The sequence below is a fragment of the Streptomyces sp. NPDC027185 genome, assembly GCF_055567035.1.
Genome location: NZ_JBVHRF010000004.1, coordinates 673,356 through 784,995 on the forward strand (window position 1 = coordinate 673,356; position 111,640 = coordinate 784,995).

At 72.7% G+C, this 111,640-nt stretch carries 116 protein-coding genes (2 of these 116 only partly in view); 27 read left to right on the forward strand and 89 right to left on the reverse strand.

What is annotated here, in order from left to right:
* The 13 genes from ACZ4M8_RS16640 to ACZ4M8_RS16700 form a co-directional block, all read right to left on the reverse strand.
* On the reverse strand, positions 1-198 hold the 5' portion of the coding sequence (locus ACZ4M8_RS16640) for a hypothetical protein (protein ID WP_467607720.1). It extends 420 nt beyond the left edge of the window; 198 of the gene's 618 nt are visible here — the first part of the coding sequence; it begins with the start codon at positions 196-198; its stop codon lies off the left edge, out of view.
* Positions 199-263: 65 nt separating this feature from the next.
* Entirely contained in the window at positions 264-899 is a 636-nt protein-coding gene (locus tag ACZ4M8_RS16645; protein WP_467607723.1) for a hypothetical protein, read from the reverse strand.
* A complete protein-coding gene (locus tag ACZ4M8_RS16650) occupies positions 896-1,726 on the reverse strand; it encodes an endonuclease/exonuclease/phosphatase family protein (RefSeq protein WP_467607725.1) in 831 nt (276 codons plus the stop codon). The genes ACZ4M8_RS16645 and ACZ4M8_RS16650 overlap by 4 nt, the downstream gene beginning before the upstream one ends.
* A 35-nt stretch (positions 1,727-1,761) precedes the next feature.
* The gene (locus ACZ4M8_RS16655) at positions 1,762-1,968 is read right to left on the reverse strand and encodes a hypothetical protein (protein WP_467607727.1); all 207 of its coding nucleotides are present in this window, start codon (positions 1,966-1,968) and stop codon (positions 1,762-1,764) included.
* Positions 1,965-2,318 (reverse strand): hypothetical protein, encoded by a 354-nt coding sequence (locus ACZ4M8_RS16660; RefSeq protein WP_467607730.1) that lies wholly within the window; start codon positions 2,316-2,318, stop codon positions 1,965-1,967. Before ACZ4M8_RS16660 ends, ACZ4M8_RS16655 begins: the two co-directional genes overlap by 4 nt.
* Positions 2,319-2,464: 146 nt before the next feature.
* Positions 2,465-3,400 carry a Scr1 family TA system antitoxin-like transcriptional regulator gene (locus tag ACZ4M8_RS16665; RefSeq protein ID WP_467607733.1) on the reverse strand — a complete coding sequence of 312 codons (936 nt, stop codon included), beginning with the start codon at positions 3,398-3,400 and terminating at the stop codon, positions 2,465-2,467.
* 21 nt (positions 3,401-3,421) lie between these two features.
* Entirely contained in the window at positions 3,422-3,601 is a 180-nt protein-coding gene (locus ACZ4M8_RS16670; protein ID WP_467607734.1) for a hypothetical protein, read from the reverse strand.
* 53 nt (positions 3,602-3,654) lie between these two features.
* Complete coding sequence (locus ACZ4M8_RS16675) at positions 3,655-4,017, reverse strand: hypothetical protein (RefSeq protein ID WP_467607737.1); 363 nt, start codon at positions 4,015-4,017, stop codon at positions 3,655-3,657.
* A complete protein-coding gene (locus tag ACZ4M8_RS16680) occupies positions 4,014-4,625 on the reverse strand; it encodes a hypothetical protein (RefSeq protein ID WP_467607740.1) in 612 nt (203 codons plus the stop codon). The genes ACZ4M8_RS16675 and ACZ4M8_RS16680 overlap by 4 nt, the downstream gene beginning before the upstream one ends.
* A complete protein-coding gene (locus ACZ4M8_RS16685; RefSeq protein ID WP_467607742.1) occupies positions 4,622-4,822 on the reverse strand; it encodes a DUF5999 family protein in 201 nt (66 codons plus the stop codon). Before ACZ4M8_RS16685 ends, ACZ4M8_RS16680 begins: the two co-directional genes overlap by 4 nt.
* Before the next feature lie 29 nt (positions 4,823-4,851).
* Positions 4,852-5,415, reverse strand: coding sequence for a hypothetical protein (locus ACZ4M8_RS16690; protein WP_467607744.1), 564 nt, complete (start codon positions 5,413-5,415; stop codon positions 4,852-4,854).
* A gap of 30 nt (positions 5,416-5,445) precedes the next feature.
* Positions 5,446-5,865 (reverse strand): hypothetical protein, encoded by a 420-nt coding sequence (locus tag ACZ4M8_RS16695; RefSeq protein ID WP_467607746.1) that lies wholly within the window; start codon positions 5,863-5,865, stop codon positions 5,446-5,448.
* The gene (locus tag ACZ4M8_RS16700) at positions 5,862-6,413 is read right to left on the reverse strand and encodes a hypothetical protein (protein ID WP_467607748.1); all 552 of its coding nucleotides are present in this window, start codon (positions 6,411-6,413) and stop codon (positions 5,862-5,864) included. Before ACZ4M8_RS16700 ends, ACZ4M8_RS16695 begins: the two co-directional genes overlap by 4 nt.
* Positions 6,414-6,672: 259 nt before the next feature.
* Here ACZ4M8_RS16700 and ACZ4M8_RS16705 point away from each other — a divergent pair, with 259 nt between their 5' ends.
* From ACZ4M8_RS16705 to ACZ4M8_RS16740, 8 genes are all read left to right on the forward strand, one after another.
* Positions 6,673-8,022 carry a hypothetical protein gene (locus ACZ4M8_RS16705; RefSeq protein WP_467607751.1) on the forward strand — a complete coding sequence of 450 codons (1,350 nt, stop codon included), beginning with the start codon at positions 6,673-6,675 and terminating at the stop codon, positions 8,020-8,022.
* A gap of 21 nt (positions 8,023-8,043) precedes the next feature.
* Positions 8,044-8,604 (forward strand): GNAT family N-acetyltransferase, encoded by a 561-nt coding sequence (locus ACZ4M8_RS16710; RefSeq protein ID WP_467607753.1) that lies wholly within the window; start codon positions 8,044-8,046, stop codon positions 8,602-8,604.
* Between the two features lie 244 nt (positions 8,605-8,848).
* The gene (locus ACZ4M8_RS16715; protein ID WP_467607756.1) at positions 8,849-9,217 is read left to right on the forward strand and encodes a hypothetical protein; all 369 of its coding nucleotides are present in this window, start codon (positions 8,849-8,851) and stop codon (positions 9,215-9,217) included.
* Positions 9,207-9,638: a DUF6093 family protein gene (locus tag ACZ4M8_RS16720; RefSeq protein ID WP_467607758.1), complete on the forward strand. Its 432-nt coding sequence runs from the start codon at positions 9,207-9,209 to the stop codon at positions 9,636-9,638. The genes ACZ4M8_RS16715 and ACZ4M8_RS16720 overlap by 11 nt, the downstream gene beginning before the upstream one ends.
* Entirely contained in the window at positions 9,638-10,111 is a 474-nt protein-coding gene (locus ACZ4M8_RS16725) for an HK97 gp10 family phage protein (RefSeq protein WP_467607761.1), read from the forward strand. The genes ACZ4M8_RS16720 and ACZ4M8_RS16725 overlap by 1 nt, the downstream gene beginning before the upstream one ends.
* A gap of 963 nt (positions 10,112-11,074) precedes the next feature.
* Positions 11,075-12,127: a hypothetical protein gene (locus ACZ4M8_RS16730; RefSeq protein ID WP_467607763.1), complete on the forward strand. Its 1,053-nt coding sequence runs from the start codon at positions 11,075-11,077 to the stop codon at positions 12,125-12,127.
* Between the two features lie 17 nt (positions 12,128-12,144).
* A complete protein-coding gene (locus ACZ4M8_RS16735) occupies positions 12,145-12,603 on the forward strand; it encodes an RNA polymerase sigma factor sigma-70 region 4 domain-containing protein (RefSeq protein WP_467607765.1) in 459 nt (152 codons plus the stop codon).
* A gap of 117 nt (positions 12,604-12,720) precedes the next feature.
* Positions 12,721-13,548: an SAM-dependent methyltransferase gene (locus ACZ4M8_RS16740; RefSeq protein WP_467607767.1), complete on the forward strand. Its 828-nt coding sequence runs from the start codon at positions 12,721-12,723 to the stop codon at positions 13,546-13,548.
* A gap of 27 nt (positions 13,549-13,575) precedes the next feature.
* Here ACZ4M8_RS16740 and ACZ4M8_RS16745 read toward each other — a convergent pair whose 3' ends face one another.
* The 27 genes from ACZ4M8_RS16745 to ACZ4M8_RS16875 all read right to left on the reverse strand — a co-directional run bounded on the left by ACZ4M8_RS16745 (position 13,576) and on the right by ACZ4M8_RS16875 (position 37,247).
* A complete protein-coding gene (locus ACZ4M8_RS16745) occupies positions 13,576-14,496 on the reverse strand; it encodes a helix-turn-helix domain-containing protein (protein ID WP_467607769.1) in 921 nt (306 codons plus the stop codon).
* A 100-nt stretch (positions 14,497-14,596) separates the two neighbouring features.
* The gene (locus ACZ4M8_RS16750; protein WP_467607772.1) at positions 14,597-14,836 is read right to left on the reverse strand and encodes a DUF397 domain-containing protein; all 240 of its coding nucleotides are present in this window, start codon (positions 14,834-14,836) and stop codon (positions 14,597-14,599) included.
* Between the two features lie 928 nt (positions 14,837-15,764).
* Positions 15,765-16,727: a pirin family protein gene (locus ACZ4M8_RS16755; RefSeq protein ID WP_467607775.1), complete on the reverse strand. Its 963-nt coding sequence runs from the start codon at positions 16,725-16,727 to the stop codon at positions 15,765-15,767.
* Positions 16,728-16,806: 79 nt separating this feature from the next.
* Positions 16,807-17,199 (reverse strand): GntR family transcriptional regulator, encoded by a 393-nt coding sequence (locus ACZ4M8_RS16760; protein ID WP_467607778.1) that lies wholly within the window; start codon positions 17,197-17,199, stop codon positions 16,807-16,809.
* Between the two features lie 268 nt (positions 17,200-17,467).
* Positions 17,468-19,318 carry an asparagine synthase (glutamine-hydrolyzing) gene (asnB, locus tag ACZ4M8_RS16765; protein ID WP_467607780.1) on the reverse strand — a complete coding sequence of 617 codons (1,851 nt, stop codon included), beginning with the start codon at positions 19,316-19,318 and terminating at the stop codon, positions 17,468-17,470.
* 357 nt (positions 19,319-19,675) lie between these two features.
* On the reverse strand, positions 19,676-21,895 hold the full coding sequence (locus ACZ4M8_RS16770) for an NADP-dependent isocitrate dehydrogenase (protein WP_467607783.1): 2,220 nt from the start codon (positions 21,893-21,895) through the stop codon (positions 19,676-19,678).
* A 268-nt stretch (positions 21,896-22,163) separates the two neighbouring features.
* Positions 22,164-23,327 carry a tyrosine-type recombinase/integrase gene (locus ACZ4M8_RS16775; RefSeq protein ID WP_467607785.1) on the reverse strand — a complete coding sequence of 388 codons (1,164 nt, stop codon included), beginning with the start codon at positions 23,325-23,327 and terminating at the stop codon, positions 22,164-22,166.
* A 67-nt stretch (positions 23,328-23,394) separates the two neighbouring features.
* Complete coding sequence (locus tag ACZ4M8_RS16780) at positions 23,395-23,598, reverse strand: helix-turn-helix domain-containing protein (RefSeq protein WP_467607787.1); 204 nt, start codon at positions 23,596-23,598, stop codon at positions 23,395-23,397.
* 138 nt (positions 23,599-23,736) lie between these two features.
* A complete protein-coding gene (locus ACZ4M8_RS16785) occupies positions 23,737-24,969 on the reverse strand; it encodes a DUF3631 domain-containing protein (RefSeq protein WP_467607790.1) in 1,233 nt (410 codons plus the stop codon).
* Positions 24,966-25,310: a hypothetical protein gene (locus tag ACZ4M8_RS16790; RefSeq protein WP_467607792.1), complete on the reverse strand. Its 345-nt coding sequence runs from the start codon at positions 25,308-25,310 to the stop codon at positions 24,966-24,968. The genes ACZ4M8_RS16785 and ACZ4M8_RS16790 overlap by 4 nt, the downstream gene beginning before the upstream one ends.
* Entirely contained in the window at positions 25,307-26,185 is an 879-nt protein-coding gene (locus ACZ4M8_RS16795; RefSeq protein WP_467607794.1) for a bifunctional DNA primase/polymerase, read from the reverse strand. Before ACZ4M8_RS16795 ends, ACZ4M8_RS16790 begins: the two co-directional genes overlap by 4 nt.
* Positions 26,182-26,898, reverse strand: a complete 717-nt coding sequence (locus ACZ4M8_RS16800) for a class I SAM-dependent methyltransferase (protein ID WP_467607798.1) — start codon at positions 26,896-26,898, stop codon at positions 26,182-26,184. Before ACZ4M8_RS16800 ends, ACZ4M8_RS16795 begins: the two co-directional genes overlap by 4 nt.
* Before the next feature lie 102 nt (positions 26,899-27,000).
* Complete coding sequence (locus ACZ4M8_RS16805; protein WP_467607800.1) at positions 27,001-27,225, reverse strand: hypothetical protein; 225 nt, start codon at positions 27,223-27,225, stop codon at positions 27,001-27,003.
* Between the two features lie 21 nt (positions 27,226-27,246).
* The gene (locus ACZ4M8_RS16810) at positions 27,247-27,735 is read right to left on the reverse strand and encodes a hypothetical protein (protein ID WP_467607803.1); all 489 of its coding nucleotides are present in this window, start codon (positions 27,733-27,735) and stop codon (positions 27,247-27,249) included.
* 34 nt (positions 27,736-27,769) lie between these two features.
* Positions 27,770-27,964, reverse strand: coding sequence for a hypothetical protein (locus ACZ4M8_RS16815; RefSeq protein WP_467607806.1), 195 nt, complete (start codon positions 27,962-27,964; stop codon positions 27,770-27,772).
* Positions 27,965-28,187: 223 nt separating this feature from the next.
* On the reverse strand, positions 28,188-30,428 hold the full coding sequence (locus ACZ4M8_RS16820) for a P-loop NTPase family protein (RefSeq protein ID WP_467607808.1): 2,241 nt from the start codon (positions 30,426-30,428) through the stop codon (positions 28,188-28,190).
* A 78-nt stretch (positions 30,429-30,506) separates the two neighbouring features.
* Positions 30,507-32,351 (reverse strand): hypothetical protein, encoded by a 1,845-nt coding sequence (locus tag ACZ4M8_RS16825; RefSeq protein WP_467607811.1) that lies wholly within the window; start codon positions 32,349-32,351, stop codon positions 30,507-30,509.
* A gap of 76 nt (positions 32,352-32,427) precedes the next feature.
* Positions 32,428-32,871: a hypothetical protein gene (locus ACZ4M8_RS16830; RefSeq protein WP_467607813.1), complete on the reverse strand. Its 444-nt coding sequence runs from the start codon at positions 32,869-32,871 to the stop codon at positions 32,428-32,430.
* A 22-nt stretch (positions 32,872-32,893) separates the two neighbouring features.
* Positions 32,894-33,202, reverse strand: coding sequence for a hypothetical protein (locus ACZ4M8_RS16835; protein ID WP_467607816.1), 309 nt, complete (start codon positions 33,200-33,202; stop codon positions 32,894-32,896).
* Positions 33,203-33,215: 13 nt separating this feature from the next.
* Positions 33,216-33,608, reverse strand: coding sequence for a DUF3307 domain-containing protein (locus ACZ4M8_RS16840; protein ID WP_467607818.1), 393 nt, complete (start codon positions 33,606-33,608; stop codon positions 33,216-33,218).
* Between the two features lie 9 nt (positions 33,609-33,617).
* On the reverse strand, positions 33,618-33,992 hold the full coding sequence (locus tag ACZ4M8_RS16845; RefSeq protein ID WP_467607820.1) for an RRQRL motif-containing zinc-binding protein: 375 nt from the start codon (positions 33,990-33,992) through the stop codon (positions 33,618-33,620).
* Positions 33,989-35,422, reverse strand: a complete 1,434-nt coding sequence (locus ACZ4M8_RS16850; RefSeq protein WP_467607821.1) for a DUF2637 domain-containing protein — start codon at positions 35,420-35,422, stop codon at positions 33,989-33,991. Before ACZ4M8_RS16850 ends, ACZ4M8_RS16845 begins: the two co-directional genes overlap by 4 nt.
* Before the next feature lie 98 nt (positions 35,423-35,520).
* On the reverse strand, positions 35,521-36,018 hold the full coding sequence (locus ACZ4M8_RS16855; RefSeq protein WP_467607824.1) for a hypothetical protein: 498 nt from the start codon (positions 36,016-36,018) through the stop codon (positions 35,521-35,523).
* 8 nt (positions 36,019-36,026) lie between these two features.
* On the reverse strand, positions 36,027-36,341 hold the full coding sequence (locus ACZ4M8_RS16860; protein WP_467607826.1) for a hypothetical protein: 315 nt from the start codon (positions 36,339-36,341) through the stop codon (positions 36,027-36,029).
* A 67-nt stretch (positions 36,342-36,408) separates the two neighbouring features.
* A complete protein-coding gene (locus ACZ4M8_RS16865; RefSeq protein ID WP_467607827.1) occupies positions 36,409-36,534 on the reverse strand; it encodes a hypothetical protein in 126 nt (41 codons plus the stop codon).
* Positions 36,531-36,737, reverse strand: a complete 207-nt coding sequence (locus tag ACZ4M8_RS16870) for a hypothetical protein (protein ID WP_467607829.1) — start codon at positions 36,735-36,737, stop codon at positions 36,531-36,533. The genes ACZ4M8_RS16865 and ACZ4M8_RS16870 overlap by 4 nt, the downstream gene beginning before the upstream one ends.
* A 129-nt stretch (positions 36,738-36,866) precedes the next feature.
* A complete protein-coding gene (locus ACZ4M8_RS16875) occupies positions 36,867-37,247 on the reverse strand; it encodes a RapZ C-terminal domain-containing protein (protein WP_467607831.1) in 381 nt (126 codons plus the stop codon).
* 754 nt (positions 37,248-38,001) lie between these two features.
* Here ACZ4M8_RS16875 and ACZ4M8_RS16880 point away from each other — a divergent pair.
* The gene (locus ACZ4M8_RS16880) at positions 38,002-38,382 is read left to right on the forward strand and encodes a GntR family transcriptional regulator (RefSeq protein ID WP_467607833.1); all 381 of its coding nucleotides are present in this window, start codon (positions 38,002-38,004) and stop codon (positions 38,380-38,382) included.
* A gap of 219 nt (positions 38,383-38,601) precedes the next feature.
* On the opposite strand, the gene ACZ4M8_RS16885 is transcribed toward ACZ4M8_RS16880, so the two are convergent.
* Entirely contained in the window at positions 38,602-39,174 is a 573-nt protein-coding gene (locus ACZ4M8_RS16885) for a flavoprotein (RefSeq protein ID WP_467607835.1), read from the reverse strand.
* Positions 39,156-40,499 (reverse strand): helix-turn-helix domain-containing protein, encoded by a 1,344-nt coding sequence (locus ACZ4M8_RS16890; protein ID WP_467607837.1) that lies wholly within the window; start codon positions 40,497-40,499, stop codon positions 39,156-39,158. The genes ACZ4M8_RS16885 and ACZ4M8_RS16890 overlap by 19 nt, the downstream gene beginning before the upstream one ends.
* A 321-nt stretch (positions 40,500-40,820) precedes the next feature.
* Between ACZ4M8_RS16890 and ACZ4M8_RS16895 the strand changes: the two genes are divergently transcribed.
* Positions 40,821-41,195, forward strand: coding sequence for a hypothetical protein (locus ACZ4M8_RS16895; protein WP_467607839.1), 375 nt, complete (start codon positions 40,821-40,823; stop codon positions 41,193-41,195).
* 100 nt (positions 41,196-41,295) lie between these two features.
* Here the strand turns inward: ACZ4M8_RS16895 and ACZ4M8_RS16900 are convergent, their stop codons facing one another.
* Positions 41,296-41,943: a response regulator transcription factor gene (locus ACZ4M8_RS16900; protein WP_467607840.1), complete on the reverse strand. Its 648-nt coding sequence runs from the start codon at positions 41,941-41,943 to the stop codon at positions 41,296-41,298.
* A complete protein-coding gene (locus tag ACZ4M8_RS16905; RefSeq protein ID WP_467607842.1) occupies positions 41,928-43,187 on the reverse strand; it encodes a sensor histidine kinase in 1,260 nt (419 codons plus the stop codon). The genes ACZ4M8_RS16900 and ACZ4M8_RS16905 overlap by 16 nt, the downstream gene beginning before the upstream one ends.
* A 151-nt stretch (positions 43,188-43,338) precedes the next feature.
* Here ACZ4M8_RS16905 and ACZ4M8_RS16910 point away from each other — a divergent pair, with 151 nt between their 5' ends.
* Complete coding sequence (locus ACZ4M8_RS16910) at positions 43,339-43,776, forward strand: hypothetical protein (RefSeq protein ID WP_467607845.1); 438 nt, start codon at positions 43,339-43,341, stop codon at positions 43,774-43,776.
* A 199-nt stretch (positions 43,777-43,975) separates the two neighbouring features.
* Here ACZ4M8_RS16910 and ACZ4M8_RS16915 read toward each other — a convergent pair whose 3' ends face one another.
* Positions 43,976-44,449, reverse strand: a complete 474-nt coding sequence (locus ACZ4M8_RS16915; protein ID WP_467607848.1) for an NUDIX hydrolase — start codon at positions 44,447-44,449, stop codon at positions 43,976-43,978.
* 132 nt (positions 44,450-44,581) lie between these two features.
* Entirely contained in the window at positions 44,582-45,601 is a 1,020-nt protein-coding gene (locus tag ACZ4M8_RS16920; protein ID WP_467607851.1) for a GlxA family transcriptional regulator, read from the reverse strand.
* Between the two features lie 69 nt (positions 45,602-45,670).
* Here ACZ4M8_RS16920 and ACZ4M8_RS16925 point away from each other — a divergent pair, with 69 nt between their 5' ends.
* Positions 45,671-46,612, forward strand: coding sequence for an NADP-dependent oxidoreductase (locus ACZ4M8_RS16925; protein ID WP_467607853.1), 942 nt, complete (start codon positions 45,671-45,673; stop codon positions 46,610-46,612).
* A 132-nt stretch (positions 46,613-46,744) separates the two neighbouring features.
* Here ACZ4M8_RS16925 and ACZ4M8_RS16930 read toward each other — a convergent pair whose 3' ends face one another.
* The 4 genes from ACZ4M8_RS16930 to ACZ4M8_RS16945 form a co-directional block, all read right to left on the reverse strand.
* Positions 46,745-47,092 (reverse strand): YciI family protein, encoded by a 348-nt coding sequence (locus ACZ4M8_RS16930; RefSeq protein ID WP_467607855.1) that lies wholly within the window; start codon positions 47,090-47,092, stop codon positions 46,745-46,747.
* A 99-nt stretch (positions 47,093-47,191) separates the two neighbouring features.
* On the reverse strand, positions 47,192-48,100 hold the full coding sequence (locus ACZ4M8_RS16935; RefSeq protein WP_467607859.1) for a Vgb family protein: 909 nt from the start codon (positions 48,098-48,100) through the stop codon (positions 47,192-47,194).
* Positions 48,097-48,753, reverse strand: a complete 657-nt coding sequence (locus ACZ4M8_RS16940) for a CatB-related O-acetyltransferase (protein ID WP_467607860.1) — start codon at positions 48,751-48,753, stop codon at positions 48,097-48,099. Before ACZ4M8_RS16940 ends, ACZ4M8_RS16935 begins: the two co-directional genes overlap by 4 nt.
* A gap of 63 nt (positions 48,754-48,816) precedes the next feature.
* The gene (locus tag ACZ4M8_RS16945; protein WP_467607863.1) at positions 48,817-49,209 is read right to left on the reverse strand and encodes a VOC family protein; all 393 of its coding nucleotides are present in this window, start codon (positions 49,207-49,209) and stop codon (positions 48,817-48,819) included.
* A gap of 154 nt (positions 49,210-49,363) precedes the next feature.
* On the opposite strand from ACZ4M8_RS16945, the gene ACZ4M8_RS16950 reads away from it, so the two are divergent.
* From ACZ4M8_RS16950 to ACZ4M8_RS16960, 3 genes are all read left to right on the forward strand, one after another.
* Positions 49,364-50,017 carry a TetR/AcrR family transcriptional regulator gene (locus ACZ4M8_RS16950; protein WP_467607865.1) on the forward strand — a complete coding sequence of 218 codons (654 nt, stop codon included), beginning with the start codon at positions 49,364-49,366 and terminating at the stop codon, positions 50,015-50,017.
* A gap of 171 nt (positions 50,018-50,188) precedes the next feature.
* Positions 50,189-51,250, forward strand: coding sequence for a DUF3533 domain-containing protein (locus ACZ4M8_RS16955; protein ID WP_467607868.1), 1,062 nt, complete (start codon positions 50,189-50,191; stop codon positions 51,248-51,250).
* Positions 51,251-51,632: 382 nt separating this feature from the next.
* On the forward strand, positions 51,633-52,115 hold the full coding sequence (locus tag ACZ4M8_RS16960; protein ID WP_467607870.1) for a subtilase-type protease inhibitor: 483 nt from the start codon (positions 51,633-51,635) through the stop codon (positions 52,113-52,115).
* A 101-nt stretch (positions 52,116-52,216) separates the two neighbouring features.
* On the opposite strand, the gene ACZ4M8_RS16965 is transcribed toward ACZ4M8_RS16960, so the two are convergent.
* The 11 genes from ACZ4M8_RS16965 to ACZ4M8_RS17015 all read right to left on the reverse strand — a co-directional run bounded on the left by ACZ4M8_RS16965 (position 52,217) and on the right by ACZ4M8_RS17015 (position 65,005).
* The gene (locus ACZ4M8_RS16965) at positions 52,217-53,284 is read right to left on the reverse strand and encodes a S1 family peptidase (protein ID WP_467607872.1); all 1,068 of its coding nucleotides are present in this window, start codon (positions 53,282-53,284) and stop codon (positions 52,217-52,219) included.
* Positions 53,285-53,792: 508 nt separating this feature from the next.
* Positions 53,793-54,914 (reverse strand): slipin family protein, encoded by a 1,122-nt coding sequence (locus ACZ4M8_RS16970; protein ID WP_467608051.1) that lies wholly within the window; start codon positions 54,912-54,914, stop codon positions 53,793-53,795.
* Between the two features lie 243 nt (positions 54,915-55,157).
* Positions 55,158-56,063 (reverse strand): S1 family peptidase, encoded by a 906-nt coding sequence (locus ACZ4M8_RS16975; protein ID WP_467607874.1) that lies wholly within the window; start codon positions 56,061-56,063, stop codon positions 55,158-55,160.
* A gap of 291 nt (positions 56,064-56,354) precedes the next feature.
* Positions 56,355-57,140: a DUF1684 domain-containing protein gene (locus tag ACZ4M8_RS16980; protein WP_467607877.1), complete on the reverse strand. Its 786-nt coding sequence runs from the start codon at positions 57,138-57,140 to the stop codon at positions 56,355-56,357.
* Positions 57,137-58,507, reverse strand: a complete 1,371-nt coding sequence (locus tag ACZ4M8_RS16985) for an NtaA/DmoA family FMN-dependent monooxygenase (RefSeq protein ID WP_467607879.1) — start codon at positions 58,505-58,507, stop codon at positions 57,137-57,139. Before ACZ4M8_RS16985 ends, ACZ4M8_RS16980 begins: the two co-directional genes overlap by 4 nt.
* A complete protein-coding gene (locus ACZ4M8_RS16990) occupies positions 58,504-59,556 on the reverse strand; it encodes an LLM class flavin-dependent oxidoreductase (RefSeq protein ID WP_467607881.1) in 1,053 nt (350 codons plus the stop codon). Before ACZ4M8_RS16990 ends, ACZ4M8_RS16985 begins: the two co-directional genes overlap by 4 nt.
* A 34-nt stretch (positions 59,557-59,590) precedes the next feature.
* A complete protein-coding gene (locus ACZ4M8_RS16995) occupies positions 59,591-60,559 on the reverse strand; it encodes an ABC transporter substrate-binding protein (RefSeq protein WP_467607883.1) in 969 nt (322 codons plus the stop codon).
* Positions 60,560-60,599: 40 nt separating this feature from the next.
* Positions 60,600-61,370: an amino acid ABC transporter ATP-binding protein gene (locus ACZ4M8_RS17000; protein WP_467607885.1), complete on the reverse strand. Its 771-nt coding sequence runs from the start codon at positions 61,368-61,370 to the stop codon at positions 60,600-60,602.
* Entirely contained in the window at positions 61,367-62,248 is an 882-nt protein-coding gene (locus ACZ4M8_RS17005) for an amino acid ABC transporter permease (protein WP_467607887.1), read from the reverse strand. Before ACZ4M8_RS17005 ends, ACZ4M8_RS17000 begins: the two co-directional genes overlap by 4 nt.
* The gene (locus ACZ4M8_RS17010) at positions 62,232-64,130 is read right to left on the reverse strand and encodes an FAD/NAD(P)-binding protein (RefSeq protein WP_467607890.1); all 1,899 of its coding nucleotides are present in this window, start codon (positions 64,128-64,130) and stop codon (positions 62,232-62,234) included. The genes ACZ4M8_RS17005 and ACZ4M8_RS17010 overlap by 17 nt, the downstream gene beginning before the upstream one ends.
* Positions 64,127-65,005: an amino acid ABC transporter permease gene (locus ACZ4M8_RS17015; RefSeq protein WP_467607893.1), complete on the reverse strand. Its 879-nt coding sequence runs from the start codon at positions 65,003-65,005 to the stop codon at positions 64,127-64,129. The genes ACZ4M8_RS17010 and ACZ4M8_RS17015 overlap by 4 nt, the downstream gene beginning before the upstream one ends.
* 509 nt (positions 65,006-65,514) lie before the next feature.
* Here ACZ4M8_RS17015 and ACZ4M8_RS17020 point away from each other — a divergent pair.
* The 4 genes from ACZ4M8_RS17020 (at position 65,515) to ACZ4M8_RS17035 (ending at position 68,875) form a co-directional block, all read left to right on the forward strand.
* Positions 65,515-66,603, forward strand: a complete 1,089-nt coding sequence (locus tag ACZ4M8_RS17020; RefSeq protein ID WP_467607896.1) for an LLM class flavin-dependent oxidoreductase — start codon at positions 65,515-65,517, stop codon at positions 66,601-66,603.
* Entirely contained in the window at positions 66,600-67,097 is a 498-nt protein-coding gene (locus tag ACZ4M8_RS17025; protein ID WP_467607898.1) for a GNAT family N-acetyltransferase, read from the forward strand. Before ACZ4M8_RS17020 ends, ACZ4M8_RS17025 begins: the two co-directional genes overlap by 4 nt.
* A complete protein-coding gene (locus ACZ4M8_RS17030; RefSeq protein ID WP_467607899.1) occupies positions 67,094-68,041 on the forward strand; it encodes an ABC transporter substrate-binding protein in 948 nt (315 codons plus the stop codon). Before ACZ4M8_RS17025 ends, ACZ4M8_RS17030 begins: the two co-directional genes overlap by 4 nt.
* Positions 68,042-68,428: 387 nt before the next feature.
* The gene (locus ACZ4M8_RS17035; RefSeq protein ID WP_399093084.1) at positions 68,429-68,875 is read left to right on the forward strand and encodes a cell division protein SepF; all 447 of its coding nucleotides are present in this window, start codon (positions 68,429-68,431) and stop codon (positions 68,873-68,875) included.
* 120 nt (positions 68,876-68,995) lie between these two features.
* Here ACZ4M8_RS17035 and ACZ4M8_RS17040 read toward each other — a convergent pair whose 3' ends face one another.
* Positions 68,996-70,192: an acyl-CoA dehydrogenase family protein gene (locus ACZ4M8_RS17040; RefSeq protein WP_467607901.1), complete on the reverse strand. Its 1,197-nt coding sequence runs from the start codon at positions 70,190-70,192 to the stop codon at positions 68,996-68,998.
* A 131-nt stretch (positions 70,193-70,323) separates the two neighbouring features.
* A complete protein-coding gene (locus ACZ4M8_RS17045; RefSeq protein ID WP_467607902.1) occupies positions 70,324-71,946 on the reverse strand; it encodes an MFS transporter in 1,623 nt (540 codons plus the stop codon).
* 214 nt (positions 71,947-72,160) lie between these two features.
* On the opposite strand from ACZ4M8_RS17045, the gene ACZ4M8_RS17050 reads away from it, so the two are divergent.
* Positions 72,161-73,351 (forward strand): hypothetical protein, encoded by a 1,191-nt coding sequence (locus ACZ4M8_RS17050; RefSeq protein WP_467607905.1) that lies wholly within the window; start codon positions 72,161-72,163, stop codon positions 73,349-73,351.
* A gap of 337 nt (positions 73,352-73,688) precedes the next feature.
* Positions 73,689-74,714, forward strand: coding sequence for a phosphatase PAP2 family protein (locus ACZ4M8_RS17055; protein ID WP_467607908.1), 1,026 nt, complete (start codon positions 73,689-73,691; stop codon positions 74,712-74,714).
* A gap of 99 nt (positions 74,715-74,813) precedes the next feature.
* Here the strand turns inward: ACZ4M8_RS17055 and ACZ4M8_RS17060 are convergent, their stop codons facing one another.
* Positions 74,814-75,029, reverse strand: coding sequence for an I78 family peptidase inhibitor (locus tag ACZ4M8_RS17060; protein WP_467607911.1), 216 nt, complete (start codon positions 75,027-75,029; stop codon positions 74,814-74,816).
* 554 nt (positions 75,030-75,583) lie between these two features.
* On the opposite strand from ACZ4M8_RS17060, the gene ctaD reads away from it, so the two are divergent.
* Positions 75,584-77,266 (forward strand): aa3-type cytochrome oxidase subunit I, encoded by a 1,683-nt coding sequence (ctaD, locus tag ACZ4M8_RS17065; protein ID WP_467607914.1) that lies wholly within the window; start codon positions 75,584-75,586, stop codon positions 77,264-77,266.
* Between the two features lie 7 nt (positions 77,267-77,273).
* Here the strand turns inward: ctaD and ACZ4M8_RS17070 are convergent, their stop codons facing one another.
* The 3 genes from ACZ4M8_RS17070 to ACZ4M8_RS17080 form a co-directional block, all read right to left on the reverse strand.
* Positions 77,274-78,149, reverse strand: coding sequence for a hypothetical protein (locus tag ACZ4M8_RS17070; protein WP_467607915.1), 876 nt, complete (start codon positions 78,147-78,149; stop codon positions 77,274-77,276).
* Positions 78,146-79,402 carry a glycosyltransferase family 4 protein gene (locus tag ACZ4M8_RS17075; RefSeq protein WP_467607917.1) on the reverse strand — a complete coding sequence of 419 codons (1,257 nt, stop codon included), beginning with the start codon at positions 79,400-79,402 and terminating at the stop codon, positions 78,146-78,148. The genes ACZ4M8_RS17070 and ACZ4M8_RS17075 overlap by 4 nt, the downstream gene beginning before the upstream one ends.
* Before the next feature lie 296 nt (positions 79,403-79,698).
* Positions 79,699-80,238: a transglycosylase family protein gene (locus ACZ4M8_RS17080; protein WP_467607919.1), complete on the reverse strand. Its 540-nt coding sequence runs from the start codon at positions 80,236-80,238 to the stop codon at positions 79,699-79,701.
* A 417-nt stretch (positions 80,239-80,655) separates the two neighbouring features.
* Between ACZ4M8_RS17080 and ACZ4M8_RS17085 the strand changes: the two genes are divergently transcribed.
* Together ACZ4M8_RS17085 and ACZ4M8_RS17090 are read left to right on the forward strand one after the other, a co-directional pair.
* Complete coding sequence (locus ACZ4M8_RS17085; protein WP_467607922.1) at positions 80,656-81,447, forward strand: hypothetical protein; 792 nt, start codon at positions 80,656-80,658, stop codon at positions 81,445-81,447.
* 119 nt (positions 81,448-81,566) lie between these two features.
* On the forward strand, positions 81,567-81,902 hold the full coding sequence (locus ACZ4M8_RS17090) for a hypothetical protein (protein ID WP_467607923.1): 336 nt from the start codon (positions 81,567-81,569) through the stop codon (positions 81,900-81,902).
* Between the two features lie 58 nt (positions 81,903-81,960).
* Here ACZ4M8_RS17090 and der read toward each other — a convergent pair whose 3' ends face one another.
* From der to ACZ4M8_RS17165, 15 genes are all read right to left on the reverse strand, one after another.
* The gene (der, locus tag ACZ4M8_RS17095; RefSeq protein WP_467607926.1) at positions 81,961-83,424 is read right to left on the reverse strand and encodes a ribosome biogenesis GTPase Der; all 1,464 of its coding nucleotides are present in this window, start codon (positions 83,422-83,424) and stop codon (positions 81,961-81,963) included.
* An 88-nt stretch (positions 83,425-83,512) separates the two neighbouring features.
* Complete coding sequence (locus ACZ4M8_RS17100) at positions 83,513-84,169, reverse strand: lysophospholipid acyltransferase family protein (RefSeq protein WP_467607928.1); 657 nt, start codon at positions 84,167-84,169, stop codon at positions 83,513-83,515.
* The gene (gene cmk, locus ACZ4M8_RS17105; protein WP_467607931.1) at positions 84,166-84,900 is read right to left on the reverse strand and encodes a (d)CMP kinase; all 735 of its coding nucleotides are present in this window, start codon (positions 84,898-84,900) and stop codon (positions 84,166-84,168) included. Before cmk ends, ACZ4M8_RS17100 begins: the two co-directional genes overlap by 4 nt.
* An 87-nt stretch (positions 84,901-84,987) precedes the next feature.
* Positions 84,988-86,073: a prephenate dehydrogenase gene (locus tag ACZ4M8_RS17110; RefSeq protein ID WP_467607934.1), complete on the reverse strand. Its 1,086-nt coding sequence runs from the start codon at positions 86,071-86,073 to the stop codon at positions 84,988-84,990.
* A complete protein-coding gene (aroH, locus tag ACZ4M8_RS17115) occupies positions 86,070-86,432 on the reverse strand; it encodes a chorismate mutase (protein ID WP_467607936.1) in 363 nt (120 codons plus the stop codon). The genes ACZ4M8_RS17110 and aroH overlap by 4 nt, the downstream gene beginning before the upstream one ends.
* Positions 86,433-86,540: 108 nt before the next feature.
* Entirely contained in the window at positions 86,541-87,545 is a 1,005-nt protein-coding gene (locus ACZ4M8_RS17120) for an ADP-ribosylglycohydrolase family protein (protein WP_467607939.1), read from the reverse strand.
* A gap of 67 nt (positions 87,546-87,612) precedes the next feature.
* A complete protein-coding gene (locus ACZ4M8_RS17125; protein WP_467607941.1) occupies positions 87,613-88,728 on the reverse strand; it encodes a pseudouridine synthase in 1,116 nt (371 codons plus the stop codon).
* Positions 88,728-89,351, reverse strand: coding sequence for an SMC-Scp complex subunit ScpB (scpB, locus tag ACZ4M8_RS17130; protein WP_467608054.1), 624 nt, complete (start codon positions 89,349-89,351; stop codon positions 88,728-88,730). Before scpB ends, ACZ4M8_RS17125 begins: the two co-directional genes overlap by 1 nt.
* Before the next feature lie 53 nt (positions 89,352-89,404).
* On the reverse strand, positions 89,405-90,613 hold the full coding sequence (locus ACZ4M8_RS17135; protein WP_467607944.1) for a segregation and condensation protein A: 1,209 nt from the start codon (positions 90,611-90,613) through the stop codon (positions 89,405-89,407).
* Between the two features lie 117 nt (positions 90,614-90,730).
* Complete coding sequence (locus ACZ4M8_RS17140; protein WP_467607947.1) at positions 90,731-91,261, reverse strand: hypothetical protein; 531 nt, start codon at positions 91,259-91,261, stop codon at positions 90,731-90,733.
* Positions 91,246-92,262, reverse strand: a complete 1,017-nt coding sequence (locus ACZ4M8_RS17145) for a ParA family protein (protein ID WP_399093021.1) — start codon at positions 92,260-92,262, stop codon at positions 91,246-91,248. Before ACZ4M8_RS17145 ends, ACZ4M8_RS17140 begins: the two co-directional genes overlap by 16 nt.
* A gap of 499 nt (positions 92,263-92,761) precedes the next feature.
* Positions 92,762-93,877, reverse strand: a complete 1,116-nt coding sequence (gene ald / locus ACZ4M8_RS17150; RefSeq protein WP_467608057.1) for an alanine dehydrogenase — start codon at positions 93,875-93,877, stop codon at positions 92,762-92,764.
* 166 nt (positions 93,878-94,043) lie between these two features.
* Positions 94,044-96,230, reverse strand: coding sequence for a tetratricopeptide repeat protein (locus ACZ4M8_RS17155; RefSeq protein ID WP_467607949.1), 2,187 nt, complete (start codon positions 96,228-96,230; stop codon positions 94,044-94,046).
* Positions 96,231-96,930: 700 nt separating this feature from the next.
* Positions 96,931-97,557, reverse strand: coding sequence for an NUDIX domain-containing protein (locus tag ACZ4M8_RS17160; protein ID WP_467607952.1), 627 nt, complete (start codon positions 97,555-97,557; stop codon positions 96,931-96,933).
* Between the two features lie 94 nt (positions 97,558-97,651).
* A complete protein-coding gene (locus ACZ4M8_RS17165; protein WP_467608059.1) occupies positions 97,652-99,325 on the reverse strand; it encodes a CTP synthase in 1,674 nt (557 codons plus the stop codon).
* Between the two features lie 415 nt (positions 99,326-99,740).
* Between ACZ4M8_RS17165 and ACZ4M8_RS17170 the strand changes: the two genes are divergently transcribed.
* Positions 99,741-101,546, forward strand: a complete 1,806-nt coding sequence (locus ACZ4M8_RS17170; RefSeq protein WP_467607955.1) for a glycoside hydrolase family 15 protein — start codon at positions 99,741-99,743, stop codon at positions 101,544-101,546.
* 84 nt (positions 101,547-101,630) lie between these two features.
* On the opposite strand, the gene ACZ4M8_RS17175 is transcribed toward ACZ4M8_RS17170, so the two are convergent.
* From ACZ4M8_RS17175 to ACZ4M8_RS17185, 3 genes are all read right to left on the reverse strand, one after another.
* The gene (locus ACZ4M8_RS17175; RefSeq protein ID WP_467607958.1) at positions 101,631-103,154 is read right to left on the reverse strand and encodes an MFS transporter; all 1,524 of its coding nucleotides are present in this window, start codon (positions 103,152-103,154) and stop codon (positions 101,631-101,633) included.
* Positions 103,155-103,373: 219 nt separating this feature from the next.
* Positions 103,374-104,537 carry a beta-1,3-glucanase family protein gene (locus tag ACZ4M8_RS17180; protein ID WP_467607961.1) on the reverse strand — a complete coding sequence of 388 codons (1,164 nt, stop codon included), beginning with the start codon at positions 104,535-104,537 and terminating at the stop codon, positions 103,374-103,376.
* Positions 104,538-104,547: 10 nt separating this feature from the next.
* Entirely contained in the window at positions 104,548-105,489 is a 942-nt protein-coding gene (locus tag ACZ4M8_RS17185) for a glycoside hydrolase family 16 protein (RefSeq protein ID WP_467607964.1), read from the reverse strand.
* Between the two features lie 136 nt (positions 105,490-105,625).
* Here ACZ4M8_RS17185 and ACZ4M8_RS17190 point away from each other — a divergent pair, with 136 nt between their 5' ends.
* Positions 105,626-106,657: a LacI family DNA-binding transcriptional regulator gene (locus tag ACZ4M8_RS17190; RefSeq protein WP_467607967.1), complete on the forward strand. Its 1,032-nt coding sequence runs from the start codon at positions 105,626-105,628 to the stop codon at positions 106,655-106,657.
* A gap of 66 nt (positions 106,658-106,723) precedes the next feature.
* The gene (locus tag ACZ4M8_RS17195) at positions 106,724-108,355 is read left to right on the forward strand and encodes a PucR family transcriptional regulator (RefSeq protein WP_467607970.1); all 1,632 of its coding nucleotides are present in this window, start codon (positions 106,724-106,726) and stop codon (positions 108,353-108,355) included.
* Positions 108,356-108,454: 99 nt separating this feature from the next.
* On the opposite strand, the gene ACZ4M8_RS17200 is transcribed toward ACZ4M8_RS17195, so the two are convergent.
* The 4 genes from ACZ4M8_RS17200 to recN all read right to left on the reverse strand — a co-directional run.
* The gene (locus tag ACZ4M8_RS17200) at positions 108,455-109,111 is read right to left on the reverse strand and encodes a LysE family translocator (protein ID WP_467607973.1); all 657 of its coding nucleotides are present in this window, start codon (positions 109,109-109,111) and stop codon (positions 108,455-108,457) included.
* A gap of 78 nt (positions 109,112-109,189) precedes the next feature.
* A complete protein-coding gene (locus ACZ4M8_RS17205) occupies positions 109,190-110,329 on the reverse strand; it encodes a glycosyltransferase family 4 protein (protein WP_467607976.1) in 1,140 nt (379 codons plus the stop codon).
* 227 nt (positions 110,330-110,556) lie between these two features.
* A complete protein-coding gene (locus tag ACZ4M8_RS17210; RefSeq protein WP_467607979.1) occupies positions 110,557-111,390 on the reverse strand; it encodes a hypothetical protein in 834 nt (277 codons plus the stop codon).
* Between the two features lie 118 nt (positions 111,391-111,508).
* On the reverse strand, positions 111,509-111,640 hold the end of the coding sequence (gene recN / locus ACZ4M8_RS17215) for a DNA repair protein RecN (RefSeq protein ID WP_467608062.1). 1,596 nt of this gene lie beyond the right edge of the window; the window shows 132 of its 1,728 coding nt (coding positions 1,597-1,728); the start codon falls outside the window, past its right edge — the gene reads right to left on this strand; its stop codon occupies positions 111,509-111,511.

The following is a 111,640-nucleotide window of genomic DNA, read 5'->3' on the forward strand; positions in this document are numbered from 1 at the left end:
TTTCACTGTCAGGCCCGCGAGGGGCATCAGGTGCGGGCCTGAAGGAGATTGTGAGGGGGTGGGTTTCGGCTTATGGCGTTCGGGGCTGGGATTCTCAGAGAGGTGTTGAAGGGCGGCTGAGGTTCCGCACCCCGTCAGCAGGGCAATTCCTGCGGTAAGGACGGCCAGGGAAGGGATGGTGAAGGGTTTTACGGTCATGTCTTTTCTTCTCGAAGGTCGTAAACGTGGGGCGTTCGGCGCCTTGGACGTGCCCGCGTGGCCTGTTAGGCGGTGGGGCTGTGGAGCAGGAGGCGGACGGGGGTGATGCCGTGGAGGGAGACGAGGGCCTGGTGGGCGACGACCCAGCGGGCGTGGGTGCTGCGGTAGCGGACGGGGACGAGGCCGTCGTCGCCCGCGGGACGGAGCACCGGGTCGTAGAGGAGGCCGGCGACGCCCCACGGGCGGACCTCGTCGACAAGCACGGCGGTGTAGGGACGGCGCCGGCGGTGTCGGGCCCCGGCCGCGCGTGGGGCGCATCGGTGGCAGACCGGCGGGACGGCGGTGATGTGTCCCTCGCGCACTGCGGCGGAGCTGAGGAGGAACAGGGCCTGGGTGTCGGAGACGCGTGGCGGGCCGCCGCGGAGGAGGTGGCCGCCGAGGGCGGGGTGGGCGCATACGTGGCACAGCAGGTCGTCCATCGCGCGGCGCTGGCGGTGGGAGTGGACGTGGCCGGTGAGCTGGGGGCTGAGTGCGGTGGTCTGGCGGCGCCAGAGGATGTCGTGCCGGTCGCGGTCGTGCGGCAGCTCGCGGCGGAAGCCGATCCGCGGGTAACCGCGCGGGCATCGGCTGATGGTGACCGGCGGCGTGACGTCGCCTTCCTGGGCCCGCATCACGGTGTACGGGGCCTGCGCCGCGGTCACGGGAGGAGGTTCCGCAGGTCGAGGGCGGCGATGCCGGGGAGGTGGTCGCTCGATGCGCGGGCGATCGTGGTGTCGATGACGGTCCAGTTGGTCAGGGCGGGGGTGAGGGCTTCGGAGAGGAGGACGTAGTCGCTCCGGCGCATCCATTCCTCGGCGCCCGGCCAGTACCCGGTGGTCGGTGCGGTGGGTGTCCCGAGGTGGGCGTGCGGGTCGATGTATCCCGCTACCGACAGGGCGCGGATCGCGCGGCGGTCCGCCTCGCCGTACGCGCCGTCAGGCAGCATCAGACGGTGCCGGGAGTACAGGTGCCAGGGGACGTCGGACCAGTTGCCGGGGCCGGGGTCGTCCGGTCCGATGGTGTTGAGGTCGCCCAGGAGCAGGGTGCGGCGGCCTTCTTCCGCGTACTCCGTCAGCCACCCGGCCTCGGTCAACCGCGCTTCCGGGCTGAACGGGTTGAGGTGGGTGTGCAGGACGGTGATGCGGTGGCGGCCGTCGATTTCCACGAGGGTGCGGCTGGCGGCGTGGTGAAAGCCGCCGCCGATGTCCGGGGTGTGCTCGATGACCTGAACGCGGGGCGTCCGGACGAAGAGGACCAGGTGGCAGCCATGGTTGACCGACCCCGTGAGCAAGGGCTCCATTCCCAGGATGTGGGCCGCGCGGCGCAGCCGGCGTTGGCGGTCGCGGTCCCAGTGCTTCGCCTCCTGGACGCCCAGGATGTCCAGGCCGGCGACGAGGGCGATCTGCCGCTCGAAGCCCTCGTCCGGTGCGCCGCCGTCGCGGATGTTGTAGGTGCCCACGCGCAGAAGCTCGGGCGTGGTCGTCAGCATCATTTCTCCTGTAAGTCGTAGTGGTCGGTGCTGAGTTAGCGGGGAGTGATCCGGTTGCGGAAGGCGGATTCGCCGCGGCGGGCGATGGCCCACAGCCGTGCGGAGGGGCCGTCGTCGTCGGGGGCGTAGCGGCACAGGCGGCAGCGCGAGACGGCGCGTACGGGGCCGGAAACGGAGTCGACGTAGTAGTCCTCGACGGCCGGTTCGCCGCAGGAGCACCGGGGTTCGGACGGCGGTGTCATCGGCATGCACCGTCGTGTCCGGCGAAGAGGACGCATCCGAGAGGGCAGTCGGGCAGGACGAAGAGGCCGTGGTCGGTTCCGGTGGTGGTCCACCGCAGCCACACGCTGCGGTAGACGTCGAGGTAGCGCAGGAGGGAGTAGTGGTCGCCGTCGTGGTGGGGCCATCGCAGACACTGGGTGTGGCAGACGTCGAGGTCGGAGCCGGGGCCGCCCTCTATCGCCTGCGCTGCGGTCACCAGGTCGGCGGGGATAGCGGGGACGGTGTGGCAGCCCGGCATCTCGACCGGGTCGCCGGTCCGGGGAACGCCGTGGTCCTCGGTGGGGCCGTGGTCCACAAGGGTGCGCGCCATCGCCTCGAAAAACCGGGTCCGTGCAGGCCGTTGGGCGGGGCGTCGTCGGCCGGAGAGCACGGTGACCCGGGCCACGGCGGTCCGCAGCCGCGAGCCGGCCGTCGGTCGGCGCTGGGGAATCCAGGGCGGCGGCGGTGGGCGGCGGGTCATGCTCCCACCTCCCCGCCGTGGGCGGCTTCGGCGCGGAAGCGGTCTGCCGCTTCGGCGATGAGCTGGCGGCTCTCTTCTGCGGGGAGGGCTGCGGCCTGGGCCTCGTCCAGGACCGCGGCGAAGGGGCCGCCCTCGTCCGGGCCGGTGTGGTAGACGGCGCCGTGGGACTCTTCGACGAACAACCTCTGCCTGTAGATCACGAGTTCACTGGTGCCGCCCCATTCCCAGATGGGCGGGCCGTCGGGCGGCAGGACGCGCAACCGGGCGCCGTGGTCGATGAGGGCCAGCAGGTGGCGCATCTGCTCCGCCATGACCGCCGCATCCCCGACGGGGAGGGCGAGGGTCTGGTGATCGAGCAGCGTGGTCAGGGAGGCCGCGCGGCGGAGAGGGAGGCCGCGCGGCGCCCGGATGACGGTACTCGGACCGATCGAGACCCGGTCGGCGTAGGCAGAGGTCCGGACGACGGCGGGCAGGAGCCGGGTGGAGTAGGTACGGATGGCGTCGGCCGCCTGCTCGCACCAGGACAGCCGGACACACCACCTGGGGCCGAAGTCGCAGATCATCCGGCCCGTCCATTCGCCGCCGTCCTCGTCGCCTGCGAGGTGGGTGATCTCGCGGGCCTCGGCCGGGTCGACGCCGTAGGCGGCCAGCAGCTTTCGGATGACACGCGGTTCCAAGGGGTACTGCGCCCGCTCCAGCCGGGACACCGTGGAATTGCTCGGCCGACGGTCCGAGGAGGTGGTTCCGTGGGGTTGGGTGCGGGGGTGCAGTGGGGTCGGGCTCGCGGCGTGGAGTGCGGACGGTGCGGTCGCGGCGGCGTCCTTCTGTGTCCCGAACCCCCTGGTGCGGTGGTTGCGGAGCGCGACGGTGGCGACGATGCGGCCGGGGGGCGGTGCGCCGTCGAGAGACGGAGCGGGGGCGGGGGCGGGCACGAGATCTTCTCCAGGCGGGAGTTAGCAGGGGCAGCAGCGGTTGATCGCGACGGTGAGGTCGGACCCTCGGGAGACATCGCCGCGGGCGTGGGCGGCGGCCCGTTCGCGGTCGAGGACCTGGCACCGCGGGCACAGGTCGGCTGCCGGGCAGCGGGGCGGGAGCAGAACCTCGGGCGGCAGCAGGTGCGGGGCCGGGGACATGATCTTTTGCTGTGGTCCGGGGGGAGCAGGCGGGGAGGAGGGGATGCGACGGTTCACCAGGTCTCCGGGTGTTCGGCGGTTTCTACGTGGCCGCCTGGGTGGTCGAGGAACAGCAGGCACGGTTGGTCGGTGCCGGGGCTGGTGGTGGGGCAGTCGTTGTGGGGTTCGAGCCAGCAGGTCTGCTCGCGGCCTTCGCCGGTCCACCGGAGCCAGAGGCCGTCGTGGGCGTCGGGCAGCTCGGTCACGCAGTACGCGTGGGCGGTATCGGGCGGGTGGCCGACGGCCAGGAGGCAGAACCCGCTGGTCCACAGCGCCGCGCTCGACGTGACGTCCCTTCGGCTGAGGTACAGCTCGTCGTCCACGGCTTCGGCGGGCGGCCCGGCCGCCGAGCAGTAGACCACCGGCATCGTCGTCACCACGCCTCCGCGAGGCCGGTGCTGCCGCCCAGCTCCACGACGCTGTACCGGATCAGTTCGCGGACGAGCAGCCGCGCGAGAGTCCAGCGGGCTTCGTAGGTTCCGTAGGCCACGGGCTCGTCGGTCTCGTCGTTCGGCGGGAGCTGCTGGATGCGGTGTCCGGCCCAGCGGTAGCGGGTGCCGATGACGCCGTGGAGGTGGTGGCGGGTGACGAGAAGCGCGGTGTGGCCGTGCTGGAGGGCGGCGGACTCCCGCGCGGCGGTGGGAGCGTGGGCCAGGCACACCGGCGGCAGCACCGTCCGCACCGGCCCCCGCACGTCCACGCCGGCGGGGGCGAGGAACAGCGTCCCGGCCCCGAGCCGGGGGTGGTGGGTGCTGCGGACGGGCCGGGCGGGCATCGCGCACAGGGCGCACGTCAGGTAGAGCATCGACTGGCGCTGTCCGCCCGGGGCGGTGCGGTCCCACAGGACGTCGCGCAGATTCCGGTCGCCGGGGTGCTCGGTGACGTAGCTGAGGCGGAAGTGGCCCGCGGGTCCGCGGCGGACGCACAGCGGCGGTCCATCATGTTCCCCGGCCGTCGGAGCGAGAAGCAGCTCGGCGGTGGTCATGCGGCGACCGCCACTCCGGCCGGCGGGCGGCGAGGGCCGATGGCCTGGCCGTCCGGCAGCAGTTCGCCGGTGTCGTCGAAGAGGAGAACGCCGTTGCACAGCAGGCTCCACCCCTGTTCAAGGCGTACGGCGGTGGGGTGTGCGGCGTCGCGGTCGGTGGCGTCGGCGGAGGGGCACGGCGGAGTATGGGTGCACATGATCGATAACTCCGTGTAGGCGGGGTGGTTCAGGGGCGGGTGCTGTCCTGCGGCGTGCGGTGGTTCAGGGCGTCGGTGAGCCGACGGGCGGCCTCGGCAGGCATCGGGAGGAACTGGAGCCGGGCGTCCCGGTCGCAGGCGACGCAGTACGGGTGGAGATCGCCGTGGAGGCGGTGCCCGATCGCGGCCTGACTGGCTTCTTCGAGGGCGCGGCAGACCTTCTCGCTCCCCTCCCAGCCCGGCGTTTCGGCGCCGGACAGGTCGGGGTGCGGTGTGCCGCCCAGGGCGGCGGTCAGCGCGTCGACCTGTGGCATGGAGTAGGAGCCCAGGAGGATGCGGCCGTGCTCGGCGGTGGGTGTCACATGGATGCCGTGGGCCGCCAGCGCCTGACGCAGCTCGGTGACGACCGGGAGGAGGTCGGGGTGCAGCCGCTCCGCGATCGCCTCGATCTGGCCCCCGGAGAGGTGGCGCACGGTGAGGACGCCGGACGGGGTGATGGACACCTCCTGCGGATCGATGCCCGCGGCTCGCAGGCCGGCCATCAGGGCGTTCGCGGTGTAGGGCGGGTAAATCTCGTCGCGGTCTTCGGACATGTCAAAGTCCTTTCAAGGAAGGCAAGTTGGTCAGGGGTGGAGGAGGAGAAGGGAGGGCGCGGCTTCGGGGGCGCTGAGGTGTGGCCGCGGGAGGGGCGCGGGGTACTGGCAGGTCAGGGGCAGGAGGGCCCTGACGGGAGCGGCGCTCCAGGACCAGCGGCCCGACGGCGTCGTCACGGTGAAGACCACGGGGCTCCCCAGCCAGAGGCCGGCTGTGGCCCGGCGGGCGGCACGGTGATCACCCAGCCATGCCCACGCGACGCCGAACCCGGCGGTATCCAGGTCGAGGAGGCAGTCGCGGATGGAATCCCGCAGCCACTCCATCGCCACCTCGGGACCCGCCGCGATGACGCTGTGCGACACCGGCCCGTCGGCGCCGAGGACGACCGGCGCGCCGTTCGCGTCGGTGCGGTCCAGATGCGCCCAGTACCCGGACGGCGGCGGGGTCACGCACACCACAACTCTCGATCCCGGAGCTGCGGTTCGAACGTCGGCAACGGCCCGGTGTCGCCCGGATCGAGCCGGTCGATCAGCTCCTGGGCCGCCATCGCCATCCGACGCACCTGCACCGCATCCGCGCTCGCGGCAGCGGCAGGGCCGGTGCGCAGCCGGTCGGCACGGTCGATCGCCGTGACGAACTCCGGCGACGTGCAACGGTGCGCGGCGCGGGCCCGGTTTACGAGTTGCCCCAGCAGACGGTCCAGCCGCTCCGCACGTGGCCCCGGCTCCGAACCGAGGTCCGGCTCCTGAACGACAGGGATGCTCCGGCGACGCATCAGCCCCGGGGGTCGATGGCTCCCGGCGATCCCCTCCGGGCCAGCCGTCGCACCGAGTACGGCGTCGAGGTCGTCGTCAAACTCAGACAGGTACGAGTCGTGAACGCCAGCCAGGACTCGCCACATCATCGCCTCGCTGGCATCGAAATTCGCCCAGATTGCTGGAACGCAGGAAGGGGAGTCATGTGCAGCGGTGGATGATCGCTTGTTCTGGGGCGTCACTTCGGCTCCCTGGGTCCACGGACGGGGCTCGGCTGAGCACTCTCTGTCAGGAGTGCTACGAGCTTGCTGGCCCTGTGCGCGACGGATCCACCCCCATTCCCACCTCGGAGGTGTAGACACAGGGTGAACGGCTACATCGCGTTCTCCTCGGAGTTTCCTCGGTTCCCGTAACGTCACCCGAATCGCGGGAGGTTGAAGCTGTCGAGGTCCTAACGTCTGCTGCGAAGGCGTGCTCGATGTACGGGAAGCGAGGAAGCCAGTGCGTACGTTGCTCCGGTACCTGATCGATCAGCGTGAGCTCAGTGACTACGAGGCGTTCAAGCGGTGTTTCCAGGATGCTGCTCGGAAGTTGTCGAAGGATGAAGAGAACCCGTCGCTGGCGGGCCTTTCGCCTGCTCGGGCCACTTTCGAAGCCTGGTATTACGGAAAGCGTCGGCCTCAACCAGATGCTCGGCGCGTGCTGTTGAGCATGTTCGGGTACAACACCGAACAGCTGTGGATGCATGTGGCGGAGGAGGGATCTTCCATCGATGCCCCGGCTATCAGCGCGTCTTCGAACGACGGCCATGCCGAACCCGGCATGGGCCTGCCCGAGATGAGAAGGACAGGTGCAATGGCTGCACGACGAGCTATGGACTTCGCGCTTGGAGCGGAGCGGGAACAAGTCGGTGAAGAGGCTCTCGGATTCCTCAGCGATGAGGTGCACCGCATTGTCGAGGTGTACCCGCGTGCACCGCTGTCGCAGGTGTGGGAGGACTTGGCCCGCGCGCAGGACGATGCATTCCGTCTTCTTGAAGGCGGACGTACACGACCTTCGCAGACCCGTGACCTCAACTTCATGGCCACGGTGCTGTCCTTCCTCATGGCGAAGGGCTCCCATGACATGGGGGATGCGAAGGTCGCGATGCAGCAGGCGCGTGTCGCGGGTTTCTGCGCTAAGGCAACGGAACATATGGGGCTGATGGCCCTCGTCGATGGACTGAAGTCACTGATCGCGTACTGGGCAAACCGTCCGGAAGATGCTCTTCACTACGCGCGGCAGGGGGCGGCCAACGCCCAGGGAGTTCGTGGCACCGTCAGCGTGTGGCTACCCGGCTTGGAGGCGCGGGCAGCGGCCCTGCTTGGTGACGAGCAATCGGTGAGGTCTGCAATCCATCGATCTGAGGATCTTCGGGAACTTGTTGTCCCCGACGACCTCGATGCATTGGGCGGGCTTCTCACCTACCCCGAGATCAAGCAGCTCTACTACATGGTCGAATCGGAAGTCCTGCTCGGGCGCGGGGGACCGGAACTCGCCGAGCGCGCCGAGCGTGCGGTCAGTGGGTTCCGGGACACGAACAACCCTGACTGGGCCTTCGGAGATGAGGCTGGTGCGCGTTGCAACCTGGCGCTGGTCCGCCTCTATGGGGGGGATCTCGACGGGGTGGCTGAGGCGGTGCGTCCGGTTCTCGACCTAGCGCCCAGCCACAGGAACAACGGCATCGTGGTCTCTGCTGAGCGGATTCGCGAGGGGCTTAGCCGTGGTCCGGTGCGATCGGCAAGGCTGGCCGACGAACTGCGTACCGAGATCGCGAACTACGAACCAGCCCGGCCCGCGCTTCCGCGCTAGATAGGGGTAGGGTCTCTGCCCATGTATCCGGTCAGCCGTTGCGGTAGTCGTGTGGAGCTGCGAGAACTCGTGGCTCATGACGTTGATGCGGTGTACGCGATCTATGGAAGCGATGAGGCCACGGAGCACCTCTCGTTCGAGCCACGTTCACTGGAAGAGACTGGTGGCATCGTGGCTCGCTCCATCGCGTCAGCTGCGAACTCCCCGCGCGATGAATACGCGCTTGCTGTAATCGAGCGGGCCAGTGACGAGCTGATCGGATTCATTCGGCTGGCTAATGACCCACACCAGCAGAGGGCAGCAACCTTCGGTATTGCGATTAACCCGAAATGCCGGGGATTGTATTACGGTCGAGAGGCTGTGCGTCTCCTTTTTGAATTTGGGTTCACTGATCTAGGGATGCATCGCATCTGGGGTGCAAGGTCGCCGATTAACTCTGCATCAGCTCGTATGATGGACGAACTCGGAATGGTTGAAGAGGGTAGGATTCGCGAGCACATCTGCAAGGCGGGGAAGTGGCGTGACTCCGTAGTTCATGGAATTCTCGAATCCGAGTGGCGCGGCATGAACGCTTTCGTGTGAGCCAGGGTGGCGCGGAGATTTTCCGAGCATCATCCTCAACAGCATGATGTACCGGTCCGCTCAGTGTGCACGGAGATGCTCCGAAGGCTCAGCAGCGTGCCCGCGCCGCCGAACAGTCCGCTCCGCGTGCGCGGAGATGTTCCGCGGTAGGTGGTGTTGAGCGAGATCGAGGTGCAGTTCGCTCCGCGTGCGCGGAGGCGCGCTGGCTGAGGTGGTGTCCGACGCCGTTTCTAGGGTCGGTGAGATGGATACCACCAGCGCATTGCACCGCGTCAGGATCGGTGCCCGGCGTGAGCACGCCGAGATCGAGATCGACGGCGTCCCGGTCGCTCCGGGCGCCGTCGAGGCGTACACCGTCACCCAAGTCGCGGACTCTCCCGCGCAGATCGTTCTTCACGTCACCGATCAGCAGGATGCCCAGTGGTCCGGCGTCGCCCGGGTCGCGGTGACCGAGACCGCGTCGCCGGGGCCGGCTGCCGCGGTGTTCCTCGACGCCATCGACCCCGAACTCCTCGAACAGGCCGCGCTCGCCCGTCCGGACCTCGGCACCGAGCCGCACGCGGTGACGCGAGCGATCCTCACCCAGCTGGGGGAGTGGGCCCGTGGCCTTTGACGTCGAAGGCGCCCGCCGCGTCGTCGGCCGTGTGCTGGACGACGAGTTGGAGGTGTGGCGGGACGGCGCTGGCCGTGCGGACGACGTGCTGGACGAGACCACCGGCCGGCTCGTACCGCCCGCGGGGGACGAGGTGCTGGTGTGGGCCGGGCTTGGCGCGGTGATGCCGCTCGGCCGCCCCGCCCTCACCCCACCCCTCGCCGGAGCCACCGCCGCCCAGCCGCCGACCACCGACTACCAAGCCGTCCTCCCCATCGCCGCCCCGCCGCTGCGCCGCGATGACGTGGTCCGCGTCGCCGGGTCGGTCCGCCCCGGCGGGCCCCGGGATGCGGCTCTGGTCGGCCGCCGGTTCCGGGTCGCCGACGAGACGGTGGGCACCTTCACGGTGGTGCGGATCGTCCGCGTGCAGGTGATCGACTGATGCCGTCGCAGAGCCAGAACCCGCACCCCAACGCCCACCCGGACGCTGCCGCGTTCCGGGACCCGATCGCCCTGGCCGCCACCCTGGCCCGGATGGGCCCGGCCGTCCGCGCCCGCACCCGGGCCACCGTCCGGCATCACGCGATGCTGCTGCGCGTCCGCATCCAGCGCAACGCCAGCGGCCGTCCCGGCCCGAACGTCATCACCGGCCACTACCGGGCGTCGCGGGACGTGCGGATACGTACCGGCGGCGGGCAGGTCACCGCCGAGGTGTTCTCCAACGCCCCGCAGGCGCGCCGCCTGGAGTACGGCTTCGTCGGCGCCGACAGCCTCGGCGGTCACCACCGGCACCATCACGGTGTGACCGCCTCGATACATCGCCCGGTGAGAGCCACCAAGGATCCCCATCATCACTGCCGTTCTCCACGACGCTTCGTTCACTCGCATGGCGGGGGGGGCCAATCGTGCGGGTGAGTTGACCAGACCGACGTCGCGCTCCTGCTCAGGGTTGACCACTGCGAAGGGCTCGTCCAGAGGACCAGAGGCCCTCGCCAGCACTCAAGGGTTCCCCGAAAAGACGGCGCCATGAAGCGGAGGACACCCCGGTTACCGCCCACTGGACGTTCACCTCCAACGCCCAACCCACCCATTATTCGCTATAGTTAATTTGCATATTTTGCATGGCGCGCGCAATCAAAATCACTCGCACGAGTTGTTCGCTGAACGGCCATGCGAACAGCGTGAGCGATCACCCCCGATCACCCCACTTTTCCGATTGGCCACCTTGGTAGTGGAATGTGCTCGGTAGTCGATTCCCGACAGTCGCATTCGCGCCCAGTTGTTCAGAATCGCTTCAATCTGAGAGGAATTCGAGCGCCATGCGCTCATCGCCCAGTATCGGGCGGGCGGCGGGGCGTGTGAGGAGTACGCCAGCCTCATTCGCACCAGGAGCACCCGTGCAAGTAGGTGCGAACGCACCGTAAAGGCGTACCAACTGGCTGTAGGCTCATGGGTCACACGCCCCAAAAGGCCACGGCGTGTGGGTCATGGCGCGACCCCGGGGGTAGGGCCCCGGGGCCGCGTGGACCGGCCACTACCAAGATTGGAAGCAGCTATGTCCATGAGGAAGGACTGCGGTACGCGTCGAACCGGCACCGCGGCACTCCACAGGCTGAGTATGCCTGCTGCACCGCAGGCAGAAACCATCGGCTCCCGCGTTTCAGCCCTGATCGTGATCTTGATTCTCACCGTGTGTGTGATCACCGGCACCTCTGTGCCAACGCACACGGCTGATCTCCTCTCCGCTGCACTGCCCGTGCTGTGCGGATGTTCCTGGTTCAGCTACCGGCGTCACTGCCGCCGTTGACCGTGGCCCGGGGGGCGGAGCCTCCGCCCCCCGGGCTTTCCACCAGGACGCACTCATTAAGGGGATAGATCATGATGTCCAAGCTCGCGCGCGATCGGTGCGCCTGCTGCGGAAACGAGATCCCGCCGGAGCCCGGCCGCTCCGGGCGGCCGAGGGATTACTGCGACCCGACATGCCGACGGCGAGCACAGCGCCTCCGCGACCGCCAGAAGCTGACAACGCCTGCGGAGGCGGGGCAGCAGCGTCTCAGCCCGCCGATTGCTGAATCTGTCTATGCCGCCGCCGGCATCCTCGCCGCGACGGCACAGCGCAAGGCTTCGCTGGGGTTACTGCTCGAACAGGCGGAGTTCGTGAAGACGGAACTCGCCACCTTCGTCGCCGCCGCGGTACGCGATGAAAGAAACGAGGGGGTCCCATGGGAGGCAATCGCCACGGACGCGGGCACCAGCGTGGCGTCGGCACGGACCCGCTGGACGGCCCTCAAGCTAGAAAAATTGCTCGCCCTGCGCAAGCCTCCGGCCCTCACGCCACCTCCTGAGGCCTCCGGCCCCGAGTATGCGATCGGACCTGTCCCGGCGGCGTCGCCGGCTCCCCAACTAGCGCCCGAAGCGCTGGGCAACGCCCTGACGACGCTACAGATTCGCCAGGATCTTCCGCTGGCCGACATCGCCGCCGAGGCCGAGATGGCAGACGACGACGTCGAGTCCCTTCTGAAGGGGGAACGCACGGCGAGCTGGGCGGTCACATGCATGCTCACCGAGATCCTCCTCAGCGAGCCGCACGATGCCCGTGCGGTCCGGTACATCTGGGAGGCCGTGACCGGTCATCCGCGGTCGGTACCGGAGACCGTCGACGCCGCCCAAAGGCGCCTTCGTGATGCGTTGAGGGGCCTGCGTCTCACCGTTGGCGGCCCTTCCGACACCGAGATCAGCCGCCGGTGCGCGCTACCCACCGCCCTGGTTCACCGCCTCCTGAACGGCGGCCGGCCGGAGAACTGGGAGCAACTGGCTGCGGTGACCGTCGGCATGGCGGTCCATCACAGCTGGATTCGCCCGCACTGGGACGACCTCCAACGGACCCTCGCCGACGGCGAGGCCCTCCGCAACGACCGGGCCGGCTCGTGACGCGTCCCCGGCCACGCATGGCCATCACCCCGCCACGTCGTCCGCCGCTGGAGTTCGAGGCGTTCTGCCAACTCCATCAGCGTCCCTACCTCCTCTACGCACAAGCCCGCTCCGGTAGTGAGGGGTGCGCCCGCTCGACGGTGGAACGCGCATTGGACGAGTTGTCCCTCCGCTGGCGCACCGCTCTGCAGAGTCCGTGCCTGCCCGCGCGGGCGTGGGAACTGCTCTCTGCGGCCGCCGCCGTGCACGACCCGTGTCGACAGGAACGCCGTTGGTGCACCACCGTGTATGACCTCCTGCCCGATGAGCAGGCCGATGTGATCGTCCTGCGTCACGGGGTGAACCTGAACGTCGGGCAGATGGCCACCCTCATGGGCGCCGACCCCTCCGCCGTACGCATCCGCCTCCGTGCCGCCGAAGCCACTCTCCGCCGACGTCGGCCGAAGATGCGGACCTCGCCGTTTCTCTCCCTCTAGCCGGTACGTTGCACCACCCACTGAATTACACCCGACCGTGGGATAACACACCATCAACTGCCCTTCTACACTGGCCTCTTCAGTGTTTCAGTACCTCCACCTGGGGCAGGAGGGCACATGTTCGAGGGAGAGAAACCCCGAACACCGTCCATCAACATGAACATGCCAACAGCGGCCAGGATGTACGACTGGCTGCTGGGCGGCGTCGACAACTACGACGTTGACAAGGAGGCTTGCCGCCGGCTGCTGGACATCGCGCCCAGCAGCCAATTACTCGCCCGCAACAACCGGAGTTTCCTGCAGCGCGTCGTCCGCATCCTGGCCGACGACTTCGGAATAGACCAGTTCCTCGACCACGGGTCCGGACTGCCGACGCAGGACAACGTCCACCAGATCGCGCAGCGCATCAACCCTGACGCCAAGGTCGTCTACGTCGACAACGACCCCGCCGTTCTCGCTCACGCTCGGACCCGACTCCTACGCAACAGCAACACCCGGGTACTGCAGGCCGACATGCGCGACACGGAGGAGATCCTCGCTGCGGCAGCCGACGACAGCTTCCTTAACTTCGGCAAGAAGGTCGCAGTCCTTTTCGTTTCCGTTCTGCACTGCCTACCCGACACCAACGACGACCGCACCCCGGCAGCCCTCATCCGCAAGATCACGCAGGCCCTCACCCCCGGCAGCATCATCGTGATCTGCCAGCTTGTCAGCGACCGCGTCGAGGTTCGTGACGGCGTGACCGAACTGATGCGGCAGGCGACCGGTGGCCAATGGGGCCGCGTCCGGGAACGAGGCGAAGTGCGCGCCTATTTCGACGGGTTGAAAATCCTGCCGCCCGGACTGTGTGATGTCGTCGACTGGCGACCTACTGCAGCACCGCCACCGCAGCGCCTTCGCCCCACCGACTGGGTCGAGTGGGGAGGCGTCGGCGAAGTCCTTTGACCACAGGGCCCTGGAAGAGCAGAAGCTCTAGAGGTGCTTCGCATACTCGTCACGCATCGCTTCAATCCGCGAGCGGCTCGCCGCCCAACCGGTCTGGGTCGACATCAAGTTCTCCAGCACCAACATGTGCTCCTTGATCTCGGGAGCCCTGGTGATGTAATTGGCGCTCTTTAGAATTTCCACGTAAACCAGCTCCGCCGGCCCACCGTCTGCGAAGCGCAGATGAGTGATCGGGTAAGGAGGGCTCGCCAAGGCTCCGACAAGGAAAGGAACGATGCCGATGCTGATATTCAGCCCTTCGTCGTCCCCAAGATCCAGAAGGTGGTTCAGCTGGTCATACATCACGCGAACACCACCGACCGGCCGCCGCAGTACGCCCTCGTCGATGAGTGCCACCACCTCCGGGGCCGGGTCCCGGAGAATCACCTGGCGCTTCTCGCGCAGATCGGCAAGGCGGTCGATGTCGGCATCACTGTGGGTGGGAAGTCCTGCACGCAGCAATGTCTTCGCATAGGGGCGTATCTGGAGTAGGCCGGGCACAACCTGGTTCTCGTAGGTCATGATCCGGTTCGCCTGCCCCTCCAGCGCGATCAGACGACGGAAATAGTCGGTTGTCACGTCGGCGTACTGCTCGTACCACTCACTGTTCTGCGACTGCTGGTAGAGCACTTCAAGCTCGGCTTTCTCAGCCGACGTTGCAGCGTAGTGCGAGGCCAAGGCCATGACGTCTTGATATTTCGCCGGGCTCCTGGCCAATTCAATCCGGCTGATCTTCGAAACTGAAGCACCGATGATCGGCGCAACATCCTTCAAGCCAAGGCCACGCCTCGCGCGCAAGGCCCGCAACTTCTCACCCAGCAGACGGGCCGCCGCAGCATTCGTGCATTCACGAGCTGCGGACATGGTGCTCGCCGCCTCTTCTTGCTCCAGTTTACGAACAGCGGACACGCAGGCTCCAGTTAGGGACCGACCAGTTACCTGGGCAGTATCCCAGAAAGAGACCCGCGTGTCCGCCAGTCAGGCTACACCTCTCAGTTCAGTCGGATGATCACATCGCAGAATCGACCAAGTGGTCGAATTCTGCGCACTTAACTCCGGCGATGAACGCCTTCATCTCGTCCGCCGTGAAAAGAAGGGCCGGACCCGAAGGGAAACGGGAGTTACGGAAGGCCACATCGCCGCCGGGCAGACCCGTCACCTCCACACAGTTCTCCGTCTTACTCGCCGCACTCTTGAACCACCGAGCATCAGCGATCTTGCTGGCCGATACCCCGTTACCAAGTTCCACTCTTCTTCCCCTCACTTCGCGTCACACCATCCGCGCCCCCTGCAGCTCACAGAGCTTTCGCATATGCAATTGCATGGTGAGCGCCAATGCAAATGGTAGGCAGACGAGTCGATCACCGAAGTCCCTCGGAAGGGTGGAATCCCTCAAACCCACACCGCTTATCTGATAAGCAGTGTGAGTGGCGACGATCAACGCTGCTTACCCGTCCCCGGGCACCGCACCATCGTCGATCTCGTCGGGAGGCTAGGCGGCCCGCACTAGCTCGACACACTGGTGTCTCTGCGACACGGAAGAAGTATTCAGCAGCCCGATCGGCTACCGAAGGAGGCGAGGACACGCGTGCCGGTCAAACCGATCAGCACCGCAGACTCAGCCGCAACCCGAACCGAGCGCGCGGTAACGAAATATCGGGGGCACTGACGACCTGGGGATAACCACCACTAGCGCGAGGAGACGAAGAGTGAAATCCGCGGAAGATGAGCTGGTGGTGCCACGTTGCTGCTCCACAGAACGGCAACACCGCTGAAGGCAGCCACAAAAGGTGACCCTTGAGCAGCAACGTGACGACTGTGGAAAGCCCACAGTCAACTGCGTACCGACCGTGTCCCACGGCACACGCTACGGCCGCACTACTGAGGACGCAGATCGCCTCCTCACCTCTGCGCCCTCAGCACCTCCTCCCGACCGCCGTGCCATACCCCTTCTCCGCTTGGTCAGCTCGCCCCACAGAGACCTGACGCAGCGTCAATAAAGTCAGCATGGGGTCAGCATCCGGACTGGCACAAACAATTACACGTGAGCACACCCTGGAGAACCGCAAGGGATCAATGCGCCGCCTCGGGGGCCATCCCATCTCTGGCACGACGGTGGGTGACGCTCGCGTGGTTCCTCTGTCATCTGTCTGCTCCCCGAGACGTGAATTCGCAGCTCAGCGCGCCCTCCCCCGCGGCTTCAGCGGTACGCCCGGCAGCGTCGGCGCGGGCAGCGGGGGGCCGTCATAGCCGTGGACGGTGCCGAAGCGGTCGCCGTTCACCCAGTCGGCGCGGGCCTGTGCGATATCCTCGTGCGACCGCCCGATGAAGTTCCACCACATGACGAGGTGTTCCTCGAAGGGTTCGCCGCCGAGGAGGAGCAGGGCGCAGTCGGTGGGGGCGCGGAGCGGGAGTTCGGTGCGGCCGCAGCCGAGATAGAGGAGGGAGCCGGGGGCGAGGCGGACGCCGTCGACCTCGCTCTCGCCGGAGATGGTCAAGGCGGCGTACTCGAAGTCCGGGTCGACCGGCAGCCGGGTGTCGGTCCCGGCGGTGAGGGCGAGGTCGGCGCCGACGAGCGGGGAGTACGTGGTGCCGGGCGAGGCGGCGCCGGCCAGTTCGCCGAGGATGACGGTGGCGGTGAGGCCGCCGGCCCCGGTGAGGACGGGCAGATCGCCGTGGTGCTCGAACGACGGCTCGGTGTGGCGGTGTTCGCCGGGCAGCGCGACCCACAGCTGCGCGCCGTGCAGCAGCCGGCTGTGGTCGCGCGGCGATTCCTCGGAGTGCGCGATGGCCCGGCCCGAGGTCATCAGGCCCAGTTCGCGCGGGCGGACGGTCTGGAGGCTGCCCAGGCTGTCGCGGTGCAGCACCTCCCCGTCGTGCAGCCAGCTGACGGTCTGCAGACCCATGTGCGGGTGCGGCGCCACCTGCATACCGGGCTCACCGGCGATGTCGTCGGGACCGTAGTGGTCGACGAAGCACCAGGCGCCGACCATCCGGCGGCCGAGGTTGGGCAGCAGCCGGCGCACCAGCGTGGACTCGCCGAGCGGCACCTGCTTGCCGGGCTGGACGTCGCGGACCGGCCCGGTGCGGCCGTTGCCCCCGCAGCGTTTGGTGACGGGTTTGAGATCGAGGTTGCTCATGCCGTCACGATAGGCCGGGCCCGCCGCGGGATTCGGGCAGCCGTACGGGCGGGCATGTCCGGGTGGGCGGCGCCCCGGGTCAGCCGCCGGTGCCGTACGCGGCGCGGAGCGCGTCACGGACGGCGGCGAGGGCGGCGTCGTGGTCCAGGCCGAGGCGGTGGGCGCGGCGGGCGTAGTCGGCGGCGGCGGTGGCGGCCTCCTTCCCTGCGGCGTCGCCCGCCGCGGCGATGAAGCTGCCGTTGCGGCCGCGGGTCTCGATCACCCCGTCGGTCTCCAGCGCGCGGTACGCCTTGGCGACGGTGTTGGCGGCGAGGCCCAGGTCACCGGCGAGTGCGCGGACGGTGGGGAGCCGGAACCCCACGGGCAGCTCCCCGGACCTGGCCCGCTCGGCGATGGTGGCGCGGACCTGCTCGAACGGGGCGTCGGCGGACCGGGGGTCGAGGCTGATCCGGAGGTGCTGCGGCGAGGTCACGGCGGGCGCTCCTGGGGTGCGGGGGGCGGCCCGGGGGGCCGGGACGCGTTTGTCGCACCCATTGTGCGGCAGGGCGGACCGGGAGCCCGGGGCGGTCCCCGCCGGTCCGCGCCGGTCCGCGGCGGCGGCCCCGCCCGGCGTCCCGCCACGGCGGTCCGGCCGGGGCACGCCGCCGAGCCCGGTGCCCCGGCGGGACGGTGGCCCGCCCGGGTCGACGCGGCCGGTGGCCCGCCCCGGGGCGCGGTGGTGCTCCCCGGGGCGGTCCGGCTCACAGGTCCAGCGTGGTGCCCGTGGTGCGGAGCCAGGCGTTGAGGCCGAGGACCAGTTCGGCGCCGGGACGGATGTCCTCGGTGGCGCCCTCGGCGGTGGCCTCCTTGACGATGGCGGAGTCCAGCAGCGGCTTGACCGGGGCGTTCCGGTCGGCGGTGACCTCCCGCAGTTCGTTGCGGAGCGCCTCGTTGTACCCCGGGTCCTGGATGCTGGGGTACGGGCTCTTGACCCGGTCGGCGACGGAGGCGGGCAGCACGTCGCGGACGGCGGCGCGCAGCAGCGACTTCTCACGGCCGTCGAACGTCTTCATCGACCAGGGGGTGTTGAAGACGTACTCGACGAGGCGGTGGTCGCAGAACGGGACACGGACCTCCAGGCCGACGGCCATCGAGGCGCGGTCCTTGCGGTCGAGGAGGATCTGCACGAAGCGGGTCAGGTGCAGATAGCTGACCTCGCGCATCCGCCGCTGGAGCCCGGTGTCGCTGTCGAGGTAGGGGACCTCGGCCAGCGCCTCGCGGTAGCGGCGGTCCTCGTAGCCCTTGAGGTCGAGGCGTTCCAGGAGCCCGCGGTCGAGGAGCGCCTCGCGGACGGCGTTGCCGCCGGCGAAGCGGCCCGAGACGCCGGCGGCGATCCAGGGGAAGGTGTCGGCGTGGACGGCCTCGGGGTCGTGGAACCAGCGGTAGCCGCCGAAGATCTCGTCGGCCGATTCACCGGAGAGCGCGACCGTCGACTGTTCGCGTACCGCCTTGAATAGGAGGTAGAGCGAGGTGTCGCCGTCGCCGAAGCCGTTGGGCAGGTCGCGGGCGGCGAGGACGGCGGCGCGGTGGGCGGGGTCCATCAGCGCGGCGGTGTCCAGCACGATGTCGTGGTGGTCGGAGGCGACGTGCTCGGCGAGGGCGTGGGCGTACGGGCCGTCGGGGGTGCCGCGCAGGTCGTCGGGGGTGAAGTTCTCGGTGTAGCCGGCGAAGTCGACGGCGAAGGAGCGGACCGGGCCGTTGCCCTGTCCGGCCAGCGCACCGGCGGCGAGCGCGGTGATCGCGGAGGAGTCGAGGCCGCCGGAGAGCAGGGAGCACAGCGGGACGTCGGCGATGAGCTGACGGGCGACGATGTCGTCCAGCAGACCGCGGATGTGCGCGACGGTGGTGTCGAGGTCGTCGGTGTGCTCGCGCGCCTGAAGGGCCCAGTAGCAGCGGGTGGTCAGACCGTCGCGGGTGACGCGGACGGTGTGGCCGGGGCGGACCTCGTACATGTCCTTGAAGACGCCGTGGCCGGGGGTCTTGGTGAAAGTGATCAGTTCGGCGAGGCCCTCGGCATCGACGGCGGGCCGCACCTCGGGGTGGGCGTTGATCGCCTTGGGCTCGGAGCCGAAGAGCACACCGTGCGGGGTGGGCCGGTAGTAAAGGGGCTTGATACCCATCCGGTCACGGACCAGGAGGAGTTCCTCGGTCCGCGGGTCCCAGAGCGCGAAGGCGTACATCCCGTTGAGGCGCTCGGTGAACGCCTCGCCCCACTCCAGGTAGGCGTGGAGCACGACCTCGGTGTCGCTCTGCGTCCGGAAGGAGTGCCCCAGACCCTCCAACTCGGCTTTCAGTTCACGGTAGTTGTAGACCTCGCCGCTGTACGTGGTGACCAGCAGGGTGCGGCCGTCGTGCTCGACGGACATCGGCTGTTTGCCGCCGTCGATGTCGATGACGGCGAGGCGGCGGTGGCCGAACGCGGCATGGGTACCGAGCCAGATCCCGGCGGCGTCCGGTCCGCGGCAGGCCATCGTCTCGGTCATGGCTTCAAGGGTGGGACGCTCGGCGGTGAGGTCACGGTCGTAGGAGATCCATCCGGTGATTCCACACATCTCGCGGCTCCTTAAGAGGAAGCGGGCCGCCGCATTTGCGGCAGCCGACCACGTTGATCACGGTACGCCGGGGTAGCTGTAGCAACCACCTATGCAGGTTCCGGACTGTTCCGAACGAGCCAGGACCGCCGTCCGGTTCCGGGGCGTCCCCCGGCCACGGTATGGCCGTAACCCGGCGCCCGCCGCCTCGTACGGCCCCGGCCCCCCGCCCCTACGACGCGGCGGGCGGGCGCCGGGGCGGGCGGGTTCCGCACCCACCCGCACCCCGCCGGGCAGGCCCCGGACATGCCTCCGCCCCGCCCGGCGGGTGCCGGACGGGGCGGAGGGCGGGGCGCGGGAGGCGTCCCGCGGGCCGGATCAGCTCAGGGTGGCCAGCGCCTGGTTGAAGGTGGCCGACGGACGCATGACGGCGGCGGCCTTGGCGGCGGCGGGCTGGTAGTAGCCGCCGAGGTCGACCGGGGCGCCCTGGACCGCGATCAGCTCGTCGACGATGGTCCGCTCCTGCTCGGTCAGCGTCTTGGCGAGCGCCGCGAACGCCTCGGCGAGCTGCGTGTCGTCGGTCTGCTTGGCCAGCTCCTGCGCCCAGTAGAGGGCCAGGTAGAAGTGGCTGCCGCGGTTGTCGATACCGCCGAGCTTGCGGCTGGGGGACTTGTCCTCGTTGAGGAAGGTGCCGGTCGCGCGGTCGAGGGTGTCGGCCAGGACCTGGGCGCGGGCGTTGCCGGTGGTCTGCGCGAGGTGCTCGAAACTGACGGCCAGCGCGAGGAACTCGCCCAGGCTGTCCCAGCGCAGGTAGTTCTCCTTGACCAGCTGCTGGACGTGCTTGGGCGCGGAGCCGCCGGCGCCGGTCTCGAAGAGGCCACCGCCGTTCATCAGCGGGACGACGGAGAGCATCTTGGCGCTGGTGCCCAGCTCCAGGATGGGGAAGAGGTCCGTCAGGTAGTCACGCAGGACGTTGCCGGTGACCGAGATGGTGTCCTCGCCGCGGCGGATGCGCTCCAGGGAGAAGGCGGTGGCCGCCTCCGGCGACATGATCTCGATCTGCAGACCGTCGGTGTCGTGGTCGGCGAGGTAGGTCTTGACCTTGGCGATCAGCTGCGCGTCGTGGGCGCGGCCCTCGTCGAGCCAGAAGACGGCCGGGGCGCCGGTGGCGCGGGCGCGGGTGACGGCCAGCTTGACCCAGTCCTGGATCGGCAGGTCCTTGGTCTGGCACATGCGGAAGATGTCGCCGGCGCCGACGGCCTGCTCCAGGACGACGTCACCGTTGCCGTCGAGGACGCGCACCGTGCCGGTGGCGGGGATCTCGAAGGTCTTGTCGTGGCTGCCGTACTCCTCGGCCTTCTGCGCCATGAGGCCGACGTTGGGTACCGAGCCCATGGTGGCCGGGTCGAAGGCGCCGTTGGCACGGCAGTCGTCGATGACGACCTGGTAGACGCCGGCGTAGCTGCTGTCGGGGAGGACGGCGAGGGTGTCGTGCTCCTGGCCGTCGGGGCCCCACATGTGGCCGGAGGTACGGATCATGGCCGGCATGGACGCGTCGACGATGACGTCGGACGGGACGTGCAGGTTGGTGATGCCGCGGTCGGAGTCGACCATCGCCATCTCCGGGCCCTCGGCCAGCTCCGCCTCGAAGGACGCCTTGATGGCCGCGCCCTCGGGCAGCGCCTCGGCGCCCTTGAGGATGCCGCCGAGACCGTCGTTCGGGGTCAGGCCCGCGGCGGCCAGCACGTCGCCGTACTCGGCGAAGGTCTTCGGGAAGAAGGCGCGCACCGCGTGCCCGAAGATGATCGGGTCGGAGACCTTCATCATCGTGGCCTTGAGGTGCAGCGAGAAGAGGACGCCCTCGGCCTTGGCGCGGGCGATCTGCGCGGTGAAGAACTCGCGCAGCGCGGCGACGCGCATGACGGAGGCGTCGACGACCTCACCCTTGAGGACCGGCACCGACTCGCGCAGCACGGTGGTGGAGCCGTCGTCACCGGTCAGCTCGATGCGCAGCGCACCGTCCGCGGCGATGACCGCGGACTTCTCGGTGGAGCGGAAGTCGTCCACGCCCATGGTGGCGACGTTGGTCTTGGACTCGGCGGTCCACTTGCCCATGCGGTGCGGGTGGGCCTTGGCGTAGTTCTTGACCGACGCGGGGGCGCGGCGGTCGGAGTTGCCCTCGCGCAGGACCGGGTTGACGGCGCTGCCCTTGACCTTGTCGTAACGGGCGCGGACGTCCTTGTCCTCATCGGTCTTCGGGTCGTCCGGGTAGTCCGGCAGCGCGTAGCCCTGCTCCTTCAGCTCGGCGATGGCGGCCTTGAGCTGCGGGATGGACGCCGAGATGTTCGGCAGCTTGATGATGTTGGCGCCCGGCGTCTTCGCCAGCTCGCCCAGCTCGGCGAGGGCGTCGTCGATGCGCTGGTCCTCCCGCAGGCGCTCGGGGAAGCTCGCGATGATCCGGCCCGCGAGGGAGATGTCCCGGGTCTCCACGGCGACGCCCGCGGTCGAGGCGTACGCCTCGATGACCGGCAGGAACGAGTAGGTCGCCAGTGCCGGCGCCTCGTCGGTGTGGGTGTAGATGATGGTCGAGTCAGTCACCGGTGCTCCGCTCCACGTCTGCAACATTGCTTGACATCAAGATATCTCGTGGCGGGCCCCTTCTCGACAGGACCCTGGAAGCGGTTTTCCCCGGGGCCCCTCCCGCCCCCGTGACCTGCCGGGAACCGGCCGGACGGCGGAAACCTGAGCCGCCGCTTAGCCCGACCTTAAGCGACCTGGAAGAGTACTCAGCAGGTCAGGCGTAGGGAGGCGGCTCCCCGCAGCTCACCGGGGAGCCAAATAGGGAGCCACGCGAGGCAAGCGTGCCTCAATCCCCGGCGTTCCTGTTCACGTCTCTGAAGAAGATTTCATCCATAGCCTCAGCCCCCTCCGTGATCACGGGGCGGATCTGGTGCCGGTAGACAGCCTCGGTCATCCGTGTCGAGCTGTGACCTACAAGCTGAGCGATCTTCTCCACTGGGACACCTTGATCCGAGAGGATGGAAACGAAGCTGTGCCGGAGCTCCCGCGGCGTCCACTGCATCGGGTCCGGGAACCCGGCGTCACGCAGTAGAGCACGAAAGTTGCGCCGCACATGGTCCGCGGTTCGTTGCTCACCGGCGTCCGTACCGAAGACGAAACCGTCAGGGTCCCAGGCTAGACCCAGCTGCTCTCGCCGAGACCGCTGCGTCACACGATGCTCTGCAAGGAGTTCCACCAGTCCTTGGGGCATTCCCAAAGTGCGTCGACTCTTCTGAGTCTTGGTTTCTCCTTTTCGACGCACCGACCTCCAAACTTCAATGTGCGGCGGAGATCCTCCTCCCGGATAAAGGTGCACCCGGCTCCACGTGAGGGGCCTAACCTCCTCCGTCCGGATGCCCACGAGAAGCGAAACCGCGACGTACACGTGAACCCAGGACCCTTTCCTCGCAGCAAGCACAGACTCCGCCTGCTTCAGCGTTAGCGATTTACTCGGCCTACCCGGCTGACCATCAGGCAGTTCCACGAGTTTAGCGACATTACGCGTGACCAGGTCGCTGCGCTGCGCATGCGAAATCGACCGACGCAGGATCGAAAGGATCATCTCCAGTGAGCTCTTGGCGAGGACCAGCGACTTCTCATCAAGCCAGCAGTCAACGGCGTCAGGCGTGAGATCGGTCAGCTTCGCCTTTCCCAGGTCAGCGATCACATGATTCGTAGCCATCCTGGTGTAGGTCTCGATGCTCCCCTTGTCCCTCCCCTTGAGCCCATGGGCGAGCCATGCCCTCACAGCCTTTTCGATGGTGTAGTTGGCGTGCGACCTCACGCCCGCCTCGGCTTCCTTCCTTTTCCCTCGAAGCTTGGCTCGAACTTCAGCCTTAGTCTTCCCTGACACCTTTGGCCGGTTACGTCGACCATCAGGAAAAAATCCGAGCGAGATCGCCCCGATGTATCGACCTTTGGCTTTATCCCAGTAGATCGAGTCTTCGCCGTTGGACTTGCGGCTAGTCACGCATTTTCCTCCCAGAATGGGAGTGGGGTCACGTAGCCCAGCGACGCGACCCCACTCGTTTGCCAATTCAGCTAGCTACTTCTGACTCCTGCATCAGCAAAGCGACATATTCGTCGATGTACTGAAGCGGAATGAGTCGACGTCGGCCAACCCGTACGGTGCGGAGCCGCCCGAGTCGGATCTCTTCGTACGCCATCGATCGGCCAAGGCCGCACAATCGCGCTGCGTCCTCAACTTTGTAGAGGCGAGGCTGTATCTGAGCCGTTGCCATGAATTCCTCTTTCGTCGAGACGAAACGAGTCTTCTTCTCCCCTCCCCGGGGAGTCCGCTACATCCGCTACATCCGCTACACCGCAGGTCAGGGGCCTGTTTGGTGTAGCGGATGTGTGGGGTGTAGCGGATAGGGGTGCTACGCGGTGGGGGCGAGGGTGAGGGTGGGTGTTGCGGTTCGTTCCGCTACATCGCTCGTATCCGCTACAGCGGCACCCCTGTTGACCTGGGGTGTAGCGGATGTAGCGGATGTAGCGGGTGTCTTGGAGGGGGTGGGGCAGTAGCGGTTCCACGCGTCGACGAGGTCTTCGGCGTAGTAGCCCTTCGGCACTCCGCTGGAGGTCCGGATGGACCGCGGTTTGATCGGTGTGTTGTTGCTGGTGACGTACTCGCCGAGCATCTTGGCCAGGCCCCGGGAGGTGAGTGGGCGGCCGTTCATGTCGGCCCAGGGTGCTTCTTCCAGCTCCAGGAGGATGGCGAGGATGGCGGCGGTGGGCATCCGGTCGACGCCCTGGAAGACCTTGTCGCGCAGGTCGGTGAGGAGCTGGACGCCGATGGAGACGGGGTCGCCGTCGGTTGCTGCGGCGACCAGTTCGACGCAGGCGGCGCGGGCGCGCTCGGGCCAGGCCTCGCCGGCGGCTTCGGCGACGGCGAGGAGCGGTTCCCAGACGTCGGCGGGCCGGTCGGAGATCCCATCGGGGAGCTGCGGCCAGGCGTCGGTGACCTCGTCGCGGACCTGGTCGGCCCACTCGGCGAGGCGGTCGCGCAGCGCGTGTCCCTCCCTCTCATGGATCCGCTGGCGGTAGGGCTCGACCATCTCGTTGGGGGCGCGCTTGCGCATCCGGATGATGACGGAGCGGGTCAGGATCGTGTCGGGCAGGGACCCCAGCCCCGCGATGGCGACGGCGCAGAACGAGGGGAAGGGCGCGGCGCTCTGGTTGGTCCCTTCCCCGACGCACCGCAAGGAGGAAGCGCCGCGCCGGTAGCCGGAGTTGAGGAATCCGCGCAGTTCCTCGTTGCCGCCTGCCTTGGGGCCGAAGACCGTGTCGATCTCGTCGAAGAGGAGGGTGGGGCGGCCGGCGTCGGAGGTGACGACCCTGAACAGGGCGTTGGCGCTGGCGTTCACGGTGGCCAGAGGGCGCGGGACGAGGGTGTTGACGATTTCCAGGGCGCGGCTTTTGCCGCTGCCGGGCTCGGGGCTGAGGAACGCCAGGCGGGGGGTGGAGTCGAAGGCGTCGAAGAGGTGTGCGTGAGCGTCCCAGAGGGTCGTCGCGACGTAGGCGGCCTGGCGAGGGAAGACGTTGAAGCGACGGTGGAATGCCTCGATCTCGTCGAGGAGGGCGGCGCCGTCGATGGCGTCGGGGCTGGTCATGCGCTGTTCCTTTCGTGGTGCGGGCGCTGGGGGCAGGCGTCGCGGTGGGTGGTGTGGTCGGCGATGAGGGCGTGGACCTTGGTGTGTCCGGCAGCGAACAGGTCCCGCCCGCACACGCACACCGAGCGGGCGGTGGGGGATGCGCCGCGGGGTGCGGTGATGTGCAGCCAGGCGATGGGGTGCCGCCCGTCGCCCGGGTGCGGGTCAGGACTTGAAGGGGACGCCCTTCGGGCGGCGTCCTTTGGCGCTCCACTGCCGGACGGGGTGCGGGCCGGTTCGGCGGGGTGCGGGCCGATGGGGTGGGGGTGGCCTTCCAAGGGGGAGCGGGGTGGGGTGCTCATGCCGCATCCCGGGGCCGGGCTTTGCGGATGGAGCTGTCCAGGGCGCTGCGGATCGTGGCGCGGCACTCGGCCGCGGTGAGTCCCCGCCCCTCTCCCGCCCCTTGGAAGGCCTCCTCCGCCACGTGCCGGGGGAGGTCGCCCCACGCGACGAAGCGCCCCACCTTGAAGGCGGACCGGTTGAGCACGTTGTTGCGCTGCTTGTCCGGCGCCGCGGCGACCACCGCGCACTCCGCCTCCAGTGCGGCCAGCGCTGCTCGGCTACCGCTCACCGCAGGAAGGTGCAGAGGCGCCGCGGGGCGGGCGGGCGCGGGCTGGAGCAGGAGCAGCAACCACCCGGGCAGCGGGGCCACCGCGGCGCTGCTCGCCGTCTCGTACCGTCCGGTCGGGGTGATGCTGCCCGCGGCGACGACATAGCCGCCTGCCGCGCGGGTGTCGACCAGCGGGGCGAGCGTCCCCGCGGTGTTGCCCAGCCGGGCGCCGGGCGGGGCGGTGAAGTACAAGTGGAGGCCGCCGGTGGGGGTCCGCACCGTGTAGGTGGTGGGCTCCGGCTGTCCGGCGCGCTCGCAGAGCGCCTGGAAAGTCGTCGCGCCGTGCGCGTCCTTCATGTCCTTCGGTACATCCAGGTCCACGACGAGAAGCTGCGAAGGGCCGGTGGCGAGGCCGATGTTGAACTGCCCGGCAGCCCAAGCGGCGCGGATCCGGCGCGGTTCCGTGGTCGCGCGCTGCTCCCACTTCAGGTGCCGTTCGGTGCAGGGCCCGGTGCGGGGGCAGCGGTCTTCACGATGGAGCGCGGGGCGCTTGGTGCCGGGGCGCAGCGGGAAGACAGCCCAGCCGCGCGCAGCGGCGGCCAGGGCGGCATCGAGCAGGGTGCTCACGCGGCCACCTCCTGCGCGGTGTGGGCGAGGAAGGCTGTGCCGATCCAGTGGGTGTAGGCCGGGGGCAGTGCTTCGCGGAGACGGAAGTGGTCGACGCTCCAGTCGATGTTCTTGGCGGCGCGGATCTCGGCGACGGTGGCTTTGCCGCCGCCGGAGCCGTACGCGGCGACGTACGGGCCGTCGAAGTATTCGCCGTGTCGCCAGCCGCGGACCCGGCCCCGGTGGGCGGGGTGCGCGGGCTGCGGGGTGTTCCAGCCGCCGAGTTCGAAGTAGCGGTGCATGAGCACGGCGAGGCCGAACATCTCCCCGCGCAGTCGCAGGTCCTTGCGGACGGTGCTGCCGGCCACGTTCTCGATCACGTACGGAACCCCGGTGCTCTCCAGCGCGGCGCGGGTCGGCGCGATGAGCCGGGGGTGGGCCCGGCCGGTGGCGATGTTGCGGGAGCGGTTGGTGCCCTTGGTGGGGGCGCCCTCGCCCTGGCAGGGCGGGGAGGTGTGGATGAAGTCGAACCCCTTGCCGTGCTCCCGGATGTACTCGACGGCGTCACCCTGGACGAACGCGTCGCCGCAGTAGTCCGGCTGGGGGGCGATGTCGACGCCGGTGACGTGGGCGCCGGTGAGTTGGTAGCCGCGGGTGGCGCCGCCGATGCAGCAGTACGCGTCCAGGACACGCAGCGGGCGGCGGTGGTGCGGGATCGGGGTCGGGTAGGTCATGCTGGAGACCTCCAGTGCACTGTTCTGTTCTGTTTCTGTGCTGGACCGGGGCGACCGCGTTCTTTGGCGAGATGCGGCGGTCGCCCCGGGTTGATCAGACTTTCAGTGAGTGCGGGTGTGGGGCAGGGGCAGGAGGGTCCACCAGCGGTGGGCGCGCCAGCAGCGGCAGCGCTCCCAGCCCCTGGCGTCGAAGTGGCCGGCCGGGATGTGGCCGGGGCGCGGGACGGCGCCGTCACCGCCGCAGTCGGGGCAGGTGGGGTCGGGGGTGTCGGTGAGTATCAGGGCGGGTCTGGGCCAGGTGATGCGCTGTATGCGCAGGCGGAGCACGGGTCCCCCAGGTGGATCAGGTCAGCGGTGGTTGACGGTGCCGTGGGCGCGGCTGAACGCGCCGGTTGAGGTGATGTGTTGGGTGATCTGGGTGGGCGCGGGCGCGGAGTTGCGGGTGCGTCGGAGGAGGGTGAGGGCGGCGGCACCGGTGGCGATGAGGGCGACGACGGCCCACAGGGCGTGGCTCATGGCGATGAGTGAGGGGGCTGCGTAGGAGAGGCCGAGTCCGGCGACGGCGAGGCCGCCGCCGACGGTGGGGACGAGGAGGGCGGTGGTGCGGGCCCACGTCGGGATCGGCCGGGCCCCCGCCGCCGGGGCGGGTTGCTCAGCCGTCGGCACGGGTGGGGTGGTGTAGGCGAGGGTGCGGGTGCCGGTGGGCAGGGTGACGACTTCCAGTCCCGGTGGCAGCACCGGCACCTCCCCGACCGGAACGGGCTGTGGGAGAGGGGCGGCGGCCACCGGCGCCGGGCGGATCGTCTCGGGGGTGAGCGGGCGTGCGTCGTAGGGCACGGGGTCTCCTTCCGGCGGCCGGGGTCGGGCCGGGTCAGGCGGCGAGGTGGGAGATGGTCTTGGCTATGGCGTCGCAGGCGGCGCGGATGGCGGGCCCGGCGCCGGTGGAGGCGACGAAGAAGCCGAAGAGAAACACGGTGACGGCGCTGCCGAGGGTGAGGGAGCGGCCGCGGACGAGGACGATCGTGATGATGCCGAGGACGAAGACGGCGCTGACGGTTAAGCCCATGGGTGCCTCCAGACACGTCGGACGGCCGTCCCGATGCCGGGCGGCCGTCCACTGGTTGATTACGGTGTGTAGTTCTAGTGGGTAGTGAGTACTGGGTAGTGGGTAGTGGGGAATTCCCCAGTAGACGTGCCTTCCGACCAGCCCTAGGGGTGAGGTGGGTGGGGTTGGTGGGTAGTGGGGTGTGGCTCCCCACTACCCACTACCCAGTAGCTGTGTGTGACGGTTAGGTGCGGTCGGGGTGGATGTAGACGGAGCGCGGTCCGCGGTCGCGGTAGACGAGTTCGCCGCGGTCGGCGGCGGCTTTGAGGGCGGCGCGGACGGTCTTGCGGTCGCGGCCGACGAGGTCGGCGACGCCCGCGACGTTCATGCCGGCGGTCCCGGTGTCCTTGATCGCGTCGAGGGCGGCGGGCAGCCACTCCGGCCCCGCCTCCACCCCGCTCTCGCCTGCCGCCTCGTCGCCGTGCGGCCGGCCGTCGGGGGTGTCGGCTTGGGCGGCTTCTTCGGTGATCCGCTCGACTCCGGCGAGGACGTCGGCGATGGCCGCCGCGATCCGCGGATCCTCCGCCCGCTCCCCGCCCGACCCCGCCCCCGTGCCCGGATCGGGGTCGGGGGCCTCCTTTTCCGGCTGGGCCGGTGAGGGGTCGGCGGCCTTGGCCTTGTCGACGTAGTACTCCAGAGGGCGCATCGCGGGCAGCGGCCCGGCCCCGCCCGCCGGATCCCCCGGCCCCGCGGACGGCGGGGGCGGTGTGGCGGGGGTCTGTGCCTGTGCTGTGGTGGTGCCGACGGTGACGGTGGTGGCGGGTTCGGTGGTGGTGTCGCGGAGCCAGGCGGTACGGGCTTCGTTGCTCCAGCGGTCGGCGTAGCCGTAGGGGGCGGCGTCGGCCTGGGCGGCGGCGTCGAGGTCGGGGCGGATGTCCCAGCGGGCGACGGAGAGCTGCTCGATGTCGTCGCACGGCGTGCCGTCCGGCAGTTCGTCGTCGTCGCGGGCGAAGTAGACCTTCCCGCGCTCCGGGCCGACGCCGCCCGCGCGCCGCCGGTCCTCGTCGAGGATGTAGAGGGCGCCGGCGCACGGCAGGAGGGACAGGTCGACGGCGGCGTAGTGGTCGGGGAAGACGAACTGCCCCTCGGCCTTCTTGGAGAACCGCATGCCGATGACCGTGTCGTACTGCGAGTCGATCTCCCCGCCGCCGGTGTTGGGGCCGGTGCCGCGCTGGACGGCGTCGATGTAGTCGACCGCCGCCTTCCGGCCCTTCTTCACCCCGCGGGTCTTGGCCTGGACGGCCTTGGGGTTCCAGGCCATGAGGTCGGCGTTCTCGTCGGACAGGACGATCAGCGCGGGTTCCTTCTCGGAGGGGCGGATCTTGCCGCCCTTCATCCGCCCCGACCGGCCCTCGGCGACGGCGAGGGCGGCGTCGAGGAGGCGGACGGCTTCCTCGTGGGTGGTGGCGACCCAGTCGAGAATCGGCCGGTCGATGAGCGCGCCGGTCTCGTCCTTCCAGCCCTCCACCCACGGCCGCAGCCAGCGGCTCGCCGCGTTGCCTTCGGCGAGGTCGATCATCCAGATCACCGCGTCCGTGGCCCGGGTGATCGCCGCGATCACCACATGCAGCAGAACGGACTTGCCGGAGCCTTTCTTCCCGGCGATCAGGATGCTGTTCTGCCGGAACAGGATCTCCAGCGGCTCCCCGGACTCCAGCATGCCGAGACTCAGCGGCTCGTTGATGGTCAGCGGGTGGTCGTCCTCGGGCAGGGTCAGGGTTTCGCCGAGGACGTCGCGGGTGGTGACGTGCAGCCACGCCTGCGACGCGGTAGGCGTCGGCTCCAGCCGCAGGGAGCCGGTGCGCAGGTCGCCCTTGCGGACCTCCAGCATCGGCAGCAGCTGGTGAAGCTGCTTGACGGGCGTCTTGTCGAGGCTGAGCAGCAGCTTGTACCCGCCGCGCGTCGGGGTGGACTTCGTCACGCTCACGCCGCGGGCGCCGCAGTCCTCCAGCACCTTCTCCCACTCCGCCAGGTCAGCGGTCTTCGCGCCTGCCTCGTGGGCCCACTGCGCGGCGATCTCCTCGGCCCTCAGGCCCCGGTCGATCGCGTAGAACGGGGTCAGCGCGGCGGCGCCCGCGGCGACGGCGGCGGCCGACGCCATGGTCCAGGGGGAGCCGTGGGCGGCCCAGTTGAGCCAGGCGTAGGTGGCGGTCGTCCACGTCGCGGTGAACCCGGTGTGGAACCACCTGCGCTTCGAGGACGGGTTCTTGGGGTCGGCGGTGCGCAGCCAGCGGGAGACGCCGGCGGCGGCGATGCCGGTCAGGGAGCCGACGGCGATCCAGCCCACCGGCAGGGTGGCCCCGGAGTCCTGCGCGAGGCCCAGCCCGAGGCCGCCGGCGTAGACGGTCGCCGCGGTGAACAGCGGTGTGGAGACGACGCCGTGGCGCCAGGGGATCGGCTCGTGAGAGCGCGGACGGCTCAACATGCTCTTCTCCATTCCTCGTCGAGGAGCCGGAAAGGGCCCGTCCCGGGTCGCCGTGTGCGACCCGGGACGGGGCGGTGGTTACCGGTTGGCGGACACGTCCCACTTGGCGGCCTGCGGGGTGGGGTTCTCCAGGTTGTCGAGCTGCTCGGCGTGGATCATCCGGTACAGCACCGGGATGGACTCCAGGCGCCCGGAGAGGGCGTAGGCGTAGACGGCGGTGTCCTCGTACGCCTCCGGGATCGCCTCGTTGACCTTGAAGTTCTCGCGGCTATTGACGGCGGCCATGTGGATGACGTCGCCGATCGCGCGCTGCACATCCGTCAGCGCCCGGATCGTCGCCTCGTAGCCGACCATGTTGTCGGCCGGGTTGAGGAGCATCATCGCGCCCGCGGTGCGGACGGACTCAGCCGCGTAGCGCAGCGGGAGGGTGTGCTCCAGCCCGGAGCCAGAGGTGCCCATGGGGGTTCCCTTCGGTTGGGTGGTGCCCGTCCCGGCGGCTCCGGGACGGGAGACGGGACGATGCGCGCCCGGCTGGCGGCGGGTGCGCGGCGGCTTCTTCGGCGGGGCGGGCTGGGTGCTGGTGTGCTGGTACATCCAGCGGTTGAGCCAGCCCCACGACCCCATCCAGGCCACCGCCCGCGCACCCGGCGTCGTGACGACGTGCAGGAGTCGGGCGAGCGGGCGGGCCCAGTTCGGGCCCATGGAGGAGAACCGCATCGTGCCGAGCGCCATGTGGGCGCGCATCAGGGCGCGGGTGCCGTAGCGCAGCACGTAGGCGAGGGCCGGGCTGCCGTAACGGGAGACGCTCCGGCCAGCCTGGCGCAGGGCACCGGTGGTGGTGCGGATCCGCTGGCGGGCGGTGGGGCTGGTGTGGTCGCGCAGGGCCCGTCCGATTCGGTACTGCGCGCGGCGCCGCCACGTCATCGCGGCCCGCTCCCGACGAGGCGCCGCCGCATCCCCGTTCAGGGGGGACGCCTTCGCGTCTGAGGCCTTGGGTTCCTTCGCCGGGGCGATCAGCTGGTCGGTTCGAGGTGATACGGACATGTCGTTGTCGCGGTTGCGGCGGGCGAGCTTGTCCAGCAAGGACGCGCCTGCCGCCCGGTCTGCGACCGGGGCTGTGAGCTTGTTGAGGCCCTTGTCGAGGCCGCCCCCGTCGGAGCCTTTGAGCAGGGAACTGCCGGACCGCCGGGGGAGGTTGCGAAACAACGCCCCTACCGGGCCGCGGCCCTGCCGCGGCGCGGAGGAACCGAGCCCGCCCACACCACGTGAGGGTTCAGGGTGGCGGGCCGGGGAGGGGGCGTGACGGGGGCTGGTGGAGCGACCGGGACCGCCGGTGGCTGCCGCCCCACGCCCCAATGGCGCACTCGGGTGCGAGGCGTTGCGCGCGGTGGACTGGAGAGGCAGAGGCTTGCCCATCATCCCGGCCGGCCGCCGCGACGCGGGACCCGTCAACCCCAGACCGGACGCGGAGGTGGGACCGGTCCGGCCCCGCCCTCCGGCCCCGGACCGCAGACCGCCGGCGCCCCCGCGTCCGTACCCGGAGCCGAAGCCGGGGGTGCGGTGGGCCATGCCGGAACCGCCGAACCCGGCGCCTCGTGGGCTGCCTCGTCCGCCGGGCCAGCCGCCGAACCCGCCGCCCCGGCGCCCGTTACGGCGGGAGCGTCGCGATATCCCGGCGCAGGCAGCCGCCGCGCAGGCCACGATCGCGCCGATCACGGCGACGAGCCCGAACTGGTGGCCCATCCAGCACAGTCCGATCAGGGCGGTCAGAGCGCCGCCGGGGATCAGCAGACCGCCCAGCGTGTCCCCGAACTCCGGGTCGCTCTTGTCCTTCTTGTTCTTCGGGTCGATGCCCGAATCCGCCGTCGAGGACGGGGTACGGGGGCCCGGTGCCGGGCCCGCGTCAGCAGGTGCACTACTCATGCGAACCTCCATCAGCAGGCGCCGGACCCCTCGCACACGGTGTGCCGACAGGGCCCGGCGCCCTGTCGGCGACCGGTCAGGTGGTGACGCAGGCGGGGCAGGCGGCCCCGCCGTCGAGGCTGGTGAGGACGGTGGACAGGTCGTGGTCATCCCACGGGCTGAGCGTCAGGCGGGTGCCACAGGCCGCGCACGGCAGAAGCAGCGCGACGCCGACGTAGTAGTCACCGGCGCAGTAGCGGACGTAGGTGCCAGCGCCGAGGTAGGCGACCGCGGACGGGGAGCCGTTCGGGTGGCTGGGGTAGCCGCGCCACATCTGCGCCGTCACGACGCGGCCGAGCGTTTCCGGGAACCGCCGGCGCACCACCTGGGCGGCACGCTTCTCAACGTGGGCGCGCTGGCGGGCCTTCGCGAGAAGGGCCTGCTGCTCCGCCTCCGCGACGGCCAGACGCGCCCGGAGACGGTAGGCGTCCTCCTGCTCAGCCGCTAGGGCGGTCAGCTTGGCGAAAGGGGTGTTGGTCATGGTGTTCTCCCAGGTCAGGCGGTCAGCGGGGCAGGCGGTGGTGCGGGTGGTCGGCGAGGGCCTCCTGCCAGCGCCGGGCCTCGGCCGCGTCTGTTCCGCGCAGCCGGACGGTCATGGAGCAGTCCTGGCAGTGGTGGGTGGTGCCCGTGAGGAGGTCGACGATCTGGCCGACCCCGATGAAGGCGCAGGCGCCCACGGCGAGAGCGCACTGGACGGTCGTGGCGCCGGGCACCTGGTAGGGGGCCAGGTCCGAGGTGACGCTGTTGGCGAGGAAGCCACCGGCGCCGAGCTGCGCGGCGACGGTCAGAAGACGACGAGTACGGGACTTCATCAAGGGGCTCCGTTCAGGCGGCGAGGTAGAGGGCGGCGGCGACGAGGGCGGTGATGTGGGCGGTCTGGTCGACGTGCGCGGCGCCACCGTTCTCGGCGAAGTCGCGCTGGCCGGTGTTGTTCATCCACCAGCGGACGAGGTGCCGGCGGTCGATGACGGCGTGCGTCGCCCCGATCCAGACGAGGGCGAGCACGGCGGGCAGGACCGGCACGTCGAGGCCGAGGACGAGCACCCCGGCGCCCAGCAGAGCGCCACAGGTGAAGACGTGCGTGGCGGCGTGGACCAGGTTGGCCCGCCACCCGGCGGCGCAGGGCTTGGCCTTGTGTTCGGCCTGGTGGTCGGTCTGGAAGGGGTAGTCGGCCAGCAGATGGCCGCACCACAGCAGAATCGCGAGCGAAGCGAACACAGCGTCCTCTCAGGCGGCGAGGGCGGGGGCGTCGGCGCAGAGCGCGCAGACGCCGAGGGAGGTGGGGATGGTGCAGCCGGTATCACGGCGGCAGGCGGGGCAGGCGCGGCGGGCGGCCAGCGCCCGGCCGATCGCGGCCCAGCGGGCCGGGGTCATCGGCCGGACGGGCAGGGCGGCGTCGATGCGGTAGAGGTAGGCGACCCGCGGCCCGGTCCGGGAGCGGCGGGAGTGCCACAGGAGTTGGGCGGCGACGGGCTGGCCACCGGGCCGCAGTCCGCGGGCGCGGAGCTGGCGGCGGGTGGCCAGGCCGTCGGGGGCGAGGCGGTAGGGGTAGGTGGGGATGCCGTACCGCTCGCCGCCCGGGTCCCAGAAGCGGGGGCTCATGCGGCCACCAGCTCATCCGCCGGGTCGGGGAGCGCGTAGCCGTCCGCGAGGAGGGCGGCGGCTTCCTTACGGCGGTCCGAGGCGATGGAGACGGAGATTCCGAGGGCGTCCGCGATGGTCTTCAGCGCGAGACCCTCGGGGTCGCCGGAGGCGTCGGTGAGGATCATCCGGGCGACCCGGCGGGCGTCGCGTTCCGACGGCTTGAGCTTGGCCCGGTCCTCCATTTCGAGGGCGGCCAGCTCGATTCCGGCGGCACGCGCCCGCGTTTCGACGGCACGCTTGCGCGCATCTTCCGCCGCTGCGGCGTCCGCTGCCCGCGCCTTCTCCTCGGCAGCCTCTTTCGCCTTCGCGGCCGCGATCCGGGCGCGCGCTTCGGCGGCCTCCGCCTCCGTTCCGGCGGCGGCCTTCGCCGTTTCGGCGTTGCGGGCCCGGGTTTCGAGGGCGGCCGCCTTGTCTTCCTCCGCCTTCCGCAGCGCCGCCGCAGCGGATGCGGACCGAAGCGCTTCAGCGTCCGCCGATGCGGCATGTTCCGCCGCCTCGGCGGCCCTCTGGGCAGCCGAGGCGCGGGCCTGAGCCTCGATCCGGGCCTCGGACGTACGCCCTTCGGCGGCGGCCCTGGCAGCCCCGGTCAGCGCGTCGGCTTCAGCCTGGACCCGGTCGACCTCCGCGGCGGTGCGGATCTGCTCGATCCGGGCCTGAGCCTGCCGCTTCGCCTCCCGCGCCTCAGCCTCGATGCGGTCCTGTTCAGCCCGCTCACGACGCTTCGCGGCGGCTTCCTCGGCCTGCGCGGGCAGGGCCAGTGCCTGGTCCACGCTCAGGCCGTACTTGGCCATCTCCAGCGGCAACAGAGCCTCTTCCGGCGCCTCGTCGAGGTCGCCGTAGTCGCGGATGAGCATGACGCGGTAGACGGTCCGCTCCTGCTCCTGCTCCACCGCGGTGGTGTAGGAGGCGATGCCCCACAGCCGCATCCGCCTGAACAGCAGCCAGGTCGGCCACGGGGCCAGGATCCAGCGGTGCAACGGGATCCGGTCCACCGCCGTGCCATCAGCGATCCGGGCGGCCCGCACGATCAGACGCCGTCCGGCTTCGACAGCGGCGATGAACATGGCCGGGACCACCGCGTGCATCGCCGCCCCGACCGGATCGGTGCGGATCGGCCCGGCCGCAGCGGCGTTGAAGACGATCGTCGCCACCGTGAAAATATGCGCCAGCAGCCGCAGCACCGGCCACGGCGCGCGGCGCTTGATCAAGACCAAATCCAGGGCGAGCAGAACGACGATGCCGACGTCCACCCCGATCGGGAAGAGGTCGGCGAACCATCCGAAACCATGCTCGGAAGCGAGCTTGGCGAGCGCCTTGTACGAGCCGCTGAACCCGATGCCGGCCAACACGATGCCGCCGCCGAGGGTGCCCCAGCCGAGCAGCCGCATCCCGTCCGGACGCCGCCACCACCGCGCCCCCGAAACGTCAGGGTCCGCCGTCGGAACATCGAGGGGTGCCGTCGAAACGAGGGGAGGTGCCGCCGTAGTCATTGCGCACCCACCTCCGCAGCGTCGTCCTGGACCACGAAGTTGGCCAGCGCAACGGCGCGCCAGGCCACCTCGGACGCGGGCTTGTCACTGGGCGGGCCCCAGGAGATGGAGCCGTCGAGGGAGTCCGCGTGCTCCTTGGCCGCTTCATGGTCGGGATGGACACTCACCAGCTGGCCGTAGGACAGCAGCACAACGGCGCCGGCCGCCGCGTCCAGGTCCGCCTGCAGGCTCGTGATCCGCTCCGCCTGCTCGGCCACCGTCGCCCGAGCCTCGTCCAGCTCCTTCTCCCGGTCCCGCACGACCTCCCGATGGAAGTCGGCGTCGAACCGGTGCTGCTCGGCGGCGGCGCGGGCCACGGCCAGGGCCTTGCTCAGACGCTGTGCCGACCGTACGTGGGCAGAGGCCGCCTCGTCCGCGGCAGCTTGCACCGTGCGGGCGCAGGTGTGTGCGCTCTTCACCGCCGCCTCAAGGGCGTCGAGGCGAGCGTTGGTCACGATGCGGATCACGCCGCCACCTCCGTCACGCCGTAGCGGGAGGTGCGCGGGGCCGGGAGCGGGAGGACCGCGGCCGGGGTGCGGCGGGTGGGCAGGGTGGTCAGGTGCGGGTGCTCGTCGAGCAGTTCGGCGGCGGCGCGCAGGGCACGGTCGTACAGGCCGGGGTCGTCGGCGGCGATGTCGCGGGCCGCGTCGAGACGGGCGGCACGCTCCTCGGCGCTCTCGCCGTCCTCGCCGAGCCAGAGGTCGAGGGGTGTGCCGAGGGCCAGCTCGATCAGGTCGGTGTCGGTGACCGCCTCGTGGCGGCCGATGAAGTGCTTCATGGTGTTCTCCGGCGGTATGCCGATGGCGGCCGCCGGGTGGGGCGGCCGCCATCGGAAGGGCGGGCGGTCAGCGGTTTTTCAGGGCCTCGGCGGCGGCGCGTGCGGCCTCGGCGGCGCGGGCGGCTTCCTCGGCGGCGGCGATGTGCTGGCGGGCGGCCTCGTCGGCGGCCTGCTGCTCGGCGATGTCGCTCATCGGGCACCGCCCTGGCGCCGGGCGGCGGTCTGGGCGCGGCGGTCGCCCTCGGCGACAAGGCGCTGGAGGAGGTCGGCCAAGCGGCGGTTCGCGGCGATGCTGGCGCAGGGCGCGCTGTGCCAGGCCCGGCAAGTCGGGCAGAAGTACTCGGGATTCACGCGGGTGCTGTGCGCGGGGCGCGTGATCTCTGCGATGCTGCTCACAGGGACTCCTTGTCAGTTCCTGTCTGACGGCCTCCGGGGTGCATCCGGGGGCCGTCGCCTTTGCTGCTCGGACGAGCAGCCGCGACCGCCGACATCCGCGGGTGGGATGTCGGCGATCGTGGCTGCCCGTCAGCGCTGGACGACGGGCTTGTCCAGGTCGCGGTGGGTGAGGACGACGGTGTGCCCGGCCTGGAGGAGCTGGTCGGCCAGGGCGCGGGCGAAGGTCGGGGCGCGGTGCCGCCCGCCGGCGCATCCGTCGGCCACGGTCACGACGCCGGTGCTGGGCCCGGCGGCGAACGCGGTCACCGCCGCAGCGGTGGCGTCGACCAGCTCGGCGATGCCGGGGGTGTTCAGGACCGCGGTGCGGACCGGCTCGTCCTTGGCCGTCATGTGCCGCAGGCCCGGGTTGATGTGCGGGTCGCTGAAGTGCTGGCGCAGATCAAGGACGATGTGCGCGGTGGGCGGTTCGGCGTGGAGGTAACCGAACGACGTGATCTCAACGGTGCTCACGATGCTCCTTGGGGGGGGGAGGGGCGTTCCGGCTCCCTGCCACCCCGCCCGTACGAGCCGCCCGCGAGGGGCGCCCGGACGGGCGGGGGAGGCAACCGGCGCGGGAAGTGGCCCGCGGGTCTCCGGTGAAGCGCGCGGCGTCGCCTCGGAACGTGTCCTGAGGCGGCGCCGGACGGGACGCGGTGGGCGTGGCTGCCGTGCTGGTCCTGCGTAGGCAGCGCCTAGATATGTCGACGACCCATCAGGGTCTCCTTCGGTCGGCCCGTTGCGGGCGGTCTCCGAACGGCGTTCACCGGCACGCCGCTTGCGGCGGGGTGCCGGTCCCGAGCCGTGGTCGGGCGCGTCATCGTCACTGCTCTGACGCCAGCAGGGCGGCGCGTGCCAGGTGGCACCCGCGGGACTGCCCTCCAGACCGCTGAAGGGATGCTTCCCGAGGGGTGTTCTCCAGAGCTGGCACGCGGGCAGGTCAGGTTCGCCTGCCACGAAGTGGCCGCCGGCGGCCATCACCCGGGCCGTTGCGGGGACGGGGACTCGAACCCCGTCGCTTGTCTCACTGTTCAGTTCTCAAGCGATGGCCGCTCACTTCCGCCACAAGGGCGTCCGGACGGCGCGTTTATGCAGGTCAAGCAGTTGACGCTTGGGCCGGTGTGGCGCCCTCGCGGTGACATTCAGATTGACCTAGGTCAATCTGAATGTCAAGTTGCTCTCCCGCTGGGCCCTGGAGATTGACCTAGGTCCGGTTACGCTCGGAGGTATGACCCCCAGCTCCGACGCCCCCAAGCCCACGGCCAAGGACATCGCCGCGAAGTACCGCAAGGAGATTGCGGGCCGCGAGCGCGAGGTGGGCTCCCGCATGCCGCCGGCCCGTCAGCTCGCGAAGGAGCTCGGAGTCCAGCTCATGACGGTGCAGAGCGCTTACAACCAGCTCCGCGACGAGGGCCTGCTCCTGAGCCAGCAGGGGCGAGGGACCTTCGTCCGCGACCCTGCGCTGCCGCTCGGGACCGAACCGGGGAGCAGCCCCGCATACGTCGCACTCGCGGAGGAGCTCAACTCGATCCATGAGACTCTCCGCCTGCTCGGCGAGCGCCTCGACCGCCTTGAGAAGGTCGTGGCAGATCCGCCTCCACCTGCGTGAGCAGTGCGTCAGCTCGGCGAAGTAGTCGGCTCGCCGTTGTGCGCGCTTGGGTCAGGCTCGCCGCAACCAGAGCCAGCTCGGCGGGAGTCAGGCCCCCCAGGACGTCATGTCGTTCGTCGATCCCCGTCATGCCGAGAAGCATGGGGCCGACGACAAGAGGGGACCCGGACACTCTGTCCGGGTCCCCTCTTTTTGCAGCTCAGAATGGGTGTTTACCCATCAACTCGTAGCCGCATCCACTGCGTCCAGCACCGCCGTCCATGGCAAGCCACGTCCTGCGGGCGCCTCCCGCGGCTCGCGCAGCGGCCAGACATCCGGCCCGTACACGAGGTGGACACCAGCTCCTCGAAGGTCCCCGATGTGCCGTTCCCACGCCGGGTGACGAGCATGCGCTGCGTTCACGCGAGGGAAGACCACGACGGGCAGGTACAGGGTTCCGATTGCCTCGCCGACTTGCGTGAGCGCCTGGTTGTCCATGAGCCCGGTCGCCAACTTCGCGACCATGTTGGCCGATGCGGGGGCGACCACGTAGCAGTCGACTGTCGGGTGCGGACGCGCTTCCCCGGGAGTCCGCGGCTGATCCCGCACGGGCAGGCCGGTCAGCTCCTCAAGTCGCTCAGCCTCACCACTCTCCCGCAGCCACCGTCCCGCGGTCGGCGTCAACGTCACCGCCACCTGCCAACCGCGCTCCAGCGCCGGTTCGACAAGCCCTGTACGCAGCGTCTCCACGCCGCCGGCCGCCGACCCTACAACTCCGAGCACACCGCGCCTGCTCACTGCACCGCCCTGCATCGTTGAGCCATTTCGAAAACTTCGGATGAGCGCGCTCCGCCGGTCACCGGGGCCTGCTTGATCAGATCGCGCAGCGTCTCGCGCACCCTGGGATTGTTCCGTACGAGCTGCGGGGCTGTCCGCTCAGCCGTACGCAGAGCCGCAAAGGCATCATCGCTGCGGCCTGCCAGCGACAGTCCGCGCGCGTAGTCGATCCGGTGCGAGACGCTGCGCTCCTGCGGCATGTGGTCCACGTCGATCCCTCCGTGCGCGATCACGTAGGAGATGTTGTCGAGGTCCAACTCGGCGGACAGCCGATGGAGCGCCACGTTCGTCGGGCCGAACCCGGTCTGCCAGTAGTTCTCATCCGACCCCAGGTCGTCCGCAAGCTCCTCAGCTCGGTCCAGCAGGGTCGTTGCGGTCGGTCGATCCTGGTGCCGTGCCGCGGCGACCGCGGCACGCAGATGGATCATCCCCAGCAGGCTGAGCGCGGCGGGGTCGCTCTCCGACACCCGCGCGGACAGCCACGCCGCAGCGGTGTTCCCGAGTTCCAGTGCGTCGTCGTAACGCCCGTTCGCGATCAAGGAGTGTGTGCCGGAACGGGCTGCCGAGGCGAGGACCAGCGGATCGTCCGACTCATCAGCCGCTCGCATCGCCCGCTCAGCAGACAGCCACGAGATGTCGGACTCCCCGATCTTCGCGAGGGTGGTGGCGGCCAGATGGTGAGTACGGGCCGATACGGCCCAGCAGTCCCTCCGGTCCTCCCCACCTCGCGCGGCCCGGTCTTCCAGCTCCTGCGCGACTCGGAGGAGGGCGGGCAGCGCGGCGATGACGCTGCTGAGCCGACCACCTTGGTAGTCGTTCCAGGCGTGTTCCACACGCACCGCCACGGGAGCGGGCGTCGGGAGCTGCGCTTCAACTTCCGGCCCGAAGAGCAGCCGCGAAAGCCGACGCGGGGTCATGAGCGCATCACGTACGGCTGGCACGTCGTCCTGCTGCTGGTCGCTCTCCATGAGGACCGTTTGACCGAGCAGGTCCCCCAGAGGCACGCGCAGGATGTGCGCCAGCTCGGTGAGCATGTCGATTCGTGGGGGCTTCCGTCGGCCGGTCTCGATCTTCGCGAGCCAGTCGGTACTGCGGCCGGCCAGTCCGGCCAAGACCCCTTGCGTGTAACCGCGGCGCTTCCGGTAGAACGCGATCCGTTCGCCGATGCTGAGGTGATCCCCGAGACCACGCATTGGTACTGCCTCCTGCAGTTTGGGGGCTTGCTTCACGTTACAGAGCTGGTCGTACTGCGGATAGGCGGCCTCGCTGCCGGTCGTTCGGGGAGCCAGCAGCGAGGCCAAAGGGAGCCACACGGGGAGCCACCGAAGGCGGATTGAGGTGGACCACCCTGGACGGCCATGGACGGTGAGGGCAGTGAACTCAAGGGCTCCGCTCGTGGGTTGCCCGTGAAACCTGAGCCCGCGCTTAGCCCGACCTTAAGAGAGCCTTATGGATCACCCCGGAGGCCGGTCGGGCGCCCGATCGGCGGCGCGGGTTGGCTAGCGTTTCCGGTGCCGGGGCGGGTGCGCGGTCGGCGCCCGGCATGCCGGGGAGGGTACTGCCGTTCGCCGCCCGGCCCCCCACCGCACCCGCCCCGGCACCGGCGCGACAAGGAGATCCCGATGCCCGTACTCCGCACGGCCTCCCGCACGCCGGTGGCCCCCGTCCGGCCGGTCCCGCTCGCGCTCGCCGCGCTGGCCGCGCTCACCGGGACCCTCGCCTGCACCGCCCCCGCCGCCGCCCGCGCCCCGGAGCCGCACCCCGCCGTCGTACGGGACGCCCCGGGCCCGCGCCCCGCCGTCGTACGGGATGCCGCGCTCCCCCATGGCGCGGCACACCGGGAACGGACGGCGCACGGCGGACAGGAGGCCGGGCGCCGGACGGGCGGCGAGGGGGAGGCGGGGCCACCGGCCCTCGGCGGTATGGCGCTGCTGGCCACCGGCGCCGCCTACCTCTTCGCCCGCCAGCACCACCGCGCGGTACGCGGCCGGAGCTGAGAGGCGGGCGGGCGGGAGCCGACGTGCGGGAGCGGCGTACAGGGGCGGAAGCCGCGCCGGGGCCGGCAGCCGCCGGACGTGCCGGTGGTCCCCCGGCGCGTCAGGAGTTGTTCAGGTAGGTGAGAACGGCGAGGACACGGCGGTTGCTGCTGTCGTCACCGGTGATGCCGAGTTTGCCGAACAGCGAGGTGGTGTACTTGCTGATGGCGCTTTCGCCGAGGAAGAGCCGTTGGCCGATGGCCTGGTTGGACAGCCCTTCGGCCATGAGGCCGAGCACGGAGTGTTCGCGTTCGGTGAGCCGTTCGAGCCGTCGGTGCGACGCTCCGCCGGACAGCAGTTTGGCGATGACGGCCGGGTCCATGGCGGTCCCGCCGGCGGCGACGCGTTCCAGGGCGTCGATGAACTGGTCGGCGTCGAAGACGCTCTCCTTGAGGAAGTAGCCGATACCGCCGGCGCCGTCCGCCAGGAGTTCGCGGGCGTACAGCTGCTCGACGTACTGGGAAAGGATGAGGACCGGCAGTCCGGGCAGTTCACCGCGGGCGGCGAGAGCCGCCCGCAGGCCCTCGTCCGACCGGGTCGGAGGCATGCGGACGTCGACGACGGCCACATCCGGCCGCCACGTCAACAGCGCGTCCAGCGTCTCGGGCCCGGTGGCGGCGGTCGCCACCACCTGGTGTCCGTACGCCTCGATGAGGCGGACCATTCCGTCCCGCAGGAGATAGAGATCTTCGGCTACGACGATACGCACGGCACCATCATCCTCACCCGGGTCGGGCCGCCCGCCGGGCTGGTGATCTCCAGGGTGCCGTCGAAGACCGCGAGGCGGCGGCGCAACCCCGCGAGTCCGCCGTCGGCTCTCAGGGCGGCTCCGCCGCGGCCGTTGTCCTCGACATCGACGACGATGGCGGTGCCGCTGCGGGTGAGGGAGATCCGGGCCCGGGTCGCGCGGGCGTGCTTGACCACGTTGGTCAGCAGTTCGGCGACGGCGAAGTACAGGGCGGACTCGATCGGCGGGTCCAGGCCGGGCCGGAGGTCCGCGCTGACAACCGCCTCGACCGGGCTGTCCAGGGCAAGGGCGCGAACCGCGTCGACGAGCCCGCGGTCGTTCAGCACGGGCGGGTTGATCCCCTGGACCAGTTCGCGGAGTTCGGCCAGTGACGCGGTGGCACCGGCCCGCGCTTCGCGCATCAGCGTCCGGGCCCGGTCAGGGTCGGTGTCCATCAGCTTCTCCGCAGTCGCCAACGAGAGCCCGAGCCCGACCAGGCGGGCCTGCGCCCCGTCGTGGAGGTCCCGCTCGATCCGGCGGATCTCGGCGGCCTGGGCGACCGTCGCGTCCGCGCGCTGGACGGTCAGTTCGTCCACCCGGTCCGCCAGCGCCATCGCGGGCGACGGGCGCAGGAAGCGGACGGCCACCGGCTCGGCACACCGCCAGGCGTACGGGGCACCGGCGACGGCCACGACCAGGCCGAGCGCCCCGATGACGCGCGCGGCGGGGCCCGGTCCGCCGAGCCCGAGGACCGCCACGGCCGCCCCGGCCGGCGGGAGCGACGCGACGACGCCCGCGGTGAGCGGCGCGATCGCCGTGAACCGCAGATCGCGCCAGTTGGCGGGGTCGCTCCACCGGACCCGCCACCTCTGGTCCAGGAGGGCGTCACGTCGGGTACGTCCGTAGCTGAAGCCGTTCCACCAGTACCCGGTGGACATCCGCGTCACCGGCCCGGCCTGCCGGTACCCGGCGGGGATGACGGTGGCCGTCCACCGCACGACGAGGAAGCGGACCATCCGGCAGACCGGGCGGGACAGGGTGAGCGTGCCCGCGCACACCAGCACGACCGGCGCAACCCACGACCACGGGTTCCCCGCTCCCCACCGGATCCCCCACGCCACGGCGACGGCCCACACGGCCGGGACCAGCATGCTGACGACCGCCACGACGCACGCCCGTACGAACCCCACGCCGACGCGCGCCGGCCACGAACCCAGCTGTCTCATGGCTCTTCCTCCGCTCTCCGTCCGGTGCTCCCACTGTGCACCGCGCGAAGCCCGCCACGGCCCCGGTCAGCCGAGGAGTGGGGCTGTCCCCACCCACCCGTGGGCCCGGACGGATACCGCGTCGGTCCGGCGCTTCCTAGCGTCGGTGAGCATGGAAACCGATAAGTACACGACAGAGGCGGCACTCCCCGACAGCCCTCGCGTCCGAGAAGCCTTCGGCGCGGCGAGGAACAGCGTCAAGGTTTACGGCGCTCTGAGCGCCGCCGCCCTCCTGGCGGTCATCGCGGTGTCGAGCAGCGGTCATACGGTGAACACGTTCATGTGGGTCAGGGCGGTCCTGCTGCCGGTGGCCGCCGTGCTGATCCACCGGATGACCGTCTCCGCCTCCCGGGGATCCCGGCGGGCCTTCGAGCGGGTGAGCGCGCTCACCGTCGTCATGCCGATCGCGATCATCGGCGTCGACCTGATCCCGGGTGTCTGCCCGCCGTGGTACGCCGTGGTGCAGACCCTCTGCATGCTGCCCGTCATCCGGGTCGCGTTCCTCACCCGCGGCTCCGCACTGCGTGCCGCCCACCCCACGTCACGCTGACCCGTCAGCTCCCGTGCGCTTCCCGGCCGCGCCGACGGCACCGTCCGACGGCCACCGGCCCTCCCGACCCGGGCACCCCGGTCTCGCGCGGATTCGCCACGGCCGGGCCGGCCTCGGACCGTTTCGCGGTCCGCGCCGCGCCGGGCCCCGAGGCCGCCGGTCCGTCCAGCCGCTCCCCGGGCCCGGCCACGGCCGGGCCTCACTCCTCCGCCGTGAGGTGTGCGGCGAGCCGGTCGAGGAAGGCGCGTTGGGCCGTGACCAGGCGGGGGCGGGCCTCGTCGGGGGCGCACCAGGCGACGCGGTCGATCTCGGGGAAGGTACGGACCGTGCCGGAGCGGGGCGGCCAGACCATTTCGAAGGTGCCGGGCACGATCGCGTCCGGATCGAGGTCCGCCTCGACCGCCCAGACCGTCACGGTCTTGCCGCCGGCCTGCCGGACCTCGCCCAGCGGGAGGTACGGGCCGGGCGGCGCGGGCAGCCCCAGCTCCTCGGTGAACTCCCGCACGGCCGCGTCCCGGGGCTCCTCCGGAGGGACGTACTCCCCCTTGGGCACCGTCCAGGCGCCCGCCTCGCGCCGGGCCCACAGCGGTCCGCCCATGTGCGCCAGCAGCACCTCCGCACCGCCACCGGCGCGGCGGAACAGCAGCAGTCCGGCACTCCGTCTCACAGCCACGCCGCCAGTCTGCGCGCGCGGCGGCACGGCGGCACGAGGGCGCGGTGCCCGAGTCACGGCGCCCGGCGGCCCGGGGCACGGCGGCCCGGCGTCCGGTACCCCCGCACCCCGACGTCCCGGCGTCCCGGCGGCTCAGGTGCCCGCGGGCACCTGCCGGTCCGCGCCCGCGCCGGACGGGCGCGCGCCCGACACGCCGGACGGGCCCGCCGCGTCGCCGCGGAAGGTGCGGCGGTAGGCCAGCGGGGAGACGCCGACCGCCGCCTGGAGGTGCTGGCGGAGGGAGGCGGCGGTGGCGAAGCCGACCTCGCCGGCGATCCGGTCGACGGAGAGGTCGCTGGATTCCAGCAGGTGGCGGGCGCGGTCCACGCGCTGCTGGATCAGCCAGCGGCCGGGGCTCATGCCCAGTTCCTGCTGGAAGCGGCGGGCGAAGGTCCGTCCGCTCATCCGCGCCCGGCCGGCCAGATCGGCGAGGGTCAGCGGCAGGTGGAGGTGGTCGAGGGCCCAGGCGCGGGCGGGGGCGGTGCTCTCCGCCGCGGGCGGCGGCACCGGGCGTTCGATGTACTGCGCCTGCCCGCCGTCGCGCCAGGCGGGGACGACGCACGCCCGTGCCACCCGGTTGGCGATCTCGCTGCCGTGGTCCCTGCGGACGAGGTGCAGGCAGAGATCGACACCGGAGGCGGCGCCCGCCGAGGTCAGGACGTCCCCGTCGTCGACGAAGAGCACGTCCGGGTCGACGCGCACGCGCGGGTGACGGCGGGCGAAGTCCGGCGCCTCGTACCAGTGGGTGGTGGCCGGGCGGCCGTCGAGCAGTCCGGCGGCGGCCAGTACGCGGGCGCCGGTGCAGATGGAGACGAGGCGGGTGCCGGGACGGACACGGGCCAGAGCGGACGGCGCCTCGGTGGCCGCGGACGGCGGGATGATCACCGTATCGGCGGAACCGAGCACCTCGGGTCCGTGGTCCGCGGTGATCGTGAAATCGGCGTGGGTGCGGACCGGGCGGCCGTCCGCGCTGCAGGTGAGAACGGTGTACCGGTCGGGCAGGGCGCCGAAGATCCGGGCGGGGATGCCCAGTTCGAAGGGGTAGACGCCGTCGAGCGCGAGGACGACGACGCGGTGCGGCGCGGCTTTCGGGGCGGGTACGGGAGCGGACATGGCAGGATCCTAGCGGAGGATGGCAATCCTGCCATTTTTCCGGCCGTCCCGGTCGGGCACCGTGGAGCCATGACGAACACGATGCGAGTGATCAGCCAGGACACCTTCGGCGGCCCCGAGGTGCTGACGGAGACCGAACGCGAGCGGCCGGTGCCGGGCGTCGGCGAGGTCCTGGTACGGGTGCGGGCCGCCGGGCTCAACCCGACCGACTGGAAGAACCGGCAGCGCCGCACCACCGTCTCCCACCCGCTGCCGCTGGTGTTCGGCTGGGACGTGTCCGGCGTGGTCGAACAGCTCGGCTGGGGCGCGGCGCTGCACGAGGTGGGCGACGAGGTCTTCGGGATGCTGCCCTACCCGAACGGCGTCGGCGCCTTCGCCGAGTACGTCGTCGCCCCCGCGCGGGCACTGGTGCGCAAGCCCGCGGAGATCGACCACGTCCAGGCCGGCGCGCTGCCGCTGGCGGCGCTCACCGCCTGGCAGGCGCTGGTGGACACCGCCGGGGTGCGCGAGGGACAGCGGGTGCTGATCCACGCGGCGGCGGGCGGCGTCGGCCATCTGGCGGTGCAGATCGCCAAGGCGCGCGGCGCGTACGTGATCGGCACCGCGAGCGCGCCGAAGCACGCGTTCGTCCGCGCGCTGGGCGCCGACGAGATGATCGACTACCACGCGGTGGACTTCGCGGAGGCGGTGCGCGACGCGGATGTCGTCCTCGACACCATCGCCGGGGAGTACGGCCCGCGCTCACTGCGCACGCTGCGGCCGGGCGGGAGCTATGTGAGCATCCTCGGCGCCGACGAGACGGTGCGCGCCGAGGCCGAACGGCTCGGGGTGCGGGCCAAGGGCATCGTCGTCGAGCACGACCAGCAGGGCATGCGGGCGCTCGCGGAGCTGGCGGCGGCCGGCCGGCTGCGGGCGGAGATCGCCGCGACGTTCCCGCTGTCCGACGCCGCCAAGGCCCATGAGCTGGGCGAGACCGGGCGCACCGCGGGCAAGATCGTCCTGACGGTGTGAGGCGCGGCGCCCCGAAGGGGTGCGGCGTACGGGCCGGTGGCGTGCCTGCGAGGGCGCGCCGCCGGCCCGGTGGCGCGGGCGGGCGGCCCGGTGGCGCGGCGCCGGTTCACCGTGCCGCCGGGCCGGGCCCGGTCAGGCGGATTCGAGGACCGGGCGGACCTCGACCGTCTCCGGGGTGGGCAGGCTCCGGGCCAGTTCGACGGCCTCCGCGCGGTCGGCCACCTCGACGAGGAACCAGCCGCCCAGGGTCTCCTGGCCGCTGTGCGCGGGCCCCTCGGTCACCGTCGAGGTCCCGTCGGCCGCGGCGCGCACCGTCACGGGGCCGGTGTGCTCGGTCTCCAGGGCCTCGCCGCCGACCAGTTTCCCGGCCGCGGCGAGCGCGCCGATCCAGCTCTCGTACGCCGTGCGGTGACCCTCCCGGTCGGCCTGGATCCGTTGGCGTGACGCGTCCGTCTCGAAGATCACGAGTGCGTATTTCATCGGTGTTCCTCTCCGGCCGCCGGACGGGCGGCCGCTGGTGGCGATGGGTACGAGGGGTGCGAGGGGTGCGAGGAGTACGAAGAGGTTCGGGCGGCCCGGTCAGGCGGTGTCCGCCGGGGCGACGCGGGCGAGTGCGCCGGTCTCCAGCGCCGTCCACAGGGCGCCGTCGGGGCCCACGGCGATGCCGTGCGGCTCGGATCCGGGCGTGGGCAGAGCGTGGACGGTGAGGGCGCCGCCGGGGGTGAGCGCGCCGACGCGGTTGCCGCCCCATTCGGTGAACCAGACGGTGCCGGCGCCGTCGACGGTGACGCCGTGCGGCCGGGCCGCGCGGTCCGGCAGCGGGAACTCGGTGATCCGCCCGTCGGTGGTGATCCGGCCGAGCTGACCGGCGCCGATCTCGGCGAACCAGAGCGCGCCGTCCTCAGCCGCGGCGATCCCCACCGGCCCGGCCGCCTTTGTCGGCAGCGGATGGAGGGTGAGCGCGCCGTCCATACCGATCCGGCCGATGGCGTTCGCCTGGTTGAGCGTGAACCACATCCCGCCGTCGCCCCCGGCGGCGATCGCGGAGGGGAACGCGCCGGTGACGGGGAGCGGGAACTCCGTGACGCGGCCGTCGGTGGTGATCCGCCCGATGCGGTCGGTGGCGGTCTGGGTGAACCACAGCGCGCCGTCGGGGCCCGCCGCGATGCCGAACGGCCCGCAGTCCGGGGTCGGCAGGGCGAACCCGTCGACGGCGCCGCCGGTGGTGATCCGCCCGATCCGGTGCGCCCGGTACTCGGTGAACCACAGCGCACCGTCCGGCCCGGTGGTGATGACGGTCGGCCCGCAGCCGGGGTCGAGCCGGTAGGTGACCGGCTCCTCGCCCGGGACCAGCCGGCCGATCCCTCCGGCGTGCACGAGGGTGAACCACAGCGCGCCGTCGGGCCCGGTGGTGAGGGCGTACGGCCCGGCCGCGGCGTCGGCCACCGGGTGTTCCTCGATGGATACGTGGGTCACAGGGGAGGTCACAGGGGCTTCTCCGTACCGTGGTCGGCGGCGATGCGGGCGATGTCGGCCGGGGTGCCGGCCATGAGGGTGTGGGCGTGCGCGGCGACGAGATCGGCGGGCCAGTCCCACCACGCGGCACGCAGCAGCTGCGCCACCCCCTCGTCGTCGAACCGCTGCCGGATCGGCCGGGCCGGGTTGCCGCCGACGATCGTGTACGGCGGGACGTCGGCGGTGACGACGGCGCCGGCGGCGATGATCGCGCCGTCGCCGATCCGGACGCCGGGCATGACGGTCACGTGGTGGCCGAACCAGACGTCGTTGCCGACGACCGTGTCACCACGGCTGGGCATGGCGGTGACGATCTCCAGGGTCCGCTCGGCCCAGTCGCCGCCGAACATGGTGAACGGGAAGGTGGACACGCCCATCGTCGGGTGGTCGGCGCCCGCCATGAGGAAGCGGACGCCCGTCGCGAGGGCGCAGTACCGGCCGATGACCAGCCGCTCGGGGCCGTACGCGTACAGGACGTTGCGGTCCTCGAACGCGGTCGCGCCGTCCGGGTCGTCGTAGTACGTGTACTCGCCCACGACGATCTTCGGCGAGGTGATCAGCGGCTTGAGGAACACCACGCGTTCGTGCGCGGGCAGCGGGTGGACGGCCTGGGGGTCAGGGGACAACGTGCGGTCCTTCGAGGTCGGCGGCCCGGCTGCCGGGCCGTACGGGCGGGGCGGATGGTGTGCTCAGGCGCCGTCGCCGGTCGCCACCCACTCGACGAACTGGACGATCACGCCGTTGGGGTCGGTGATCTGGAAGAGGCGCTCGCCCCAGGGCTCCTCGCGCAGCGGCAGGGTGATCTCGACGCCCTCGGCGCGCAGCCGCCGCTCCTCGTCCGCGATGCCGGTGCCGGTGAAGGCGAGGATCAGACCGGAGGCACGCCGGTCGCGTTGCCCGGCCGGGAGGACGTCGGTGCCGCGGGCGAGCAGGACGAGGTCCACCGCGGCGTCCTCGCGCCTCAGTGCGGCGAATCCCTCGGTGGCGACCCGCTCGGTGTAGCCGAGGTGGGTGGTGAAGAACCGCCGGGACGCGGTGACGTCGTCGACGGTGAGCGAGACGGTGGACGTGGTGATCTGCAAGACGGTTCCCCCACTGGGCGGGGCGCGGCCCGCCGGGGCCGGGCCATGATCCGCCCTCGTTCGTTCTTCGACAGAAAACTTACGACGGACGTAAAATTAGCCTGGCGCATTCTCACCTGTCAACGTAAAAATACTACGAGGGTAAAATTGCCTCATGGCCCCCGACACCGCACCCTCCGCGCGCCCCGCCGGCCTGCGCGAGTCCAAGAAGCAGGAGACCCGGCAGCTCATCTCCGACCACGCCACCCGCCTCTTCCTCGACCAGGGCTTCGAGCGGACCACCATCGCCGAGATCGCCGACGCCGCACGGGTCGCCAAGAAGACCGTGACCAACTACTTCGCGCGCAAGGAGGATCTGGCCCTGGACCACCAGGACGCGTTCACCGCCTCCCTCGCGCACACCGTGGCCGGCCGGCACACCGGCGAATCCGCCCTGGCGGCGCTGCACCGCGCCTTCGCCGCCGACGCCGCGGCCGCGAACCCCGTCGCCGGGTTCTCCGGCCCCGCCTTCGCCCGTATGGTCGCCGACAGCCCCACCCTCTCCGCCTGCCTGCGCGGCCTGCACGACCAGCGCGAACACGCCCTGGCCCAGGCCCTCGCCACCGCCACCGGCGCCTCGCCGGACGACATCGCCGTCCGCACCGCCGCCGGACTGCTCGCCGCCGTCCACCGCATCCTGTTCGCCCGCATCCAGGAACTCACCCTGGCCGGGAGGCCCGACGACGAGATCGCCGCGGCCGTCACCGCGGAGGCGGACATCGCCTTCGGCACCCTCGAACCCGCCCTCGCGCACTACGCCATCGCCTGAACCGGCCGGTCCGGCGCACGGCCCCGGCGGACCGGACACGGCACGCCGCCGCCCGCCACGCCCGCCGCTCCGTCATTCGGCCCCGTCCGCTCTGCGCGACGGCTGCGCCGACCGGAGGATGTGGGAGCACAGCCGGTACGGGCACCGGCGCGACACGGCGAGGAGCGGCCCATGGCCACGACCGACGACGGCACCCCGACGACCTTCCGCCAGGAGGTGCGCAGCGCGGTGACCACCCGCGCCGCGCTGCTGGTCACCGGTGTGCTGGGCCTGATGGTCGCGTTCATCGCCTCCTACGCCGGCGCCTTCCACGCGCCGAAGCCGACCGATATCGCGCTCGGCGTGGTGGCGCCCGCGCAGGTCCGCGGTGAGCTGGTGACCAAGCTCGGCAAGCTGCCCGGCTCCCCCCTGGACCCGCGCGCGCTGCCCTCCCGGGACGCGGCGCTCCGCCAGTTGCGGGACCGGAAGATCGACGCGGCGCTGGTCGTCGACCCGCGTTCCACCACCGACCGGCTGCTGGTCACGAGCGGCGGCGGAGCGGCGCTGTCCCAGGCGACGGAGGCGGTCGTCACCGCGGCGGACAAGGCGCAGGGCCGCACCGTACGGACCGAGGACGTCCGGCCCGCGGCGGACGGCGACTCGCGCAGTCTGTCGTCGTTCTACCTGGTCGTGGGGTGGTGCGTGGGCGGCTATCTGTGTGCCGCGATCCTGGCGATCAGCTCGGGCGCCCGCCCGGCGAACACCCACCGCGCGCTGATCCGGCTGGGTGCCCTCGCCGTCTACTCGGTCGTCGCCGGGCTGGCCGGCGCAGTGGTGATCGGCCCGGTGCTGAACGCGCTGCCCGGCAGCCTCTTCGGACTGTGGGGGCTGGGCGCGCTGATCGTCTTCGCGGTGGGGGCGACCACGCTGGCGTTCCAGACCCTGCTGGGCGTCGTCGGGATTGGGCTGGCGATCCTGGTGATCGTGGTGTTCGGCAACCCGAGCGCGGGCGGCGCGTACCCGTATCCGCTGCTGCCGCCCTTCTGGCGGGCGATCGGTCCGGCGCTGCCCCCGGGCGCGGGCACCTGGGCGTCCCGCTCCATCTCCTACTTCGGCGGCAACGGCATGACGGCGGCGCTGCTGGTGCTCGGCGCCTGGGCTCTCGGCGGAGTGCTGGTCAGCGTCGTCCTCGCGGCGCTGCGCGACCGCGACCGCCGGAACAACAGCCTGGCGCCGGTGACCCCGCGCCCCTGAGCGGACGGGCCGGGGTCGCCGCCGCCCGCGTCGCGGCGTTCGCCCGGAACCCCGGAACCACCGGGTCCGGACCGCCCCGCCCCCTGACGCACCGGCTTCGGGCCAATCGGGGAGGGCCGGCGCCGGGGGGCTCGGGGTGCCACGGCCGAATCCGCTCCCCCTGAATGTGGACGTGGAGAGGAAGGACGGCGAGGCGCACGCCCCGCGCCACCAGCGAAGGCACCACTCGGGCACGCGAGCTCCACGTCGCCACCACATCCTTCGCGCCACTACGTACAGCATTCATCCATCGACTCGAAGTGAGCGGCGAAGATGCGGGCGCCCGATCGCTGAGCCAGACTCGCGCCCGGTATCTGGAACTACACACAAAGGAGTGTTCGCCATGCGGTACATCGTTGGGGGCGTCGCGCTCGGCACGGCGCTGATCACGGGCGCGCTCGCCTCCACCGCGCAGGCCACCACGCCGACCACCACCGCCCCGGCAGCGGCCGTCGCCCCGGCCAACGACCACACCCCGGCCCGGACCGCCACGCTCTACGCCCCGTCCGCCCTCGTCCTGACGGTCGGCCACGGTGAGCACCGCGCGGACGCCGCGGTGCAGCGCGCCGTGACGCTGAGCTGTATACTGAAGGCGACGGGCACCCACCCCTCCCCCGGCGCGGCCTGCAACCGGCTGCGGGCCGCGGGCGGCGAGTTCGGCAAGGTAACCCGTGCCGACGGCGCCGGGGTGGTGTGCACCCGGGAGTGGGACCCGGTCGTGGTCACGGCGGACGGTGTCTGGCAGGGCAGGCGCGTGTCGTACACGCACACCTTCGCCAACCCCTGTGAGCTGCGCGCCGGCGCGAACAGCGTCTTCTCCTTCTAGCGTCCCGGACGCACCCGGCCCCCGGACGCCGTACACGTCCGGGGGCCGGGGTCACCGCCGCACCGCGCCGGGGTCCGGCGGGCGGGCGGCCCGATGGTACGTCAGCCGATCTCGGCGCCGAACTTCTGCAGGGCCGCGGGGACCGGCTGGAAGAAGGTCTCGCCGCCCTGCGAGCAGTCGCCGCTGCCGCCGGAGGTGAGGCCGAGGGCCGACTCACCGTCGAAGAGGGCACCGCCGCTGTCGCCGGGCTCGGCGCAGACGTCGGTCTGGATCAGCCCCTCGACCGAACCCTCCTGGTAGTTGACGGTGGCGTTGAGCGCCTTGACCGTGCCGTCGTGCACCTGGGTGGTGCTGCCGCTGCGCTGGACCTTCTCGCCGACGGTCGCGTCCGCCGCCTTGGTGATCTTCTGGGTGCTGCCGTTGTAGAGGTCCACCTCGCTGGGGTGGTCGGTGTCCCCGGTGTACTTGGCGATCGCGAAGTCGTTGCCCGGGAAGGTCGAGTCCTCGGTGGTGGCGATCTCCTGGCCGCCCTGCTGGTCGGACCAGCTCTGGACCGCGTTGCCGCAGTGACCGGCGGTCAGGAAGTACGGCTGCCCGCCCTTGACGACGTTGAAGCCGAGCGAGCAGCGGGCGCCGCTCCCCCAGATCGCGTCGCCGCCGGCGACCAGCGGCTTCAGCTCGCCCTTGATCTGACGGAGCGCCACCTTGTCGCCGAGCCCCTTGGTGACCTTGGTCAGCTTGGCGAGCGCGTCACCCTTGACCGTGCGGTCGGCGGTGACGACGACCTTGTTGGTCCGCGGGTCGACGCCCCAGGAGGTGCCGGGGATGGTGGCGTCGGCCTTCAGCGTGCTGCGCGCCGAGTCCAGCTGGGCCATCGAGTACTTGACCATTCTGGCCTCGGCGCCCTTGGCCCGGACGGACTTGGCCGCCGCGTCGTTCACGACGTTGACCACGAGCTTCTTGGCCTGGGCGTCGTAGTACGAACCGGCGGTGCCCGCCGTGTTCACCTGCGAGGCGAGGGTGGTCGCCGCCGCCGGGGAGAGCTTGGCCGGGGCGGGGACGGTTGCGGCGTTGGCGCTGTTCAGAGTGAGCGTGGCGGTGGCGGCGAGAGCCAGGGCTCCCGCGCCCGCCAGGACCGTGCGGCGCTGGGGTGTGCGACGGTGCTTCAACTCGGTACCTCCCGTGGGGGGAAGGGCCCGCTAGGGGGACACGGACCCGAGAGTGTGGGGGAACAGGTCACGGACGGACGCCTTCCCCGTCGCGCACCGGGAAGTCGCGTCCATGCCAACGTGCGCCGCCGAGTATTCCCACCCGTCTCACAGGTGCACAAGACCGAGTTCCGGTCTCGCCGCCGGGAGTTCACCGCTCCCCCGCCCCGCGGTCACACCGATATGCGCGCACGTTTGTCCCGAGTACGGACACCTCCGCCCCCGGCACCCGCCGGCCGCACCACGCCACCCCCTGGCCGAAACCCTTCGGTACGCGGGCGAGGAACACCGCCCGGAGGCGCCCGCGCACGGGGCCCGTACGCGGACGGGCACGGGTTTCGACCTCACCGCCGCCCCTCAGGCGCGCGCCGGGGCCCGTACAGGCCGCGCGCCGGGGCACGGAACGGGCCCCGCGGCATGTCCGCCGCGGGGCCCGACTTCAGGGCATCACCTTGCAGGAACCGGTCAACTACCCCCGGCTGCCGGGCGGTTGCTCACCCGGAGCGCCGCCGCCCCCGCCGCCCCCGGCAGCCCGCCCGGCATCGCCCGCATCCGCCACCCGTCCGGCCTCCGCCGTCCGTCCGGCGTCCGCCACCTCCTCGACGGCGCCGTGGACGTCCTCGATCTCCGCCACGTCCTCGACCGGCGGGAGAGGGCCCCACTCCTCGGCCGCCTCTTCCCCGGAGTCGCCCAGGTAGTGGTCGGGCCGGTGGGCCGGGTCCGGACCGAGGCCGGGGCGGGTCCCGTCGGCGCTCGCGCCGGACGGCGGGGTTGCGGGGCGACCGGAGGCGCCGGCCTCGGCCTCGGCGCGGGCCGTTTCGGCCTGGGCCTGGAGACCGGAGCGCTCCAGGAAGCGCAGCAGCTCCACGGGGAAGGGCAGCACCAGCGTGGAGTTCTTCTCGGCGGCGACGGCCACCACGGTCTGCAGCAGCCGCAGTTGGAGGGCGGCGGGCTGGTCCGACATCGCCTGCGCGGCCTCGGCCAGCTTCTTCGACGCCTGGAGTTCGGCGTCGGCGTTGATGACGCGGGCGCGCCGGTCGCGGGTGGCCTCCGCCTGGCGGGCCATCGACCGTTTCATGGTCTCCGGCAGCGACACGTCCTTGATCTCCACCCGGTCGATCTGGACGCCCCAGCCCAGCGCGGGGCTGTCGATCATGACGGCGAGGCCCTGGTTGAGCTTCTCGCGGTTGGAGAGCAGATCGTCCAGATCGCTCTTGCCGATGATGGAGCGGAGCGAGGTCTGGGCGACCTGGGAGACCGCGAAGCGGTAGTCCTCGACGGCGATGACGGCGTCGGCGGCGTCCACGACCTTGAAGTAGACGACGGCGTCGACGCGGACGGTGACGTTGTCGCGGGTGATGCCCTCCTGGGCGGGCACCGGCATCGTCACGATCTGCATGTTGACCTTACGCATCCGGTCGACCACCGGAACGATCATGGTGAAGCCGGGGCCGCGGACCGCCGAGGTCAGCCGGCCCAGCCGCAGGACCACACCGCGTTCGTACTGTTTGACCACGCGCGCCGCCGCGAGGAGATAGACGGCGCCCGCCGAGGCGAGAGCGACCCCGCTGGTCACCAGCTCTTCCAGCATCACGACCCCCAGACCGACTTCCAGCACTCCGACCGGTTTGCGCTCTTTACCATGGTATGCCCGGAGTGGCAGGGCGCCGCCGGTGGCCGGAACGCGGGAGGCCGGGTGCGGTGTCCGCCGGCGGACACCGCACCCGGCCGGTACCGGACCGTCGTCCGGTGCTACGCCGATATCAGCAGGTCAGGAGCGGCCGGCCGGACCGCGCCCGAGGGGGATCAACAGGCGCCGTGGGCGCCGGGGGGATCAGTAGACGCTCACGCCGTAGGCGCTGAGCGCCTCGGTGACGGGCTGGAAGAACGTCGTACCGCCCGAGGTGCAGTCGCCGCTGCCGCCGGAGGTCAGGCCCAGGGCCGTGGTTCCGGAGTAGAGCGGGCCGCCGCTGTCGCCGGGCTCGGCGCAGACCGTGGTCTGGATGAGGCCGGAGACGATGTCGCCGTTGCCGTAGTTCACCGTGGCGTTCAAGGCGGTGACCTTGCCGCTGTGGGTGCCGGTGGTGGAGCCCCGGCGGGTGACGCTCTGGCCGACGCTCGGGGTCGCGGCGCTGGTGATGTCCTGGCCGCCGACGGTGCCCTCGTGGCTGACCGATCCGGTGTACTTCACGATGCCGTAGTCGTTGCCGGGGAAGCTGGATCCGGCGGTCGGACCGATGCTCGTGGTGTGCGAGGAGTTGCTGTACCAGGGCGGGTTGCCGTCGGTGCAGTGACCCGCCGTCAGGAAGTAGTACGTGCTGCCGCTGCGGACGTTGAAGCCGAGCGAGCAGCGCCAGCTCGGCGCGTAGATGGCGTCGCCGCCGGAGATCAGCTTGCGCAGGGTGCCGGGGGTCCGCTCGACGCGTACCGCACCGGCGTTGCTCCCCGCCGCGCGCTCGATCTTCGCGAGGTCGGCCCGGGAGACGGTGCTGTCCGCGGTGACGACCAGTTCATGGGTGGCCGGGTCGACGGCCCAGGCGGTGCCCGGGACGTCCGCGGCGCGCACGGCGGAGCCGGCTGCGGCGAGCCGGTCGGCGCTGTACTTCGGGGCGGCGGCGGTGTTCTGGGCGTTGGCGGCGGGGACGGCGAGGGCCCCCACGGCCAGCAGTCCGGCCGTCACGGCGAGCAGTCGGGTGCGTCTGGGGACGCCGTTACGGGAAATGGTGCGCTCGTTCCTCACGTGATTCCTCCGAGGGGATCGGTGGGCCGCGCTCTGCGGCGGCCCGTGAGGCGCAGCCGAGGGGCACCGCGGTGAGGAACCCGCGATCCGCACGATCCTTTTTTACGTGCCCCTGACAAGCGCTGACGGGAGTTTCGGACGGATCGGGCCGCCGCGCAAGAGGGCGGGGGTACGCAGGGGCGCCCGAGGCGGTGTCACCCTGCTGCGGGCGGAGTGGAGTTCGCCGCCCCGGCAGGCCCTCTCGGGTGCGCCGGGACGGCGGTTGACCCCCTCGGTCGGCGGTGGGACGGATCAGCTGCCCGAACGGTTCCGCTCCCCCGCCCGCAGCGCGAACGGCAGCGTGTTGCCGGGCGGCGGGAACGGGCAGATGAAGTGATCGGCGAAGGCGCACGGCGGCAGCAGCGTGCGGTTGAGATCGACGGTGACGGTGCCGTCCGCGGCGGGCGCCGGAGGCCGCAGGAAGCGGAAACGGTAGCTCTCCGAGCCGCTGGTGGCGTCCGCGAGGACCGCCCACAGCGACCCGTCGCCCTCGACGGCGACCTGGAGCGTGTGCTCGGTGCCGTCCACGGTGAAGGCCAGCTCCCCGGCGAGCCCCAGCTCCCGCCGGACGCCGTCGGCGTTGGGCACCCGTACGGCGCGGTCCTCGCCGTACGGGCGGAAGCGGCCCGGCACCGTCCAGCGCGGGTCGTGGTCGTAGACGTCGATACCGGTGAAGGCGCGGCGGGCGCCGGACGCGGGGTCGAAGTCGCGCACCGCCCACAGGCCCTCGCGGCGCAGCACCGGCAGCCGCCGCTCGCCGTGGGCGATACGGGCGGTCTCGGGCCCGGCGTCCGGGCCGAGGCGGACCTCCCCGTCGAGCGGGGCACCGTCGGCGGTGAGCCCGTCGGCGCCGGTGGCGTGCAGGACGACCGTGTCGCCCTCCTCCCGCCAGCGCCCCGGCAGCCGCGGGACACGGCCGTCGGGGTGGTCGGCGAGCCAGTACGTACCGGTCAGGGCCAGCGGCCCGTACGGGCGGGAGATGTCGGCGGTGCGCCGCTCGTGCCAGGTCAGCCATGCCGTGAGGGCGTCGGAGCTCATGACGCCTCACCCTGCCACACCGGGGCGGCCGCCTCGGGAAGGCCGAGGTGGGAGCGGAGGGTGGAGCCGGTGTACTCGGTGCGGAACACCCCGCGCTCCTGGAGCAGCGGGACGACGCGGTCGACGAACGGGTCGAGGCCGTCGGGCGTCAGATGCGGGACGAGGATGAAACCGTCGGCCGCCCGCGCGCGGACGAACGCGTCCATCTCCGCGGCGACCGCCTCCGGCGTGCCGATGAACGACTGCCGCCCGGTGGTCTCGATCACCGTCTCGCGCAGCGACAACCCCTTGGCCTGCGACAGCGCCCGCCACTTGGCGACCACCGCCGCCGGGTCGGCGATCTTGACGCGGCCCTGGGCCAGCTCCGAGTGCGGGTCCGGGTCGATGTCCGGCAGCGGTCCGTCCGGGTCGTACGCGGAGAGGTCGACGCCCCAGACCTGTTCGGCGGCGAGCAGGGCGTTCTGCGGGGAGACCTGGCGGCGGCGGACCTCGGCGGCGTACTCCTGGGCCTCGGCGGCGGTGTCGCCGAGGGCGAAGGTCGCCCCCGGCATGATCTTGAGGTCGTCCGGCCGCCGTCCGTGGGCCGCGAGCCGTCCCTTGACGTCGGCGTAGAACGCCTGGCCCGCCTCCAGCCTGCTGTGCCGGGTGAAGATCACGTCGGCGGTGGCGGCGGCGAAGTCCCGGCCCTCCGGCGAGTCCCCGGCCTGGATGATCACCGGGTGGCCCTGCGGGGAGCGCGGCAGGGTGAACGGTCCGGCGAGGTCGAACTGGGCGCCCCGGTGGCGGACCGGCTCGGGCGCCGCGCCGTCCCAGGAGTCCCACAGTTTCCGGGCGGCGGCGACGAACTCGGCGGCGCGCGTGTAGCGGTCGGCGCGGTCGAGGTAGCCGCCGCGGCGGAAGTTCTCGCCGGTGAAGGCGTCGGAGGTGGTGACGACGTTCCAGGCGGCCCGGCCACCGCTGAGATGGTCGAGCGAGGAGAACCGGCGGGCCAGTTCGTACGGTTCGTTGAAGGTCGCGTTGACGGTGCCGGCCAGGCCCAGCCGGTCGGTGACGGCGGCCAGCGCGGTCAGCACGGTCAGCGACTCGGGGCGGCCGAGGACGTCGAGGTCGTGGATGCGGCCCTTGTGCTCGCGCAGCCGCAGCCCTTCGGCGAGGAAGAAGAAGTCGAAGAGTCCGCGTTCGGCGGTCCGGGCGAGGTGGACGAAGGAGTCGAAGCGGATCTGGCTGCCGAGCGCGGCGTGGCGGGCCGCGCCGGCGGCGGACGGGGCCGCGTCCCAGACGGTGGTGTTGTTGACGCCCGGGAAGTGCGCGGCCAGGTGGATCTGCCGGGGCGCGGACGGGTCGGACGGGTGCGGGGCGTCGGTCATCGCGAGACCTCCCGGGTGCGGGCGTAGCGGTTGGCGGGGCGGGGCAGGCCCAGGTGCTCGCGGAGCGTGGCACCCGGGTAGAAGCGGCGGAGCAGGCAGCGGTGCTGGAGGACCGGGACGGTGCCGTCGACCAGCAGGCCCAGGTCACGCCCGGGTTCGGTGGGCCGCAGGTGGAAGCCGTCGGCCGCGCCGTCCGCGTACCAGTCGCCGATCAGTTCGGCGAGGGCGACGGCGTCCCCGGAGGCGTACAGCTCGATCTCCACCGAGGCCAGGACGAGCAGCCGGTCCGGGTCGCGGCCCAGCGCGCGGGCGCGGGCGCGCAGGTCGTCGCGGGCGGCGAAGGCGGTGTCCGTACCGTCCGCGCGGACCAGCGCGACATCGGCGTGGGCGGCGGCCGTCTGCCGGACGGCCGGGCCGCCGGGCCCGGTTCCGGTGGCGTCGATGACGACGGGCGGGCGGCCCTGCGGCGGCCGGGGCACGGTGGACGGGCCGCGAACGGAGAAGAACTCCCCGGCGAAGTCGGCGTAGTGGAGCTTGTCGCGGTCGACGAAGCGGCCGGTGGCCCGGTCGCGGATCTCGGCGTCGTCCTCCCAGCTGTCCCAGAGCCGGGCGGCGACCTCCGCCGCCTCGCCGGCCTCCCGCCACGCCGCGTCGGGCGCGGGCGCCGGGCGGCGGCCGAAGAGCGCCGCCTCCGCGGCGGTGAGCGAGACGTCGGGCCGCCAGCCCGCCCGGCCGCCGCTGACCCAGTCGAGGGTGGCGATCGAGGTGGCGATGTGGAAGGGCTCGGTGTGGGTGGTGGTGACGGTCGGGACGAGGCCGATGCGGGTGGTGGCCGGGGCGATGCGGGACAGGACGGCGAGCGCGTCGGGGCCGGGGCGTCCGAAGGCGTCGCTGAGGGTGACGAAGTCGAGGGTGCCGCGCTCGGCGAGGCGGGCCAGCCGGAGGTAGCCGGCCGCGTCGAAGCGTTCCGGTGCGGCCGGGCGGCCGGGGTCCGGCGGGACGTCGAGGGCGACGGCCAGCGGGATCGGGCGCGGTGCGGGTGAGGCCATGGGGGTTGCCTTCCGATAGGGGTGCCGGACGCGGTCAGGTGCGGGGCAGTCCGGGCGGGTTGATCTGCGAGGTGGTGAGGGCTTCGGCGCCCAGCCCCCAGCGGTCGAGGACGGTGCGGTAGGTGCCGTCGGCCATGACGGCGCGCAGCGCGGCGGCGTACGCGCCGACCAGTCCGCTGCCCTTCTTCGTGGTGGCGGCGATCTTGCCCTGGACGGTGTCGCCGCCCCCGGAGAACCGCCCGACGCTCCGCGTCCGCCCGGCGGTGTCGACGTGGTAGACGACGGACGGGTCGGGGCCGAAGTAGCCGTCGATACGGCCCGATTCGAGGGCCAGGTAGGTGTCGGAGTTCTTCTGGAAGTAGCGGATGTCGACGGGCGCGCGGCCGGCCCGTTCGTTCTCCTCGCTCCACTCCAGGAGGATCTTCTCCTGGTTGGTGGCGGTGCCGACGGCGATGGTCCTCCCCGCGACGTCGGCGGCGCCGCGGACCCGCCAGCGGGTGTCCTTGGGTGCCTCCATCGCGAGTTCGTCGCGCCGGTAGGTGGCGAAGTCGTACTTCTCCTTGCGCTCCTCGGTCACCGTGACGTTGGACAGGACGGCGTCGAGCTTGCCGCTGTCCAGGCCGACGAAGAGGTTCTCCCAGGACAGCGCCTCCAGGCGCAGCCGCAGGCCGAGGGCGTCGGCGACCAGCGTGGCGAGGTCGGTCTCGACGCCGATGAGGGTGCGGTCGTCGGTGGCGTAGAAGGTCAGCGGCGGGGAGCTGCCGGCCAAGACGCCGACCCGCAGTTCGCCGGCGGCGCGCACGCGCGCCGGGAGGAGCGCCGCCGCCTTCGCGTTCCTCGCGGCGCGGACGCGGTGCTGGTCCGGGCCGATGTTGAACTTCGGTCCGCCGGCGGCGCCGGCGGGCGCGGTGTCGTCGACGGCCGAGCCGGAGCCGCACGCGGCCAGCAGCGGTGGCGTGGCGGCGAGGGCGAGGGCGGCGGTCAGGACACGGCGGCGGTTCACGGCGGGGCTCCTTCGGGCGGGGTCGCGGGGTCCGGGCACGTCACAGGACCTTGGAGAGGAAGGACCTGGTGCGGGCCTCGCGGGGCGCGTCGAGCACCTGGGCGGGCGGGCCCTGTTCGACGATGCGGCCGTCGTCCATGAAGACGACGGTGTCGGCGACCTCCCGGGCGAAGCCGATCTCGTGGGTGACGACGATCATCGTGGTGCCGCGGCGGGCCAGATCCTTGATGACGTCGAGGACCTCGCCGACCAGCTCCGGGTCGAGCGCGGAGGTCGGCTCGTCGAAGAGGAGCAGTTTGGGCTCCAGGGCGAGGGCGCGGGCGATGGCGACGCGCTGCTGCTGGCCGCCGGAGAGCCGGCGCGGATAGGCGTCGGCCTTGTCGGCGAGGCCCACCCGCTCCAGCAGCGCCAGCGCGGTGGCGGTGGCCTCCGCGCGGGAGCGGCCCAGCGCGGCCACCGGCGCCTCGGTGAGGTTCTCCACCACCGTCAGATGCGGGAAGAGGTGGAAGTCCTGGAAGACGAAGCCGATGTCGGTGCGTTGCCGCAGGATCTCGCGTTCGGGCAGTTCGTAGAGCTTGTCGCCCAAGCGGCGGTAGCCGACGAGCGTGCCGTCCACGGCGACCGTGCCGCCGTCGACCTTCTCCAGGTGGTTGAGGGTGCGCAGCAGGGTGGACTTGCCGGAGCCGGACGGGCCGATGACGACGGTGACCTCACCGGCGGCGACCTCCAGGTCCACCCCCTTGAGCACGTCGAGGGAGCCGAAGCTCTTGCGGACGGCGCGGACCTCGACCATCGGTGTCCGGGTACTCATCGGGTGGCTCCCTTGGCGAAGTGGCGTTCGACGCGGTGTTGGAGGACGGAGAGGGCGCCGGTCAGCAGCGCGTACCAGACGGTGGCGACCATCAGCAGCGGGACGACGCGGCCGTTGCGGCCGTAGATGACCTGGACCTGGTAGAAGAGTTCGCCGATCGCCATGACGGAGACGATCGAGGTGCCCTTGAAGAGGGAGATGACCTCGTTGGCGGCGTTCGGGGCGATGGCGCGCATGGCCTGCGGCAGCACGATCCGGCGCAGTTGGCGCAGGCGCGGGATGCCGAGGGCGGCGGCCGCCTCCCGCTGCCCGGCGTCCACGGCGAGGACGCCGCCGCGGACGATCTCCGCGGCGTACGCGGCCTGGTGCAGCGCGAGCCCGAGGACCGCCGCGCCCATCGGGCCCACCAGGTCCATCGTGGCGAACGAGAAGAAGCCGGGGCCGAACGGGACGCCGAGGTCGATACGGCGGTAGAGGTAGGCGAGGTTGAACCAGAACAGCAGCTGGACGATGAGCGGGACGGAGCGGAACACCCAGACGTAGCCGTGCGCGACGAAGCGCAGGAACGGACTCGCCGACAGCCGCGCGACGGCCAGCACGATGCCGAGGGCGAAGCCCAGCGCGGTGCCGCAGACGGTCAGCTGGAGGGTGGTGCCGACGGCGTGCAGCACCGCGGGCGCGAAGACGTACTGCGCGAAGACCCCCCATTCCCAGGCCGGGTTGGTGGCCAGCCCGTGGACGAACTGGGCGAGGAGCACGGCGGTCACCGTGACGGCCACCCAGCGCCAGGGGTGGCGTACCGGGACCACCCGCGGGGCGTCCGGGCCGTCGGCGGGCGGTGCCGCGGTGGCGGCGGGCGGTTCAGCGGTCAGCGGCATGGCGGTCCTCGCGGGTGGCGGGGCGGGCGGGACAAAGCGGCGCGGCGGACGGCACCGCGCGCTCGGTCAGGAAGGTGAGCAGCGCCCGTGCGGTGGCGTCGTTCTGCCGGAAGACGGGGGCGTTGGTACGGGGGCGGGTGAAGGCGCCGCTGGAGCGGGCGTCGGTGTGCGGGCCGAGGGCGAAGCGGCGCGGGTGCGGGCGGCCCGCGCGGTCGAGGAGGCGGCTGTCGGCCGGGTTCACGGCGAGCAGTCCGCCGGGGGTGACGGCGGCGCCGTCGGCGTGCAGGGCGCGCAGCAGCGCGTCGGCCGAGCGGGCCACGGTCGGCGCCGGGAGCCGCGCCTCGACCAGGGCGCGGGCCGGGATCACGGCGTCCGGCACGGTCGCCGAACGGGCCGTGAACCGTCCGGTGACCGGGTCCGCGGTGACGGTGGTACCGGCCCCGAGGAAGCGGACCAGCCCGGCGCGGGAGAGGGCGAGCAGCTGCCGCAGCCTCGGGCCGGGCGGCCCGGAGGCGAGGTAGCTGAAGAAGCCGTGCCACCAGGGCCCGCGGTCGCCGATCCGGATCAGCTGACCGTAGACGGAGAGCAGGGCGAGGAAAACGGCCTGGTCGGGGCTGTACGCCGGATCGTGGCGGCGGGTGAGGTCGGCCCGGATGTGGGCGCGCAGCGTGTCCTGGAGGGCGTCGGTGTCCGCGAGGCGCAGGCCGGCCAGCGGATGGTCGAGGGCGGTGAGGTCGAGGCGGTCGGCCGGGTCGGGCACGGCCTCCTCGGCCAGTGCGCGGCGGGCGGCGGCGTCCCCGGCGGCGTACCGGCGCTCGAAGGCGGGCCAGGGCAGCCGGGTGCGTTCGGGGTGGGCGGTGAAGAGGCGGTGGTAGTGGGCGAAGCCCAGCTCTTTGTCGATCAGCGGGCGGACGTCGTCGTCGAAGGAGAAGCCGCCGGGCCGGGCGAGCAGCGCGTCGACCTCGGCGGGGCCGAGGAAGCGCGGCAGCGGCGGGCGCGGTGCGTCCGGTTCGTAGCCGATCTTGGAGCGGTAGGGGACGCCGCGCCGGGAGCCGACGTGCAGCACCGGCTCGCGGCCCGACGGGTGGTACGTCAGCTCCCCGTCGGCGCCCTCGGTGTACCGGCCGCCGCGGCCCTCGGTGAGCAGCACCATCAGGTCGATGAAGGCGAGGCCGAAGCCGCGGACCAGCACCGGTTCGCCGGGGCGCAGCCCGTCGAGGCCGATGTCGGCGGTGAAGCCGGGCGGCAGGTACGTCAGCCGGTGGCGGTCGGCGAAGCGGAGCAGCTCGCGCTGTTCGGCGTCGGGTTCGGCGTCGAGGTGTCCGAGGGTGAGCAGGACGGCGTCGGCGGTCAGCGGCGCGGGGCTCCCCGCCAGCCACACCCGCTGGCGGCCGTCGGCGGGCCCGGCGACGCGGACCGCGCGCCGCCGGTGCTCGTGGACGGCGACCCGCGGCGGCAGGGCGGCCACCGCACGCTCGTACGCCCAGGTCAGGTAGGCGCTCTGGAGCCGGCGGCCGGGGAAGTCGCGCGGGCCGAGGGCGGCGGCGGCCGCGGTGGCCTCCGGGGTGGTGCGGATCCCGCCGGAGCGGACCGCGGCGCACCACTGGGCGAGCGAGGGCCCCGGGCGCACCGGTCCGGCCATCTCCACGGTGTCGTCGGTGAAGAGGGTGGCGTCGTCGGGCAGCGAGTTCATCCACAGCAGCGGTGACTGGTCGCGGCGCCAGACCCGGCCGCCGCCCGGCGGGTACGGATCGACGAGGTGCAGGTCGAGCGGGGCGTCGCCGTACAGCTCGGGGGCGTTGGCGGCGATCCGCTCGATGATGCCGGTGGCGCGCGGCCCGGCCCCGACGATCACCACGGCGGGTCGCTGCGCGGCGCTCACCGGGCACCCGCCGTACCGCGGGCGTAGCGCCGCTCGACGTAGTGCTGGCCGACGGAGAGCAGCGAGGTGATGATCACGTACCAGACGGTGGCGACCAGCAGCATCGGGATGACCTGGTAGGTGCGGTGGTAGATGAGCTGCACGGAGTAGAGCAGGTCGCTGACGGCGATCATGGAGACGACCGAGGTGCCCTTGAGGGTGCCGATCAGCATGTTCCCGGCGGGCGGCACGATCGACCGCATGGCCTGCGGCAGCACGATCCGCCGCAGCCGCCGCCACCGGCCGAGCCCCAGCGACTGGGCCGCCTCGGTCTGCCCCCGGTCCACGGAGAGGATCCCCGCCCGCACCACCTCGGCGGCGTACGCGGCCTCGTGGAGGGTCAGCCCGATGACGGCGATGGCGGGCGGTGAGAGCAGGGTGACGGTCCGGACGCCGAGGACCGTCGGGTAGAGCGCGCCGATGTTGAACCAGAACAGCAGCTGCACCAGGACCGGCATCGACCGGAAGAGCCAGACGTAGCCCGAAGCGACGCCGCGCAGTACGGGGTTGGCGGAGAGCCGCATGGTGGCGAGCAGGGTGCCGAGCGTGAAGCCGAGGATCATCACGGCGGCGGTCAGCCAGAGCGTGAGCAGCAGCCCGTTCAGGACCGGGACGGTCAGGAAGTAGGCGGCGACGAGGTCCCAGCGGAAGGCGTCGTTCCCGGCGACGGAGCGGAGCACGAGGCCCAGCAGCACGAGGACGACGACGGCGGCGGCCCACTGGCCGAGGGGGCGGCGGGCGACGATGCGCGGCGGGGCCGCGTCGCCGGGCCGCCCGTCGGCGGACGTGGGGAGGGAAGGGGGAACGGCGGAGGTGCGGAGGGTGCCGGAAGGCATGCGAAGGCTCCGTGGATGCGGTGATCGAACACGGGAGATGCGCCTTCACAGGCAGAACGGGCCGCGCCCCTCAGCACGGCCGTGGACCGAGGCTAGGGGGTCAACACGGCGTTCTGTCAAGGCTGTCCGCAGTGTGAACAACGCCGGGATCCGGTTGACGCACAACCGGATGCCTGTTCCACTTAGCCGCATGAACGCATGGCAGTGGCTGGTCACCCGCGACCACATCGACTTCGGTCGCGTGTGGTCGTCGTCCTGTTGAGCTGACGCCCTGCCCCGAGGCCCGCCGCCTTCGCCGGACGGGCCGATCCGCGGTTCCGGCTTCCCGCCACCGCGCCTTCACACCCGTGCCGCCCGCCGGCACACCTCCCCTCGCGCTTCCCGGACCCCCGGCGCCCGCCGCCCGGCTCCGGCGCACCACCGCACCCGCCCGCCCGGTCCGCACGCACCGGCGCGGCCCCGCTCCTGCCCTCCCTCCCGCCGGCACCCTCGAAGAAGGGCGCACACCTATGCGCTTCGGCGTCATGACACTCATCGACCACACCCCGGACGCCCGGTCCGGGTATCTCGTCCCACCCGCCGAACGGTTCCGCGAGGTCGTCCAACTCGCGGTGCTCGCCGAGGAGTTGGGGTTCGACGCGTTCGGCGTCGGGGAGCGGCACGGCCCGCCGTTCCTCTCCAGCTCACCGCCCGCGGTGCTCGGCGCCATCGCCGCGCGCACCCACCGCATCCGGCTCTTCACCACCGTCACCGTGCTCTCCACCCTCGACCCGGTCCGCGTCGCCGAGGACTACGCCACCGTCGACCAGCTCTCCGGCGGCCGCCTGGAACTCACCATCGGCAAGGGCAACGCGCCCGAACCCTGGGCGCTCTTCGGCCGCGACAGCGCCGAGCAGTACGCCCTCCAGGAGGAGAACTACGAACTGCTGCGGCGGCTGTGGAGCGAGGAGAAGGTCACCTGGTCCGGCTCCTTCCGCCCGCCGCTCACCGACGCGACCACACTGCCCCGCCCCCACCAGCAGCCGCCCACCGTCTGGCACGGCAGCGCCACCAGCGAACGCTCCGTGGAACTGGCCGCCCTGTGGGGCGACCCGCTCTTCGCCGCCAACGCGATCCAGCCGGTGGCCCGCTACGCCGCCCTCATCGACCGCTACCGCGCCCGCTGGGAGGCGTACGGCCACGATCCGGCCGCCGCCCTCGTCGGCTCCGGCGGCACCCTGTACGCCGCGGCCGACGACCGCACCGCGCGCCGGGAGTTCGCGCCGTACTACGAGAGCGCCGTCGCCGCCCGGGACGTGCCGGGCAACAACACGCCCTTCCGCACCGTCGACGAGGCGGCCGACCACGGGCCGATGCTCATCGGCTCGCCCGACCGGATCGCCGGCAAGATCGCCGAGCAGCACCGCGCCTACGGCCACGCCCTGCAGTTCTTCTCCGTCGACACCGCCGGACTGCCCTTCGCCCGCCGCGCCGACGTCCTGCGGCTGACCGCCGCCGAGGTGCTGCCGCAGCTGCGCCACGCCCTGCCCGACCCGCTGGACTGGCCGTACGCGCCCGGTACGGAGGCGGACGCCGCCACCGCGGAGCCGGTCCGGTGACCGCGCTGCGCCGCGCCGGCGGCCCCACCGTGCTGCACACCACCGTCACCGACCCGCTCGCCCGCCCGCTGCTCGACGAGCTGACCCACGAGTACACCGTCCGCTACGGGCATCCCGCCGACCTCTCCCAGGAGTATCCGCCGTCCGCGTTCGCCCCGCCGCACGGCGCGTTCCTGCTGCTCCTCCAGGACGGCGAACCGGTCGCCGGGGGCGCCTACCGCCGCCACGACGCCCGCACCGCGGAGCTGAAACGCATCTGGACGCACTCCGCGCACCGCCGCCGGGGGCTGGCCCGCCAGGTCCTCGGCGCACTGGAGACGGAGGCCGCCACCCGCGGCTACACCCGCCTCTACCTGACGACGGGCTCCCGCCAGCCGGAGGCCAGGGGCCTCTACCTCGCGGCGGGCTACCGCCCGCTCTTCGACCTGACCGCACCACCGGAGTCGATCGGCTCCCTGCCGTTCGAGAAGTTTCTGGAGAACCACCGGCCATGAGCAGACCCGTCTCCCCCGCCCGGACCGCGCCACGCGCCGCGGCCCTCCTCGCCGCCGCCGCGCTGGCCCTCGCCGGGTGCGCCGAGCCCGCGGACACCGGCAAGGAAGCCCCGGGCGGCCACGGCACCGCCCTGCCGGACGCCGACGTCGTCTCCGGTATCGCGAAGGACCCGGCCGCCGCCGCGCTCCTGCCCGCCGGTGTACGCGCCCGCGGCACCCTCGCCCTCGCCTCCAGCATCGGCTCACCGCCCGGCGCCTTCTACCTGCCCGACGGCAGGTCCGTCGCCGGTCAGGACATCGACCTCGCGGACGCCGTCGGCAAGGTCCTGGGCCTGCGGCTGAAGCGGGAGCCCGCCGGCTTCGAGGCGATCCTGCCCGCCCTCGGCAGCGGCCGGTACGACGTCGGCACCGGCAACTTCGGCGTCACCGACGAACGCCGGAAGACCATCGACTTCGTCACGTACATCAACGACGGCCAGGGCTTCGCCGTCCGCGCGGACAGCCCCCTGAAGAAGGTCACCACGCTGACGCAGCTGTGCGGTCTGACCGTCGCCAGCGGCGCCGGCACCACCTTCGAGGCGACCTTGGAGCGGGAACGCCCGCGCTGCGCCGCCGCCGGGAAGAAGCCGTACGACGTCCGGACGTACGCCGAGCAGTCCGCGCTCTACGCCTCGCTCCAGCAGGGCCGCAGCGATGTGGTGATGAGCACCGTCAACGGTCTGCGGTACGCCGTCAGCCGCCAGCCCTCGCTGCGGTACCTCAACACCTACCACCGGCTGGACGTCGGCTTCGCCTTCAAGAAGGGCAGCCCGCTGGCGCCCGCCTTCCGCGCCGCCGTCAACCACCTGATCAAGACCGGGGATTACCGCACCATCCTCAAGAAGTGGTCCACCACCGGCTCGGCGCTGCCCGCCTCACGGATCAGCCCGCCCGAGATCCGCTGACCCCCAAAGGCACGGGCCGACCGGCCCCGCACGGCCCGTGCCCCGCGTCACCGCCCGCCTCCCGCGGGGCGGCCCGCAGGCCGTACGCTCCGGCGCACCTCCCCGGACGTCGGACAGATGCGCTGGTCCCCGGCCGGAACCTACTCGGTGGTCGAAAAGGCTTCCGGTAACCCGTATGTCGACACCGCGCACCCCCCGCCCCTATCGTGATTTCCGTCACCACGTCAGTTCCCGTACCGCCCACGGAATCTGACAAGCTGCCACCCGCTCTGCACCAGAACTGTCACGAACCCCCCGCGCGGCGGCTATCCACTTGGCACACCCTCCGCCTCATGAAGGACCATAGGGGGGCGGACATACAGACACCGCGGGTGAGAGGAGGCGTCCATGGGATCGGTGCGCAAGGCGAGTGCCTGGCTTGGCCTCGTCGACGACAACGATGACGAGCGTTACTACGACGACGACTATGCCGAGGGACCGGAGCACGGGGCCCAGGGGACCGGCTCCTGGGTGACCGACCCGGGTCTGCGGGTGGCCGAGAGCCCGGCCGAGGACCAGAGCACCCGCATCGCCACGGTCACCCCGGACGGGTTCGGGGACGCCCGCGGCATCGGTGAGCTGTTCCGCGGCGGCGTTCCGGTGATCGTCAACCTCACGGCGATGGAATCGGCCGACGCCAAGCGCGTGGTGGACTTCGCCGCCGGTCTCGCCTTCGGCCTGCGCGGCTCCATCGAGCGCGTCGCCACCCGGGTCTTCCTGCTCACCCCGGCCGACTACCGCGTCGTCAGCGGGGAGCCGCGCGACCGCAACGGCGGTTTCTTCAACCAGAGCTGACCGGGCACGGGCCCGGTTCCGTCCGGCGGAGGGTAAGGCGGCACAGACCGCCCCGCCCTCCGCCTCTCACTGTCCGGACACGGGCGGCGGACAGGCTCTCCGCCCGCCGCCCGCTCCCCGTCAGCGGAACGCGTCCAGCCCGGTGAGCGCCTTGCCCAGCACCAGCTGATGCATCTCGACGGTGCCCTCGTAGGTCAGCACCGACTCCAGATTGGTGGCGTGCCGCATGACCGGGTACTCCAGGGAGATGCCGTTGGCGCCCAGGATCGTGCGGGCGGTGCGGCAGATCTCGATGGCCTCGCGGACGTTGTTGAGCTTGCCGAAGCTGACCTGCTCGGGGCGGAGCCGCCCGGCGTCCATCCGCCGCCCGAGGTGGTGGGCGAGCAGGACGCCCTTGTGGAGTTCGACGGCCATGTCGGCGAGCTTGGCCTGGGTGAGCTGGAAACCGCCGATGGGCCGGCCGAACTGCTCGCGGGTGCGCGCGTACTCCAACGCCGCCTCGAAACTGGCGCGGGCCGCGCCCATGGAGCCCCAGACGATGCCGTAGCGGGCGTGGCTGAGGCAGCTCAGCGGCCCGCGCAGGCCCCGGACCTCGGGCAACACCGCGTCGGCCGGGAGCCGGACGCCGTCCAGGACGAGTTCGCTGGTGACCGAGGCGCGCAGCGACCACTTGTGACGGATCTCGGGGGCGGCGAAGCCGGGGGTGTCGGTGGGGACCACGAAGCCGCGGACGCCGTCGTCGGTGGCGGCCCAGACCACCGCGACCGACGCGACCGAACCGTTGGTGATCCACATCTTGCGGCCGTCGAGGATCCAGTCGGAGCCGTCGCGCCGGGCGTGGGTGCGCATCCCGGCGGGGTCGGAGCCGTGGTCCGGTTCGGTCAGCGCGAAACAGCCGATGGCCTCGCCGGACGCCATCCGCGGCAGCCAGTGTTGCTTCTGCTCCTCGGAGCCGAAGCGGTGGATCGCGTACATGGCGAGCGAGCCCTGCACGGAGACGAGGGAGCGGATACCGGAGTCGGCGGCCTCCAGCTCCAGGCAGGCCAGTCCGTACTGGACGGCGGAGGCGCCGGCGCAGCCGTAGCCGGTCAGGGACATGCCCAGCGCGCCGAGGGAGCCCAGTTCGCGGGCGAGGTCGCGGATGCCGGGGAGTTCGCCGCGCTCGTACCAGTCGGCGATGTGCGGCAGGACGCGGTCGGCGGCCCAGCGGCGGACGGTGTCGCGGATCGCGCGGTCCTCGTCGGTGAGGAGGTCGTCGAGGCCCAGCGGGTCACCCGCGTCGAACGGCGGGAGCGGCGAGGAGGGCGTGGCGGACATGGCGGGGCCTCCGGCAGATCGGCGAAAAACTAGCAGTGGTAGTTACAGCGCGGTCCGACGGTACGGCGCACCCCGCCGCGCGGGCAAGAGCCGACGCGGCGGGGCGGAAGGAAGGGGAGAAGCGCGGGCCGTCAGCCGTGGGTCCGCGCGGCGGCCGGCTCACTGTCCAGACCGGGGGCGTTGTCCCCTTCGGCGCGCTCGGCCAAGTCCGCGGCGCGGCGCGGCAGCCGCAGCGCGATCGCCGCACCGGCCAGCAGCAACACCGCACTGGCGACGAGCGTGATGTGCAGTCCGCGCACGAAGGCGTCGCGGGCCACCACCCGCAGCGCCGCCCCGGCCGGACCGTCGAGCGACGCCGCCACCTTGTACGCCTCGCCGAGCGAGTGCGACGCGGCGGCCGACTCCCGCGCGGACACCCCGGCGACATGGCCGATCCCGGGGGCGTAGGCGGCGTTCATGACACTGCCCAGGAGCGCGACGCCGATCCCCGCGCCGAGCTGGTAGGACGTCTCGCCGATCGCCGCCGCGCCGCCCGCCTGCTCCGGCGGCGCCTCGCTGAGCATCGACTCGTACGCGCCGAAGAGCGTCGACTGGAAGCCGAAGCCGAGGAGGACGAAACCGGCGCAGAGCAGCCAGAAGCGGTCGTGCGCGTTCATCGCGGTCAGGCAGAGCACCGCGCCGGCGGTGAGCACGAAACCGCAGGAGACCATCGTGCGCGGGCCGAGGACCTGGAGGATCCGGGAGCCGGTGAGGCCCGCCACCATCGCCGCGAAGACCAGCGGCAGCATTCGCAGCCCGGTCTGGAGCGGCGAGAGCCCGAGGACCAGCTGGAGGTACTGCACGGCTATCAGCTGGAGACCGACCAGCGCCAGCATCGCCAGCACGATGCAGCCGACGGAGGTGCCGAACGCCGACCGGGCGAAGAGCCGCATGTCGATCAGCGGGTGCTCCCGGCGGCGCTGACGCCGGACGAAGAGGACCAGCAACACGGCGCCCAGCACGATCGGGCCGAGCGTGGTCACCCCGAGCACGGCGGTGCCGCCGCCGATCCGCTTGACGCCCAGGACGACGCCGAGCACACCGAACGCCGCGATGACCGCGCCGACCACGTCCCAGGGGCCGTTGCGCTCACCCCGCGACTCGGGCAGCAGCCAGCGGCCGATCAACAGCATGACCAGCATCATCGGGATGTTGATGAGGAAGACCGAACCCCACCAGAAGTTCTCGACGAGGAAGCCACCGAGCACCGGCCCGACGGCCGCGCCCACCGCGGCGACCGCGCTCCACACCCCGATGGCGACGGCCCGCTCCCGGCGGTCGGGGAAGACCTGCCGCAGGATCGACAGCGTGGCCGGCATGATCATGGCGCCGCCGATGCCGAGCAGCGCCCGCGCCGTCATCAGCACCTGCGGATCGGGCGCCAGCGCCGCCAGCGCCGACGCCGCGCCGAACAGGCCGTAACCCAGCAGCAGGATCCGGCGCCGCCCGACCCGGTCACCGAGCGTGCCGAAGAGGATCAGCAGCGACGCCGCGATCAGCGGATAGACGTCGACGATCCACAGCAGCTCCACCGGCCCCGGCCGCAGGTCCTCGGTGACGGAGGGCACGGCCACGTACAGGATCGTGGTGTCCAGCGCGACGAACAGCAGGCTGACGCAGAGCACGATGAGTACGGTCCAGCGGTTCGCGCCCCCGCCGGGCAGCCGGGGAACGCCGGCCGTCCGTCCCGTACCGGAAGGGCTCGTCCCGGTCATGCACGTACCTCCCTGTCAGGCACTCGCGGCCGCGGACCGGGGCACGAAAAAGCCCCGGGTCGAACCGGCGGCACGGGCGAGTTGAGACGTCAGACTACGCGAGTGGGGAACGGTGTCGTGAGGCTCACCTCCTGATGAGACGCGGATCGCAGGGCCCGCAGTTGCCCGCCCGGGGCCGGTACGGCGCACACCGGACACCTGGATAATCGTCCGGATGAACGATCTCGCCTCGGCCGCCGCCCCCGGTCGGACGCCGTGCCGCCCCGCCGCACGGGCCGCGCTGCGCCGCGCACTGCCGGGTCTGGCGGCCTTCGCGGCGATCCGGCTGCTGGGCTGGGCGGTCCTCGCCGTCTGGTCCGCCGCACGGGGCACGAGCTGGCACACGCTGCTCACCGCCCGCTGGGACTCCCTCTGGTACACCCGCGTCGCGGAGCTGGGCTACGGCTACACCGTCCCGCTCCCCGACGGCGGCTCCCACTCCAACCTCGCGTTCTTCCCGCTGCTGCCCTGGCTGGAGCGGCTGGGTTCGGCGCTCACCCCGCTCTCCCCCGCCGACGCCGGGATGGCCGTCGCCTGGCTCTCCTCCCTCGCCGCCGCCTGGGCGCTGTACGCGACGGGCGAGCGGCTGTACGGACCGCGCGCCGGGATCGCGCTGGCCGCGCTGTGGGGCGCGCTGCCGATCGGCGTCGTGCAGTCGATGGCGTACTCGGAGTCGCTCTTCACCGCCCTCGCGGCGTGGGGCGTGTACGCGGCGTGGACCGGGCGGTGGGTGTGGGCCGGGGTGCTGGCGTCGCTGGCCGGGCTGACCCGGCCGGTCGGCGCCGCCGTCGCCGCCGCCGTGTGGCTGACCGCCGCGGCGACGCTCCGTACCGACCGGGCGGGCGGCGCCGGCCTGCGGTCGAGCCTCGGCCGCCACCGCGGTCTGGTGACCGGTGTCCTGCTCGCGCCGCTCGGCTGGTGCGGCTACTTCCTGTGGGTCGGCGCGCAGCGGCACAGCCTCACCGGCTATCTCGACGTCCAGGGCGCCTGGGGCAACGGCTTCGACGGCGGTCTCGCCTTCGGCCGCTTCCTGTGGGGCCTGCTGACCGGCCCCGGCTGGGCCGCCGGTCTCGGACTGACCGCCGGGGTCGCGCTGGTCCTCGTCCTCTACGTGACGGGGGTGCGTCAGGGCCAGCCGCTGCCGCTGCTCACCTACTGCGGCGTGGTGGTGTTCCTCGCGCTCACCGCGAAGGGCTTCTTCGGCTCCAAACCGCGGCTGATGCTCCCGGCGTACCCGCTGCTGCTGCCGCTCGCCGCGGCGCTCGCCCGGTGGCGCCCGCTCCGCTCCGGCCTGCTGATCGGCGCGGTGGCGGCGGGCTCCGCGCTCTACGGCGCGTTCTGGCTCAACGGCACCGGCCCGCCGTGACCGGCCCCGCGGGCACCCCGGCGGCGGACCGCCCCCCCGCTCCACGGCCGCACGCACCGCCCCTCCGTGACCGGACGGCACCCCTCCGTGACCGGGGCGGCCCGGGGGAAACGGCGGGCGACGGGCGCACCGCACGCGGAGAAACAACCGTGGCGAAAAGAAGATAAAGCTCTCGCCGAAGTGCGGTGCACGGATCGGACGGGAATCCGATTCCCCGTTAATTCGGTTCCGATTCCCCGCCGCCCGGTAACTTCGCGGGCACATTCCACATCACATCGTCATTACAAAGCGCACGGTCTGACCAGGCGCCTACATCACACGCGGTAACGTCGATTGAGTGCGTACCGATGAGAAGCTGGACCAGAGGGAGGGGCACCCGCCCGATCGCGCCCGACCACGCATGACCCCGACCCGCCAATGGCTGTTCTGGGGCACGCTGGCGGTGTATCTCGTGATCGTGGCCGGAGTGCTGGCCTCCACCTGGCTGGTCACCTTCGACTGGCAGGTCATGTTCTTCCGGCCCTACAAGCAGTGGCCGTCGATCCATGCCTTCCTCGACTACTTCGTCGTCCTGGGGCAGCGCGGTCCCACGGCGGTCGCCGTGGCGGCGTGGCTGGGCTGGCGCTGCTGGCGCCAGCGCAACCTCCACCCGCTGCTGGTCCTCGGCGCCTCACTGCTGCTGCTGAACATGACGGTGGGCGCCGCGAAGATCGGCATGGGCCGCCTCGGACCGCACTACGCGACGGCCGTCGGCTCCAACGAGATGTGGCTCGGCGGCGACATATTCCCGTCCGGGCACACCGCGAACGCCGTGGTCACCTGGGGTGTGCTGGCGTACCTGGCCACCACCTCGCTGCGCCGCAGGACGCTCTCGGTGATCGCCGCGCTGGGCGCGCTGGGCGTCGGCATGACGACCGTCTACCTCGGTACGCACTGGGTCAGCGACGTCCTGCTCGGCTGGGCCGCCGGACTGCTGGTGCTGCTGGCGCTGCCGTGGATCGAGCCGGGGATCATCTGGGTGGAGGACCGCCTGATGGGTTACATCCTGCGGCTGTGGCTGCGGCTGCGCCCCGATTCGCTGCGCGGCCCGCTGCCGGCCGCCGCGCCCGCCGGGCTCTCCCCGCAGCGCGTCACCCCGGACGGCGAGGTGGTGCGCCGCGACGCCGTCCCCTCCGGCCCGTCGGCCCGCTCCGGTACCGCCCGCACGCCGGACGGCCGCCCGCACCACCCGGCACGGCCGCACATCTCCCGCGCGGAGCGGGCGCCGGTGACCCCGGCGGGCAGCCGCCGGCCGCCGCACGCCGACCGGCTGCCGCGCACCACCCCGCTGAGCCCGGTCACCGGCCGCGGTCCGGGCGGCTAGCCCACCCCGCGGGGCCGGTACGCACCTCCGCCCCGCCACGAAGGCCCCGGCCGCTCCTGTGAGCGGCCGGGGCCTTCGCCGTTCGTCCGCGGGCGCTCCTCACCCCCGCCAGCTGCGGCGTACCCGGCCGTCCTCGATCTCGAGGTTGAGCCGTCCGGCGCGGTACTCCATGGTGATCAGCGCGCCCGGCGACAGGGCGCGGACGGTGCTCCAGCCGCGCTGTCCGGCGCGCTCCTCCGCCTCCTCCCGCGCGAGGCCGACATACGCCTCGGGATCGTCGTCGGGGCCGTTCGGAAGCTGTGGTTCGGGTGCCATGTCTGCCACGGTAGGCGCAGGCGGCGACACGCGGAAGGGCGTTCGGTTCCGCGCTCCGGTCTCCTCACAGTCTTTCATTGGTCACACTTGTGTCACGGCGGGCGGCTCGGCGTTTGCGGTAACTTCCGTCACTCCAACGCGCCGTACACCGGCGCATCCGGGTGGAAAACAAAGCGCCCGCCATTACACGGGGCGCGAATTCCGGACAACCATCCGGGTGTTTTCCGCGGATGACCGCACACGGCCGGAATTCCCCCTCGGCCGGCCTCCGGATTCCCGGCCCCCGCGATAATTCACCGGAGCCGCCTGCCCGCGAAATGAGACACATTCCACACACACTTTTCGCACATCGGCCCTCCGGTCAGGCACCGCACCGCCCGCCGCGCCCCCGGCGCCCCCCGCGCCGCCGCCCACCGCGCCGGTGCGGGCGAATCCCACCGGAACGGACCGGAGCGCCCCCTCGCTCCCTCCCGGTACCGCGCGCATCATGTGGCCCGTCCCCCGGTCCGGACTCCCCCCGGCGCCGGTCCGCCCCGACGAACGAGGTGCAGCGTATGGGTACCGACACCGCGCCCGCCGTCCGGCCGGTCCGGGCGCGGCGCCCCGGACGGGTGCTGGCCGACTGGCTCTCGACGACGGACCACAAGCGGATCGGGTATCTCTACCTGATCACCTCGTTCGGGTTCTTCCTGGTCGGCGGGGTGCTGGCGCTGGTGATGCGGGCCGAGCTGGCCCGGCCCGGTCTCCAGCTGATCAGCGCCGAACAGTTCAACCAGGCGTTCAGCATGCACGGCACGATCATGCTGCTGCTCTTCGCCACCCCGGCGTTCGCGGGCTTCGCCAACGCGGTCATGCCGCTGCAGATCGGCTCCCCGGACGTCGCCTTCCCCCGGCTGAACGCCCTGTCGTACTGGCTCTACCTCTTCGGCGGGCTGATGGTCCTCGGCGCGTTCCTCACACCGGACGGCGGCCCGTCCTTCGGCTGGACGGCGTACGCACCGCTGAACTCGCCGGTCCACTCCCCCGGTATCGGCGCCGACCTGTGGGTGATGGGGCTGGCGCTGGCCGGGTTCGGGACGATCCTGGGGTCGGTCAACTTCGTCACCACGATCATCACGCTGCGGGCGCCGGGCATGACGATGTTCCGGATGCCGGTCTTCACCTGGAACATCCTCTTCACCTCGGTGCTGGTGCTGATGGCGTTCCCGGTGCTGGCGGCGGCGCTGCTGGTGCTGGAGGCGGACCGGCGCTTCGGGGCGGTCGTCTTCGAGCCGCAGTGGGGCGGGGCGCTGCTGTGGCAGCACCTCTTCTGGTTCTTCGGGCACCCGGAGGTCTACATCATCGCGCTGCCGTTCTTCGGCATCATCACCGAGATCATCCCGGTCTTCTCCCGCAAACCGGTCTTCGGCTACGTGATGCTGATCGGCGCCACCATGGCGATCACCGCGCTGTCGGTGATGGTCTGGGCACACCACATGTTCGCCACCGGCGCGGTGCTGCTGCCGTTCTTCTCGCTGATGTCGTTCCTGATCGCGGCGCCGACGGGGGTGAAGTTCTTCAACTGGATCGGCACGATGTGGCACGGTTCGCTGTCGTTCGAGACACCGATGCTGTGGTCCGCCGGCTTCCTGGTGAGCTTCCTCTTCGGCGGGCTGACCGGCGTCATCCTCGCCTCACCGCCGCTGGACTTCCACGTCACCGACACGTACTTCGTCGTCGCCCACTTCCACTACGTGGTCTTCGGGACGGTGGCGTTCGCGACGTTCGCGGGCTTCTACTTCTGGTGGCCGAAGTTCACCGGCAAGCTGCTCGACGAGCGGCTCGGGAAGATCCATTTCTGGACCCTCTTCACCGGCTTCCACCTGACCTTCCTCGTCCAGCACTGGCTGGGCGTCGAAGGCATGCCGCGCCGCTACGCCGACTACCTCGCGGCGGACGGCTTCACCGCCCTGAACACGCTCTCCACGACGGGCGCGTTCCTGCTCGGCATCTCCACGCTGCCGTTCCTGTACAACGTCTGGCACACCGCCCACCACGGCGTCCGTACGGAGCTGGACGATCCGTGGGGCTTCGGGCGCTCGCTGGAGTGGGCGACGTCCTGCCCGCCGCCGCGGCACAACTTCACCACCCTGCCGCGCATCCGCTCCGAGTCACCCGCCTTCGACCTGCACCACCCGGAGGTGGCCGCCGGCGCCGCCCGGCGGGCCGCGGCGGCCCACGGGGAGCCCCGGAGCTGATGCCCCGTCAGTCGGTGGTCTCCGGGCCCGCGACCCGCAGCGCCAGATCGTTGTCGAGCGTGTAGTACGGACCGACCCGCACCTCCGCGCCGGACGCCGCGACCGGCATCGCGGGGTAGGCGAAGACCTGCTTCTTGTCCGCGACGTCGTCCAGCAGCCGGCCGATCCGCACCGGCGGCGCGCCCTCGGCCGGCACCAGCCACAGGTCCCACGGCTCACTGCCGCCGCGCCAGTGCCCGGCCGGGCCCTCGTACGGCAGCGTGAAGGAGAAGCAGGCGCCGTCGGCGGTGAGCGGGACGGTGACGGTGGCGCCGCCGGCGCGGCGGGAGCGGGCCTCGACATGGGCGCCCGGCCCCGGCAGCGCGCCGTAGAGCCGCCCCTCGGCGGTCATGCCGGCGCGGTCCACCAGGATGTCGCCGGCCTCCGCGTGCGGTCCGCGCAGCCAGCTGCGCAGGGCCAGATTGCCGAGCTTGGTGGTGTACGGGATGCGGACGCCGAGGCGGCCGATCCCGGCGAGCGGCCGGCGGTCCACCAGGGAGCGCAGGTCGTTGAGGCCGGGCAGCAGGCGGCGCGGGGCATGGCCGTCACCGAGGTCGGCGTAGACCTTCCAGCGGCCCTCGGCGAGCGCGACGGTGCTGGGCAGGACGGCGCGCAGCCCGCCCTCGCCGTTCGGCCCGAGCGGCAGCCGGACCTCGTCGGCGTCCGCACCGCGCAGCCGCAGCACCAGCGCCGCGCTCCAGGTGGTGCGGACGTCCGGCGGCGCCGCCAGATCGAAGGTGAGGCCGCCCGCGGAGTCGGCGATGCAGTCGGCCGTCAGTCCGGGCGGAGCGCCGCCGGTGCCCTTCGCGGAGCCCGCGGCGGGCGGTCGCGTGGAGGTGTTCATACCGTCCGCACCCCTCTCAGTGCGGCGCTCGCCGCGTCCTTGGTGGCGTAGGCGCCGCTCAGCAGGGCACCGCGGGTACGGTGCAGCGCGCCGCGCAGGCGGTTGCCCCGCTTCTCCGCGAGCAGCTGCCCGAAGAGGGCTTCGTACCGCGCGGCGATCCGGGCGGGGTCGAAGCGGGCGGCGGCGGTGAGCGCCGCGCGGCCCATCCGGCGGCGCCCGGCGTCGTCGTCGATCAGTGAGAGCAGCGCCCCGGCCATCGCGCCGGGGTCGTTCACCGGGACGAGTCTGCCGTCCACGCCGTCGTCGATGATCTCGCCGGGCCCGTGCGGGCAGTCGGTGGCGACGACGGGCAGACCGCAGCGCATCGCCTCCACGATCGTCATCCCGAAGGACTCCAGGCTGGAGGAGACCGCGGCGATCGAGCCCTTGGCCCACTCCGTCTCCAGGGGGTTGGCCGGGCCCATCAGGAAGACGTGGTTGTACAGGCCCAGCTCGTCGATGAGGGCGCGCAGCGCGGCCTTCTCGGAGCCGCCGCCGTAGATCCGCAGCCGCCAGTCCGGACGGGCCGCCGCGACCTCGGCGAACGCCCGGATCAGCACGTCGTACCGCTTGACGCGGGCGAGCCGCCCGGCCGCCACGACCCATTTGCCGGTGGCGTCGGCCGGGGCGAGACCGGGCGCGGGCACGCTGTTGGGCACCGCCTCGACGCGGACACCGGGCAGCCGCAGCCGGCGGTAGGCGGCGGCGTCCGCCTCGGTGACGGTGGTGAGCGCGTCCAGGCGCGGGTAGACGCCGCGCAGCGCCAGCCGCAGCGCCCGGCTGTGGGAGTCGAGGGTGAGGTGCTCCTGCCCGACGCGGACCACCCCGCGGCGGGTCTGCCGGGCGATGTGGACGTTGAGCCCGGGGCGGGTGCCGACGACGAGGTCCGCCTCGATACGGCGCAGATGCCGGGCGATACGCCGGTCCGTCAACTCGCTGTACTGGCCGAAGCGGCCCTCGGCGGCGGGGAAGACCTTCGCCGCCCGGCCGAACGCCGGGTCTCTTCCGTCGTAGGCCGGCGAGTCCTCGCGCAGATCCACGAGGTGGCGCAGCCGGACGGCGGGGCCGAGGCCGAGGACGGGGGTGTCACGGTGGCGCAGCACGGAGACGATCTCGACGTCGTGGTGCGCGGAGAGCGCGTGGGCGAGGTTGAACGTCGTACGGATCGTCCCACCGATGCCGTACGCGTTGTGAATCAGGAATGAGATCTGCATCCGTCCCGTATCCCCTGGCTTCCCGGTCGCCCGCGCGCCGGATCGTGTCGCGGACGCGGTACGCGGCCTCCCGGGTGGACGGCGCCGCGCGGGCGGGCCCGCGCGGACGTGACCGGAGACCGCCGTGCGTCCGACTGCTGAACGGTTTGACCGGGCGGAACGGTTCCAGGTTGAGGGCTTATGCCAAGTTGTTCAGAGAAAGTTAGGCCATCGGTAGCGATATGACGGAACCTGCGGCGCCGATTCGGCATCAGCCCCCGTCAGTACGGGACGGCTGCCCGGCCGCCCGGGAACGGTCAGAGGGCGCGCGGGTCCGGCCCGGCCGCCCCGGCAGCCGGTACCGCTCCCCCGCCCGGGACACCGGCTTCCCCGGTGGCGGATGACGCCGTCGGCGGTTCCCCGTAGCCGTGGCCGCTCAGCCCGTAGCGCCGGGAGCAGACCGGCCACGCGTCCCAGCCCTGGGCGGCGAGGACCTTCTCGGCGACCGCGGTCTGCGCCGCGCGGGGGGCGAGGTCGGCGCGCGGGGCGTGCGCGAGGCCGCCGTACGCCTCCCAGGTGCTCTGCCGGAACTGGAGCCCGCCGTAGTAGCCGTTGCCGGTGTTGAGCTGCCAGTTCCCGCCGCTCTCGCACTCGGCGACGCAGCCCCAGGGCCAGCCGTCCGCGGCACAGGCGGGCGGGGGCCCGGCACCGGGCACGGGCTCCGGCCCCGGGTCCGCCACGGCGGACGGGGCGGCGGCGAGCGCGAGCAGCAGCACGGCGGCGGCCGGCGCACCGCGGCGCACCGGGCGGCGGCGCGGCGTGACGACGGGTTCCGGGACGTCCGGGGTGACGGGCATCGCCGCACCGTAGGCGGCCGTCCCGGGCGGCGCCCGCCGCCACGCCCGGCCCCCGGCGGCGCCCCACCCGGTCGGCGGCGCCCGGGGCGTACCGGCTTCGCGGCGTACCGGAGCGCCGGGGCGGTACGGGCCCCGCCCCGGGGACCGCGCGACCGGACGCCGGACGCCGCGCCCGGCCGGCCCGCCCCTGCCGCGCCGCCGCGCCCCGGTCCGCCCCGGAATGTGCGCGGCCTCTGGCGTCCGGCGACCGTTTTCGGTACTCCATTCCCGTGTGCGGTGATCGGTTCGATTCCGTGCCGGTCCGCGCGTGACTCCGGCCGCCGCTCACCCGTTGTCCATGTCGGCGAGCCGGGGACGACCCCGGCCCCGTACCTGCCGGGGTCCCCCGGCACCCCCGCACAGATCGAGGAGCCCCCCGTGCCGCGCATGCTCGACGTCAGCGACGACGTTCGCGCCGAGATCGGCGACGAAGAAGCCGACCGACTGCTGGCCGGTGGAGACGCCCCCGGCAGCTACGACTGCACCTCCTGCCGCACCCCGGGCGACAGCGAGCAGGAGCGCACCAGCACCGTCCTGTTCGTCGGCGAGGAGACCGCGGTGCTCGCCTTCGCCCACGCCACCTGCATCCCCTCGCAGGTCGTCTCGGTCTCCGAGGAGCAGCTCAAGGGCGCCGTGCAGTCCATCACCGCCGCCCAGCGGTCCGGGAGTGCGCCCACCCGCCCGGTGCCGGTCAGCGAGCGCCAGGCGACGCTCGGGATCACCTGCGGGCTGGTGCTGGTGGCGGGCGAACTGCGGGCGGCGCTGGTCGTCGAGCCGGACGGCCCGATCGCCCGCCCCGGATCGGTCAGCCTGGACGACGACTTCCTGCCGCTCCTGCTGGAGCAGGGCTTCCACCCGGTCACCGACATGGACGTACTGCCCGCGCCGAACCCGGGCTGGTCGGCGCTGCTCGCCATGGGCAAGCTGCACGCCGTGCTCCAGCCGGGCAACACCGGCAGCCAGGCCGCCTGGTGGCAGGCGCACCAGCCGCTGGCCGTGTCCGACGGCTGGCGGGCCGCCGCCACCAAGGCGCAGTCGGTGCTGATGTACGCCGCACCGGCCGGCGCCATCGGCCACCAGCCGCGGGAGGACCTGATGCGCCAGGCGATGGAGAAGGCCGCGGCCCGGGGCGTCCTGGTCGCCGGTGAGATGCCGCTGGCCGGCACCTGAGCTTCCGCGCCCCGCCGATCGCGGGGGCGTTCCCGTACCACGTACCGGGAACGCCCCCGCGATCGGTCATTTCGGGACCGGAGCCGCATCCCCGGCGATCCGGGTTCGTTGGTGCAGACGTGCACCCCTATGACCCCTTCTCGCGCCCCCGTCCCCCGCAGCAGATCCCCGGGATGCGTCCGTCGCAGGATCCCGGCACCACAGGCAGCGGCCGTTCGGCCACCCCGATCTACGACGCGCTGTACGCCGAGTACCGGCGGGCGTTCCGGGCGTTGCCCGGCGACCGCACCGGCGAGGAGGAACAGCCGGGTACCGGTCACGGCGGCAGCAGCTGGAGCCGCACCGCCGCCTCCCCCGGCCAGTGGGAGCGTGTCGCCCGCCAGCCCTACCGGCCGCGCGGCGCCCTGCCCGCACTGCCGCCGGGAAAGCACGGCGCCCGGCCGCACGACCGCTGAGCCGTGCGGCCGGGCGCCGCCAGGAGCGGGGCCGGACCGTACGGCCCGGCCCCCGCCGTCACTTCTTCTTCTGGCTGCGCTTCTCGCGCACCCGGACCGAGAGGTGGATCGGCGTGCCCTCGAAGCCGAACTCCTCGCGCAGCCGGCGCTCGATGAAGCGGCGGTAGCCCGCCTCCAGGAAGCCGGAGGCGAAGAGGACGAACCGCGGCGGCTTGGTGCCCGCCTGCGTGCCGAAGAGGATGCGGGGCTGCTTGCCGCCGCGGATCGGGTGCGGGTGGGCGGCCACGATCTCACCGAGGAAGGCGTTCAGCCGGCCGGTGGGGACACGGGTCTCCCACCCGGCGAGCGCCGTCTCGATCGCCGGGACCAGCTTCTCCATGTGGCGGCCGGTACGCGCCGAGACGTTGACCCGCATCGCCCACGGCACCTGCACGAGGTCCCGCTCGATCTCCCGCTCCAGGTAGAAGCGGCGCTCCTCGTCGAGGGTGTCCCACTTGTTGTACGCGATGACCAGGGCGCGTCCGGCCTCCACGGCCATCGTGATGATGCGCTGGTCCTGCACGCTGATCGACTCACTGGCGTCGATCAGGACGACGGCGACCTCGGCCTTCTCGACGGCCGCGGCGGTACGCAGCGAGGCGTAGTAGTCGGCGCCCTCCTGGAGGTGGACACGGCGGCGGATACCGGCGGTGTCGACGAACTTCCAGGTCGTGCCGCCCAGCTCGATCAGCTCGTCGACCGGGTCGCGGGTGGTGCCGGCGAGTTCGTTGACGACCACGCGCTCCTCCCCGGCGACCTTGTTGAGCAGCGAGGACTTGCCGACGTTCGGGCGGCCGATCAGGGCGATGCGGCGGGGGCCGCCGAGGGCGGCGCCGAAGGTCTGCTCGGGCGCCTCGGGCAGCGCGTCGAGTGCGGCGTCCAGCATGTCGCCGGTGCCGCGGCCGTGCAGTGCGGAGACCGGGTGCGGTTCGCCGAGCCCCAGCGACCAGAGCATCGCGGCGTCGGCCTCGCCGGAGGGACCGTCGACCTTGTTGGCGACGAGCACGACGGGCTTGCCGGAGCGGCGCAGCAGCTTGACGACGGCCTCGTCGGTGTCGGTCGCGCCGACCTTGGAGTCGACGACGAAGACGACCGCGTCGGCCGCGTCGATGGCGAACTCGGCCTGCATCGCCACGGAGGCGTCGATGCCGAGGACGTCCTGCTCCCAGCCGCCGGTGTCGACGACCTTGAAGCGGCGGCCGTTCCAGTCGGCCTCGTAGGTGACGCGGTCGCGGGTGACGCCCGGCCGGTCCTCGACGACCGCCTCGCGGCGGCCGATGATGCGGTTCACCAGCGTCGACTTACCGACGTTGGGGCGGCCGATGACGGCTAGGACGGGCAGCGGGCCGTGGCCGGCCGCCGCGATGTCCCCGCCGACCTCCTCGGGGTCGAAGCCCTCCTGCGCGGCGAGCTCCATGAACTCCGCGTACTCGGCGTCGCCAAGCGCACCGTGCTCGTCGCCGGTGTCGATCTGGTCGTTCATGAAGTCCGTTCCTCGTCCTGCTCACTGTGCGGCGTCGCCGCGTGGCTTCTCATCGGCGGGCCGCGTCGGTCCGCCGCTCAAGTGTCGGTCAGCGCCCGGTCAGGCGCCTGGCGTTTTCCAGGTGGGCGGTGAGCCTGCCCTGGATCCGCACGGTCGCCTCGTCCAGCGCCTTGCGGGTGCGCCGCCCCGAGCCGTCGCCCGCCTCGAAGGCGTCACCGAAGACGACGTCGACGCGGCCCCGCAGCGGCGGCACCGCCGGGGCGATACGGCTCCTGCGGTCGGCGGAGCCGAGCACCGCTACGGGGACGACCGGCGCGCCGGAGCGCACCGCGAAGTACGCGAGTCCGGCCCGCAGCGAGGCGAAGTCGCCCTCGCCCCGGGTGCCCTCCGGGAAGATGCCCAGCACACCGCCGTTCGCCAGCACCGCGAGGGCGTCGGTGATCGCCTTGCGGTCGGTGGTGGCGCGGTCCACCTTCAGCTGGCCGATGCCGCGCAGGAACGGATCCAGCGGGCCGATGAACGCTTCCTTCTTGATCAGGAAGTGCACCGGCCGGGGCGCCGTGCCCATCAGCATCGGGCCGTCGAGGCCGTGCGCGTGGTTGACCGCCAGGATCACCGGCCCGGCCGACGGCACCCGCCAGGCGCCGAGCACCCGGGGCCGCCACAGGCCGTACATCAGGCCGATGCCGATCCGCCGGCCGACCGCGGCGCCCGCCTCGCTCGGGGCCACGTCGCTGGTGGTCACCGGGCGTCCCGCCCCGCCTTCGCGGCGCCCGCGCCCTCGATGAGGGTGACGACGCACTCGATGACCTGCTCCAGCGTCAGCTCCGTGGTGTCGACCTCGACGGCGTCGTCCGCCTTCGCCAGCGGCGAGGTCTTACGGGAGGAGTCGGCGGCGTCGCGCTTGATCAGGGCCTCGCGGGTGGCCGCCAGATCCCCGGCGTCCTTGCCCTTCAGCTCACCGCTGCGGCGGGCGGCGCGCGCCTCGGCGGAGGCGGTGAGGAAGATCTTCAGATCGGCGTCGGGCAGCACCGTGATGCCGATGTCGCGGCCCTCGACGACGATGCCGTGCGGCGCCTCGGCGGCGATGGAGCGCTGCAGCTCGGTGATCCGGGTGCGCACCTCGGGCACCGCGCTGACGGCGCTGACCGCGGAGGTGACCTCCTGGGTGCGGATCGGACCGGCCGCGTCGAGACCGTCGACGGCGATGGTCGGGGCGGCCGGGTCGGTGCCGGAGACGATCGCGGGCTTGCCGCTGGCCTCGGCGACCGCCTGCGCGTCGTGCACGTCGATGCCGTTGCTCAGCATCCACCAGGTGATCGCGCGGTACTGGGCGCCGGTGTCGAGGTAGCCGAGGCCGAGCTTGGCCGCGACGGCCTTGGACGTGCTGGACTTGCCCGTGCCAGCGGGGCCGTCGATGGCGACAATCACTGCAGCCGGGGCGGTCCGGGCGGCGGTTTCCACGGTGGTGAACACCTTTCTGGTCTACACGGGGCGGGGGTCCACGGGCCGAATGGCCTCCGTCAAGGTTACTGGCTCCCCCGCGGCCCGTGGTCCACGGTCTCAGCGGCGGATCGACCAGCCCCGCTCCCGCAACTCAGCGGTGAGCTGCGGCACCGCGCCCGGCTCCACCGTGAGCTGGATGAAACCGGCCTGCTGACCGGTGGCGTGCTCGATCCGGACGTCCTCGATGTTGACCCCGGCGCGGCCCGCGTCGGCGAAGATCCGGGCCAGCTCACCGGGCTGGTCACCGATGTGGACGGCGACGACCTCGTACGCGGCGGGGGCGGCGCCGTGCTTGCCGGGCACCCGCTCGCGCCCGGCGTTGCCGCGGCGCAGCACGTCCGCTATGTCCTCGGCGCCGTCGGTCCGCTTCTGCTCGTCCGCCGACTCCAGGCCGCGCAGCGCGCGGACCGTACCGTCCAGATCGGCGGCGACCTCGGCGAGGATGTCGGCGACCGGGCCGGGGTTGGCGGAGAGGATGTCGAGCCACATCGCCGGCTCGGAGGCGGCGATGCGGGTGACGTCCCGGATGCCCTGGCCGCACAGGCGCACCGCGGTCTCGTCGGCGTCCTTCAGACGGGCGGCGACCAGGCTGGAGACCAGCTGCGGGGTGTGCGAGACGAGGGCGACGGCGCGGTCGTGGGCGTCGGCGTCCATGACGACCGGGACGGCGCGGCAGAGCGCGACCAGCTCCAGGGCGAGGTTGAGGACCTCGGTGTCGCCGCCCGGGGACGGGGTCAGCACCCAGGGGCGGCCCTCGAAGAGGTCGGCGGTGGCCGCGAGCGGGCCGGAGCGCTCCCGGCCGGCCATCGGGTGGGTGCCGAGGTAGGCGGTGAGGTCGCAGCCCAGCTCCTGGAGCTGGCGGCGGGGGCCGCCCTTGACGCTGGCGACGTCGATGCAGGCACGGGCCCCTCCCCGGCGGAGCACCCCGGCGAGGGTCTGTGCGACATGGGCGGGCGGCACCGCGACGACCGCGAGATCGACCGGGCCCTCGGGCGGGGTGTCGGTGCCCGCGCCGAGCGCCGCGGCCGTCCGGGCCTGCGCCGGGTCGTGGTCCTCCAGGTGCACCCGGACCCCGCGGGCCTGGAGGGCGAGCGCGACGGAGGTGCCGATCAGGCCGGTGCCGATGACGAGTGCGGATCTCACTGGGCGATGTCCTTTCGCAGCGCCGCGGTGGCGCCGAGGTACACATGCGCGACACCGGCCTTGGACAGTCCGGTCTCGACGTGGGCGAGGACCCGCACCACCCGCTCCATGGCCCCGGAGACGTCCATCTCCTGGGCGCACAGCAGCGGGACGTCGGTGATCCCCAGGTGGCGGGCGGCAGCGGCCGGGAAGTCGCTGTGCAGGTCGGGGGTGGCGGTGAACCACACGCTGATCAGGTCGTCCGGCCGCAGCGCGTTGCGCTCCAGGAGCGCGGTGAGGAGGTCGCCCACCCGCTCCCGCATGTGCGCGGCGTCGTCCCGCTCCAGCTGGACGGCCCCGCGGACCGCTCGTACGCTCACCTGCTGCTCCCTGCCTCGGTGCGCACACCCCGCACGCACACGATCAAGGGTAGCCAGGACCACCGACAGCCGTGCGGCGGCGGCCGGTCCGCGGACGGCCGCCGCCGGTCAGGCGTCCCAGGCGGCGCCCAGCGCCAGCAGCTCGTCGCGGTGCTCGACGCGGTCGGTCCACTCCGCCGGCCAGGCGCCGGCGCCGAGGCTCGCGCCGGCGAACGCCCCGGCCAGGCAGGCGAGGGAGTCGGAGTCGCCGGAGCTGACGGCGGCCCGGCGGATCGCGGTGACCGGCTCGTCGGGGAAGAGCAGGAAGCAGTACAGGGCGGTGGCGAGCGCCTCCTCGGCGATCCAGCCGGCGCCGGTGGCCGCGCAGGGGTCCCCCTCGCGGTCCGGGGCACGCAGCGCGGCGTCCAGCCGGTCGAGGACGCCCAGGCAGTCGTCCCAGCCACGGGCGGCGTACGCCTGCGAGGTGGCGTCCCCGGAGCGGCGCCACAGGTCGCCGAGCCAGTCCTCCCGGTAGGCGGTGCGCGAGGCGTGGGCGTGCGCGCGCAGCAGGGCGGTCAGCTCGTGCGGCCGCGCGCCGTCGGCGAGGGCCCGCACGGCGTACGCGGTGAGGTCACAGGCGGCGAGGGCGGTGGGGTGGCCGTGGGTGAGGGCGCCCTGGAACTGCGCGGCGCCGGAGCGCTGCTGCGCGGACAGACCCGGTACGAGTCCGAGGGGCGCGACCCGCATGTTGGCGCCGCACCCCTTGGAGCGCATCGGCGCCGCCTCGCTCCAGTGCGTACCCGCCTCGGCGAGCCGGGCGCAGGCCGTCAGGCAGGTGGTGCCGGGGGCGCGGTTGTTCTCCGGGGAGCGCCACCAGGCGGTGAACTCGGCGCGGAGCGCAGGCTCCAGGGTGCCGGCGGTCAGCGGCCCGGCGGTGCGCGCGTGCTCCAGCGCCCGGCCCAGGGCCAGCGTCATCTGGGTGTCGTCGGTGATGAGCGCGGGCTCCGGCAGCGGCAGCCGGCGCCAGTCGCCGTGCTCGGCCAGGATCGCCGGTACGCCCTGGAACTCGGTCGGATAACCGAGCGCGTCCCCCAGTGCGAGCCCCATCAGTGCGCCGGTCGCCGCGGTACCCATGAAAACCACCCCTTAATCGTCATGGTGACAATAAGGGGTGGTGATCGTTACGGGCAAGCGGTGTCCGTTACAGGTCGACCTCGCGCATGAGCATGCCGACCTCGGTGTTGGTCAGGCGGCGCAGCCAGCCGGACTTCTGATCGCCCAGCGCGATCGGGCCGAACGCGGTGCGCACCAGCTTGTCGACGGGGAAGCCCGCCTCCGCCAGCATCCGCCGCACGATGTGCTTGCGGCCCTCGTGCAGGGTGACCTCGACGAGGTAGTTCTTGCCGGTCTGCTGCACGACGCGGAAGTGGTCCGCGCGGGCGTAGCCGTCCTCCAGCTGGATGCCGTCCTTGAGCATCCGGCCGATCTCGCGCGGCAGCGGGCCCTGGATCGCGGCGAGGTAGGTCTTCTGCACGCCGTAGCGCGGGTGCGTCAGCCGGTGGGCCAGCTCACCGTGGTTGGTGAGCAGGATGATGCCCTCGGTCTCGGTGTCCAGCCGCCCGACGTGGAAGAGCCGCGTCTCGCGGTTGGTGACGTAGTCGCCCAGGCACTGGCGGCCGTCCGGGTCCTCCATCGTGGAGACCACCCCGGCGGGCTTGTTCAGCGCGAAGAAGAGGTACGACTGGGTGGCGACGGTGAGGCCGTCGACCTTGATCTCGTCCTTGTCGGGGTCGACGCGGACGCCCTGCTCCAGGACGATCTCGCCGTTGACCTCGACGCGCGCCTGCTCGATCAGCTCCTCGCACGCCCGCCGCGAGCCCATACCGGCACGGGCCAGCACCTTCTGCAGCCGCTCGCCCTCCTGCTCACCGAACGTCTTCGGGGTCTTGACCTGCGGCTTGTTGTGGCGGGCGCGGTTGCGCTCCTCGATCTTGGCGTCCAGCTCGCGGGGGCGCGACGGCGCCTGGCCCCGGCCGCGCTGCGGGCCGCCCTTGGGGCCGCCCTGCTTCGCGCCGGTACGGGGGCCGCCCTTCGCGCCGCCCCGGGCCGCGGCACCCCGGGCGCCGCCGCTCTTCGGAGCGCCGCCGCGGCCACGGCCCTCGCCGCCCGGCCCGCCGGACTCGCCCACGTCGTAGCGGCGCTCCTCGGGACGGGGGCGGCCCGCGCGCTGCTGCTTGTCGTCGCGCTTGTTCCCGGCGCCACGGTAGTTGCCCCTACCGCCGCCGCTGCCCGTGCTGTTCCTGCCGCTGCTTCGCATCAATGATCCGTCTGAGAGTCGCCGCTGTCGTCCACTTCGAACGACGGGATACCTTCCGGGGAGTCGCGCTCGACCGCCTCCGCCTCCGGGAGGAACGGTGCCAGCTCCGGGAGCTCGTCCAGGCCACGCAGGCCCATCCGCTCCAGAAAGTACGTCGTCGTCCTGTACAGGATCGCACCTGTTTCGGGTTCCGTCCCCGCCTCCTCCACGAGCCCGCGCTGGAGGAGGGTGCGCATCACGCCGTCACAGTTGACCCCGCGTACGGCGGAGACCCGGGAACGGCTGACCGGCTGACGGTACGCGACCACGGCCAGAGTCTCCAACGCGGCCTGCGTCAGCCGGGCCGTCTGCCCGTCCAGGACGAAGCCCTCCACGGCGTCGGCGTAGGCGGCGCGGGCGTAGAACCGCCAGCCCCCGGCGACCAGCCGCAGATCGAAACCGCGGCCCTGACGGGTGTACTCGTCGGCGAGCTCGCGCAGTGCCAGCGCGACCGCGCGGCGGGGGCGCCGCACCACCCGGGCCAGGTGCTCCTCGGTCGCCGGGGCGTCGACGACCATGAGGACGGCCTCCAGCGCGGGCTTCAGCTCCAGCTCCTCGGCGCCGAGCGCACCGACCGGTTCCACGGTCCGCGCGGGCCCGCCCTGCTCCGTGACGTCGTACGCCTCACCGGTCCCGCTCACGCGCGCTCCTCGTCGAAGTTCTCGTCGTTCTCGGCGGCGTTCTCGTCGTCGCTCGCGCCGGACGTACCGTCCGCCGCGTCCTCCGCCGCGTCCGCGGGCCGCCCCTCGTATCCGTCGGTGACCTGCGGCACCGCCCCGTCGCTCCCTGTCCAGCGGGCCGTCAGCGGCCCCAGGGCCTCCGGCTGGTCCAGGGCCACCGCCCGCTCCCGGTACAGCTCCAGGAGCGCCAGGAAACGCGCGACGACGGTGAGGGTGTCGGGGGCGTCGGCCACCAGCTCGGCGAAGGTGCGCGCACCCGCCTCGCGCAGCAGCGCGGCCACCACCTCGGCCTGTTCCGCGACGCTGACCAGCGGCGCGTGGATGTGGTCGGTGTAGACCTGCGGACGGGCCCGGGGCTGCATCGCCTTGACGGCGAGCCGGGCGAACCCCTCGGGGCCGATGCCCAGCACCACCTCCGGCAGCAGCTCGGCGTGCTCCGGCTCCAGCCCGACGGTCCGGGGGTACCGGCGTGCCTCGTCGGCCAGCCGCTCGCCGAAGATGTCCGCGATCCGCTTGTACGCGCGGTACTGCAGCAGCCGGGCGAAGAGCAGGTCACGGGCCTCCAGCAGCGCGAGGTCCGCCTCGTCCTCGACGGCGGCGACCGGCAGCAGCCGGGCGGCCTTGAGGTCCAGCAAGGTGGCGGCGACGACCAGGAACTCGGTGGTCTGATCGAGGTCCCAGTCCGTGCCCATGGCCCGGATGTGCGCCATGAACTCGTCGGTGACCTGCGAGAGCGCGACCTCGGTGACGTCCATCTTGTGCTTCGAGATCAGCTGGAGCAGCAGGTCGAACGGCCCCTCGAAGTTGTCCAGCCGGACGGTGAAACGGCCGTCGGCCGGGGCGTCGGCCGCCTCGTCCCCGGTCCCGGGGGCGCCGGCCTCCCGGGTACCGGCGGCAGCGCGCTCCGGCGTCCTCCCGGCGGCGGGCGCCTCATCCGGCATTCCGGCGGTGCCGGCCGCCGAGGCCCCGGGCGTGGCGGGCTCCGGCTCCGCCTCGGGAGTGGCGGGCGTCTCCGCCGCCGCGGGGCCGGCCGGACCGCCCGAGCCGGGCGCGTGCCCCGCGTCCGGCGGGCCCGTGTCCGGGGCCGCCGTGCCGTCCTCGGGCCCCCGGCCGAGGGTACGGCGCGGGGGCCGCGGGGAGGCGGTGTCGTGCTGGGTCGTCGGCATCGTGGTCCAGGGTGCTGCGGGCCCCGCGGGCGGGCTGGCTGGCGCGCGGGCGGCGGGCCCGCGCGGGAGGCAGGCTATCGGGGCCCGGGGCGGCCGCCGGTCGTCGGCGGGCCGGGGCTAACGGCCGCGCAGCCGCCGCACCAGGATGCTGGCGTCGCCGCGGGACTCCAGGTCGGCGAGGACGACGGCGACCGCCTCGCGGACGATCCGGCCGCGGTCGACGGCGAGCCCGTGCTCACCGCGGAGCACCAGCCGGGCGTGTTCCAGGTCCATCAGCTCCTCGGCGGAGACATAGACGGTGATCTTCTCGTCGTGGCGCTCGCGACCACTGGGGCGGCGGTTGGCGCCCCGGCCGCCACGGCGGCGGCCCGTCTGCCCGGCCGCCGCGGCGGCCTCCGGGGCCGTCCGGCCCTCCGCGCGGCGGTGTCCGCCGGCCCCCTCCTGGTCCGTACCCCGCCCGCCGTGCTCGGCCGGGGCGGTACGCGCCGCGGGCACGTCCGCCGCCTCGGCCTCACCGCCCGGCGACGGCACCCGGGGCGCCTCGTCGCCGGCTTCGGCCGTACGGCGGGGCGGTGAGGACTGCAGGCCCGTGCCCCCGGTGGTGCGGAACAACTCGTCGGCGCCCGGCAGACTCACTCGGCGTGACACCGGGCGAGCACCTCCCTGGCCAGCTGACGATAGGCGGCGGCGCCGACGGAGTTGGAGGCGTACGTGGTGATCGGCTCGCCCGCGACGGTCGTCTCGGGGAAGCGGACCGTACGGCCGATGACGGTGTGGTAGACGTGGTCGTCGAACGCCTCCACGACGCGCGCCAGCACCTCACGGCTGTGCACGGTGCGGGAGTCGTACATCGTCGCCAGGATGCCGTCCAGCTCCAGGTCGGGGTTGAGCCGCTCCTGGACCTTCTCGATCGTCTCGGTGAGCAGCGCGACACCGCGCAGCGCGAAGAACTCGCACTCCAGCGGGACGATGACCTTGTGAGCCGCCGTCAGCGCGTTGACGGTGAGCAGACCGAGCGAGGGCTGGCAGTCGATGACGATGTAGTCGTAGTCGTTCATCAGCGGCTTGAGGGCGCGCTGGAGCGTCGACTCCCGCGCCACCTCGCTGACCAGCTGCACCTCGGCGGCGGAGAGGTCGATGTTGCTGGGCAGCAGGTCCATGTTGGGGACCGCGGTCTTGAGCAGCACCTCGTCGGCCGACATGCCCCGCTCCATGAGCAGGTTGTAGACCGTCAGGTCCAGTTCCATCGGGTTGACGCCGAGGCCGACCGACAGGGCGCCCTGCGGGTCGAAGTCGACGAGCAGCACCCGGCGCCCGTACTCGGCGAGTGCGGCGCCCAGGTTGATGGTCGAGGTGGTCTTGCCGACCCCGCCCTTCTGGTTGCACATCGCGATGATCTTGGCGGGGCCGTGCTCCGACAGCGGTCCCGGGATCGGGAAGTACGGCAGCGGACGGCCGGTCGGGCCGACGCGCTCGCGGCGCTGGCGGGCAGCGTCCGGCGCGAGCGTGGCCGCGTACTCGGGGTCCGGCTCGTACTCCGCGTCCGGATCGTAGAAATGCCCCTGGGGCAGGTCGTCGTAGTCGGCGAGACGGGTGGAATCTCCACTGCCCCGGTCGCCGGCCGTGGCGTTCACGTAATGGCCGTCCATGCTCTGGTGGGCTGTCGAGGTCGTGCTCGGGTGGGCTGCGAGGGTACGGACCGCTGCGGAGCCGACAGCCTCGTGCCCCGAGGGGGCCTGGCCCCGCGCAACCGCTCCTGGCTGAGCACCTCCGGGAGTAATTGTCGACTCATTCACAAGTCGTCGTACCTCCTTGGATGTAACCAGGAAACTTATCGATAGGTCAGCGTGACACCATGCCGACGGTTGGCGACTCTATGGCGTGTCGGGCGTCCGCAGCAACACAATCCACCCGACCCGGCGCGATGTGACGGAGAAGAAACCCGCCCATGTCAAGGGTGCAAGCCGCGCGCGGACGAGGCTTCGGGGGTGCGCGAATCACCTCAAGGGTTACGTACGACGCGAGTTGCGCGCCCCCGCGCCGGTGCCGCGCCGGGGGCGTGGTACGGGCGTGTCGCCAACGCGGCCGGCCGGGCCCCGTCGTCGGGACCCGGCCGGTTTCTTCCGCGTGGGCACGCGGAGTTGACGCTCAGCCCAGCAGGTCGCTCAGCTCCACGGACTCCAGACCGTGCGCCTCGGCCACCTCGCGGTAGACGACCTTGCCGTCATGGGTGTTGAGCCCCTTGGCCAGCGCGGCATCGCGGCGCAGCGCCTCGACCCAGCCGTTGTTGGCGAGCGAGACGATGTACGGCAGCGTCGCGTTGGTCAGCGCGTAGGTGGAGGTGTTGGGCACCGCGCCGGGCATGTTGGCGACGCAGTAGAACACCGAGTTGTGGACCTGGAAGGTCGGGTCGGCGTGCGTGGTGGGGTGCGAGTCCTCGAAGCAGCCGCCCTGGTCGATCGCGATGTCGACAAGGACACTTCCGGGCTTCATCTTGGCGACCAGCTCGTTGGTGACGAGCTTGGGGGCCTTGGCGCCGGGGATCAGGACCGCACCGACGACGAGGTCGGCCTCGACGACGGCCTTCTCCAGCTCGTAGGCGTTGGAGACGATCGTCTGCACCTTGGTGCCGAAGATCTTGTCGGCCTCGCGGAGCTTGTTGATGTCCTTGTCGAGCAGGGTGACATGGAAGCCGAGGCCCACGGCGATCTGCACGGCGTTCCAGCCGGAGACGCCGCCGCCGATGACGACCGCCTTGCCCGCCTGGACACCGGGGACGCCGCCGGGCAGCACACCGCGGCCGCCGGCCTGGCGCATCAGGTGGTAGGCGCCGACCTGCGGGGCGATCCGGCCGGCGACCTCGGACATCGGGGCGAGCAGCGGCAGCGCGCGGTTCGCGGTCTCGACGGTCTCGTAGGCGATGGCGGTGGTGCCGGACTCCAGCAGCGCGTCGGTGCACTCGCGGGAGGCCGCGAGGTGCAGGTACGTGAAGAGGGTCTGGTCCTTGCGGAGACGGTGGTACTCCTCCGCGATCGGCTCCTTGACCTTCAGGAGCAGGTCGGCGGTGGCCCAGACCTCGTCGGCGGTGTCGAGGATGCGCGCACCGGCGGCGATGTACTCCTCGTCGGGGATGGAGGAGCCGACGCCGGCGTCCTTCTCGATGACGACCTGGTGGCCGTGGCGGACCAGCTCGTGGACACCGGCGGGCGTGATCGCCACCCGGAACTCGTTGTTCTTGACCTCGCGGGGGATGCCGACCTTCACGTCGATCACGGTCCTTGAAAGAGTGCTTACAGGAGAATTATCCCTCATGTGACACATGACGGAACTGACCGCGAGCGACGCGGCGAAGCCAGTCTATTGAAGGATCCCCTCTTGTCTAGCCTTGCAAAGCATTAATTGTTTTCAAGACCACCACCGATTTCGTAGGTCACTTGGGATGATCTTGGAGGAGTTGTTCCCCTGCGGCGCGGTGGAGCCGTGCGGCTGCCGGGTCGCCGAGCCCGTCGAGGAGGTCCGCGATCCGCAGCTGGAGCCCCGCCTCCAGCTGTGTGTCATTCGCGCCACGTGCGGTGTGCAGGGCCTCCAGTGAGGTCCGCAGCGCCTCCTCGGGCCGTCCGGCGCGCTCCTGCACCCGCGCCACCTCGGCCGTCGCACGCGCCTGACCCGCGAGATCACCGAGCCTGCGGGAGGTACGGGCGGCGGCGCGCCACTCCTTGAGCGCCTCCGGCCACCGCCCGGCCCGGCCGTGCGCCGCACCGATCCGGCCGTGCAGCCGCGCCGCGTCCGCGCTCTCGCCCCGGCTCAGCCGCAGCTCCAGGGCGCGGCCGTACCAGTCGGCGGCGCGCTGCCAGTCCCCCAGCTCGCTGTAGGTGGCGCCGAGCGATTCCAGGGCGCGGCCGGTGGCCACCGTGTCGCCCGCGGAACGGGCCGCCTCCAGTGCGCCGCGGTACCGGGCCAGCGCCGCCTCGGCACGGCCGGCACCGCCGTCCAGATCGGCGAGGTTGAGCAGCGCCGCGGCCTTCTCCCGGCCCAGGCCCCGGCGTTCGGCGACCTCCAGGACCAGCTCGTGCAGGGCGTAGAGGTCGCCGGCGGCCGCTTCGGGACCCTCGTGCGCCATCAGCGTGCGGACCAGGGTGGCGATCAACCTCCGGTCCAGCGTGTCGAGTTCACCGCCGGACACCGCGAGGCGGGCCGCGTCCAGCAGGGCGGCGCGGCGGCGGCGCAGCCAGCCGGCGGCCGCCGCGCGGGAGGGGAAGCGCAGCGCGTACGGCAGCGAGTCCGCCCGCTCCCGCGCGGGCGATCCGGCCGGCTCCCCGCTCCCCCGGCAGGACTGGAGCAGCCGGACGGTGCGCTCCAGCATCCGCGCGCGGGCCAGCTGGATCTCGGCCGGACGCTCGTACATCCGCAGCAGTTCCGCCGTCGCGGCGGCGAGGCAGCCGGGGATCCGGTAGCGGGGACCGCCGTCGGCGCCGCCGGATCCGGGGCGTACGGCCGGCGGTTCCGGCTCGTCCGGCTCCTGGTGCAGCAGTCCGAGCGCGGCCAGATCGGCGAGGGACGTCCCGGCGGTCTCCAGGGTGGAGCCGGCGAGCGCGGACGCGGTGTGCGCGTCGACCAGACCGGGCGGGGCGAGGGAGAGCAGCCGCAGCAGGCGGGCCACGGGCGGCGGCAGCGCGTCGTGGGCCAGCAGGAAGGCACGGCGCAACGGGCGTTCGCCGACGGGGAGTTCGTCCGGCGGCTCCACCGTGCGCAGCGCCGTCCGCAGGTCCGAGACGGACGCCTTGGGGCGGGCCGCGAGCCAGCCGCCCGCCAGGACCAGCGCGGCCGGCTGTCCGCCGCACTCCTCGACCACCGCGTCGGCCGACCGCGGGTCCACGGTGATCCGTACCGGCCCCGCGAACCGGGCCAGCAGCGCGACCGCGGCGGCCCCGTCGAGCCCGCCCAAAGTGCAGGGGCGGACGTCGGGGATACCGGTGAGCGGGCCCTCGGACACCACGACGACCAGACAGTCCGGCGCGTCGGGCAGCAGTGGGTCGACGTACTCGGCGCCGGGTGCGTCGTCGAGGAGGAGAACCGCGCGGCGGGCCGTCAGCGCCGTGCGCAGCGCCTCGGCCGGTTCGTCGTCGTCCGAGCCCGCCGGGGCGGTGACGCCGAGCGCGGTGAGCAGGCCGCGGGCGACGTCACCGGTGGGTACGGGGCCGCCGGGCCCGGACAGCCGGGCCCGAAACACCCCGTCCGGGTACCCGTCGGCCAGGGTGCGCAGCAACTCCTCGGCGAGCGCGGTGCGGCCGCAGCCGGGCCGCCCGGCGATGAGCAGCACCCGGCTGCGGGGGCTCTTGCGCCCGGAGAGGGTGTCGAGCCCGGCCCGCTCGATGTCGGCGCGGAGCGCCTTCAGCTCCCGGGACCGGCCCAGCAGCCCCCGCGCCGGCAGGGCGCCCGCGGCGCCGCGCGGCGGGCCGACCGGCGGCGGGACGGCGGGCCGCGGCGGGACGACGACGGCGCGGGGGACGGAGTCGGCCTCGGGCACGGGGGGCGGGGCCACGGGAGGCGGAGGTGCGGTGGGCGGCGGCGCGGGCTGCCCGGCCGCGGGGGCGGCGGCCGGTGGTGTGGTGGGCATGGCGGGTACGGCGGGTACGGCGGGTGCCGGCTTCCCGGCCGGCGGCGCGCCGGTCGGGGGCGCGGCGACCGGAGGCACGGTCAGCAGGGCGGGAAGGGGCCCGTCGGCAGGCGTCCCGGCGGGCACGGGCCGACCGGTCGGCGGCACCGCGGCCGGTGGCGCGGCCGTCGGCGGCACCGCGGTCGGTGGCGCGGCCGTCGGCGGCACGGCGGCCGGTGGCGCGGCCGACGCGCCGGGGGCATCCTCCGCTTCCGGCCCGCCGGGCGCCCCGGACACGCCGGGCGCCCCGGACACGCCGGGCGCCCCGGACACGCCGGGCGCCTCGGGCGCCTCCTGCGCGCCGATCCCGGTGACCATGGGCACGGGCCGCGGATCGCCGGTCACGGTCACGGGCCGCGGACCGGTCGCCGCGTCGCCGTCGCCCTCCGGCGTCCGTCCGCCGTCCACCGGGGCGGTGCTTCCCGCCGCCTCCGGGGGACGGTGCCCTGTGCCCACCGCCTGGTCCGTCACGGGCCACTCTCCCGTCCACCTGCGCATACGAGCCCGCCGCCGGTCGCGGACGGGAACGCTGCCGAGCGTAGTTCACACCCCGTCATGCCCTGTGCTCCGCGCGGGCCTTGGCGTTCGGGTCACCGGATCAGCGGATCATCCGACCGGGGCGAGGGCGGGTCCGGCGGGCCGGTGCCGGGCGGGCGGCGGGTCAGGCGTCGAAGGGGCGGGCCGGCCAGGGCGCGTCGGCCGGGCGCAGCGTCTCCAGGCCCGGTCCCTGCTGCGCCGCGACGAGCGACAGCACCCCGACGACCAGGCAGTTGTTGTGCAGCTCCCCGGCGAGCACACCGCGTACCAGCTCATCCAGGCCGATCCGCGCCAGCTCCATGTCGGTCTCCTCCTCGGAGACCTCGAACCGCTCACCGTCCGCCTCGGCCAGACCCCGGGCGAGGAAGATACGGACCGCCTCGTCGCAGCCGCCCGGCGTGGTGTAGACGTCGGTCAGCACCCGCCAGTCGTCGGCCTTGACGTGCGCTTCCTCGTACAGCTCGCGCTGGGCGGCGTGCAGCGGGTTCTCACCGGGGACGTCCAGCAGTCCGGCGGGGATCTCCCACAGCTTGTGGCGCACCGGGTGGCGGTACTGGCGCAGGACCAGCACCCGGCCGTCGTCGTCGAGGGCGAGGACGGCGACCGACCCGGGGTGGACCTGGTAGTCGCGGCGGGCGGTGGAGCCGTCCGGCATGACGACCTCGTCGGTACGCACGCTCGTCTTGTTCCCCGTGAACGGCGTGGTGGTCGCGGTGACCGTCCACTCCTCGGGGGTGTCCTCGATCCTCATGCGTCCTCCTGATTGTCCTCGTCAACGCAGAAACCGGGGCAGCGACCCCGTACGAGATCCCTGCCCCGGCTCCACCGTAACGGCCGGTCGGCGCTTACTTACCGGCGCCCGTCTGCTGCGCGACAGCCGCCTTCACCAGGCCCGCGAAGAGCGGGTGCGGGCGGGTCGGGCGGGAGCGCAGCTCCGGGTGGGCCTGGGTGGCGACGAGGTAGGGGTGCACCTCGCGCGGGTACTCGACGTACTCGACGAGCTTGTTGTCCGGGGAGGTGCCGGAGAAGACCAGACCGGCCTTCTTCTCCAGCTCACCGCGGTAGGCGTTGTTGACCTCGTAGCGGTGGCGGTGGCGCTCCTCGACATACGGCGCGTCGTCGTAGGTCTCTCGGACGATCGAGCCCTCGGCGAGCTTGGCCGGGTACATACCGAGCCGCATCGTGCCGCCCATGTCGCCCTCACCGGCGACGATGTCCATCTGCTCGGCCATCGTGGAGATGACCGGGTGGGCGGCGGCGGGGTCGAACTCGGTGGAGTTGGCGCCCTCGATACCGGCGAGGTTGCGGGCCGCCTCGATGACCACGCACTGCAGGCCCAGGCAGAGGCCGAGCAGCGGCAGCTTGTGCTCGCGGGCGTAGGTGATCGCGCCGACCTTGCCGTCCACACCGCGGTCGCCGAAACCGCCGGGGATGCAGACCGCGTCGCAGTCGCCGAGCTGCTCGGCGGCGCCCGCCGGGGTCTTGCAGTCGTCGGAGGTGACCCACTTGATCTTCACGCGGGTCTTGTTGGCGAAGCCGCCCGCGCGCAGCGCCTCGGTGACCGAGAGGTAGGCGTCCGGCAGGTCGATGTACTTGCCGACCAGCGCGACCTTGACCTCGTGGTCGGGGTTGTGGACGCGCTCCAGCAGGTCCGCCCACTGCGTCCAGTCGACGTCGCGGAACGGCAGGTCCAGCTTGCGGACGACGTAGGCGTCCAGGCCCTCGGCGTGCAGCACCTTGGGGATGTCGTAGATCGACGGGGCGTCGATCGCGGCGACCACGGCGTTGTCGTCCACGTCGCACATCAGCGAGATCTTGCGCTTGATGGCGGTGGGGACCTCGCGGTCGGCGCGGAGCACGATCGCGTCGGGCTGGATGCCGATGTTGCGCAGCGCCGCGACGGAGTGCTGGGTCGGCTTGGTCTTCAGCTCACCGGACGGGCCGATGTAGGGCAGCAGCGAGATGTGCACGACGAAGACGTTGTCCCGGCCGACCTCGTGGCGGACCTGGCGGACGGTCTCCAGGAACGGCAGCGACTCGATGTCGCCGACCGTGCCGCCGACCTCGGTGATGACGACGTCGACGTCGTCGGTCGCCATCCGGCGGATGCGGTGCTTGATCTCGTTGGTGATGTGCGGGATGACCTGCACGGTGTCGCCCAGGTACTCGCCGCGGCGCTCCTTGGCGATCACGGTGTTGTAGACCTGGCCGGTGGTGACGTTGGCGCTGCCGTCGAGGTCGACGTCGAGGAAGCGCTCGTAGTGGCCGATGTCCAGGTCGGTCTCGGCGCCGTCGTTGGTGACGAAGACCTCACCGTGCTGGAACGGGTTCATCGTGCCGGGGTCGACGTTCAGGTACGGGTCGAGCTTCTGCATCGTGACCCGCAGGCCCCGCGCCTTGAGCAGCGCGCCGAGGCTGGAGGCCGTGAGGCCCTTGCCGAGCGAGGAGGCGACGCCCCCGGTGACGAAGATGTGCTTGGTCGTCGTGGCTGCGTTCTTTCGAGAAGCAGAGGGCGGCATGGCCAAGAGGGGGCTCCCGTGGTCGCGAGTGGAGAGGTGCGATGCGGCGCCGTCCCCGGTTGTTCGAGGGGTGCCTTCGCTGCGGCTCGGGGGTGCCGTGACATCTGCCGTGACATTTGTGGGGCCCACCGGTCCACGGGATACCAGGCTATCAGCGACCGGGGATGGTCGCGCCCGGCGGCGTCCTCCGCACCTCCTCCGCACCACGTCACCCGAACGAGTGACGCCCCTGTTCGTGAGCGTCGCGCGGGGCCCCGGGGGCCGTCGTATCCTGCTCGGACACTCGTTACGAGCCGTCCGGTGAGGCACCACCCCCGCCCGTTCTCCGGTCCCGTTGCTCGACAACGTTTCATGGGCAGGACGGACAGCCATCACGTCCCGAGGGGGCGTGACTCCAGTTCGACGGGAGACGCACGTGGCCGGGCGCATCGAGGACTACGCACTCATCGGCGATATGCAAACCGCCGCACTCGTGTGCAGGGACGGCATGGTGGACTGGCTCTGCCTGCCGCGTTTCGACTCCCCGGCGGTCTTCGCCGGGCTGCTGGGCACCGAGGAGCACGGCTTCTGGCGGATGGGCCCCGCCCACTCCGAGGGCACCCGCCCGCTCCCCGCCGACCGCCGCCGCTACCGCGGCGACTCGCTGGTCCTGGAATCGGAGTGGGACACCCCGCAGGGCACCGTCCGGGTGATCGACTTCATGCCGCCGCGCGACGGCGCGCCGCAGCTGATCCGCATCGTCGAGGGCGTCAGCGGCACCGTCCCGGTCCGCTCCGAGCTGCGGATGCGGTTCGCGTACGGCTGGGTGGTGCCGTGGGTGCACAAGGTCGACGGGCGGACCGTCGCGGTCGCCGGCCCCGACTCGGTGTGGCTGGACACGACGGCGCAGACGTACGGCGAGGAGCTGACCACCTACTCCGACTTCACCGTCGCGCCGGGTGAGCGGATCGCCTTCACGATCAGCTGGCAGCCCTCGCACCACCAGCCGCCGGCGCTGGCCGAGCCGGAGAACGCGCTGGCCGCCACCGAGGAGTTCTGGCGCGAGTGGGTGGAGCACTGCACGTACCACGGGCCGTACCGGGACGCGGTGGTCCGGTCGCTCATCACGCTGAAGGCGCTGACGTACGCGCCGACCGGCGGGATCGTGGCCGCGCCGACCACCTCGCTGCCGGAGGACCTGGGCGGCTCACGCAACTGGGACTACCGCTTCACCTGGCTGCGGGACGCCGCCATCACCCTGTCGTCACTGCTGCGGACGGGCTACCGCGAGGAGGCGCGCGCCTGGCGCGAGTGGCTGCTGCGGGCGGTCGCCGGGGACCCGGAGAACCTCCAGATCATGTACGGCATCGCCGGGGAGCGGGAGCTGGGCGAGAACGAGCTGGGCTGGCTGCCGGGGTACGAGAACTCCCGGCCGGTGCGGGTCGGCAACGGCGCCGCGGGCCAGGTCCAGCTCGATGTGTACGGCGAGGTCATCGAGGCGCTGCACCTGGCGCACATGACGGGGCTGGCCCGGAACGACTACGCCTCGCTGCTCCAGCTGAAGCTGATCGACTGGGTGGAGAAGCACTGGAGCGAGCCGGACGAGGGCATCTGGGAGGTCCGCGGGCCGCGCCGCCACTTCGTCCACTCCAAGGTCATGACGTGGGTGGCGGTGGACCGCACCATCAAGCTGATCGAGGCGGGCGACGCCGAGGGACCGCTGGAGCGCTGGAAGGAGCTGCGCGACCGGATCCACCGGGACGTCTGCGAGAAGGGGTACGACAAGGAGCGCAACACCTTCACGCAGTCCTACGGCTCCCGGGAGCTGGACGCGTCGTTGCTGCTCATCCCGCAGATGGGGTTCCTGCCGCCGGACGACAAGCGCGTCATCGGCACGATCGAGGCGATCCAGCGGGAGCTGTCCACCGAGGACGGTTTCATCCTGCGCTACCCGACCTCCGGTGACGAGGCGGGGGTGGACGGACTGGAGGGCGACGAGGGCGCGTTCCTGGCCTGCTCGTTCTGGATGGCGGACGATCTGGCGATGATCGGGCGGGTGGAGGAGGCGCGCACGCTCTTCGAGCGGCTGCTGGCGCTCCGCAACGATCTGGGGCTGCTCGCCGAGGAGTGGGACTCCGCCCACCAGCGGCAGGTGGGGAACTTCCCGCAGGCGTTCAGCCACGTCCCGCTGATCGACACCGCGCTGCGGCTGACGGCGAGCGGCGCGTACGGCGGCGGCTGAGCCGCGGGGCACGGACACGGGGAAGGGGCCGTCCCGGACCGGGGCGGCCCCTTTTCGTTTTTCTCTTCCGTGCGTGCCCGCCGGTCAGCTCGCGACGCGGGTGCGGGGGGCCAGGGTCAGGGCGAGGACGGGCAGGGTGAGGAGGGCGGCGGCCGCGTTGAGACCGGCGTAGCCGATGAGGGCGACGAGGCCGCCGGCGACGGCGCCGCCCACCGCGCCCGCGAGGTTCATCAGGGTGTCGGCGAGGCCCTGGATCTCGGAGCGCTGCGCGGGGGGCAGCGCTTCGGTGAGCAGGGTGGAGCCGGCGATGGTGGTGCAGGACCAGCCCAGGCCGAGGGTGAACAGGGCGCCGACGGCGGCGGTGTGGCTGGTGCCGGCGAGCCCGGCGACGGTGGCGGTGGCGAGGTAGAGCGCCTGGCCCAGGAGGATCACGGGGATCCGGCCGAGACGGTCGGCGAGCCGTCCGACCAGCGGAGACAGGGCGTACATCCCGGCGATGTGGAGGCTGACGCTGAAGCCGACGACGCTCAGGCCCGCGCCGTGGTGGGCGAGGTGGACCGGCGTCATCGTCATCACGGAGACCATGACGGCGTGGCCCAGGACGATCGTGACCAGGCCGAGGCGGGCGGCGGGCACGGCGCGGACCACCCGGAGCGCCTCGGCGAAGCGGGCGGTGAAGCGCGGGGCGGCGGGGGTGACCGGTGCGGTTGTGACGGAGGCGGCCGGTGCGGGCCCGTCCTGTGCGGGCCTTCCCGGCGCGGGCTCGTCCCGGGCGGACTTCCCCGGCTCCCCCGGTACGGGCTCCCCCGGCCCGGAACCGTCCGGTGCGGGCTCCCCCGGCTTCCCCTGCCCGGCCCCCCGCTCCCGCTCCCCGGGCCTCCGCTCCCCGGAGGCGTCCGGTATTCCGCCGTGGTCCGCGCGGGTGAGTTCGGCGGCGAGGCGGAGGGGGTCGGGGCGGAGCAGGAAGTGGTTGATCGCCCAGCCGCCGGTGAAGGCGACGGCGGAGAAGAGGAACGTCCCGGACTCCTCGGGCAGACCCAGCGCGCGGGCGACGGGCTCGCCCGGACCGGTGAGGTTGGGGCCGATGACGCTGCCGGCGGTGGTCGACCAGACGACGAGGGAGAGGGAGCGGGCGCGGTTGCCGTCGTCGGCGAGGTCGGCGGCGGCGTACCGGGACTGGAGGTTGGCGGCGGTGCCCGCGCCCAGCAGGAGGGTGCCGACGAGGACCGGTTCGGGGCGGCCGAGGCGGGCGCCGAGCAGGACGAACAGGGTGCCGGCTGCGGCGATCAGCCAGCCGGTGCCCAGGCCGGTGCGGCGGCCCCGGGAGCGGGAGAGCGCGGCCAGCGGGATGCCGAGGAGGGCGGCGCCGAGCGTCGCGGAGGTGGTGGCGAGCCCGGCGAGCGCGTCCGAGCCGCTGAGCCGCCCGATCAGCAGCGCCCCCGCCGAGAGCGTCGAGCCGATGCCGATACCGGCCACGACCTGGGCGGACATCAGGACCCGGACGGTGCGCCGCTGGACGGCGGCGACGACCGTACGGTCCGGTCCGGGCGGCGGCCCGGACAGTGTGCGGTCGGCCGGGCCGTCGGACGTGTGTGCGGTACCTGACATGCGGCCCAGCGTAGGAGCGGCGGCGGCGCCTCCCCCACCGATATCCGGCCAGGGCGGGCGGAGGCGCGGCCGGAACGGAGCGCCGCCGGGCCGGGCGGAGCCGCGCCGGCGGACGGCCGCCGCCCGTGTCCGCGACACCGGCCGCCGCCCGGTGTCGCGGACCGGCCGCCCCGGCCGCCGCCACGGAGGCGGTCACCGGGGCGGCCGGCCCACGTCCCGTCAGAACGCGGTGAGCGTCAGGGTGATCTCCTTCGGGGCGCCGTCCTCGATGTACGAGGCGAAGCCGGCGACGTCGTCGAAGGCGAAGCCGTACGCCTTGCCGTCGCGGGTCGCCTCGTGCATGGCCTTGGCGTAGTGGTTGGTGAGCTGCTGCTGGTAGAAGGTGGCCGGGTCGGTGCCGGGCTGGGCGTCGGCGGTGGTGAGGATGGAGCGGTTGAGGGCGGCGCCGAGGATCGCGGCGACCGGGCCGAGAGTGCCGTCGTTGGGCGCGGCGAGGGCGCCGTCGCAGAAGAGGACGTCGCGGGTGGACGGCTTGTCGAAGGAGACGTCGCCGGGGCCGGTGAAGGCGAACCTGCCGCCGGAGACCCGGCCGGTGAAGGTCCCGGCGTTGGTGGTGACCTTGAGGTCCTTGCCCTCGTACGTGGACCACGCCTCGTCGATGGCGGGGGCGAGGTAGTCGGCGGCGAACAGGCCGCTGTCCAGACCGTGTCCGGGGGCGATGACGCGCTTGTCGTCGACGACCAGCTTGCCGAAGCCGTCGGCCGCCTTGACGTCGGAGAAGACCTTGGCGCGGGCGCCGTCCTTGAGAGTGCCGGTGGTCTGCTCCTTCGCACCGTTGAGCTTGATCTCCAGCGGCACGCTGAACATGTCGACCATGGTGGTGTTGCAGTACATCCCGCCGGAGTTGTACGTGAACTCCGCGCAGTCGTGCAGCACCGGGTAGTTGGGGTCGCCCTCGACCCAGCCCGCCGGGTAGGCGAGCGCGGCCTTGCCGTTGCCGTCCTCGACCGCCTTGAACTTCAGCTTGTCGCCGAGCGCGACGTAGATCCGGCCGGACATCTGCGGCAGGTTGACCGTGGTGGTGCCGCTGCCGGCGAGCGGGATGGCGTAGTCGGTGAAGCCGTCCGGGCCGTTGTCGCCGAGGGCGACGGGGGTGAGCTGTCCGTCGGGGGTGACGCGGACCTGCTGGGTTCCGTCGTTGCCGACGATGTAGACGCTGACGGAGGCGTTGTCGTACGCGCCGGTGTTGTTGACGATGTGCAGCGGCATCCCGGCGGCGGTGTTCCCGAGCACGGGCGCGGGCTGCGCGAACGCCCGGGGGGCGAGGGCGAGTCCGGCGGTGGTGGCGGCGAGCGAGCCGAGCAGGGTACGGCGGCTGATCACGGGTGTCTCCTTACGTGGTGGGGGCGGAAGAAGGCTTGGCGACCGAGATGGCAACGTTGTCGACCAGGAGCGAGGCGCCGGGTTCCGTGGTGTCGGTGGGGGTGGCGCGGCCGGCGACACCGTCCGGGAAACCGCCGCCCATCGCGAGGTTCAGCAGGACGAAGTGTCCGTGGTGGGTGGCGCGGGCCCAGGTGTCGGCGTCCATCTCGGAGGCGGCGACGGTGTGGTACGCGGCGCCGTCGAGGAACCACGTCAGCTTCTCGTGGGCGGGGTCGGTGCGGTCGAGTTCGAGGGCGTAGGTGTGGAAGGCGTCCCGGCAGCCGGTGCAGGGCCGGGAACTCCCCTTGCCCTGCGTCTCGTTGCAGGGCCCGCCGGGAGCGACGCCGCAGTGCAGGGTGCCCCAGAGGGTGTCGGCGCCGTTGACGTTCTCCAGGACGTCGAACTCGCCGACCCCGGGCCAGTTGCTGTACGTGCCCCGGAAGTCGGCTCCGAGCGTCCAGAAGGCGGGCCAGTAGCCCAGGGCCTTGTCGCCGCTGACCTGCGGCAGCCGGATGCGTGCCTCGATACGCAGGGCGCCGCCCTCGGGCGCGGCGAAGTCGGTGCGCCGGGTCTCGATGCGGCCGGAGGTCCAGCCGCCGTCCTTCCTCAGCGCGGTGATCTTGAGGTGTCCGGCGCCGTCGAGCTGGAGGTTCTCGGGGGCGTCGGTGTACGTCTGGACCTCGCCGGTGCCCCAGTGGTCGGGGCCGCCGGGGTAGCCGGTGCCGGTGTCGGTGATCCAGTCATCGGCGGAGGGGCGGGCTCCGGCCGCGCCGTCGAAGTCGGTGCGCCAGACCTCCTGGAAGGCGGGGGCCGCCTCCCCTGCGGGGGCGGCGGGCGGGGCGGACCGGAGCGGTACCGCCGCCGCCAGGGCGCAGACGGCGGCGACCGCACACACCCTGATTTTCATGATCATGTCATTCTCCTCGACACGGTGGGGGGTACGGGAGGAGTCTTCGCAGGCGCCACTGAGAGCGCTCTCACGCGTGGGAGGCACCCTGCCGACTCGGCGGTTCGGCGTCAACCCGCGCTGACGAAAAAGGAGTTGGACGGTGACGGAACGGAACAGCCGGCGGCCCACGCTGGAGGCGGTCGCCGCGCACGCCGGGGTCTCACGGGCGACGGTCTCGCGGGTGGTCAACGGCCGGACCGGCGTCCGGCCCGCGGTGCGCGAGCGGGTGACGCGGGCCGTGACCGAGCTGGGGTACGTCCCCAACAGCGCGGCCCGCTCCCTGGTCACCCGGCGCACCGGCGCGGTCGCCGTGGTCGTCGGTGAACCGGAGGAGCGGGTCTTCAGCGACCCGTTCTTCGGACGGCAGCTGCGCGGCATCGGCCGGGAACTGGCCGCCGCGGACACCCAGCCGCTGCTGCTGTTGGTGGAGAGCCGCGCGGACTGGCCGCGGATCGGCCGTTATCTCGCCGCCGGGCACGTCGACGGCGCGCTGATGTTCTCGCTCCACCACGACGCGCCGCTGCCGTCGGTGGCGGTGCGCGCCGGACTGCCGGTGGTCTACGGCGGACGGCCCGGCTGGGCGGGCGCCGCGGACGATCCGGGGGTGCGGTACGTCGACACCGACAACCGCGACGGCGCCCGGCAGGCCGTACGGCATCTGCGTGAGCGAGGGCGGCGCACCGTCGCCGTGATCACCGGGCCGCTCGACCAGACCTCGGCCGCCGACCGGCTGGCGGGCTACCGCGACGCGCTGGGGCCCGGGGCGTACGATCCGCGGCTGGTCGCGGACGGCCGGTTCACCGCGGACGGTGGCCGGGCGGCGATGGCCCGGCTGCTGGACGCGGCGCCGGAGCTGGACGCCGTCTTCGTCTGCTCGGACCTGATGGCGTCCGGGGCGCTCGGCACCCTGCGGGAGCGGGGGCGGCGGGTGCCGCGCGACGTGGCGGTGGTCGGCTACGACGATCTGGGGCCGGCCGCCCGCTGCGATCCGCCGCTGACCACGGTGCGGCAGGACGTGACGGAGCTGGGGCGGCTGATGGCGCGGATGCTGCTGCGGGAGATCGCCGGGGGCGCGGGCCCGGCGTCCGTCGTCACCCCGGCCACGCTGGTGGTCCGCGCCTCCTCCGGCTGACGGTCCGCGCCGACCGCCGGCGTCCGCCGTGACGTGCGACGACGCGCGCCGGGTACGGTCGGTGCCATGGGGCCGGAGACGACGATCGAAGCGGAGATCACCGTACGCAGGGCGCTGGAGCTGCCCGCGCTGCGGCGCGGTCTGCCGGAGGTGGTGGCGGGCGGCGACGGGCTGGACGGTCCGGTGCGCTGGGTGCACGCCGGTGAGGTGCCGAACATCGCCTCCCTGCTCAAGGGCGGCGAGCTGCTGCTCACCACGGGGCTGGGGCTCGGCGCCCGCCCCACCGAGCAGCGGGCCTTCGTCCGCGACCTCGCCGACCGGCGGATCGCGGCGCTCGTGGTGGAGCTGGGCGCGCGCTTCACCACGCTGCCCGCGGCGCTGGTCGACGCGGCCCGCGACTGCGGTCTGACCCTGATCCAGCTGCACCGCGAGGTCCCGTACGTCACGGTCACCGAGGAGATCCACACCGAGATCGTCAACAGCCATTACACGTTGCTGCGCCGCGCCGACGCCCTCATCCGGCGCTGTACGGACGCGCTGCTGCGCGGCGGCGGCGCGCCGGAGGTGCTGCGGCTGCTCGCCGACTTCACCGGCAATCCGCTCTGTCTGGAGTCGGCCGACGGCAGTCCGCTGTACGCGGCGGGGCCGCAGGGCGGCGGCGACGGGCCCGCGGACGCCGATCCGCTGCTGGCCTGGGAGGGACTGCGGGAGACCGGTGTCCGCGTCGACGTACCCGGGGGCGGGCCGGGCCCTGACGCGGTACGGGCGCGGCTGGTGCTGCTGCCGGTCAACTCCCCGGCGGCGCCGGTGCACCGGATCGCGGCGGCGCGGGCGGCCGATCTGCTGGCGGTGGTGATGCTCCAGTCCCGTCAGGAGGAGGTGCTGGCGGCGCGGGGCCGGGGCGACTTCCTGGCCGATCTCGCCGAGGGCCGGGTCTCGGCGGCCGAGGCGCCCGGTCAGGCGCGGCTGCTGGGGTTCCGGCCGGGCGGCGATCCGGTGCTGCCGGTGGTGATGCGGCTGCCGTCCGGGCTGGTGTCGGACGGCGGGTGGGCGGTGCTCGCGCAGGCGCTGCGGGAGGAGTTGACGGCGCTGGGCGTGCCGGTGCTGCTGGGCGTGCGGCCGGTGGAGGGGCGGGTGCCGCTGCTGGTGGCGCTGCGGGCGGGGCGGGCCCGGGAGGCGCTGGCCGACCGGGTGGCGCAGGCGCTGCGCACCGGGGTGGCGCGGGCCGGTCTGGACCGTCCGGCGGCGGCGCGGCCGGTGGTGGTGGTCGGTGCGGCGGGCGAGTGGGCGGCGGCCGGGTCGGGCCTGCGGCACGCGGCGCAGGCGGCGGCCGCGGCGCAGGGGTTGCCGCACCAGCCGTGGTACGACGCACGGCGCCTGGACATCGAACTGCTGCTGTGGCGGATGCGTGAGCACGGCGGCGAGGAGGTCCTCGCGGACTTCGTGGCCCGCGCCATCGGTCCGCTGCTCAGCCACGACAAGGCGGCCCGCCAACCGCTGCTGCCGACGCTGGAGGCATATCTGGCGAGCGCCGGCCGCAAGGCGGAGACGGCCCGCGCCCTCAACGTCAACCGCCAGACCCTCTACGACCGTCTGGCCCGCATCGCCCACCTCCTCGGCACCGACCTGGACGATCCCCAGACGGTCCTGGGGCTGCGGCTCGCCCTGCGGGCCCGGCGGCACGCGGAGCGGGGGTAGCGGCGGGCCGGGGCTTCCGGGTTCCGGTGCGCGCGGGCCGGCCGGCGCGCACCGGGCCGCCGGGCCTTCCGCCCGGTCCCGGGCCGGTCCGGCGCCCGCTCACCCGGCGGCCGTCTCCAGTGCCGTGCCCACGCCGAGGGCGACGAGGACGCCGCCGGTCGTGCCCTCCAGACCGCGGTGGATGCGGGGGCGGCGCAGCCAGGTGGCGAGGCGGCCGGCGCCGAGGGCGACGAGGAGGAGCCAGCCGGCGGCGATCACCGCGTCGACGGCGCCGAGCAGCAGCGTCGCGCCGAGGACCGAGCGGCCCCGGGGCAGGAACTGCGGGACCACGGCGACGAAGAAGATCCCGACCTTGGGGTTGAGCAGGCAGCTCAGCAGGCCCTGGCGGAAACCGCGCAGCGCGGTACCGGCCGCCTCCGCCGCCGTCCCCGCCGCCGTTCCCCCCGAAGCGCCGGGCCCCGGCGCGGCGGAGCGGCGGCACGCCCACAGCGCCTGGACACCCAGCACCGCGAGATAACCGGCGCCCAGCAGGCGTACGGCGGTGAAGGCCGCGTCCCAGCGCTGGAGGGCGGCGGCCAGGCCGAGGGCCGCGGCGACCGCCCAGGCCAGCGAGCCCGCCGCGGCGCCGAGTGCGGTGGCCGCGCCCGAGCGGCGGCCGCCGCGCAGGCAGTTGCGCAGGACCAGCAGGGTGTCCGGGCCCGGCACCACCGTCATCAGCAGGGCGAAGAGCGCGAAGCCCGCCATCGCTGCCGTCATCCGTCCGCCCGCCTTCCGCCCCGGGGCCGCCTGCCCGCTGCCGTCCACGTCACCGTAACGGCCCCGGGCGGCGCCGGATCAGACCGGGGTGCGGCAGGGGCCGGGGCGGGCCACCTCGTCGTAGACGCTCAGGATCTGGGCGACCGCGGCGTCCTCGGTGGGCCAGTCGGCCGCCCGGAGCGGGCCGGCGGCGGCGATCTCGGCGCGCCGGGCCGGGTCGTCGAGGAGGCCCGTGACCGCGCGGGCGAGGGCGACCGCGTCGCCGGGGCGGACCGGTTCGGCGGCGGGGCCGAGGAGTTCGCGCAGCTCATCGGTGGCGGCGGCGACCAGCGGCGCCCCGGCGGCCGGTGCCTGGAGGGCGAGCGGCGGCCGGGCCTCCCAGCGGCCCGGGACGATCACCACATCGGCGGCGGCGAGGAGTTCGGGCAGGTCGGCGCGGTGCCCGGCGAGGAGGACGGGCAGCTCCTCGGCGTCGATCCGGCGCTGGAGAGCGGCGCGGCGACCGCCCTCGCCGACGACGACCAGCAGCGGGCAGGGCTCTCGCGCGGCCCAGGCGTGCGCGGCGTCCAGCAGCAGATCGTGCTCCTGACGCTCCTCCAGCGGCCCGGCGGCGAGCAGCAACGGGCGGTCCACCGCGCCCAGTTCGGCACGGACCTTGTGGTGCCGGCGGTCGGTGGTGCCGTCACCGGCGGGCCGGGGGCCCGGCGGGGCGGGCGGGGCCAGCCGGGCGTCGCGGGCCCCGCGCTCGCGGGCGCGGTCGACGAGTTTGGCACAGACACCGAGGACCACGGCGGCGGCGCGTGCCAACTGCCGCTCCCGCAGCCGTACCAGCGCGCCCGCGGCGCGGGCCGCGGTGTGCCAGGTGACGACGAGCGGCGGCCGGCCGCCCCGGGCACGCACGGTCCGCAGCACCGGCAGGGCGCTCAACCCGGCCCGTACCCCGTGGGCGTGGACCACGTCGGCGTCGCGGAAGGCACCGCGCAGCGCGGCGAGCGCGACCGGGCCCGCCGCCACCGGTACGAACCGGGCCCCGGCCGCGGCGAAGCCGTGTGCCTCCTCGACCGGGGCCGGGGCGCAGACCGTGACCCGCACGCCCCGGGCGATCAGCCCGGCGGTGAGCGCGCGGACGTGGGCGGCGCTGCCCGCGGCACCGTGGCCCAGCACCTGGACCGCGCGCAGTGGCACCCGGCCGGGCGACGGGGGCGGCGTACGGGTCACGACGGGAACTCCTGGGTCGGCGGGCTGGGATCCGTACGGCGGAACGGTCGGGCGGGGCGCGCACCGGCGGATCGCCGGAAGGCGGACCGGGGGCGCGTGGGGAGCCTGCGGGTTCCGGGGGCGTACGCGGGGAGCGGGGCGCGGCGCCCGCCGTGGCACCGCGCACCAGGATGCCAGGCCGCGGGCGTCAATTCCGCACCGTTCGCCCGCCGTTCAGGTGGGATGTCTCACCCGCCCGGCCCCTGGACCACCCCCCTGGGGGACAGAACGCCCGTTCCCCGGCGCCCGGCCGGGGGCGGGCCGGGCGAGCGGGTCCGGCGGTCGCCCACCACCGCCGCCGCCACCAGCGCGGCGGCGTGCGCGGCGAGCCCCGTCCGGCCGTACCGGGCCACGACGGACAGGCCCAGCGCCGCCCCGAGCGCGTGCGCGCCGGTGTCGCCGAGCATCGTGCGGGCGGCCAGGTCATCGGCGAGGACGGCCGCGGCGGCACCCACCGGGGCGCCCGCCGCCCGCGCCGCGGGACCGCCGCCGAGCAGGCCCGGCGCCCCCAGGGCCAGGACGGCGCCGGCGGCGCGGCCGGGCCGGACGTCGAGGAGGTTCACCAGATGGGCGCTGCCGGCCACCACGACGCCCGCGAGCAGCGCGTCGGCCGGCCGCCGCCGCAACACCGCCCCGGCGGCGAGCCCGGCACCGCCGATACCGAACAGCTTGACCGCGCCGGTGGTCACCTCCCCGTGTGCGAGCGCCGTGAGATGGGCCCGGAAGCCGCGCCGGGAATCGTCCGCGGCGCGCAGATCGTCCACCGCGCCGCAGGCGCCCGCGGCGAGGACGGTGAGGGCCGCGGCGGCGCGGGCGCGGGGCGTCCCCGGCGCGGCGGCCACCGCACAGGCGGCACCGATCGCGGTGGCGGGCCCGGCGTACAGCGTCACCGGACGCCCGGCGTGGTTGGTGCGCCGCCACCTCGCCGCGCCCCCGGGCGGCCGGCGGCGCACCGCCGTGTACGCGGCGCGGGTGACGGCCGCCGCGCCCGCGAGGGCCGCCGCCTTGCCGCCGACGCGCACCGTCCGCGTCCCGTTCCTCCGGCCTGCCGTGCCCGGCGGGTGTGCCCCGCTCCCCCGGCCGTCCGCGCGGAACATCCGTCCCTCGCCCATCGCGCTCCCCTCGGCCGGCGGCCCGTCGTCACCGTCCCGAACGGGCCGTCTCCAGCAGTTCCTCGGCGTGGGCGCGGGCCGTGGAGGAATCTTCCTGGCCGGCCAGCATGCGGGAGAGTTCGCGGATGCGCTCCTCGCCCTCCAGGACGGTGACGCCGCT

Coding starts and splice junctions, on each gene's coding strand:
- ACZ4M8_RS16650 (WP_467607725.1), bottom strand. CDS start 1,726: ATGCTGACGACCACGCCCGAGCTTCTGCGCGTGGGCACCTACAACATC.
- ACZ4M8_RS16655 (WP_467607727.1), bottom strand. CDS start 1,968: ATGACACCGCCGTCCGAACCCCGGTGCTCCTGCGGCGAACCGGCCGTC.
- ACZ4M8_RS16660 (WP_467607730.1), bottom strand. CDS start 2,318: ATGGCGCGCACCCTTGTGGACCACGGCCCCACCGAGGACCACGGCGTT.
- ACZ4M8_RS16670 (WP_467607734.1), bottom strand. CDS start 3,601: ATGTCCCCGGCCCCGCACCTGCTGCCGCCCGAGGTTCTGCTCCCGCCC.
- ACZ4M8_RS16680 (WP_467607740.1), bottom strand. CDS start 4,625: ATGACCACCGCCGAGCTGCTTCTCGCTCCGACGGCCGGGGAACATGAT.
- ACZ4M8_RS16685 (WP_467607742.1), bottom strand. CDS start 4,822: ATGTGCACCCATACTCCGCCGTGCCCCTCCGCCGACGCCACCGACCGC.
- ACZ4M8_RS16690 (WP_467607744.1), bottom strand. CDS start 5,415: ATGTCCGAAGACCGCGACGAGATTTACCCGCCCTACACCGCGAACGCC.
- ACZ4M8_RS16710 (WP_467607753.1), top strand. CDS start 8,044: ATGTATCCGGTCAGCCGTTGCGGTAGTCGTGTGGAGCTGCGAGAACTC.
- ACZ4M8_RS16715 (WP_467607756.1), top strand. CDS start 8,849: ATGGATACCACCAGCGCATTGCACCGCGTCAGGATCGGTGCCCGGCGT.
- ACZ4M8_RS16725 (WP_467607761.1), top strand. CDS start 9,638: ATGCCGTCGCAGAGCCAGAACCCGCACCCCAACGCCCACCCGGACGCT.
- ACZ4M8_RS16730 (WP_467607763.1), top strand. CDS start 11,075: ATGATGTCCAAGCTCGCGCGCGATCGGTGCGCCTGCTGCGGAAACGAG.
- ACZ4M8_RS16735 (WP_467607765.1), top strand. CDS start 12,145: ATGGCCATCACCCCGCCACGTCGTCCGCCGCTGGAGTTCGAGGCGTTC.
- ACZ4M8_RS16740 (WP_467607767.1), top strand. CDS start 12,721: ATGTTCGAGGGAGAGAAACCCCGAACACCGTCCATCAACATGAACATG.
- ACZ4M8_RS16755 (WP_467607775.1), bottom strand. CDS start 16,727: ATGAGCAACCTCGATCTCAAACCCGTCACCAAACGCTGCGGGGGCAAC.
- asnB (WP_467607780.1), bottom strand. CDS start 19,318: ATGTGTGGAATCACCGGATGGATCTCCTACGACCGTGACCTCACCGCC.
- ACZ4M8_RS16780 (WP_467607787.1), bottom strand. CDS start 23,598: ATGGCAACGGCTCAGATACAGCCTCGCCTCTACAAAGTTGAGGACGCA.
- ACZ4M8_RS16785 (WP_467607790.1), bottom strand. CDS start 24,969: ATGACCAGCCCCGACGCCATCGACGGCGCCGCCCTCCTCGACGAGATC.
- ACZ4M8_RS16790 (WP_467607792.1), bottom strand. CDS start 25,310: ATGAGCACCCCACCCCGCTCCCCCTTGGAAGGCCACCCCCACCCCATC.
- ACZ4M8_RS16800 (WP_467607798.1), bottom strand. CDS start 26,898: ATGACCTACCCGACCCCGATCCCGCACCACCGCCGCCCGCTGCGTGTC.
- ACZ4M8_RS16815 (WP_467607806.1), bottom strand. CDS start 27,964: ATGGGCTTAACCGTCAGCGCCGTCTTCGTCCTCGGCATCATCACGATC.
- ACZ4M8_RS16820 (WP_467607808.1), bottom strand. CDS start 30,428: ATGTTGAGCCGTCCGCGCTCTCACGAGCCGATCCCCTGGCGCCACGGC.
- ACZ4M8_RS16825 (WP_467607811.1), bottom strand. CDS start 32,351: ATGAGTAGTGCACCTGCTGACGCGGGCCCGGCACCGGGCCCCCGTACC.
- ACZ4M8_RS16830 (WP_467607813.1), bottom strand. CDS start 32,871: ATGACCAACACCCCTTTCGCCAAGCTGACCGCCCTAGCGGCTGAGCAG.
- ACZ4M8_RS16835 (WP_467607816.1), bottom strand. CDS start 33,202: ATGAAGTCCCGTACTCGTCGTCTTCTGACCGTCGCCGCGCAGCTCGGC.
- ACZ4M8_RS16845 (WP_467607820.1), bottom strand. CDS start 33,992: ATGAGCCCCCGCTTCTGGGACCCGGGCGGCGAGCGGTACGGCATCCCC.
- ACZ4M8_RS16850 (WP_467607821.1), bottom strand. CDS start 35,422: ATGCGGCTGCTCGGCTGGGGCACCCTCGGCGGCGGCATCGTGTTGGCC.
- ACZ4M8_RS16860 (WP_467607826.1), bottom strand. CDS start 36,341: ATGAAGCACTTCATCGGCCGCCACGAGGCGGTCACCGACACCGACCTG.
- ACZ4M8_RS16865 (WP_467607827.1), bottom strand. CDS start 36,534: ATGAGCGACATCGCCGAGCAGCAGGCCGCCGACGAGGCCGCCCGCCAG.
- ACZ4M8_RS16880 (WP_467607833.1), top strand. CDS start 38,002: ATGACCCCCAGCTCCGACGCCCCCAAGCCCACGGCCAAGGACATCGCC.
- ACZ4M8_RS16885 (WP_467607835.1), bottom strand. CDS start 39,174: ATGCAGGGCGGTGCAGTGAGCAGGCGCGGTGTGCTCGGAGTTGTAGGG.
- ACZ4M8_RS16895 (WP_467607839.1), top strand. CDS start 40,821: ATGCCCGTACTCCGCACGGCCTCCCGCACGCCGGTGGCCCCCGTCCGG.
- ACZ4M8_RS16905 (WP_467607842.1), bottom strand. CDS start 43,187: ATGAGACAGCTGGGTTCGTGGCCGGCGCGCGTCGGCGTGGGGTTCGTA.
- ACZ4M8_RS16910 (WP_467607845.1), top strand. CDS start 43,339: ATGGAAACCGATAAGTACACGACAGAGGCGGCACTCCCCGACAGCCCT.
- ACZ4M8_RS16920 (WP_467607851.1), bottom strand. CDS start 45,601: ATGTCCGCTCCCGTACCCGCCCCGAAAGCCGCGCCGCACCGCGTCGTC.
- ACZ4M8_RS16925 (WP_467607853.1), top strand. CDS start 45,671: ATGACGAACACGATGCGAGTGATCAGCCAGGACACCTTCGGCGGCCCC.
- ACZ4M8_RS16930 (WP_467607855.1), bottom strand. CDS start 47,092: ATGAAATACGCACTCGTGATCTTCGAGACGGACGCGTCACGCCAACGG.
- ACZ4M8_RS16950 (WP_467607865.1), top strand. CDS start 49,364: ATGGCCCCCGACACCGCACCCTCCGCGCGCCCCGCCGGCCTGCGCGAG.
- ACZ4M8_RS16955 (WP_467607868.1), top strand. CDS start 50,189: ATGGCCACGACCGACGACGGCACCCCGACGACCTTCCGCCAGGAGGTG.
- ACZ4M8_RS16960 (WP_467607870.1), top strand. CDS start 51,633: ATGCGGTACATCGTTGGGGGCGTCGCGCTCGGCACGGCGCTGATCACG.
- ACZ4M8_RS16970 (WP_467608051.1), bottom strand. CDS start 54,914: ATGCTGGAAGAGCTGGTGACCAGCGGGGTCGCTCTCGCCTCGGCGGGC.
- ACZ4M8_RS16980 (WP_467607877.1), bottom strand. CDS start 57,140: ATGAGCTCCGACGCCCTCACGGCATGGCTGACCTGGCACGAGCGGCGC.
- ACZ4M8_RS16985 (WP_467607879.1), bottom strand. CDS start 58,507: ATGACCGACGCCCCGCACCCGTCCGACCCGTCCGCGCCCCGGCAGATC.
- ACZ4M8_RS16990 (WP_467607881.1), bottom strand. CDS start 59,556: ATGGCCTCACCCGCACCGCGCCCGATCCCGCTGGCCGTCGCCCTCGAC.
- ACZ4M8_RS17000 (WP_467607885.1), bottom strand. CDS start 61,370: ATGAGTACCCGGACACCGATGGTCGAGGTCCGCGCCGTCCGCAAGAGC.
- ACZ4M8_RS17005 (WP_467607887.1), bottom strand. CDS start 62,248: ATGCCGCTGACCGCTGAACCGCCCGCCGCCACCGCGGCACCGCCCGCC.
- ACZ4M8_RS17015 (WP_467607893.1), bottom strand. CDS start 65,005: ATGCCTTCCGGCACCCTCCGCACCTCCGCCGTTCCCCCTTCCCTCCCC.
- ACZ4M8_RS17020 (WP_467607896.1), top strand. CDS start 65,515: ATGCGCTTCGGCGTCATGACACTCATCGACCACACCCCGGACGCCCGG.
- ACZ4M8_RS17030 (WP_467607899.1), top strand. CDS start 67,094: ATGAGCAGACCCGTCTCCCCCGCCCGGACCGCGCCACGCGCCGCGGCC.
- ACZ4M8_RS17035 (WP_399093084.1), top strand. CDS start 68,429: ATGGGATCGGTGCGCAAGGCGAGTGCCTGGCTTGGCCTCGTCGACGAC.
- ACZ4M8_RS17040 (WP_467607901.1), bottom strand. CDS start 70,192: ATGTCCGCCACGCCCTCCTCGCCGCTCCCGCCGTTCGACGCGGGTGAC.
- ACZ4M8_RS17045 (WP_467607902.1), bottom strand. CDS start 71,946: ATGACCGGGACGAGCCCTTCCGGTACGGGACGGACGGCCGGCGTTCCC.
- ACZ4M8_RS17050 (WP_467607905.1), top strand. CDS start 72,161: ATGAACGATCTCGCCTCGGCCGCCGCCCCCGGTCGGACGCCGTGCCGC.
- ACZ4M8_RS17060 (WP_467607911.1), bottom strand. CDS start 75,029: ATGGCACCCGAACCACAGCTTCCGAACGGCCCCGACGACGATCCCGAG.
- ctaD (WP_467607914.1), top strand. CDS start 75,584: ATGGGTACCGACACCGCGCCCGCCGTCCGGCCGGTCCGGGCGCGGCGC.
- ACZ4M8_RS17070 (WP_467607915.1), bottom strand. CDS start 78,149: ATGAACACCTCCACGCGACCGCCCGCCGCGGGCTCCGCGAAGGGCACC.
- ACZ4M8_RS17075 (WP_467607917.1), bottom strand. CDS start 79,402: ATGCAGATCTCATTCCTGATTCACAACGCGTACGGCATCGGTGGGACG.
- ACZ4M8_RS17080 (WP_467607919.1), bottom strand. CDS start 80,238: ATGCCCGTCACCCCGGACGTCCCGGAACCCGTCGTCACGCCGCGCCGC.
- der (WP_467607926.1), bottom strand. CDS start 83,424: ATGAACGACCAGATCGACACCGGCGACGAGCACGGTGCGCTTGGCGAC.
- ACZ4M8_RS17120 (WP_467607939.1), bottom strand. CDS start 87,545: ATGGGTACCGCGGCGACCGGCGCACTGATGGGGCTCGCACTGGGGGAC.
- ACZ4M8_RS17125 (WP_467607941.1), bottom strand. CDS start 88,728: ATGCGAAGCAGCGGCAGGAACAGCACGGGCAGCGGCGGCGGTAGGGGC.
- ACZ4M8_RS17135 (WP_467607944.1), bottom strand. CDS start 90,613: ATGCCGACGACCCAGCACGACACCGCCTCCCCGCGGCCCCCGCGCCGT.
- ACZ4M8_RS17145 (WP_399093021.1), bottom strand. CDS start 92,262: ATGGACGGCCATTACGTGAACGCCACGGCCGGCGACCGGGGCAGTGGA.
- ACZ4M8_RS17155 (WP_467607949.1), bottom strand. CDS start 96,230: ATGCCCACCACACCACCGGCCGCCGCCCCCGCGGCCGGGCAGCCCGCG.
- ACZ4M8_RS17160 (WP_467607952.1), bottom strand. CDS start 97,557: ATGAGGATCGAGGACACCCCCGAGGAGTGGACGGTCACCGCGACCACC.
- ACZ4M8_RS17165 (WP_467608059.1), bottom strand. CDS start 99,325: ATGCCGCCCTCTGCTTCTCGAAAGAACGCAGCCACGACGACCAAGCAC.
- ACZ4M8_RS17175 (WP_467607958.1), bottom strand. CDS start 103,154: ATGTCAGGTACCGCACACACGTCCGACGGCCCGGCCGACCGCACACTG.
- ACZ4M8_RS17185 (WP_467607964.1), bottom strand. CDS start 105,489: ATGATCATGAAAATCAGGGTGTGTGCGGTCGCCGCCGTCTGCGCCCTG.
- ACZ4M8_RS17195 (WP_467607970.1), top strand. CDS start 106,724: ATGGGGCCGGAGACGACGATCGAAGCGGAGATCACCGTACGCAGGGCG.
- ACZ4M8_RS17200 (WP_467607973.1), bottom strand. CDS start 109,111: ATGACGGCAGCGATGGCGGGCTTCGCGCTCTTCGCCCTGCTGATGACG.